The organism is Streptomyces mutabilis (genome assembly GCF_014649815.1).
Classification (GTDB): Bacteria; Actinomycetota; Actinomycetes; order Streptomycetales; family Streptomycetaceae; genus Streptomyces; species Streptomyces mutabilis.
The window spans coordinates 55231-149687 of record NZ_BMTT01000016.1; the positions used below are offsets into that span (position 1 = coordinate 55231).

Genomic DNA, 94457 nt, shown 5'->3' on the forward strand with positions numbered 1-94457 from the left:
GGCCTCAGCCGGGCCGGGCAGGCCCTCACCAACCTCCACCGAAGGAGCAGCACATGACCACCCAGCCCCGCCGCTTCCACCTCCAGCGCACCACCGACATCACTGGAGTCTCCGGCACCGGCCGCGTCGCCGACGGCGTTCAGTGGGCCGACGGGACCGTGTCCATTCGCTGGACCGGGCCGATGCCCTCCACCGTCTTCTGGCACTCGCTCGACAACGCACTGCACGTCCACGGCCACGGCGGCCACACCGTCATCGTCTGGGACGACCCTGAACCCGCCCCGGCCGGAGACTGCGAGCACTGCCCCGACGGCCACACCCCTGCCGACAGCGGTTCCCAGCCCTGGCACGTCCGCGTCGGGGCCGAGCGGGACGGCGACGGCCAGCCGATCCGCCTGTACGTCGAACGCTCGGCGGGCGCGCACGTCGCCGAGTCCGACGCGGACTGGGTCCGGGCGCGTCTCGGTGGACAGCCGTGAGCCGCCGCTGCACCCGCGGGCACTTCATCTCCGCCACCGCCGAGACCACCGCCTGCCACTGCACCCTCGCCTACCGGCCGAAGCGCGTCCCCGGCGCCCGCCGGCCCCTCGAATCCGACCTGTGGGGCCAGGGCCTCACCGCCATCCAGCGCCACACCATCCGCACCGTCCGCCTGACCGGGAGCTACCTGTGACCACAGCGCAGCGCACCGCCCGCGCCTGCCGCATCACCGCCGCAGTCCTCGCCATCACCGCGGCCCTCCTCGCCTACGAGCACTGGGCGTACTCGCTGCCCGGCGTCATCGGCGCCGGCGTGTTCCTCGGCGTCGCGGACTCGTACCGCCGTGACGAGCAGCGGGCCCGGCACGCCGCGCTGGACGCTGCGGCCGCCGCCGACGAGCAGCTGCTCCCGACCGACCGCGACGAGCGGAGTGCAGCGTGACCGGACCGAGCAGCACACCCCGGGGCGAGCACACGCCCACCCCGGGCAGCACCTGGCAGACCGAACTCGTCCGCGTCGAGCAGCTGGTGGACGACGACGCACCCGACCCCCGACCCAACCGGAAGACCCGACGCGCCATGCAGCGCGCAGCACGGAGGACCAAGTGACCGACCGCCTCACCGTCGACAGCATCACCAGCGACCAACTGGACGCCCTCTACGAGAGGGTGGCCAAGGCAGAGCACGAGGCCGAAGTCTCGGTCGCCGCAGCTGCGCAGCTCACCACCCTGGTCGGCAAGCGCTCCGAGAAGGCCGAGAAGGCCGCCAAAGCCCAGCGGCAGCGCGCCAAGAACGCCGAGACGGAGCTGCGCGTCCTCCGCACCGGCCTCCGCGCCAACGGCGCCGACCCCACGCAGATCCAGAACCTGTGGGCGCAGATCCGTCTCCGCAACCGGCAGTGGCGGGACGAGAAGCGGCGCGCCGAGCGGGCCGAGGCCGCCATCGAACGGGTCCGCGCCCTCCACCAGCCTCAGCCCGACGGAACTGCCTTCCTCGACGGCCAGCAGTGCAAGACGTGCAGCCAGGACGGTGGCGACGGCTACCAGTACCTCGTGCCCTGGCCGTGCCCGACAGCCCAGGCCATCGCCCCGCCCGCCGACCAGACCACGGAGAGGTGACCATGCAACCGTTCGCCCCACTCGGCCGGATCGTCGACTCCCGACCCCAGAAGTGCGGCCACTCGCCCGGCGACAACCCCGGCACCGACTGCCCCGCCGACGCCACCTGGCACATCATGTGGAACACCGACAGCGAAGTCGGCCTCGCCTGCGACCCGCACATGGGCGTCGCCCGCCGGTACGTGTTCCTCGACTCCCACCGCATCGGCCCCGACTGCGACATGCCCGGCACGCTCTGGGACTTCGAGAACCAACGGTGCGTGTACCCCGACGCGCCCGCTGTCGAGGTCGCAGCAGCCGAGGAGCCCGCGACCGCCTGATCACGACGAAGGGGCGCGCCCTCGAACTCCCCAGCTCCACGGCACGCCCCACTCGGTGGCTTCACCCTACGCCCCACCCAGCACACGGAGCGCACGATGAACACCACCGCCAGCACCACCACGAACCTCCGCACTGTGGCCCTCCACTGGACCGACCTCCACGAAGCCGCTGGCCAGCCCGTCACCGTCGGTGCCTTCGGACTCGGCCTCCGCGGCTACCTCGCCCGCCTCGACCAGGCCGACGCCGAGCAGCTGGAGTACGAGCGCCACCAGGCCGCGCACCTCCGCGCCCAGGAACGCGACCCGCTCCAGATCGGCGAGCGGCCCGTCCCCGTCCGCCTCCACATCCTCGACACCATGCGCGTCGTCGAAGCCGCCCTCGTCCAGTGCGCCGACGACATCGCCCACGCAGTGCAGCGCGCCCCGATCGCCGGGCCTACCGCGCGCCGGACCGCGACGCACCCGTACCTCACCCAGCGGGAGGCGGACATCGCCGCCGCCGATCGGCAGCGTCGCGCCGAGCTGGCCCACGCGGACCTCGTCGACCCGCGCCGCTGGCGGTACACCGGCAAGCGGACCGCGCCCCACGCCGCGCTCTGGCTCCTCGCCCGCATCGAACGCGCGTCCGGCCCGTGCCGACGGATTACCGAGCAGGAGGAGCAGCGGATCGGGACCATCGCGGCCGGCGCCGCGGACCGGGTCGAGCGGGCGTTGGACATCGCGGCGCAGCAGCGGACGCTGTCGACGCCGTGCCCGGACTGTGACGGGGCGGTCGACGTCCACGGTGGGGAGGGCCGGATACCGGTCGCGCACTGCACCGGGTGCGGGCGGATCTGGGCGGAGGGCGCCGTGATCGCGGCATGAGCCGGGAGCAGCGGCGGCTGCTGGGGCGGTGCCTGATCGTGGCGGCACTCGCTGTCGTCCTGTGGGTGGCCGTGGCATCCTGAGCCTGGCGGTCCGGAAGCTGATGCAGTGTCCGGACAGCGCGGGACTACACACCCCGCACCGGACCGCCGCTGAACATGACGCGGCCCTCCGACCCCAGGGGTGCAGGGGCCGGAGGGCCGCAACCGCGAGCGGGCGCCCCCCTCTCGGTGGTGCCAAGACCGTACGCCCGGCCCGGTCAGTGCGTCCAGACGTCCGGCCCGCCCCCACGCCACTGGATCAGCGCGCTGCGGACGACGTCCATCTCGTCGAACTCCTGGAGGCCGGCCTCCTGCATGAACCGGGCCACGTCCTGCACGCCGTACGCCAGGCCCAGGATCGTCCCGTCGACCCGCACGCGCCGGCCGCCCGTCTCGTCGGGCGGGTACACGATCACCGGTGGCGGGCTCATGCTCTCCACCCTGCGCGCGGGCACGGACGGGCGCACCCTGGGCTACTCCGGGTGCCGTGCCTGCTTCTTCACCGCGGCTTCTACCTCGTTCCGCAGCTGCCCCTCTGCCTTCGCGTGCTCGGTGACGGCTGCCTGAACGTCGCGGGCGAGGTCGCGCCAGGCCCGCCACGCGGTCTCGTAGGTCTCGGTCTGCTGCTCGGACCACGGTGTCGCGGTGGGAGGCCCGTACTGGTCGCGTAGCTGCTCGACCTGGGCGTGCGCAGCGTCGGCCGCGCGCTGCATCTCCACGAGTTCTTCGAGTGTGTGTGCCACGGGTGCCGATCGTACGACGGCATGACGATGCCCCCGCCTCGACCCACTGAGACGGGGGCACCGAAGACGCGCTACCCCTTCTCGGCCTGCCTCCACTGCTCGACGAGCGACCGCACCCCCTCGGTGGAGGCGCTGGCGATCTGCTCTGCCTCACGTTCGGACAGGCCCACAGCACGAGCGGCGCGCGCGGCGTCCTGCTCGATCAAAGCCTCCAGCCTCTGCTGGGTCTCAGGGCTGAGGACTGGGCCAATCGCCGGTTCTGCTGGTGACCACATGTCGACGTCTCCTTCTCGGGGTGTGAGGTCCGTGCGCTTGCCCGGGCTCGGAGGGTTCGCCGCGAAGAACGCGGCCACCTCGTCAGCCCGGAACCGGGGCCGCGTGCTGCCCTCACCCTCGACGGGCTTCGGGAAGACGCCCTTCTTCCGGTGCGCGTGCACCGTCTGCCGGGTGACCCCGTGCTCCGCCGCGATCTCGGTGGTGGTCATCAAGCGCGGGCTCCCCTCTGCTTCAGGGCTCTTGGGCACGGCAACATCCTTCCCGAACCCCTTGACGTTGTAAAGAGGTTCCTGCCAGTCTGGCACTGCACCAACAACACGGCCCCGGTCGGTGTGTGAGAGCCCGGCCGGGGCCAGCCAAATCCCCTGAGCGACCAGGAGAAACGACGTGGAACACCGTACCGACAAGGCCCCCAAGCCGCCCAGCCCGGCGAACGCCGCCACCGAGCCGCTCGGCGACCTCGTCTCCGGCGACGCCGTCCACACCAACCCCGCCACCCTCAGGGTCCGCAGCTGGATGACCGTCGACGTCGCAGAGCGCCTCGCCGCAGGAGCCGACGACCGCGCCGCCCACACCACGGCGGTGACCGCATGAGCTACGAGGGGCCCACCTGCCAGGGCTGCGGCGGCCAGGGCGGCCACGTCGAGACCACTCCCACCGAGGACGGCGGCCACGTCAGCGTCTGGCGGGCCTGCGGCGACTGCTCGGGACGGGGGCACAGCTGATGGCCTGGCTGTTCAACCGCGCGCAGTCCAGCCGCGACTACCCCGCCGCCGGTACCTCGGTCACCGGCGACGCCGGCCGCTTCCGCCGCCACAAGACCACCGGCGCCCGCAAGGCCGCCCGCGAGGGCCAGGCGTGGGAGGACCGCGACCGCGCCCAGGACCGCCGCGGCGGCTGGTACCGCCCCGCCCGCTGACGGCTGCCCGATCCGCCCGGCCCGCCCAGGCGGTGAGGGGAGCCGGACAGCCCGGCCCCACCGAGGAGGAACCCGTGGACATCGAACGCGCCGAGCAGCTCGCCACCGAGTACGCCGACCAGGCCGCTCAGTTCGCCGAGGTCAACACCGAGCACGCCGTCCAGCGCGCGCAGGCCTACGCCGCCACCTCTCAGGCGTACGCCGCCATCGCGCACACCCACTACCTCGCCAACATCGCCGGAGCCGCGCTCCGCCGCTGACCACCCCGACCGGCCGGGCCCGCGACATCCCCCACGCGGGCCCGGCCACCCCATCGCCCAGGAGCAGCACCGTGAAGACCCGCCAGACCACCCAGCAGGTCCCCCACACCATCGACGGCAAGACCCGCATGGTCCCCATCCGGGTCGACGCCCCCGCGCCCCCGCGCGACTGGGACGCTCTCGTCCTCAACGGCGTCACCGGTATCGCAGCGCTCGTCCTGACGGCCTCCGTCGTCTGGTCCACCGCCAGCATCGGTGACCTCCTCTCCCGCGCCGTCGTCGAGCCCGCCGCGTACGGGGCCGCCATCGTCTTCGACCTCGCCTGGATCGCGTGCATGGCCATCGAGTGGCTCGCCCGCTACGACGAGGACCGCGCCGCACTGCCCCGCCGGGCCGGACACGCCATGCTGCTCCTCGCCATGCTCGCCGTCGCCGCCCACGGCAAGGTCGCCGGGTACTGGGAGATCGGCCTCATCGGCGCCGCCGTTTCCGCGCTCGCAAAGGGCCTGTGGACCGTCGTCCTCCGCCACCAGACACCACCGCTCGACGAGCGCACCCGCGCCTGGATTCAGGTCGAGCTGGCCGACGCCGGCGCAAGCCTCGCGATGATCCCGGTACGCCGCAAGCTCCAGCGGGCGCAGGCCCAGGCAGCCGCGGAGCGCACCGCGATCACCGGTCCGGACGCCGATCCGGACCGTCCGGACGAGCCCGAGGACGATGCGGACGCCGATCCGGAGCCGACCGCCGCCGGACCCATGACCATCAAGGACGCGGTCCGGACCGCCCTGGACTCTGGAATCCGCGAGCCGGACCGGGTCCTGTCGTACGTCCGGAAGGTCGCCGACGCCAACGCCAAGCCGGACACCGTCTCCCGCTACATCCGGCTAGCCAGCTGATGGGCGCGCGGCCGTCGCCGGGCGGTGACGAGCTGCGCGCCCGCGCGTACCTCCACGCCCTCCACATCCGTCCCTTCGGCCACCAGGAGCCGACCGTGCCCGAGCCCCGTCCCGTCAACCCGACCCGGATCATCCCCGCCGGCGCCCCGCTGCCTGCTCGGGCGCCGGAGCCCGGCGAGGCTCCGCCCTGGCGGACGCCTCCGCCGCCTCCACCACCGGTGGTCCCGCCCGCCGCACCGCCCCCGGACCCATGGCCAGCCGCGCCCCCGCCCCGACCGATGCAGGTCCACGTCACCCTCGACCCGGCCCCGCCCGCCGAACCGGAACCCGAACCCGGCCCGTGGGCACGCCTGTGGGAACGCCTCGTCACCTGGCGGATGATCGCCGCGATCCTCGCCGCGCTCACCCCCTGGGCAGCCGGGCACAGCCCCGTCGGCCTCTGGTCCCACACCGTCCACGACGCCCGCACCGAAGCCGGCATCCTCGCCGCCTACGTCATCGCCGGGGTAGCCATCGCCGCCGCCTGGGCCCTCGACCGGCGCACCGGCCGCGCGCTCCCGCGCTTCCTCCTCGTCACCGCCAGCCTCGGCGCCTTCGGCGTCCTGTCCTGGTACGACCCCGTCCAGTTCCTCACCGGAGTACACCGATGACCGGCCCCGGCCTCACCCTCGCGGGCATCGCGATCGTCCTCGTCGTCCTCTGGGCCAACCTCAGGCCCTGGTGGAAAGGCGACCGCAACCCCGCCAAGCTCAAATCCTTCGGCACCGGCTCCCTCCTCGGCGCCATGTCCACCATGTGCGGCGGCGGCCTCCTCGGCTACATCTCCGGATGCGCCGCCGGAGCCGCCAACACCGGAGGCGGCAAGGCCGTCGCCGGAGCCACCGGCCAGCAGGCCGCAGCCCCCGTCACCACCGGCAGCCTCGGCGACCTCACCCCCGCAGGCGCCGTCGTCGTCTTCCTCATCACCTGCGGCACGATCTTCGCGTTCCGCGCCGCGGGCAAGGACGAGCGCAAGCGCATGGTCGGCGGCATCTTCTGCGGCGTCTGCCTCTGCCTCACCGCCGGTGTGGCCAGCGCCCTGAACTGGCTGCCGGGTCTGATCAACGGTGTCGGCGGGCAGCTCCAGGCCGCCGTTCAGGGGTCGGGCATCCTGTGAAGCGCCGACTCGCCCTGTGGGCCGCCCGCAAGTCGGCCGCAGACCGTCTCGCCCGGGGCAGCGCCACGGTGTGGCAGCGCCGCGCCGACGCCCTGACCTCGTGGGTCCGCGCCGGCCGCCGCGACGACCTCACCGGCTGGCGCGCAGCCCTCGGCCCCGTAGCCCGCCTGGCCATCCTCGGCGTGCTGGCCTACGCAGTGTGGGCGGTCATCCGGGCGCTGCCGTGGCTGATGTGGCTGCTCGCCGGGTGGTGGCTGCGCGCCGCCTGGAAGGCCGGCCGCGCCCCCGCCGAGGAGACCGACGACGCCCCCGCCGATGAGGCCTCCAGCGCGGCCGGCCGGGAAGCCCTCCGCGGCCTCCTGCTGAAGCTGATGGGAGAGGGCTCCGGGGTGCACCTCCGGACCGTCCTCGCCCACCTCCAGGAGCACGGCCAGTGGGAGGGCCGCACGGTCACCGATCTGCGCCTCCAGCTGGGGCGCCTGGGGGTGCCGCACGACCCCCGCGTGAAGGTGGGCGGGGTGCCCACCTGGGGGGTCCGCAGGCGCGACCTGGAGGCCCCTTCCCCGGCCGCCGCCGAGGAAGCGTCTACCGCCTCGTCTACCGCCGCCTGACCTGCACGTCTACCCGTCCATCTACCACCGTCTACCGCCTGATCTACCGACCATCTACCCGGAGGCCCGCCAGGCTCCTGTCCTGACGCGCCATCCGTATGGCACGATTCCGCCACATCATCAACATGTTCATGGGGGGACTGTGAACCACCGCACCACCGCCGCCATCGCCGCCCTCGCAGCCGCTGGCCTCCTGACCCTCACCTCGTGCAGCCTTGACGAGAGCAGCGTCGACACCACACCCAAGACCAACGCCTCCAAAGCAGACACCAACGCCGACTCCCCGAAGGAAGCCCCCAGCAGCCCGGCCCCGAAGAAGAAGGCCGGCGTCGGCGACACCCTGACCGTGACCGGCTTCCAGGACGGCGAGCAGCTCGACGTCACGTTGAAGAAGTGGCTGCCGACTGCCAAGTCCTCCGACCCGTACTTCGGACCGGAGCAGGGCAAGCGCTGGGCTGCCGCACAGTTCGAGATCGTGAACACCGGCAGCAAGGCGTACTCCGACAGTCCTTCCAACGGAGCGCAGGTCGCTGACGGGCAGGGGCAGCGCTTCAGTTCCTGGTTCGGGGAGATCACCGCGGGGCCATCGATGGCGTCGGACGTGAACCTACCGAAGGGCGAGAAGGCCTTGGGCTGGATCGTGTTCGAGGTTCCGAAGGACTCGAAGATCACGTCCGTACAGTTCGCAATGAACTCCGGATTCGCCGATGAAACCGGGCAGTGGCAAATGCAGTAGCTCCCGTGTCACCTTCGCCGCGCCAGGCCCCGAACTATGCCCGTAGTTCCGGGCCTGGCGCCTGCACTACGCCCGTAGTTGCGTTTCCGGCGATCATGCCTCATTATGGGCCGCAGATCTGGCATGCCCGGAACCAAAACCACCGGACACGGCATCATGACCCCCGTATCTCGCATCCGTTCCAGGGGGGAACATGAGCCAGCCGCAGCCTCCGAGATGGCAGCCGCCACAACAACCGATCACCTGGGGCACGTCCCAGCACGGCCCGCAGCAGCCACCGCCACCGCCCAACTGGGGCGCACCGGCACCCCGGCCGCCGCACACCAAGCCACCGAAGAACAAGGCCGGAAAGATCCTCGGCATCGTCGCCGCCTGCATCGTCGGGTTCTTCGTCGTCGCCCTCACCATCGGCGCCATCGTTCAAGAAGACGAGCCCGCCGACGAGAAGCCTGCCGCGAAGCCGCCCGCCTACACAGTCGTCGACCGCAAGGAAGCCGGCCACTCGCGACAGATCACCATCGAGGTCGACACCACGAACGACCTCCGCGCGGTCTTCGAGGACTCCATCAAGGACCTCACCGAGAACGCCGGATACACGATCCTGATCAACTGCTCGACCGGTGGCACCGAAAGCGTGGACAACCGGCTGGCGAACGGCAACTACGCGATCGGCAACTACGGCACCGCCGCTACGGGCCTGGACGACGGCGAGAAGAAGTTCGAACTCGTCGAGGGCCGGAGCTGCCCCGCGAAGTAGACCCACACCCACTGACTGGCCCGACCGCACCGTCCCGCGGTCGGGCCTTCGCACGCCCGGAGAAGGGAGCCCCCGTGCCGAAGCCGAAGTTCAGCAAGGGCGGCACCGTCACCGACGAAGAACGCGCCGAGATCATCCGCCTCCACGGCGAAGGCAACGGCCGCAACGAGATCGCACGACTCACCCGCCGCAGCCTCCGCACCGTCTCCCTCATCTGCGCCGGCGAGGGCCTCACCTTCGACGTCACCATGACCGAAGAGGCCACCCGCCACCGCATGGCCAACCTCGCCGAGCGCCGCGCGATCCTCGCCGAGGCCCTCCAGACCGACGCCGAGAAGCTCACCGAGCAGCTCTGGCAGCCCCACTGGGTGTTCAACTTCGGCGGCAAGGACAACACCTACGAGAAGCGACTCCTCGACGAGCCGCCGCCCGACGCAAAGAAGAACCTCATGGCGTCGGCCGGCATCGCCATCGAGAAGAGCCTAAAGCTCGTCCCGCCGCGCGACGACGACGGCACGGAGCAGGTCGGTTCGCTGCTGACGTCGCTGTACGACAAGCTGCGAGACCGCCATGGGGATGGATAGCCCTGGCCTGTCGGACAAGCAGGAGCGGTCGATCGCGCACGCCAGCTCGTGGCTGAACGTGTGGGAGGGCAGCGTCCGGTCGGGCAAGACAATCGCGTCGCTGCTGCGCTGGCTGATGTACGTCCAGACGGCGCCGCGCGGCGGCGAGCTGGCCGTCATCGGCAAGACCTTCGACACCGTGGCCCGTAACGTCTTCGGTCCGCTCACCGACCCCAGCCTGTTCGGCGACGCGGCGAAGACCGTGAAGTACACGCGCGGCGCGAGTGTGGCGTGGATCCTCGGCAAGCCAATCGAGATCATCACCGCGAACGACAAGAAGGCCGAGGGGCGCCTGCGCGGTCTCACGGGCGCGGGCGCGTACGTGGACGAGTGGACGCTGATCCCTCAGGAGTTCTTCAAGCGGCTCGTCGACCGCATGTCGGTGCCCGGCGCGCAGATCTTCGTGACGACCAACCCGGACAACCCGGGTCACTGGGTGCGGAAGGAATGGCTCGACAAGGCCGACGAGCTGGGCATCCGCCGCTGGCACTTCGTCATGGACGACAACCCGTCCCTCGACGACACCTACCGCGAGCGGATGAAGCGCTCGTTTACGGGCCTGTGGTACCGGCGCTACATCCTGGGCCAGTGGGTGCAGTCCGAAGGCGCGATCTACGAGAGTTTCGACAGCGAGCGTCACGTCGTGAAGTCGCTGCCCCGAATCGACCGGTGGCTGTGCGACGCGATCGACTACGGCACGACCAACCCCTACGCCGACCTCCTGCTGGGCCTCGGCGTGGACCGGCGCCTGTACGTCGTCAGCGAGTACCGCTGGGACTCTCGGGCCAAGCGCCGGAAGCTGACGGATACGGAGTACTCGAAGGCCCGTCGGCAGTGGCTCGCCAGGGTCCCGCAGCCGGAGACGAACGTGGTCGGCGTCCAGCCGGAGTGGACGATCGTGGACCCGTCGGCGTCGTCGTACATCGAGCAGCTGCACCGCGATGGTGTGACGGGCGTGACGGCTGCGGACAACACCGTGCTGGACGGCATCCGCACGGTGTCGTCGCTGTTCTCGACCGGTGACCTGCTGGTCCACGAGTCCGCGCAGGGCCTCATCGACGAACTCCCGGGCTACTCCTGGGACGACAAGGCGGCCGAGAAGGGCGAGGACAAGCCGATCAAGGACAACGACCACTCGTGCGATGCCCTCCGCTACGGCGTCCGTACGACCGAGGCCCTGTGGCGGCCGTACCTACCGACCAGACTGGAGGTGGCAGCCTGATGCCTCTGCCCATGGGCGACATGGCCTGGCCGCCCCCGTACCTCGGCCCCGCCCTCGACGCCATGCACACCTGGGACACCTGGTGGAGCGGCGACCCCGACCGCCTCGAAGACCTCTACAGCGGCAGCACCGGCGGCGCCCCCGACCCCAAGCGCTACCAGTTCGCCGGCGGCGTCCTCGGCAAGCTCGCCCGCTGGTGGTGGGGCACCCCTACCGCGCCCGGCGAGCGCCGGACGAAACTCCACGTCCCGATCGCCGGAGACCTGTGCGGTGGGTCGGCCGACCTGCTCTTCTCCGAGCCGCCGCGGTTCACCGTCGACGACACGGACACTCAGGACCGGCTCGACGCGCTCGCCGACGACGGGATGCTCGCCACCTTGCAGACTGCGGCCGAGGTCGGTGCCGCGCTCGGTGGCGTGTACCTGCGGCCGGTGTACGACCAGGAGATCGCGGACCGGCCGTGGATCGTCGCCGAGCACGCCGACCGGGCCATCCCCGAATTCACCTGGGGCAGGCTCAGCGCGGTCACGTTCTGGAAGGTCGTCCGCGAGCACGACGGGCAGGTCTGGCGGTGGCTTCAGCGCCACGAGCCCAGCATCATCTACCACGGCCTCTACCAGGGCACCAAGGAGAAGCTCGGCCGGCCGGTGCCGCTGGAAGACTCCCGCGAGACCGAGGCATTCGCCACGCTGGTCGACGAGGACGGCGGCATCCCCACCGGCTACGACAAGCTTGACGTCGTCTACATCCCCAACCAAGCCAGCCGCCGCTGGCGCAGCGCCGAACGCCTCCAGAACCTCGGCCGATCCGACCTCGACGGCGTCGAGTCACTGATGGACGCCCTCGACGAGACCTACTCGTCGTGGATGCGGGACATCCGCCTGGGCAAGGGCCGCATCGTCGTCCCGAACGCCTACCTGCAATCCAACGGTCCGGGCCGCGGCGCGGGCTGGAACCCGGACCAGGAGGCGTTCGCCGGGCTCGACATGCTGGCGCGTGCCGACTCCGGGCAGCTCACGGTGGCCCAGTTCGCGATCAGGGTGCAGGAGCACCGGGACACGGCCGAGGACTTGGTGAACCAGATCCTCCGCAGCGCTGGCTACTCGGGGCAGACGTTCGGGATCGGCGGCGACGTCGCCGTCACGGCCACGGAGATCACCGCCCGGGAACGACGCTCGATGACGACCCGCGGGCGGAAAATCCTGCGGTGGCGGCCGGCGCTCGCACAGCTGATGGAGGCGCTGCTGGCGGTCGACCAGCACGTGTTCGGCGGCAGCATCGAGCCGCAGCGGCCGACGATCGAGTTCGAGGACAGCGTGCAGGAAGACCCGCTGTCGCTGGCGAACACGGCGGACGTGCTGCGCAGGGCGCAGGCGGCTTCGACGGACACGCTGGTGCGGATGGCCCACCCCGAGTGGGACGACGACCAGGTGACCGCGGAGGTGCGGCGCATCCAGGTCGAGGCGGGCACGGCGGTCCCGGACCCGATGCAGGTCGGGGACATCCCGTAGAAGGTGGTGATCGGCCGTGCCCGTATCCCCGGCCATGGCCGAAGACCTCGCGACAGCGGTCGCTGACCTGTACGAGGCAGCCGAGGGCGTGCTCATCGAGAAGATCCGCCGCGCCCTCGCCGAGGGCATCAACTCCCCGGTATGGGTGCAGCTGAAGCTGGCCGCGGTCGGCAACCTGCAGGCGGCGATCGACGAGGTGATCGCCGCGCTGCAGGTCGACGCGAACGGCGCGATCCACCAGGCGCTCGCCGAGGCGTACGACCGGGGGCAGCAGGCGGCCGTCGCCGAGCTGGGCGCGCTCGGTGTCGGTCAGGCTGCGGCTGCTGCGGCAGCCGTACCGACCGCCCCGGTGGTGGATCGCCTCGCCCGCGCGGTCATCGACGAGACCGGGCCCGTCTACCTGCGGATGCTGCGGGCCACGATGGACGCGTACCGCGACGTCGTGTCCCGGGCCGCTGCAGCACCCGTGCTCGGCGTGCAGACCCGGCGCCAGGCTGCGCAGGGCGCCCTGGACGACTTCGCCGGGCGGGGCATCAAGGGCTTCGTCGACTCACGGGGCCGCTCGTGGGAGCTGCGGTCGTACGTGGAGATGGCGATGCGGTCTGCTGTCGGCCGGGCTGCTGTGGAGGCGCACACGGACCGGCTTGGTGCTGCTGGCGTCGAGCTGGTGATCGTGTCGCAGGCGCCCGAGGAGTGCCCGTTGTGCCGTCCGTGGGAACGGAAGGTGCTCACTCGTACCGGGCAGCCTGGGGCGCGGTCGGTGCAGGTGGAGCATGCGACGGAGGACGGCGAGATGGTCACCGTCAGGGTGGCGGGGTCGCTGCCGGAGGCGCGGGCGGCGGGGCTGATGCACCCGAACTGCCGGCACACGGTGTCCGCTTACCTGCCGGGCGTCTCGCGGATCCCGAAGGCGCAGCCGTCGCGGGGGACCTACGAGGACTCGCAGCGGCAGCGGTACTACGAGCGGCAGATCCGGAAGTGGAAGCGGCTGGAAGAAGCCGCGATGGACGACGCACGGCGGACGCTGACGCGGGCGCAGGTGCGCGCGTATCAGGCGCGGGTGCGTGAGCTGGTCGCGGAGACGGGCCTGCCTCGCAAGCGTCACCGCGAGCAGCTCACGACTGCTCGCTAGTTACCGGCGTCCGGCCAACGGAGAATGGACCCGAGCTGCGGGTGTCTCCTTCGCCTCAGTCGGTGCCTGGACTTTGAGGATCGAGTATGCCTCGGCGAGTGCCCTGGCGCTCTCGCCGTTACCTGCTTCAGCAGCGCGGGTGACGGCTTCGAGGAGCGCGGTACGGGCCTGGTCTGCGAGCTGAGGCTCGCTGCGGTTATCAGTCATGCGCACACAGTAAGCCCTGATGTATGACTCGTTCCCCCCTGCCTCATTCGCCCCAACTCGGGGCGCAGACTTCCGCCCGCCAGGCGCGGGCCGGATCGCACAACCCCCGCCAGGCGCGGGGCCGAACCATTCCGACGCGCACCAGGAGTGCACGCATGCCCAAGCGAACCCTCCCCCGCCTCGCCGTCGCTGGCGCTGGCTGGGCACACCCCTACGGCCACAGCCCTTTCGCGCCGTACCTGTACGCCGACGGCGGGGACGGAGACAACTCCGCATCCGACAACGGCGACAGCGGTGACGACACGGGCGCCGACGACGGCCAGGACGACGACGCCGGCGGGACCGGCGACGACTCCTCGGACGACGACGCGGCCAAGGACGAGAAGCCCAAGCCGAAGCCGCCGGCGAAGAAGGACAGCGACGACCCGGCGGCCGAGCTGGAGCGGCTCCGCAAGGAGTTGCGCCAGGCCAACGCGGACGCCGCGAAGGCCCGCACCACGGCGAAGAAGAACGCCGCCGAGGAGGCCAAGGCCGAACTGGTCCAGCAGATGGGCCGGGCACTCGGCCTGATCAAGGACGACAAGGACGAGGCGCCGGACCCGGCGAAGCTCACCGCGGAGATCGAGCGCGCCACCGAGGCGCACCGCGAGACCGCTGTCGAGCTGGCGATTTACCGCAGCGCAGGCAAGTACGGCGCTGACCCGGACGCCCTGACCGACAGCCGGACCTTCCTGAAGTCCATCAAGGGCCTGGACCCCTCGGAGGACGGGTTCGCGAAGAAGGTCTCCGAGGCCATCAAGAAGGCCGTCGAGGCCAATCCCAAGCTCAAGGCCGCGAGCCAGGCGCCCGCGCGCACATCCGGTGACTTCTCCGGCAGCTCGGAGAAGCCCAAGAACCAGAACTCGATCGAGGCTCAGCGCGAGGCGCGCAGCAAGGCGCGCAGCTGAGCCTCTCCAGTAGAGAGGGCCCGCAATGGCCAACGCATTTCTGACCCCGGACCTGATCGCCACGCGGGCACTCGCCACGCTGTACGAGACGACCGTCATGGCGCAGCTCGTCCACCGCGACTTCGACTCCGACTTCCGCGGCAAGCAGGGCGACACCGTCACCGTGCGGAAGCCCGCCACGTTCACCGCGGCCGAGTTCGACCGGACCACCGGCATCCAGCCGCAGGACGCGGTCGAAGGCTCCGTGGACGTCAAGCTGAACCACTTCGCCGACGTGTCCTTCACGGTGACGACGGAGCAGCTGAACCTGGAGATCCAGGACTTCGGCACCCAGCTCCTCGACCCGGCGATGGAGGCGATCTCCCAGAAGATCGACCGCGACCTCCTCGCGCTCCGCGACGACGTCACCCAGACCGTCGGCGCGACCGCCGGCCGGACGCTGGGCGACCCGGAGATTCTGATCGACGCGGGCACGACCCTGAACAAGCAGAACGTGCCGTCGACGGACCGGCAGGCCGTGATCGGGCCGGCCACGAACGGTGAGTGGCTGGACTCCCCGGTCCTCAAGCAGGTCAACACCTCCGGGTCTACGGAGGCGCTGCGTGAGGCGTACCTGGGGCGTCGCCTGTTCGGGTTCGACCCGTACATGACGCAGAACATCGAGGAGCCGGAGGAGGGCCTCGCCTTCCACCGGTCCGCGTTCGCCCTGGTGATGCGGCCGCTGGAGGTGCCCCCGGGCGCCCAGGACGCCGTCATCATGAACTACAAGGGGTTCAGCCTCCGCGTCGTCTACTCGTACGACATCAAGTACAAGCAGACCGTCGTGTCGGTCGACTGCCTCTACGGCACCGCGACCCTCGACGCGAACCGGGCCGTCCTCCTGACCGGCTCGCTCTCCTAACAGCCCCCCTTTCCGGACGGGGAAGGGCAGCGGGAACGCGGGACGCCGGAGAGGGCCGGCGTCCCGCACCCGTATCCATCGACCACGACTGCGAGGTGTCTGGTGCCGACGTCGGACCGTGAGGGCAAAGGATGGGCGGCAGCCCGGATCGAGGAACTCGCGCCACGCACGATCGTCGACATCGGCCCCGGCGCAGGCACCTACGTGCGACTCGCCCGCGAGCGGACACCGGACGCCCGGTGGATCGGCGTGGAGGCGTGGGGCCCCTACGTCCGCGAGTACGGGCTGTGGACCCTGTACGACTGGGTGATCGTCGCTGACGTCCGGCACCTCGACATGTACACCGTCGACCGCGCCCCGGACCTCGTGATCCTCGGCGACGTGCTGGAGCACATGACGCAGCTGGAGGCCCGCGGGGTCATCGCCCGGATGCGGGACTGGGCACAGCACCTGCTGATCAGCGTGCCGCTGGCCCACCACCCGCAGGGCGAGCACAGCGGGAACTGGTTCGAGGTGCACCGCGAGCACTGGACAGGCCCGCAGATGCGACGAGAGCTGGGGCCGGGCCTCGTCGACTACCGGGAGGGGCAGGTGCTCGGCTACTACTGGTGGTCTGCGGCGAAGGCCGCAGGGGGCCGCCCGTGACGCCCGTGACGGTGGCCGTGCCGTTCCGCGGGGGACAGCTGGATCGGGAGATACACGCCGACTACATCCGAGCCCAGTTGAAGGCCATGCTGCCGGAGGCCCGGCACATCACCGCCGACGCACCGGGCGCCGACTTCTCCCGCGCGGCAGCCCGCAACGCTGCTGTGCGCGAGGCCGGGACGGGCGTGGTCGTCCTCTGCGACGCCGACACCCTCCCCGAGGAGCAGCCGCTCCGCGACGCCGTCACAGCCGCCGCCAACACCGGGCGCCTGCACCTGCCGTACACCCTGTACCGGGCGCTCGGCCCGGACAGCACCCTCGCCGTCTACGCCCGCAGCCTCGACCCGCACCAGGTGCAGGCCAGCGAGACGAGCATGCGCCCCATCGGCGGGATCTGGGTGATCACCGCCGACGCCTGGTGGCAGGCCGGAGGCATGGACGAGGCCTTCCAGGGCTGGGGGTTCGAGGACGACGCGTTCTGGGCCGCCGCCGGATGCCTCCTCGGCGAACCCGTCCGCCACACCGGCATGATCACCCACCTCTACCACCAACCCGCCGCCACCGGCCCCCGCAGCGACAACTACCGCCGCAACCGCGACCGCTACATGGCCTACAACCGGGCACGCCGCCACCCCGCATCCATGCGGAAACTCCGCGACCTGGACGTGGAGGTGACTGGGTGAACATCACGGCGGTGGTCCACTACTACCTGCCCACCCACCGCGCGGGCGCCGAGGTGATGCTGCACGAGCTGCTGTGCCCCCTCGCCGCCCGCGGGCACCGGGTGCAGGTGTGGGCGACGGACCAGGACGGACCCGACACCGTCGTGGACGGCGTCCACGTTCACTGCGGCCGGCCGAACACGCTGGACGCGACCGTGGTGGTGTCCCACCTGAAGAACGTCCCGCTGGCGAGGGACCTCGCGCGGGCGGCACGGGCGCGGTTCGTGCAGGTCCTCCACTCGGACGCCCCGTGGATCGCCCGGGAAGTACGGCGCGGCGCGGACCTGTTCGTCGCCAACACCCACTGGGTCGCCGACGCGCTCTCGTTGCGGGCGCGGCGCCTGGTGGTACGGCCGCCGGTGTGGCCGGCCGACCACGCGACGACACCCGGCGACCGGGTGACGCTCGTGAACCCGCTGCCGGAGAAGGGCGCAGGCGTGTTCTACGAGCTGGCCGCGCGCCTCCCCGGCGTGCGGTTCCTGGCGGTGGAGGGCGGCTACCAGCAGCCCGAGCAGACCCGGCCCTCCGGGCAGCCGAACATCGCCTGGCAGCCCCACACCACGGACATGCGCCGGACCGTGTGGTCGCGCACGAAGGTGCTGCTGATGCCCAGCAGCTACGAGTCGTACGGCATGTGCGCGGTGGAGGCCGCAGCGTCTGGGATCCCCACGATCGCCGCGCCGACCCCGGGCCTGCGTGAGGCGCTCGGCGACGCCGGACTCTGGGCCGACCCGGACGACGTCGACCTGTGGGAGAAACACCTGCGGGACCTCCTCGACGGCGGGTGGGGAGCAGCGTCGGCTGCCGCCCTGGCCCGCTCCCGGGAGCTGGATTCGACCGGAGAGGTGGCCGAGTGGGTGCGCACGGTGGAGACGTCGCTGTCGTAGTGCCCTGGCGGCCGAGCCCCGACCGGCTGCCACTGTGGGACTGGGTACGGGCCCGCTGGGCCGCCGAGTTCCCGGACTGGCCGATTCTCACCGGCGGCTGCCCGGACGGCGTCTGGTCCAAGGGCACCGCCGTTGCGGACGCCCTCACCCGCACCAGCGCCCGCACGGTGATCGTCGCGGACGCCGACGTATGGACACCCGGCATCCCTACGGCGGTCGACGAGGTCCTCGCGGGCCGCGCTCGGTGGGCGATGCCCCACGCTCTCGTCCGGCGCCTCACCCCGGACGCCACTCTGGCGGTCCTCGACGGCGCGCCGCTCGACGGGCAGCCCACCGTCGAAACCCATCAGGGGATGCCCGGCGGCGGCCTCGTCGTCGTGGCCCGTGACCTACTCGACGGCGTCCCCATGGACCCAGCGTTCACCGGCTGGGGCCAAGAGGACAGCGCGTGGGCGCTCGCCCTCACCACCCTCGCCGGGCCGATGTGGCGCGGGACGGCCGACCTGACCCACCTGTGGCACCCGCCGGCGCCGCGCCGGTCCCGCTCGGTCGGATCGGCCGAATCGCTTGCCCGCTTTCGCCGCTACGTGGCGGCGTCCGGCCGCCCCGACGAGATGCGCGGGCTGCTGGCCGAGTTCTGTCCGACCCCGCTGGAGGGATCACCGACCGTGTACCGCTACAGGAACGACAACACCGGCGACGAGGTGGAGTATCCGCAGCCGAATGCCCGGCTGGAAATGCTGCCGAACTGGACCCGCATCGCCGCCCCGGAGCCGACGAGCGAGCCGACCACCCAGTCGACGGTCGGCCGGCCTCCGGTCAGCGAGCCCAAGGCCGCGTGGGTCGAGTACGCCACGAGCCTCGCTCAGGACTCCGACGAGGCCGCCGAAATCCTCACCCTCACCAAGGCCGACCTCATCGACCGTTACGGCAAGGAGAACTGAGACCCATGGCCGACCTCGTTACCAACTTGGGCAAGGGCCGCCACGTCTACTACGCAGCCCAGGCGCAGGCCGGGACCGGAGGCGCCGTAATGCGCGCCGTCGTCCTGGAAGCCGCCGGGCTGGAAGCGGACGACGCCCTCCAGGACTACGACACCCTCGCCGCGCTCCTCGCCGGAGCGTCCAACGAGCAGACCACCATGGGCCGCAAGGCCCTGACCGGGGTCACGGTCACCGTCGACGACGCCGGGAACAAGGCGTCGTGGACGGCCGGGGACCTGGTGTGGACCGACGCGACCGGCAACGCCACCGGGAAGATCGTCATCTGTTACGACCCCACCGGCGCCGGAACCGACGCCGACCTGCTGCCCTTGACCCTCCACGACTTCGCGGTCACCCCCGACGGCACCTCGATCACCGCGAGCGTCGGCGCGGACGGCATCGCCGTCTCCGAAAACCCCGCATAGCCAAGGGAGAGGGGGAGCGCCGTGCCCGTCATCGCACTCGGAACCGTCCACGAGACAGCCACCGCCGCCCCTCTCCCCGGCCGCGACGCCACCCCCACCGCCCAACTCGTCGACGACTTCAACGACGGCATCGTCAACGCGACTCTGTGGCCCGACTCCTACGGCGGCGTCACCGAAGCCGACGGCCGCGCTCAAGTCCCCTGCGGCCTCGACTACGCGGCTTACGCATCCGCACCGATCTACACCCTCCGCAACAGCCACCTGTCCTGCCGCGTCTACCCCGCGGCCCTCGACGACGCCACCACCGAGTGCTGGACCCAGGTCCTCATCCAGACCACCACGCCCGGCACCGACGTCACCATCGAGTACGACGCCACCGCCAACACCCTCGCGATGAGCCTGCGCGTCGGCTACACCGACCCCAACTACCTGGCCATCCCCTACGACCCGGATGCGCACGCCTACGTGCGCATCCGCCAGACCGGCACCGACCTCCTGTGGGAGACCAGCCCGGACGCCCACGCGTGGACCACCCGACGCACGAGCCCGGCACCCGCCTGGGTGTCCGACCCGGACCTCCAGGTGCAGCTCATCGCGCACCGCAGCGACGGCGTACCGAACGTCGCCGAGTACGACAACGTCAACGTCATCCCCCCGATCACGGTCGTACCGCTCGGCGCCGCCTCCGACGTGGCTGGCGGCCGTCCGGTAGGGGCGTCGAAGGGGATCGTGCTGGCTGCTGCCGGTCTGGTCGACGGCGCGGGCCCCGTGGACGGCGCCAAGGACATGCGGCTGGCGGCGGCCACCGTGGCGGACGCGGCCAGGTCGCTCACCGTCGCACGGGCTGCACGGATGGGGGCGGCGGTCGAGGAGTCGACGGCCGACCATGTCGGCCACGCCCGTACTGCTGCTGTGGGAGCGGCGGCGGAGAGGTCGGCCGGGCTCCCGGTGACCGCAGCGAAGGCCACGACGCTCAGCACCACCCGCACGGCCGACACCGCCGGGGCAGCCACCGCTACGAAGCGGACCGTCCTCGCCACCACCCGCACCACCGACGCCGCGACCGCCTACACAGCGGACGCAGAAGCCCAGCTCGGCACCGCATCCGCCCCCGACACCGGACACGCCTGGACAAGCCACAAGGGCACTGCCCTCACCCCTGCGAACACCGTGGCGACCGCACTGCCGGTGACGGCGGCCAAGTCCCGACCGCTTGAGGCGGCAGCCGCCACGGACACCGCGCTCCCTTGGACGGCCGCACGGACCGCACCACTCCCGGCCGCACACGAGCAGACACACGCGGCGCCGCTTACCGGCAGTAAGCAGATCGGTCTCGGCACCGCGGTCACAACCGATGGCGGCCAGCCGATCGGTGGCCACTCCGCCGGCGAACTTGGTACCCCGCGAGCCGCGGACGCGGGTGCTTCCCTGACCGGGGTGAAGCGACGCGCCCTGGGCGCCTCGCGCGCGACGGAGACTGGTCAGCCGCTGGCCGCGGGCCGCACCGCCCCCGTGGACACGGCCCGAACTGCGAACTACGGGACCGCCCTGGCGCGGGGCAAGACCATCCGACTCGACGCCGCACGCTGTGCCACGCACGCCGGACCGATCACCAGCCGGAAACACACCGACCTCGGGTCCGCGCACCTTGTCGACCACGCCGGCCGGATTCGGCAGCCGTTCCAGACGCGCCGCCTCCGCGCTGCGTGCTCCCGCGAGGAAGCGGCCGCGATCCCGTGGCAGAAGCAGCAGCCCGCCGACCAGCTCACGCCGAGCACGGCTGGACCGCTGCTGACGCCGTCGGTATCCGGGCCAGCCCTCATCGCTTCGACCGTCGGCCCGACCCTGGCCGCGACATCCACTGGAGGTGGCTGATGCCTGACGTGGGAGACGTGGTCACCGCAAAGCTCCTCGTCTCGCCGTTCGACGTGAGCACGACGGCGACGCTGACGGTGACCGCACCGGACGGCACCACGTCCGCACCCGTCGCCTCCACTGTGGACGGCGGGCAGACGTGGACGGCGCCGCTCACGTACACGGCGGCCGGAATCTGGCTGCTGCACTGGACGGTGACCGGCACCGGCGCGTCGGTGGAGAACGAACAGGTCGCCGTCGCACCGACCCCGGACGCTGGTCCGGCCGGACGCGTGTACGCGACGACGACCGACCTCGCGAACTACCTGCAGGCCGCGCCGCCGCTGAACGCCGCGCTGCTGCTGCGGGACGCCTCGCGGATGCTGGAGCAGCGGGTCCTGCGGTTCTGCCACTACGACGTCGACACCACGGGGGTGCCCACCGACCCGGATGTGAAGACGGCGATCGGCCGGGCGGTGTGCGCTCAGGCCGCCTGGTGGGACGAGGTCGGCGACCACACGGGCGCGGCTGGAGCCGGGTACGGGAACGTGTCGATCGGCTCCGTCAGCCTCGGCCGGACCACCGGCTCGGCCTCGTCGTCCGCGTCCGGTCAGGACTCGGCTGCCCGGCAGATCGCCCCGCAGGTGTGGGACGCCCTCCGCGCCCCGCAGCTGCACGGCAAGTTGGTGGTCGGCGGGGTGACGGTGCCCTGATGAGCCGCATCCCCGGCTGGCTGCTCCGCCACCGCATCACCATCGAGCCGTACCGGGGCTCGTCCAGCACCGGCCCCGTCTACGGACCCCCCACTGCGGTGCGGGCATTCGTGGACGAGCAGACCCGCGCGGTCGTCTCCCCGGGCGGCGAAGAGGTCACCTCCTCATCGACGGCGTACACGGCGCCCGGCACGAGCGCACCGCCGCTGTCGCGGGTGACGCTCCCCTCCGGCCGCACCACGACCGTCATCGCCTGCCTGTCCCGCGACGGCGGCGGCCTGCCGACACCGGACCACGTGGAGATCCAACTCCAGTAGGAGGTGCCAGCTGTGGCGCAGCGTTTCCGACTCGACTTCAACGGCGCAGCGGTCGAGCGGAACCTCCGCGCCGCCGCAGCCCGCGGCCTGCTCCTCGGCGCCGAACACGTCCTCGCCGAGGCCCAAGACGTCGTCCCGCTCGACGAGGGCTACCTCCAGTCCACCGGTACCGCCTCCGTCGACGACAGCGACCTCACCGCCGCCGTCAGCTTCGACGGACCGTACGCGGTTCGCCAGCACGAAGAGCTGGACTGGCGCCACGCACCCGGCAGGCAGGCCAAGTACCTGGAGCAGCCGCTCAACGCCAGCCGCGGGCCCGTGCAGCGGATCATCGCGGCCGAGCTGAGGCGGGCCCTGCGATGAGCCACGAAACGCGCCTGATCACCGGCCTCGCCACACTCCTGGCCGCCCACCAGATCGGCGTCTACGACCCGACCGGCGTCTTCCCCGACGGCGCCACCGGCATCATCGTCGGCCGACTGTCCGACGAGCCGGACCGGGCCATCGGACTGACCACCTACCCGGTTGCCGACGACGACTCCACCGACTCCGTCACCGGCGTCCAGGCCCGCATCCGCGCCGGCACCGCCGCGACCGACGTACTCGACCTGTCCGACCTCGTGTTCGGCGTCCTCCACAACCGGCGCAGCTACCTGCTGAACGGGGTGTGGGTGGAGATCTCCTGGCGGAACTCCGAGGCGTGGATCGGCCAGGACACCCGCGGCCGTATGGAGCGGTCCGCGAACTATTACGTCCGGACCGTGCGGTCCGGCTCGCACCTGATCGATTAGGAGGACCGCATGTCCACTCCTGTCCCCACGAACGAGAACGAGCTTGCCCGTGAGTGGCGGCTCGAAGTCAACATGGGTACGGACGAGGTGCCGGACTGGCAGCTCTGCCCCGGCGTCCGCGAGTTCCAGCCGTCGGCCGAGCCGAACATCGAGGACTCCTCGGACTACGACTCGGACGGCTGGGCCGGGAACACGAAGACGGCGCAGGCGTGGGAGCTGGCGGTCACGATCCGCCGCAAGGCCAACAAGGCGGCGAAGGTGTACTCGCCGGTGCACGAGGCGATCCGTCTCGCTTCCGACGCCTACGGCGAGGCCAACCTCGTCCACCTGCGCTGGATGAACCGCGAGGGCCTCCCGGAGGCGTACGAGGGCAAGGCCATCCCGACGTGGGCACCCGCAGGCGGCGAGTACAGCGCCTTGGGTGAGGTCGAGGTCACCTTCACCGGTGACGGGCCGCGCCTGGTCATCGACAACCCGCTGGCGGGGAGCTGATGGCCGCGCAGTTCGAGGCACTCGGCGACTTCCTCGACGACTACCTGGAGCTGCCCGTCCTCACCGAGGGCGGGCAGACTCGCGTCTACCGGATCCCTTCGCCGACCGCCGAGGCAGGCCTGCGCGTCGAGGCCATCACGAAGGCCGCAGCACAGCTCTACCTCGGCGGTGCCGCACCGGACGAGGAGATGCTGAACGACGACGAGGAACGCGACCTGTTCCGTCTCGTCCTCGGGCCGGTCCACGACGAGATCGCCGCCGACCTGTCGTGGTCGCGGTTTCGGCACGTCGCGATGACGACGATGGTGTGGGTCCTTAACGACCGCGACACCGCCGCGAAGTTCTGGGCCAGCGGTGGCGACCCTTCTCTCTTGGCCCCGAACCGGGCGGCCCGTCGGCAGCAGAGGTCAGCGCCCTCGGCGTCGGCCGCGGCGAACGGGACCCGGTCACGGGGCTCTACGAGTGGTACGAAGGCGGGCTCCCGCCAGCGTCGCAAGCGCGGTCCCAAGGCCGGCGGGTAACGCGCACCGACCTGCTGGAGCAGTGGCCGCTGGTGGAGGCGGACTTCCAGGACACCTACGGCCTCGACCTCAACGACGAGCAGCTACTCGACCGCCGGTCGTGGCGCTGGTTCCAGACCCGCCTCTACGGCCTCCTCTCCGCCGAATCCCGCATCGCGCGGCACTTCGCACCTCCACCCCCCAAGCAACCCCGTAGGAGGTAGCTGTCGTGGCTCTCGTCGTAGGCGAACTCACCGGCGTCATCAGCCTCGACGCGGAAGGCGTCACTCGTGGCCTGACACAGGCCGAACGCGCGATGCGCCAGGCCGGACAGGCCATGGGCGACGACGCCGAGCGGGCCGGGCAGCAGGCCGGGCAGCAGCTCGGCGACGGCGTAGCCGACGGCGTCACCGACGGCCTCAACCGCGTACAGGGTGACGCCGCGCAGGCCGGACGCCAGGCCGGTGAGGAACTCGGCGACGGCATCGTCCGCGGGGTCGATGGCCGACTCCGTGATGCGCGCGGCCGATTCGTCACGGCTGGCCGCGCTGCGGGTGACGCCGTCGGCGACGGCCTCCAGGACGGCGGCGAGCAAGGCGCCGACGCTGCCGCGGCGGGCATGAGCGAGCAGATGAAGGGCCGCATGACTGCAGCCGCGGCCGGGATCGGTGCCGCCGCGGGCATGCTGCTCATGCAGTCCTTCGCCGAGGCCCTGAACCAGGGGGAGATCACGGCCCGGCTCGGCGCCCAGCTCGGTACGACGCCGGCGGAAGCGCAGCGGTACGGCAAGCTTGCCGGGCAGCTGTACACGTCCGCGATCGTCGATACCTTCCAGGACGGCGCGGACACCATCCGGGCTGTCGCATCGGCCGGCCTCATCCCGCCTGGGGCGACAAACGCGCAGATCAAGAGCATCGCGGCGAACGCGTCGGACCTTGCCGATCTGATCGGTGTGGACGTCACGCAGGCGGCGAGCGCGGCCGGGACGATGATCCGGAACGGGCTCGCGAAGGACGGGCGCGAGGCGTTCGACCTGCTGGTGAAGGGCTCACGGGGCCTCGGTATCGCGTCCGAGGATCTCCTGGAGACGTTCACCGAGTACTCGCCGGTCTTCAAAGCCGCAGGCCTGTCCGGGCAGACGGCGATGGGCCTGATCCGGCAAGCCGTGCAGGGCGGTTGGGGCAAGGACACCGACAAGATCGGTGACGCCTTCAAGGAGCTGAACCTGAGGATCACGGGCGGCGCCAAGGATGTCCAGGACGCACTGCGGGGCCTCGGTCTCGACGCCCAGCAGGTCATGGACGATATCTCCGAGGGCGGCGCCAAGGGCGAGGCGGCGATGGACCTCGTCCTCGACGCGCTGGTGGAGATGGGCCCGGAGACGCAGGGCGTGAAGCAAGCCGTGCAGACGTTGTTCGGCGGGCCGGGCGAGGATCTCGGCGCGGCGTTGTTCGCTCTGGACGTCGACAAGGCGGGCGCGTCCATGGGCAACGCGGCAGGGGAGGCCGACAAGCTGGGTGCTGCCCTGCGGGACAGCGCGGGCACGAGGGTGAAGCAGTGGCAGCGCGGCATGCAGCAGGGCGTCGTGGACTTCCTCGGCGGCAGCGTCATCCCCGGCATCGAGCGTTTCCGTACGGCGCTCGGCGGGATCTGGGACCAGGCGGGTACGCAGGCGGGCAGTTCGGCTTTCGCCGACCAGTTGGTGGCGTTCATTCCTCTTCTCGGGCAGCGGCTCCTGACGAAGGCGCAGGAGCTGGCACCGAAGATCATTGAGGGGCTCACGAACGCCGGGCAGCGGGTCGCCGAGTACGTGACGACGAACCCGACGTCCGTGTTCAAGGCGGTGGCGATCGCTGGGGCGCTGACGATCGCTTTCGCTGCGCTGCCTGCTCTGGTGGCGCTCGGGCTGAGTGCTGCGGCCGTGGCGATGATGGTTGGCTTCGTCGGTCGGCTGATCTCCTCGTTGGGGGAGAACATCCCGCTGTGGTGGGCGTCGTTTACGGGCTGGGTGTCGGAGAAGGCGGCGCAGGCCGGGCAGGTATTCACGGTTTTGGGCGTCGCGATCGGCGTGTGGTTCATGGGCCTGTGGTCGAAGTACGTGTCCGGGCCGGTGTCGCGGACGTGGGCGTCGTTCATCTCGTCCGTGCAGGCCCTCCCCGGCCGCGTACGGACCGCGCTCGCGGGCCTCGGCCCGGCCCTGGTCACCCTCGCCTCCGCAGCCTGGCGGCGCTTCCGTGACACCACCGTGCAGCGCGTCCAGAGCCTCGTCGGCTGGCTACGGGGCCTGCCCGGGATGATCTCCCGGGGCATCGGTCACCTGGGCTCGCTGCTGTACGGCAAGGGCCAGGACGTCGTCCGGGGGCTGCTGAACGGCGTCAAATCGATGGGCGGCTACCTGAAGTCCCAGCTCATGAGCTTCGCACGGTCCATGATCCCCGGACCCGTCGCGAAGGCGCTCGGAATCGCCAGCCCCTCGAAGGTCATGGCCAAGAGCGTCGGCCGGTGGATTCCCCGCGGCATCGTCGCCGGTATCGAGTCCACGGCCGGGGAGGTCGACCGGACGATGGCGGGCCTGGTGTCGACGCCGACGCCGTCCGCGTCGTACGCCGGCGTAGTCGGCTCGGCAGTTGGCGGCAGTGCTGTGGCTGGCGGTCGAGGCTCGATGAAGACGGTGCGACTCACCGGCGGTGACGCCTTCGGAGACATGGTTATCAGCACCATTCGTAAACGCGTCGGCGTCGAGGGCGGCGATGTGCAATTCGTTCTGGGGAGGTGACCGTGGCATTCCCCGAGGATCCGCTTGGGCTGCGCGCGGAAATGCTGGTTGATGGCGCGTGGACAAATTTCACGGCCGATCTTTACACGAGGGACCCGATTACCCACCAACGAGGCATTCGGGACGAGGGCACAACGGCCGCTCAAGCATCAGTGCCCATGACGATCAACAACAAGGGCGGCAAGTACAGCCCGCGCAACCCGATGTCTCCGTACTACGGCAAGATCGGCCGCAATACGCGCGTGCGGCTATCGGTGCCCGGCGACGAGTCCTACCTCCAGCTCGACGGCGACCCGGCCGCCTACGCGTCCACCCCGGACGTGGCCTCCCTCGACCTCACCATGGACCTGGACCTGCGGTGGGAGGGAGAGGCGGACTGGTACGCCACCGCTCCGCAGATGCTCATCGGCAAATGGGGCGCCGCAGGTCAGCGCAGCTACCACATGCGGATCGAAGCCGGAGCGCTGTACTTCCACGGCGCCCGCGATGGCACGGTCGGCCCCTTCCAGGCGCAGTGGCTGCCCGCGCTGCCCCGCCGTGCCGCACTGCGCGTCACGCTCACCGGCGGCGCCATCGTCCGCCACTACTGGGCCGAGTCCCTGGATGGGCCCTGGACACAGATCGGCTCGGACGTCACCCTGCCCAACCCGCTCACCACCGGTCTGTTCGTCAGCACGGCACCGCTCCTCATCGCCCCCAGCCAGGACGACGCGTCGGCTACACGGCCACCTGTGGCCGGCCGTGTCTACCGGGCCGAGGTCCGTGGCGCTGGCAACGCCGTGGCGGCCAGCCCCGACTTCCGGTCTCAGGCCGCCAGCGCGAGCGGCTTCACGGACTCTGCTGGCCGCGCCTGGACTGTGGCCGGGGGCGCCGAGATCCGCGACCGTGTGGACCGGTTCATCGGTGAGATCAGCGAGTGGCCACAGAAGTGGGTGGCCAGTGGCGCGGACGCGTGGGTGCCCGTGCAGGCGGCCGGGATCCTGCGGCGCCTCGGACGGGGCACCAAGCCGCTGGACTCGGCGCTGCGCCGCCGCATCCCTTCCTTCGGCCCGATGGCGTACTGGCCGATGGAAGAGGGGCAGAACGCTACCCGGGCCTACTCGCCGCTCCCAGGCGGCGACTCACTAAAGTTCACGAACGTGCAGTGGGCCGCCGACAGCACGCTGCCCTCATCCGGGCCGCTGCCCACCATCAACGCGCAGACCGGCCAGACCGCGTGGATGTCCGGGCCCGTCCGCAACAGGAGCTGGGCCAGCCTGCCCGCCTGGTCGGTCGTCTGGATGTACCGGATGCCGCAAGTCCCCGCGGCCCGACGAACCTTTATGCACATCTCCACCACCGGCACCATCCGCCAGTGGTACATCCAGATGGGCCCGGATGACTCCCGCTTGCTCGGCCTGGGCTACGAAGGGGAAACCCTCGTGGACCGAACGATCCTGACCAGCCGGGACATCTTCGGCGAGTGGGTCAAGTGCCGCTTCTCCGTCGAACAGCAAGGCAGCAGCATCCACTACGCCCTCGTATGGACCGACGTCGGCGGCGACGCAGGGTTCTACGAGAACACGGTGACCGGCACCACCGGACGACCGACCGGCGTCGCATCACCCCCCGGCGGCTACCACTCCGACCTGAACGGGATGGCGATCGGCCACATCTCGGTCTGGGACCACTTCTACACCACCGCCTACGACAACGCGATCGTCGCCTGGACCGGCGAGACAGCGGGCGACCGCATGCTCCGCCTGTCCGAGGAGGAGGGTATCCCGGTCACGCTGACCGGTCCGCCGTCCTCTACAGAGCCGGTGGGCCATCAGGAGATGGCGCCCGTGCTAGGGCTGGTCCGCACTGCGGCGGACGCGGACGGTGGCATGCTCACCGAGGATCAGACGGCGCTGAAGCTGCTCTACCGGCCGCGGTCGACCCTGTACTCGCAGACCCCGGCGCTCGTACTGGACTACGCGCAGGGTCAAATCGCCGGGCCGCTGGACCCGGTAGACGACGACACCTCCATCCGCAACGACGTCACCGTGACCCGAGCAAAGGGAGGGTCCGCCCGAGTCGTCCTCGCCTCCGGCCCGCTGTCCGTGCAGGAGCCGCCGGACGGCGTAGGTGTCTACGACGACTCGATCACGCTCTCCCTGCATAGCGACGACCAGACCGAGGGCAAAGCCCACTGGGAGCTGCACCTGGGGACGTGGGACGAGCCCCGCTACCCGGCCGTCACCGTCAACCTCCACCGTCACCCTTCGCTGATCCCGGCGGTGCTGGCCATGCGCGAGGGCGACGTCATCCGCCTGACGAACATGCCGAAGTGGGTGGCGCCCAACGACGTCGACCTGATGGTCATGGGCCTGAAGGAGCAGTTGCTGCCCCGGACATGGTCCATCACGTTCGACTGCGTACCGGCCGGACCGTGGCGGGTCGGTGTCGTGGACGACCCCATCCTCGGACGGGTGGACACCGACGGATCGCAGCTGGCAGCCGCCATCGACGCCACCCAGACCGCCATCCCAGTCCGGGTCACCGACGGGCCGTTGTGGGTGCAGGCCAACCCGGCTCTCAACAGCAACGCGTCCTTCGAGGAGAGCCTGGCGGGATGGGAGGCGGCCGGCGCGAGCCTCGCCCGGATCCCCACTCCGCGACCGGTCCCTACCTGGGGCGAGTGGTCGCTGCAGATCACCCCTGACGGGGCGTCGCAGTTCCCGAACGCGAGTAGCACACCGCTGCCGGTCACCGCTGGTGCAGGGTACGTCGCCTCCGGCTGGCTGCGATGCGTCAGCGGTCGGGCGATCTCGTTGAACGTCAACTGGTTCGATGGCACGAGCGCGTACCTGACGACCAGCAGCAACAGCCAGCTGGTGGTGGCGGATACGTGGACGTGGTTCGAGGCGACGTTCCCGGCACCGGCCGGCGCGGTCACGGCGAGCCTCGTCCCGACGATCCCTGACTTCCCGCCGGTCACCGACACCCTGGTCGTCGAGCAGGTCACCCTCCGTCCGGCGGGCGGAAGCCCGCGCGACTTTCCGTTCGAGGTCACTGCGGGTGGTGAGGTCATGCGCGTTGAGGCGGTTGAGGACACGGCCGTCGACGCCCAGACGTTCACGGTCGCCCGGTCCGTCAACGGCATCAGCAAGAGCCATACGGCGGCCACTGGGCTGCGACTCGCCCACCCCACTCAACTCGCCCTGTAGGAGGCCCCTGTGCCCTATGAGCCCTGGCAACCGGGCATGAGCATGACTGCCACCCGGCTCCTGTCTATCTCGCCGACATGGCAGCCGTGGACACCGACGTGGACGACGTCGTCCGGCCTGCATCTGCCGTCCTACGGCAACGCGACGGTGAACTGCGCCTACGCGGTGTCCGCGAGAACCGTCTTCTGGCGAATAAATATTGTCTTCGGCAGCACGACGAACTTCGGGGCCAACGCCGACGCGGCGGACAACTGGTTGTTCTCCCTGCCCATCAACGCACCCAGCCTGATCGAGGCCGCCGGCTTCGTCGACCTCCACGGGTCCGGGTCGGCCCGCGCGATGGCCCGCGCCCGGATGATCACGACCGGCAGCATCGGCCTGGAGATCGCGTCGGGGCGCCCGGACGGCGTCGCTATCGCATCACCTGGACTGGTGGATTCGATCAGCCCGTGGGCGTGGACGTCGGGCATGGCGATCCGCGGTCAGGGTGTGTACGAGGGCGCTGTCTGAGCTTTGCCCGCTTCCTCTCGCCCCGTGCCGCCCGGCCGGGGCTTTCCTCATCTCGGAGGGCCTCTTGTCCGTCACGATCATCAGCCGGGCCGAGTGGGGCGCAAGGCCCTGGAACGGCACTCCGGCCTACGTCGCCCCGAGCCAGCGCCACGAGTGGTTCGTCCACTACGACGGAGCACACCACATCAGCGCCACCGGCAACGCGGTGCCGCAGGCCATCGACCGCCAGCACCACGCAAAGGGCTGGGCCGGGATCGGCTACAACTTCGTCGTCGACCAAACGGGCAACGCCTACGAGGGCCGCGGGTGGGACCGCCAGAGCGCACACTGCCCCGGCCACAACGTGTCCGGCCTGTCGGTACAAATCGCTATCGGCGGCGACCAGGAGCCCAGGCCGGCGGCCCTCGCGACCGCCCGCGCCCTGTACGACGAGGGCTGCCGCCGGGCCGGCCGGACCCTGACGATGCGCGGGCACCGCGACGGCATCGCCACCCAGTGTCCCGGCGACATCCTCTACGCCTGGGTGCAGGACGGCATGCCCGCGGACGGCTACGAGGCCCCGACCGGCGGGACCGTGCCCGCGGGGTGGGACGGGAAGTCGTTTCCCGGCCGCGGGGCCTTCGCGCTGGGGCAGTCGCACCCGGCGGTGACCAAGCTCGGCGAGCGCCTGACCGTCCACGGCTACGGCGAGTTCTACCGGGTCGGTCCCGGTCCTCGCTTCACCGAGGTCGACAAGGCCGCTGTTGAGGCGTTCCAGGAGGCGCAGGGCTGGACCGGCGGCGACGCCGACGGCTACCCGGGCCCGGAGACGTGGAAGCGGCTCATGGCAGCCCCGAAGAAGACGACCCCCGCGAAGACCCCGCCGCCGTTCCCGGGCCGGTCCGCGTTCGCCCTCGGCAAGACCCACCCCGCCGTGGAAACGCTGGACGAAGGCCTCATCCGCGGAGGCTGGACCCGGCACCACGACGGCAACGGCTACCAGGCCGGCCCCCGCTTCACCGAGCACACCCGCCGCAACGTCGCCGACTTCCAGCGCTCCCACCCGCTGCTCAGCGGCGACCCCGACGGCTACCCCGGACCGCTCACCTGGCGGCTCCTCCTCTCCTGACCCGACCCAACACCAGCACCCGTACCTGAGAAAGGCTGCCCCATGCCCGAACTCCACTTCGACGGCCAGACCGTCGTCAAGACCGCCAGCACTTACGCCCGTGACCTCCTGGAGCGCGTGCTGTCGACGTTCCTGCAGAGCTTCATCGGCGGCATCGCCGTCACCACCCCGCTGGATGCGTCCATGTGGTGGGCCGCCCTCGTCGGTGGCGTCGGCGCGGCCGGCGCCCTGCTGAAGGGCTTGTTCGCCCGCGTCCGCGACGTCACCAACAGCGCGTCCCTCGCCAAGGGGGTCTAGTGGTCACGCCCGATCCGGGCGTGTACATCAGCCCGGCGCAGACGTACCAGGAGGTACGGGATCTGGCGAAGGCGGTGGGCCGCATCGAAGCCAAGCTCGACGGCCTCCTCGACGAGACCAAGGACATCCGCGGCGACATCGCCGACCACGAGCTTAGGCTCCGCACCCTCGAACGCGCCCGCTGGCCGCTCCCGACGATCGGCGTCCTTGCGGGCGTCGCCGGTGCGGCCACCGGAGCGCTCGCTCTCTTCGTCCGATGATCGCGGCCCCCATCGCCTTCGGGCGGTGGGGGCCGTTTTGTCGTTGCTGGCTACGCCGTCACCGGTCGGGCGTCGCTCCACAGCGCCTCGACGTGCTCGGCGAACCGGTCGAACAGGCCGCCGGCGCCCCGGCGGCGCAGGTGGAGTAGTGGCGAGTCGTGTCCTAGGAGGTTGGCCAGGTGCGGCGTCACCAACATCTCGTCATCGAACCGGAACACCGACAGCGCAATGTGCTGATCGCTCAACCGCGCCTCCACCGCACCGTCTTCGATCCGGCTGAGCGCATCGAGGGTGATCTGGATGCGGGTGCTGACCGTGAGCGGTACCGCCTCGATGGCTTCCCGCCGGCGCGTCACCTCGGACTCGGGGTCACCGACCAGGAACCGCACCGCGCAGCCTGCCTCCGTCTTCGCCGCCAGTCGCTCCGGCATTCGGGGCTGCTCCTGCCAGATGAAGTAGTTGGTGTACCCAGCGTAGGTGATGTCCCGCTTCGCGCCATCGAAGAGGCGGGACCACACTGCGGTCGGGCAGGCGTTGCGGTACGGGTACGTCGCCACGATCTCCCGGTCCGGGCCGGGCGCCACGACGCTCCGGATCTTCGGCCACAGCACGTCTGCATCAACTCCTAACACCCCAGCCACGTCATCCCGCGTCCGCGGGTGGGGCACGCGGGCTGGGTCCGTGATCCAGCGATCCACCGTCTTGCTGCTCACTCCGACTCTACGGGCGAGGCGGGAGCGGCTGATTCCGGCGGCGTCGATAGCGCGCTGAAGTTCCTTGTTCAAGGCTTCCCCCCAGGACACTTGGGCCGTTTAGGGACGGTAGCGCGTGCCGTCCCGAATGGCCCCTGATCGTCAGTACAACCGTCCCAACCGGCGATCCACGATGACGGGCACCAGCAACCCCCCAACACGGAGGTAGCAGTGGCCATCACCCTGACCCGTCCCGCGCCGGAGAAGGTCGCCGAGCGGGCCCGCGAGATCCACGCCGCATGGATGGCGGACCCGGAGATGCCCGCCGTCCTCGACGGCTGCAAGAAGTACAGCAGCGACTGGACCGACGACTACGGCCAGGTCCTCATCCCCGAGTACAACGTGGAGCGCGACGCACCGCCGCTCATCGACGACGCGCTGCGCGTCATGGCGCTCAAGTCGGCGGTGTACGAGATGACCGACGGCGACGAGCTGGCGGCCGAGCTGCCCGTGCCGGTGCCGGTCGACACCGCGGTGCACGCCTTGTGCGCACAGTTCACCGCCCTGTCCCGGGTGCAGGCCCGCACGGGCCGCCTGTTCGTGCACAGCACCGTCCGGGAGCACGAGGCCGGCCGCGCGTGGCGACTCGGCGACTACACCCACCAGGCGTACCGCGCGACATTCGGCCCGGTCGACGAGCGGTACTGGATCGACGAGCCGGAGGCCGAGCGGCGCCGCCAGATCCTCGACGAGAAGTACGCGACGATCGGGATCACCGAGCGCGGGATGGCCTCCACCATCGACTACGCCGCAGCGTAACCGACCGGCCTGTGATGGGCTCCGCCTCCAGCGGCTTGGGGGGCGGGGCCTGCCTGTCTGGCTCCAGCCCGATCTTGTGCGGGTGGACGCAGGCTGGCGTGCGGTCGGCGGTGTACCGGCGGCCGTCGGCCGGATCGAACGGGCACTCCCAGGAGGGCCGGTCGTAGATGACGAAGGCGTCGCGCGGGAACCGCAGCGAGGGGCAGATCCCGCACACGGGCCGGTCGTCGTGGTCGGAGTCGGGATCGATGTACGGCTGCGGCGTCGCGGCGTCGTCCATGGCGGAAGGCTACCGGCCGTGCCGCTCACACGGAGTCAGGCTCGGGGCGGCTCGTCAACCACGTAGGAGCCCTTGCCCCGGACGGTGCGGACGAGCCCGCGCTCGACGAGCAGCTGCACAGCGGCCCGCGCGGTCGGCCGGGACACGGAGAACTCGTCGCAGATCGCGGCCTCGGACGGAATGCGCCGGCGCGGCGGGTAGGTGCCGTCAGCGATGCGCGCGGTGAGCACCGTCGCGATCTGCTCGTACAGCGGGTCTGGCCCGTCCAGGTCCACGGTCATAAAACGACCGTAGGAGGCATACGACGGTGCTTCCCGTCGGGTGACGTGACCTGACAACACCTGACAAGCGGAGTAGCGTCGGAAGAGAGAGAACCCCCGCGACCGTGCGACCGGTCCGGGGGCGTGGCCGACTGCGAAGGAGTCGACATGGAAGAGAGTACGCAGAACCAGGCCGCCGATGGCACCCCCACGAGTTACGGCTACTGCTCTTGGCACGACCGCTTCTCAGAGGGCGTCCGGCTGATTCGTCTCGGCAGCGGAGATATGCACTACGCCTGCGTGCACTGCGTCCGGATCTACAAGCTCACCCCCTACGAGGACCAGTGAGCACCGCGCTGCCCAACGCGGCCAGCCTCAGCCGCGCCGTGTACTCCGGGTGGGCCTGCGTCCTCTGTGGCGCATCCCTCGCCACGGGCGGCGTCCCTGCTGGCCGAGCCCGCGGACAGATAGGCGCCGTCTGCCTGGACGTCGACGTCTACCGATGCCGTCCCGGCCGCGGCTGCGCGGCCAAGACACCAGCGACCAGAAAGGGGCGCCGATGAAACCGGGCCACGAGATGGGCTACTGCTGGCAGAAGTTCGGGCCGCGTCAACTGCACTGCTGCCGACCGCCCGGGCACACCGGTGCCTGTTCGACGCCTTACGGCGGCGGCGCCACAGAGTTCCGCTCCCGGCTCGTACGCCGGCCAAGCCGGTAGCGGTCCCAGCGGCCCGTCTCCGTCCCCCGTCGGAGGCGGCCCGCTCCTTCAAGCTCCTGGCAGCCAGCCAGGGGATGCCGGGGACTCCAGTGTCGGCCAGAAGGGGCGGCTGCCCGTGCCGAAGCACCCCAGGGCAGCCGCCCGTCAGCGGACGAGGTCCGCGAGGGGCACGTCGAGAACGTCAGCGATGAGCAGCAGGTGGTCAAGGAGTGTGGAGTAGGCGCCCTGCTCGATCCGGTTGATCGTCTTACGGTCCAAGTCGACGAGTTCGGCGAGCTTCTCCTGCGACAGCGTCCGCTCGGTGCGGACGGCGCGAATACGGTCTCCGATCTGGCGTCGGCGGGCTGGTACCCAAGCGGGCAGCGGATCGGATGGCACGCATACACGCTGGTAGGCGCCGCGATCGGTGTCTGTACCATCGTTGGTACATTTCAGAGAGCGGATTTCAGCCCGACCGCAACCCCCTCGGGTAAGGAAACACCCGTTCGATTGACACGCCGAATAGGGACCTTGCCTCCGGCAACCCGCTCCGCCGAGGGTGGAACCACGCCCTCCCCCGAACTGGCCGACCGCCGTACTGCCCCCCAGGCTGCGGCGGCCCGGCCAAGGCGCCCCCCGACATGCGTCCGGGGGCGCCGCCCTACTTCCACTTGATCTCGATCGTCGACTTGTCAAAATACGTTCCATCCGGCTGCCGCCCCGGCCGCGCCTTCCCCACCCGGACCTGCATCGCAAAGTCGATCGCCGCCCGCCGCCGCGACAGGTCGAACGTGTCGTTCCACACCTCCACCGGATCGTCCGCCGCCAGCAGCTCAGCGACCGGGTTCGCCGCCACGACCTCCTTCAGCACGTCCTCGGCGGCTTGAAGACGCTTCCTCGCCGCACCCGACGCGACACGCCACTCCTGCATGTCCATCTCGTCCCGACCCAGCGCCTCCGCCAACTCGTCCAGCTTCTGCCGGGCCTGCCGCATGTCCCGGCGCACCTGGACCACGTCGACCTGCGGCTCAGCCCGCCGCGTGAACAGAGCGGCGGCGTCGGGCTCCTGCAGTCGCCTCATCAGGTGCAGCTGCACGTAGTCGTCCAGGCTCTGACCGTCCCGGATCACGCATCCACTGTCGCAGCGGTACGCCGGCTTCTTCACCGGAGCAGGCCCCACGCCCGTGCGCCTCTGCCGCTCGCGGATCTTCTTGCTGCGGACCACAGCCCGCGGAAACCCAGTCAGCTTTCCGGTGCCGCACTCGGCGCACTCGTAAATGTTGCTGCCGAGGTACTTCCGGACGTTCGTCCCGGACGTGTACCGGCTCGGGTCCTGGAGGACCGCTACAGCGCTACGCCACGTCGCCTCATCGGCCAGCGCCATCCAATCGCCCCTGCCAGCTATCTGTCCTCGATGCTGAAGGAACCCGGCGTTACGGGGCCGCAGGAGAATGGTCCGCACCTGGTTGACGTCAGGCGTCTTGCCACGGCTGGACACTACGCCCCGGGTCGCCCAGCCCTTGGCCGTGCTCCTCAGCGACACCCCCGCCACGACCCCTTCCAAAGCCGGGTGGACAAGGGCGGCCTCGGATCCCTCGGCGAACCCGGCAGGGACCTGGCACGCGTCACAGACGAAGTCCACGCACAGCGCATCCCGAGCGTCGCAAGCCTGGCACACCAGATCACGCGTGAACCGGCCGACCACCTCGCAGTCCTCGCACGTGCGACGCATCGTGAACCCGTCCGGGCCTTGCAGGTGGCAGCGCGGGCATTCGAGAGTCCGCGGGGTAACCCCGTCGGGCTCGTACCCGAAGGGGCGAGGCCCACCGCTGTACTCACCGTGGCTGGCCTTCTGATCGCGGGCCCTCTTCGACCGCTCGATCATCCGCTCCACCTCATAGCGGGCCTGGACGCCAAGCTGCCGGGCGATCATCCGGCCGGTGGCGGTGGACAGGTCGAGGTGGCCGGCCTTCACGGTGCGCGTGTCGATGGTGCGGGGCGAGCAGACGTCGATGTACTCCTCCAGCTCGACCGGGGAGCGGTGGAGGCGGTCGGTGTGCCAGGCCAAGACGCAGTCGGCCTCGCCGTCGCGGAGCCGCTGCAGCATGTCCTTGTAATCGGGGCGCGGCTTCCCCGAGTAGGCCTTGACGATGCGGTACTCGACGGTCGGCGTGGACAGCTGCTCGGCGAGCGCGCGAATGTCGTCGAGCTGCCGCTCGGTGGCGAGGTGAGCGCCTTCGCGGTCCTCGCTGATACGGGTGTACGCGAAGCAGCGGACGATGCGGCGGGCGCTGGTGGCCTTGAGGTTCCTGGACACGTCGTCAGCCTGCCAGATTAAAGGCCACTTTCGCAGTGGTTCGGTTTCAGCAACGTGACGTCGTTGATGATCGCCCGGTCCAACGACGTGCCGGTGAAGGCGGTGGCCAACGGCATCGCCTCGACCGGTGAGGTGGGCAAGGACTTCGAAGCTCTCACCGTCAAGGGCGACAGTCCGATCAAATCGCCGAAGGAGCTGGAGGGCAAGAAGGTCGCGATCAACACGTTGAGAAACATCAACGAGACCGCGGTGCGGGCTTCGGTGCGCAAGGCGGGCGGCGACCCGGACGCGGTGGAGCTGGTCGAGCTGGCCTTCGACCAGATGCCGGCGGCGCTCGACGCCGGGCGGGTCGACGCGGCGATGGTGGTGGAACCGGCGCTGGCCACCGTCAAGAGCCAGGGCGGCCGGGAGATCGCCAACCCCATGATCGACATCGCGCCGAAGCTCACGGTCGCCATGTACTTCACCTCCACCCTGTACGCGCAGGAGAACCCGGAGACGGTGGAGAAGTTCCAGGAGGCCACCGCCGAGTCCCTGGCGTACGCCGACGCCCACCCCGACGAGGTCCGCGAGATCGTCACCACGTACACGAAGATCCCGGCGGACGTGGTGGCGAAGGTGACGCTGCCGAAGTGGCCGGCCGAGCCCGACCGCGCCGCGATCGAGGAGCTGGCGAAGCTCGGCCGGGAGGACGGCCTGTTCGAGAAGGCGCCGGATCTGGACGAGCTGCTGCCGTGAGGGGCGCGAACGCCGCACTCGGGGCGGCCGGTCTCGCGGCCTTCCTCGCCCTGGGCGAGGCGGTGCCGCGGCTCGGCCTGGTCGAGGAGGACTACTTCCCGCCGACCAGCCGCATCGCCGACGCGCTCGGCACGGAGATCGCGGACGGCTCCTTCTGGACCGCGCTCGGCGACACCCTCACCGGGTGGGCGCTGGGCCTGGCGATCGCGATCGGCGCGGGGATCGTCATCGGGGTGGTCCTCTCCGTGGTGCCGTACCTGCGCGAGGCGACGGCGTCCACGATCGAGTTCCTGCGCCCGATCCCGTCGGTGGCGCTGATCCCGCTGGCGGTACTGCTGTACGGCACCGAGCTGAGGTCGGTGCTGCTCCTGGTCGTGTACGCCTCCTTCTGGCAGGTGCTGATCCAGGTCCTCTACGGCGTCCAGGACGTCGACCCGGTCGCCGAGGAGACGGCGCGGTCCTACGGTCTCGGCCCCTGGGCGCGGGTCCGGCACGTGCTGTGGCCGACCGCGCTGCCGTACGTCATGACCGGCGTGCGCCTCGCGGCGGCCGTCGCGCTGATCCTCGCCATCACCGCCGAACTGGTCATCGGCGCGCCCGGACTCGGCGCCCGGATCGCAGTGGCGCGGACCTCGCAGGCGGTGCCCGAGATGTACGCGCTGATCGTGGTCGCCGGCCTGCTGGGACTGCTGATCAACGTCGGGGCCCGGTCGGTGGAGCGACGGGCGCTGGCCTGGCACCAGTCGGTGCGCGGGGAGGTGGCGGTGTGAGGCGGGTGCTGCTGCGGCTGGTCTTCGTGTTCGCGCTGCCGGCCGTGCTGGTGACCGTGTGGTGGGTGGCCTCGGCGGGCAGCGAGGACGTGTACTGGCCGCCGCTCGCCACCGTCCTGGAGACCTTCCCGGACGTGTGGACGGGCGAGCGGTGGCGCGGTGACGTACTGCCCAGCGTGCTGCGGCTCGCGGCCGGCTACGCACTCGCGGCGGTCGTGGGCGTCGCGCTGGGCACACTGGTCGGCTCCTACCGGCGGGTGCGGGCGGTGTGCGAGCCGGCGCTGGAGTTCCTGCGCGCGGTGCCGCCGCCGGTGCTGGTGCCGGTGATCATGCTCTTCGCGGGCATCGGCGACACGATGAAGATCGTGGTCATCGCCGCCGGCTGTGTGTGGCCGGTGCTGCTCAACACCGTGGAGGGGGTCCGGGCGGTCGACGCGGTGACGGCCGAGACGGCCCGCTCCTACGGGGTCACGGGGGTGGCGTGGCTGCGGCACGTGGTGCTGCCCTCAGCGAGCCCGCAGATCTTCGCCGGTCTGCGCCAGGCGCTGTCGATCGGCATCATCCTGATGGTGATCAGCGAGATGTTCGCCGCCAGCAACGGGCTCGGCTTCACCATCGTGCAGTTCCAGCGTTCCTTCGCGATCCCCGGCATGTGGACCGGCATCCTGCTGCTCGGTCTGCTCGGTTTCGTGCTGTCGGCCCTCTTCCGGCTGGTCGAGCGGCGGGCGCTCGGCTGGTACCACGGTCTGCGTGCCGCCGCCCGGCGGCCCGGGTCAAGCTCCTGAAAGGGCGGTCCATGCTCGACGTACGCGGCCTGAAGAAGGTGTACGAGGGATCGGGGCGGCGCGTCGAGGCGGTGCGCGACCTGACCTTCTCCGTGGCGGCCGGGGAACTGGTGTGCCTGGTCGGCCCGTCCGGGTGCGGCAAGACGACGCTGCTGAGGTGTGTGGGCGGGCTGCTCCGGCCGACCGCCGGCGAGGTGCTCCTGGCGGGGCGGAAGGTGGACGGCCCGCCGCCGGGGATGGCGTTCGTCTTCCAGGAGTACGGGCGCAGTCTGTTCCCGTGGATGCGGGTCGGCGAGAACGTCGAACTGCCGCTCAGGCGGAAAGGTTTGGGCAAGGCGCGGCGCCGGGAGCTGGTCGCGGACGCGCTCGGCTCGGTGGGACTCGCGGACGCCGCCGGGGCGTACCCGTGGCAGCTGTCCGGGGGCATGCAGCAGCGGGTGGCCATCGCCCGGGCACTGGCCTACGAGCCCGAAGTGCTGTTGATGGACGAGCCGTTCGCCGCGGTGGACGCGCAGACCCGCGCCGACCTGGAGGACCTGGTGCGGCGGCTGTGGCGGGAGCGCTCGATGACGATCCTCTTCGTCACGCACGACATCGACGAGGCCGTCTACCTGGGCGAACGGGTGGTCGTGCTGTCCGCCTCCCCCACCGTCGTCAGGGAGCAGCTGAAGGTCGACCTGCCTCATGGGCGGGACCAGGTGCACACGCGGGTGGCCCCGCGCTTCGCCGAGCTGCGCACCCGTGTGTACGAGCAGATCCAGGCGGCGAAACGCGGGACGGAACGGCCGGTCAAGTCACCCCTGCCGCGGCAGGGGTGACACTCCCCGCGGCGCCCTCCGGCTCCGGGCGGCCCGCGCTGTGGGTCACTCGGGGGCCGGGACCACCCTCAGGTGGGCGGCCGCGGTGCGGCGGGGGCGCGCGGCACGGGGCGGGGTACGGCGCGGCTCGCGAAGGACCAGGGTCAACCGGGTGCAGCCCAGTTCTCCCAGAACCCTGGGCGTTTCCACCACGACCCGGCAGTGGGTGGTGCCCCAGCGCGGGTCCGGGTGGTGCAGCGGCCGTACGGCGCCGTCGTGTTCGACGGCCTCCGCGCCGACGGCACGGATCCAGTGCGGCAGGCCCTGGCGGTAGGCCGCCTCCATGATGGGGTCCTGGGCGATGTCGCGGCGGACGGCCTGCAGGCCCGGGTCGTGGCCGTACCGCTCCAGGGCGGCGGCGAAGTGCGCCAGCATGGGCAGGCACCAGCTCGACTCGTGCTCCCCGAGGACCGCGGACGCGTCCGGGTGGAACAGCACGAACCTGAGGAAGTTGTCGCCCGGCATGGCCGTCGGGTGCGGTCCGGCGCCCCGGAAAAGTGTCCGGAAGGCGCCGTTGGTCAGCACCACGTCCCAGCGGTGGTCGACGACGAGCGAGGGAAAGGGGACGGCCTCCAGGAGAGCCGTGTAGTCCTGGAGATACGCCTGGACCTCGGGGGTCGCGGGAGCGGGCCGCGGCGCCGGCCGCTGCCCTCCTGCCTGAAATGCCATCGGGAGGTCACCCCTCTTGCCTATGCGGCCTTCTCGCGGCTTCCCGATCCTGGTGCCCCGACGCGAGGCGTGTCAACTATCGTGGCATTTCGTGCCTGTTGACGGCTGAAATAGGCCACAGTTGTGGCGATACCTGGATGTGAGTTCGAGCGGCGCGCTACTCTCCGGGGAGTTCACGGCAACCGCTTGTGAAAAGCCTGTGAGAGAGATGTGGGAGAGCTGTCGGTGACGGGTGGCTTCGAGGGTCCGGGCGCCCTGCCGACGGCCGCGCTGCCCGCCGTCGTCGCCCGCGTCACCGCGCTCGCGGACCGGCTCGGCGTACCGCACGCCGAGGTCTTCGACATCGGTCGCCTGTCCGCCGCCTCAGGCGTCCCCGAGCCCGTGGTCGCGGCGCTGCTGAGCGGTCGGCCCGCCGGTGAACCCGACGTGCAGGCGCGGTTCGTGCAGCGTCTGGACCTGCTGCGCCGCACCCGGCTCAAGCCCAACGGCCGCAGGTACACCCAGCAGGAGATCGCCGACGGCGCCGGCATGTCCCGGCAGCAGGCGGGCGCCCTCATCAACGGCGACCGGCGGCCCACCATGGAGCACTGCGACGCCATCCAGCGCTTCTTCCGGGTGTACGCCGGATTCCTGACCGCCGAGGACCCCGAGGCGCTGGCGGTCGCGCTCCAGCACACCGAGCAGGAACTGCTCCAGCAGCTCGCCGACCGGGAGCGGGCGGCGACGGCCGCCGCCGAGGACCCCCTGGAGCGGCTGCTCCAGGACCACGGTGTGCGCGGCATCGCCTGGCGGGCCGCCCAACTGCCCACCGACCAGCACCGCGACAAGGTCGCCGAGTGGCTGGACATGCTCCTGGAGAGCGTCAAGCGGCCCGAGTCGTGAGCGTGGGGAGAGACGTGGGCATCGGCAAGGAGATGCGCCGCCTGTGCGGCGAACTGGTCGAGGAGCTGACGCTTCCCGCGCCGGCGCCGCCCGCCGAGCTGTACGGGGCGCTGTGCGGGGCGATGAGCAGACGCCGGGGCCGTCCGGTGCTGTTCCGCACGGCCGTCTTCCCGTCCGGCACCGCCAGCGGCCTGTGGCTCGACTTGGCCGAGCAGGATCTGGTCGTGGTCGAGGAACGCACCGCGCCCGACCACCAGTTGGTGATCCTCGGGCACGAGCTGTGGCACATGAAGGCCGGGCACCGCGGTCACCACGTCGAGGGCGGCGTGGTCGCGGCGCGGCTGCTGGAGGGGGACGGCCTGGACCGGGACGAGGAGGCTTTGCGCGCCACCGTGCGCACGGTGGCCGCACGCTCCCGCTTCGACCTCGCCGAGGAGAAGGACGCGGAGACCTTCGGGCTGCTGCTGGCCAGCAAGTGCCGCACGTGGCTGGACGGTTCGCCGCTGCGCGGGCCGGTGCAGCGGGACCACCTGGCGGGCCGGATCGGCGCGTCGCTGGGGTACCCGGGCTGATGCCTCGATCGGCTCGTGCGGGCCGGGTGCGGGGCGCGTCCCGGTTCGATTGTCAGTGGTGGACGGCAAGCTGGGGATGTGCCGCCGCCGGGCGACGGCGCGTGACCGCTGACGTCGTTGTGGGGAGACCGACCGATGACCACCGCCGTACTGACCGATCACGAACGCGCGGCCGTGCAGGCCTACCTGCGGCTGCTGCACACCGTACGGGCCGGGTTCGACGCCGCGCCGGGACCGGCCGGTGCGCCCCGTCCGGTCGTCGTCCCGCCTTCCGTACTGGCCGAGGCGGACCAGGCGCTGCGGGCCGCGGGGCTGGCGGGGAACGAGGAGGCGTTCTTCCGGCTGCTGCGGAGCTGGCGCCCGGCCTCCTGACGGGTCGGGTGCGACCTCGGGGTATCGGGGCGCGGGTGTCTTGACGACTCAGGCGTTGGGGACCGTGACGGCCGTCGCGACCAGTCCTTGCCGGGCGGTCCAGCGGCCGTCGAAACGAGACAGGCGCCGGCCGCCCACGGTCGGTCCCGGCACCAGGAGCGCGGCGCGCAGGGTGCCGCCACGCGGGTCCCCGGGGTCCACGGAGATCTCGATGTCGGCCTCGGTGAAGTCCAGCCACCGCCCGGTGAGGGGGAACCACGCCTTGTAGACGGACTCCTTGGCGCTGAACAGCAACCGGTCCCAGTGGACACCGGGGCGCTCCTCGGCCAGCCGGCGCAGCCGCTCCGCCTCGGCGGGCAGCGAGACGCTGGACAGGACACCCTCCGGGAGCGGCCCGTCCGGTTCGGCGTCGATGCCGAGCGAGGCCAGATCGGCGGTGCGGACCAGGGCGGCGGCACAGTAGCCGTCGCAGTGGGTCATGCTGCCGGTCAGCCCCGCGGGCCAGACGGGCGCACCGCGCTCGCCCTTGAGCACGGGCTGCGCGGGCACGCCCAGCTTCTCCATGGCCCGGCGGGCGCAGGAGCGCACCACGGTGAACTCCCGGCGCCGCTTGGCGACCGCCCGCGCCACTAGCGGCTCCTCCTGCGGGAGGAGGGGCAGATGACCGGCGTCGTCGTTGCCGTGGGCCTCCACGGCGACGACCGTGTCGGGGAGCAGTTCCTCGATCACCGGTCCGCCTCCTGACGGACCGGCGCGGGCAGGACGCGGCGCAGGGCGCCCGGCGGCCCGCTTCGCCTGCGCCATTCGCGGGGGTAACCCACCGAGACCTCCTCGAAGCGGACCCCCTCGTGCCAGGTGGTCCGGGGGATGTGCAGGTGGCCGTAGACCATGGTGTCGACACGGAACCTGCGGTGCCAGTCGGCGGTCAGGCGGGTGCCGCACCACATGGCGAACTCGGGGTACCACAGGACGTCGGTGGGGTGCCGGTCCAGTGGGTAGTGGTTGACGAGAACGGTCGGCAGGTCGGCGGGGAGCTCGGCGAGCCTGCGCTCGGTCTCGGCGACACGGGCCCGGCACCAGGCCTCGCGGCTCGGGTACGGGTCGGGGTGCAGCAGGAATTCGTCGTTGCACACGACGCCGGTGCCGTGGGCGTAGGCCAGTCCCTCGTCCTTGGTCGCGCACCCGGCGGGCAGGAACGAGTAGTCGTAGAGGAGGAACAGCGGCGCGACCACCGCCGGGCCGCCGGCTCCGTCCCACACGGGGTACGGGTCCTCGGGTGTCGTCACGCCCAGTTCCCGGCACACGTGGACCAGGTGCTCGTAGCGGGCGGCGCCGCGGAGGGTGACGGGGTCCTTGGGGTGGGTCCACAGTTCGTGGTTGCCGGGGGCCCACACGACCCGGCGGAAGCGGTCCGAGAGGGTGCCGAGGGCCCAGCGGATGTCGGAGACGGTCTCCGCGACGTCACCTGCCACCAGGAGCCAGTCGTCATCGGAGCCGGGGCGCATGCCCTCCACGAGCTCGCGGTTCTCCCGGTATCCGATGTGCAGGTCGCTGATGGCCCACATGCGGCCCGGGCCACCGGTCGTCGACGTCATACCCACCCCTTCGGGACGCGTGTTCGACGCCACGAGATCACATCCCGGCTCCGGTCACAAGCGCGGCCCCGCGCGCCCGGCCGGGGCCTTGCGGCCGCCCCGCACCGGCGCCGCTGCGTCCGTGCGGCGCACTTTGCACCCGCAGGCGTGCGTACCCCTATGATCGCCCCAACACCACCGCCCCGATTCACCCTTCGCGCAGGGCGGCTCGGTGTCCCTCCTCCCCCTGGCCGGGCACGGCCCGCTTCGCCCTGCCCGCGAACCGTGAAAGGCGGCCTGCATGGTTTCTCCCGTACGCGTCTGGCTCAACCGCACGTACGCGGAGAACGTCTTCTTCATGGATCAGCTGCGGCGAAATCCCGCCGACCGGGCCGTCGAGATCCACGCGACGCACGGCGACCCGGACTCCCCCGTGCTGGCCGCCGCGGACACCGCCGACCTGGAGCCGGAGGGCCTGTCCGCGGCCGGCTACGTCGAGTACGCCCTGGACCAGTGCGCGCGGCGCGGGATCGACGTGTTCGTGCCGCGCCTGCACCAGACCGCGATCGTGGCCCACCGCGCGGAGTTCGAGGCGTCCGGTACGGCCTTGCTGGCACCGCCGCCGGAGGCGGTGGCCGTCTTCCAGGACAAGGTGATCGCCTACGAGGCGGTCCGGGCGATCGGTGTGCCGGTGCCCCCGTGGTGGCGGGTCCGCACGGCCGGCGAGCTCGTGGCGGCCGTGGAGGAGTTGGAGGCGCTCGGTCACCGGGCGTGCTTCAAGCCGGCGTCCGGCGCGGGCGGCGTGGGCTTCCGGATGGTCACCCGGGACGCGTTCTCCCTGACGCAGCTGAACGGCTTCCCGAGCCCGTACGTCCCGTTGCCCCTGGTCGTCGAGGCGCTGCGGGCGGCCGACGGTCCCGTCGACTGGCTGGTGATGCCCCGGCTGGAGGAGCCGGAGGTGTCGGTGGACTGCCTCACCGGTCCCGACAACCGGGTACGGCTGGCCGTGGGCCGCACCAAGAACGGCCGCCGCCGCGGGTTCACCCTCCAGGACCAGTGGCTGGCGCCGGCCCGGCGGATCGCCGAGGCGTTCGGGCTGCACCACCTGTCCAACGTGCAGTTCCGGATGTACGGGGACCGGCCCGTCCTGATGGACGTCAACACCCGGCCCGCCGGGGGGCTGCACCAGCTGGCCCTGTGCGGGATCAACGCGCCGTGGGCGGCCGTTCGGCTGGCCCTCGGAGACGATCCGGGCGAGATGACACCGCCCTTCCTGGGCCAGGACTACGCGGTGGTGTCCGGGCCGCGCCCCTTGCGCCCGGTCCCCGCGCCCCAATCGCGCACGGACCTCACCGCCGCTCCGCCCCCGGCCCCGGTGACCCGCCGCACGCCCACCGTGCCGACCACCACCCCGGCGGGCACCGTCGCCCACGACCCGGCCGCCGGCGCTCCCGCGTAGGCGCTGTGCGCGGGCACGAGCAGCCTCCCGGAGACGCCGGGGGCGGCGGCCGGCACACGCCGGGCTTCCCGCGCCGAAGACCTCGCGCGCCTGCCTCGCCGGCTCCGACAGCCGTACGCCGTCGCGGCGTTCGGCGCCGGGCGCGCGGACGCCGGACCGTCCCGCACCGCGGCCTCCCCGGCGGCTCGGGACAGCGCCTCCGCCTCGGCGCCGAGGCGCACGGTGAGGCACCACGGCCCCACCGCACCGGCCCGCACGAGCGCCCCCACGCACTGGTCCCGGCCGCTACCACGCGTCAGGGGCGACAGCGGGGGCCGGCGTGAGTGCTGTGGGATGCCCCGACGCTTCGGGAGGTGGACTGTGGGGTGGCCCGCGCCGGAACCGCGCGGCACGGCGCCCGCCCGGTCAGGCGGTGCCGGGCTCTACCTCAGGTACGCCAGACCTGGATGGACCGCCGTGTAACCCTCGACGAGGCGGTGGGCGACGTTGACCGAGTCGACCAGGGGATGCAGGGCGAAGGCGCGGACCGCCGACGCGCGGGAGCCCGAGTCAGCCGCCGCCAGGACTTCACGCTCGACGGCCTTGACGGCGCAGACCAGGCCCGTGGCGTGACCCGGTAGCGGGTCCACGGCCAGCGGGTGGGCGCCGTTCGCGTCGACCAGGCACGGGACCTCGATCACGGCGTCGGCGTCGAGCACCGCGAGCGTGCCGCGGTTGCGGACGTTCAGGATCAGGGTGGCGCGCTCGTCGCGGGCGACGGCCCGCATCAGCGCCAGCGCCACCTTCTCGTAGCCGCCGGACAGGTCGTCGGCCTCGCGCTCGCCCGCGCCCGCCGCCTCCCGGTTCTCGGCCATGTAGGTGGCCTCGCGTTCGGCGCGGGTCCGGTCCCAGGTGGCCAGCGCCGGGGCGTCCGGGTGGCGCATCTCCTCGTAGAAGCGGGCCTGCTGGTCGCGCAGGAACGCGCCGCGGGTCCGGTCGGCCTCCTGGTAGGCGCGGACGGTCTCGCGGTTGAAGTAGTAGTAGTGCAGGTACTCGTTGGGGACCGCGCCGAGCGAGCGCAGCCAGTCGGGGCCGAAGAGCCGGCCCTCCTCGAAGGAGCCGAGCAGCGCCGGGTCGGCGAGCAGCCGCGGGAGTTCGTCACGGCCGGCGACGCGCAGGCCGCGGACCCAGCCGAGGTGGTTGAGGCCGACGTAGTCGATGAAGGCCCGGCCCGGGTCGGCGCCCAGCACGCGGGCGATACGGCGGCCGAGGCCGACCGGCGAGTCGCAGATGCCGATGACGCGGTCGCCGAGGTACCGGGACATGGCCTCGGTGACCAGGCCGGCCGGGTTGGTGAAGTTGATGACCCAGGCTTCCGGCGCCAGCCGGGCCACGCGACGCGCGACGTCGACGGCGACCGGGACGGTCCGCAGGCCGTAGGCGATGCCGCCCGCGCCGACCGTCTCCTGGCCCAGGACGCCCTCGGCGAGCGCCACCCGCTCGTCGTCGGCCCGCCCCTCCAGACCGCCGACGCGGATCGCGGAGAACACGAAGTCGGCGCCCCGCAGCGCCTCCTCCAGGTCGGTCGTGGCGGTGACCGCGGGCGCGTCCGGCACCCCCGCCGCCTGCTCGGCCAGCACCCGGGTCACCGCCGACAGCCGGTCCGCGTCGAGGTCGTGCAGGACGACCTGGCTCACCCGTCCCTCGGCGCGGTCCCCGAGGAGCGCCCCGTACACGAGCGGCACCCGGAATCCGCCGCCGCCCAGAATCGTCAGCCTCACGCCCGTGCCCCTCCGTCGCCGGCCCCATGTGCGTCCGCCGCCGATCATGGCACGCACGGCCCGGCTTCCGGCCGACCGCACCGCCCCTGTGCGGGGCCCGGCGCGGACCGTACCCTCTGCGGGAAACGCTGACCCGCCCCTCCCCGGGAGGTGCCCCCGCCATGACCGCCGCCCCCGAGTCCTCGTCCCTCCCTCCGTCCCGGTCCCTCCCCCGCTCCCGGCACCGTTCGAGCGAGGGGACTCCCCCGCCCGGGGGTGCCCCCACCGCCGCCGACCGGCTGCTGTCCGTGCTGGCCGCGTTCGACCACGAGCATCCGGCGCTGTGCCTGACCGACATCGGCCGCCGGGCCGGGTTGAGCCTCACCACCGCGCACCGGTTGGTGGGCGCGCTGACCGAGTGGGGCGCACTGGAGCGGGACGACTCGGGCGTCTACCACGTGGGGCTGCGGCTGTGGGAGGTCGCCGCGCTCGCCCCCCGCGGTCTCGCGCTGCGGCAGGTCGCCCTGCCGTACCTGGAGGACCTGTACGAGGCGACGCACGAGAACGTGCAGCTGGCGGTGCGGGACCGCGGCGAGGTCGTCTACACCGAGTGGCTGGCGGCCCGGTCGTCGGTCGGCGTGCACATACGCGTCGGCGCACGCTGGCCGCTGCACGCCACCGGAGTCGGCCTGTCCCTGCTCGCGCACACCGGGCCCGAGTTCCAGGAGGCGTACCTCGCGGGCCCGCTCGCGTCCTTCACCCCGTACACCATCACCGATCCGGACCGACTGCGCCGGGTGCTGGCGGAGGTGCGGCGCACCGGGGTCGCGGTGAGCGACCGTCAGGTGACCGACGACGCCCTGTCGGTGGCCGCGCCGGTGCACGGCCCGGACGGCACGGTGACCGCCGCCGTCTCGGTCGTCGTCCCGTACGCGGGCGCGCGGGTGCCGACGCTGGTCCCCGCCGTGCGGCTGGCGGGGCGGGGAATGTCCCGGGCACTGGGGTGGCGTCCGTCGGACGCGGGACCGGCCGGGGCCGGCGGTCCGCTGCCCGGACGTGCGGTCGGTGAGGACCGTGGACAGGCCGACCCCACACCGGATATTCCTCGCACCGGTGAGGACGTACCCCCGGGAGCCTCCTGATACTGGGACGGCCCTTGCCCCGAGGAGCCGCCCATGCCCACCCGGTCCCGTTCGCTCCGCTCGCCCCCGCCGTCGCGCGGCTGCGCACGACGAATCCGTACGCCGTCGACGCGGCCGTCGCCGTGCTGGTGCTGTTCGCCGTCTCCCTGCAGTGGCTGTTCCCGGACGAGGGCGACGATCCGCTGTCTGGCAGGGCTGGCTGCTCGGGGCCGCCACGGCGCTGCCGCTGGTGTGGCGCCGAGCGGCACCCTTCGCGACCGCCTGCGCCGTGCCGCCTGCGGGGGCGACGCCGTCACCGGCGGCGGACCGGACGGCGGCTTCCGCGTAGCCGTGCGCCTGCCGGTCGCGGCCGGACGGCGGGCGGCGCTCGGGTGAGCGTCCGGGTGGTCGTCGCCGACGACCAGGAGCTGGCCCACGGTCGTGGGGCGCTGCGGCAGCTTTCGCCTCGTTCGTGGGCGTTCACGGGGTGAACTCCCCAGCCGGGTGCGGACTTTGTTCGCTTCACCTCTTGACGACCGCTGCGCCGGGGAGCACATTGGCCGCACTCTGAGAGCGCTCTCATCGGCACACCGGGAGCGCGCTCGGGGCCACCCCCGCTTCCCACCCCGCACCCGAGAGGCGCCCCCCACATGAGAAAAACCCCCGGCAACCCGCCCGGGCGACGACTGCGCCGCGCGCTGGTCGCCGTCGTCGGCACGCTCGGCCTCGCCGCGGCAGCCACCGCCATCACCGGCCCGCCCGCGAACGCCACCGTCCCTCCGCCCCCGTCCGGCTGGACGCAGCTCTTCGCCGACGACTTCGACGGCGCCGGCGGCTCCGGCGTGAACACCGCGAACTGGCAGTACGCGACCGGCACCGGATACCCGGGCGGCCCCGCCAACTGGGGCACCGGTGAGATCGAGACGATGACGTCCTCGCCGAGCAACGTCTCCCTCGACGGCAACGGCAACCTGCGCATCACCCCGCAGCGCGACGCCGCCGGCAACTGGACCTCGGGCCGCGTCGAGACCAAGCGCGCCGACTTCCAGCCCCCGGCCGGCGGCAAACTGCGCGTGGAGGCCCGCATCCAGGTCCCGAACGTCACCGGGGCCGCGGCGAAGGGCTACTGGCCGGCGTTCTGGATGCTGGGCGCCCCCTACCGCGGCAACTACTGGAACTGGCCCGCAGTAGGCGAGATCGACATCATGGAGAACACGCAGGGCCTCAATACCGTCTGGGCCACCATGCACTGCGGCACCTCGCCGGGCGGCCCGTGCAACGAGACCAGCGGCATCGGCGGCAGCACCGCGTGCCCCGGCGCCACCTGCCAGGCGGCCTTCCACACCTACCGGGTGGAGTGGGACCGCTCGACGAGCGTGGAGGAGATCCGCTTCTACCTCGACGGCGACAACTTCCACACGGTGCGCGCCGATCAGGTCGACGCCGCGACGTGGGAGAACGCCACGGACCACGGCTACTTCATCATCCTCAACGTGGCGATGGGCGGCGGCTTCCCGAACGCCTTCGGCGGCGGCCCGGACGCCGGCACGCAGCCCGGCCACTCCATGCTGGTGGACTACGTCCAGGTACTGTCGGCCGGTGGGAGCGGTACCACGCCGCCGACCGAGGGTGACCGGGACGCGTACAGCGCCATAGAGGCCGAGTCGTACGACGCCCAGTCCGGCACGATGACCGAGGGCACCTCGGACTCGGGCGGCGGCCGGAACCTGGGCGCGCTCGCGAACGGCGACTGGGTCCAGTACAAGGGCGTGAGGTTCGGTTCGAGCCCGGCGACGCAGTTCAGGGCGCGGGTGGCGAGCGGTGCGCCGGCCGGGGTCAGCGGTCTGGTGGAGGTGCGTCTGGGCAGTCGTACCAGCACGCCGGTCGGCAGCTTCGCCGTGGGCAACACGGGCGGCTGGCAGTCGTGGCGGACGATTCCGGCGAACATCGGCGCGGTGACGGGCACGCACGACGTGTACCTGACCTTCACCAGCGGTCAGCCCGCGGACTTCGTGAACGTGAACTGGTTCGGCTTCGGCCGCTGAGCGGCAACCGGCCCCCCGCAGGAGGGCGCAGGGGCTCCACGCGCGCGTGGAGCCCCTGCGTCGTGCGCGCGCTCAGCGCAGCTCCGCCCGGAACGCCGCCGGCGTCTGGTCCGTGTGCTGATGGAAGAACTTGGAGAAGTTCGCCGCGTCCGGGAAGCCGACCGCCGCGCCGACTCGGCCGATCGGCATGTCGGTGTGGGCCAGGAGGCGCTTGGCCTCCAGGACGACGCGCTTGTCGATGAAGCCCTTGGGCGTCTGGCCGGTGGCGGCGCGCACGGCGCGGACGAGGGTGCGGCGGGAGTAACCGAGCGCGTCGGCGTAGGCGCTGACGCTGTGATTGGCGGCGAAGCCCCGCTCGACGGCGTCCCGGAAGAGAGTGAACGCCGTGTCCCCCGGCGCCGGTCCCTGGCGTGCCTCCTGCGCGGAGCTGACCGCGAGGTGCGCGAGCCGCAGCAGGAACGCGGAGAGCGTGTGGCGCAGTACGGCGGTGTGCAGGCTCAGCGGCAGGGTGGTGGCGTCCTCGTACTCGCGGCGGAGCTGGTCGAGGGAGGCGGTGAGCCCGGCGAGGCGCGCCTCGTCGGGGCGGAGCAGGGGCGGCAGGTCGTAGCGGTAGAGGCCGGTGGCCTCCACGGTGGCGCGGGGCAGGAAGCCGGGTTGCATGGTCAGCGCCGTTCCGCGGTACTCGCTGTCCGGCGAGAAGCGGTGGACCTGTCCTGGCCGGATCCACAGCAGATCGCCGGCCGTCGCCTCGTGCTCGGCGAAGTCGACCATGTGACGGACCGGGCCGCCGGTGAAGAGCATGACGACGTGGAAGTCGATGCGGTGCACGCGGTGCAGCGGGGCGTGCGCGTGCCAGGTGCGGCCGGCACCCATGGGCCCGACCTGCATGCCGACGCCGAGGAGGCTGAGATCGACCGGGAAGGGGAACGTTCTGATCCCGTCGCCGTCCTTCGGGCCACCGCCGTCGCCTTGTCGGTTTTCGTCCGCCATGTCCTTCTCGTGCCGTCCCACCCGTGCGCCCGCGCGCCGGGGCATGTCCCAGTTTCACCACAGGCTGGCACACCACGACCTCCACTCTCAAAAGTCAGACTTTTAAGCTTGAACACGTCGAGTCAGAAACTCCGCCCCTATCGAGGACTTCTTGAAGATGAGCACGCAGACAGTGGACAGCGCGGACCGCCTTGAATGGACCGACCTCGACCGGCGTGCCGTCGACACCGCCCGCGTTCTTGCGGCCGACGCGGTGCAGAAAGTCGGGAACGGTCACCCGGGCACGGCGATGGCTCTGGCCCCGGCCGCGTACACGATCTTTCAGAAGGTGATGCGGCACGACCCCGCCGACCCGGAGTGGACCGGTCGTGACCGCTTCGTCCTCTCCCCCGGCCACACCTCGCTGACCCTTTACACCCAGCTCTACCTCGCCGGGTACGAGCTGGAGCTGGACGACCTGAAGGCCTTCCGCACGCACGGTTCGAAGACCCCCGGACACCCGGAGTACGGGCACACCGCGGGCGTGGAGACGACGACCGGCCCGCTCGGCCAGGGCATCGCCAACGCGGTGGGCATGGCGATGGCCGCTCGTTACGAGCGCGGCCTGTTCGACCCCGAGGCCCCGGCCGGCGAGTCCCCCTTCGACCACACCGTCTGGGCGATCGTCTCCGACGGCGACCTCCAGGAGGGCGTCTCCGCCGAGGCGTCCTCGCTCGCCGGTCACCAGAAGCTCGGCAACCTCGTCTTCCTCTACGACGACAACCACATCTCCATCGAGGGCGACACCGCGACCGCGTTCTCCGAAGACGTGCTGGGACGGTACGAGGCCTACGGCTGGCACGTGCAGCGCATCGAGCCCGCCGCCAACGGTGACGTGGACGTGCACGCGCTGTACGCCGCCCTGACGGCGGCGAAGGCCGAGACCGGCCGTCCCTCCATCATCGCGATGCGCACGATCATCGCCTGGCCCGCCCCGAACGCGCAGAACACCGAGGCCTCCCACGGCTCGGCGCTCGGCGACGACGAGGTCGCCGCCACCAAGCGCGTCCTGGGCTTCGACCCGGCCAAGTCCTTCGAGGTCGCCGACGACGTCCTCGCCCACACCCGCAAGGCGCTGGACCGGGGCGCCGAGGCGCACGCCGCCTGGGGCAAGCGGATCGACAAGTGGCGGGGCGCCCGGCCGGAGCGCGCGGCGCTGTTCGACCGTGTGGTCGCGGGCCGACTGCCCGAGGACTGGGAGGACGCCTTGCCGGTGTTCGAGACCGGCAGGGCCGTCGCCACCCGCGCCGCCTCCGGCAAGGTGCTCCAGGCGCTCGGACCGGTGCTGCCGGAGCTGTGGGGCGGCTCCGCCGACCTGGCCGGCTCCAACAACACCACCATCGACAAGACGAGTTCCTTCCTCCCCGAGGGCAACCCGCTGCCGGAGGCCGACCCGTACGGCCGCACGGTCCACTTCGGCATCCGCGAGTTCTCGATGGCCGCGGAGATGAACGGCATCGCGCTGCACGGCAACACCCGCGTCTACGGCGGCACCTTCCTGGTCTTCTCCGACTACATGCGCAACGCGGTGCGCATGTCGGCGCTGATGCAGCTGCCGGTGACGTACGTGTGGACGCACGACTCCATCGGCCTCGGCGAAGACGGCCCGACCCATCAGCCGGTCGAGCACCTGGCCGCCCTGCGCGCCATCCCGGGCCTGAACGTGGTCCGCCCGGCCGACGCCAACGAGACCGCGACCGCCTGGGCGGAGATCCTCCGGCGGCACTCCACCCACCCGGCCCCGCACGGTCTGGCCCTCACCCGCCAGGGCGTGCCGACGTACGAGCCGAACCCGGACGCGGCGCGGGGCGGGTACGTCCTCGCCGAGGCCTCCACCGGCTCCCCCGAGGTCGTCCTGATCGCCACCGGTTCCGAGGTGCAGCTCGCCGTCGCCGCCCGGGAGGCGCTGGAGGCGGAGGGCACGCCCGCGCGGGTGGTCTCGATGCCGTCCGTGGAGTGGTTCGAGGAGCAGCCGCGCGACTACCGCGAGAGCGTGCTGCCGCCGTCCGTGAAGGCCCGGGTGGCCGTGGAGGCCGGAATCGGCCTGACCTGGCACCGGTTCGTCGGCGACGCGGGCCGCATCGTCTCGCTGGAGCACTTCGGTGCCTCCGCCGACGCCAAGACCCTGTTCACCGAGTACGGCTTCACCGCCGAGCACGTGGCCGCCGCCGCCAGGGAGTCCCTGGCCGCCGCCCGCGGCTGAGCCGAACGCACCAAAGAAGCAGAAAGAGAAGATGATCACTGTGACCGAAGCAACCGCGACCGCGGGGGCGCTGCGACGCCTGTCCGAGGCGGGCGTCTCCATCTGGCTGGACGACCTGTCGCGGCGGCGGATCGAGTCCGGCAACCTGGCCGAGCTGATCGAGACGAAGCACGTCGTCGGCGTCACCACCAACCCGTCGATCTTCCAGGCCGCCATCGGCTCCGGCGAGGGCTACGAGGAGCAGCTCGCCGACCTCGCGACCCGGGGCGTCACCGTCGACGAGGCGGTCCGCATGATGACCACCGCCGACGTCCGCGCCGCCGCCGACGTGCTGCGCCCGGTGTACGAGGCGACCGGCGGGCGGGACGGCCGGGTCTCCATCGAGGTCGACCCGCGCCTCGCCCACGACACGGCGGCGACGGTCGCCGAGGCCCGCCAGCTGGCCTGGCTGGTCGACCGTCCCAACGTGATGATCAAAATTCCGGCGACCAAGGCGGGACTCCCCGCGATCACCGAGGTGATCGGCGCCGGCATCAGCGTGAACGTCACGCTGATCTTCTCCCTGGACCGCTACCGAGAGGTCATGGACGCCTACCTCACCGGCCTGGAGAAGGCGCAGGCCGCCGGGCTGGACCTGTCGGACATCCACTCCGTCGCCTCCTTCTTCGTCTCCCGCGTCGACAGCGAGATCGACAAGCGCCTGACGCTGCTGGGCACGGACGAGGCCCTGGCCCTGAAGGGGAAGGCGGCACTGGCCAACGCTCGACTGGCCTACGAGGCGTACGAGAACGTCTTCGCGGGCGACCGCTTCACCGCCCTCGCCGGGGCCCGGGCGAACACCCAGCGTCCCCTGTGGGCGTCGACCGGGGTGAAGGACCCGGCATTCCGGGACACCCTGTACGTGGAGGAGCTGGTCGCTCCCGGCACCGTGAACACGATGCCGGAGGCCACCCTGAACGCAGCCGCCGATCACGGTGACGTGCAGGGCGACACGGTCACCGGCGGTTACGCCCAGGCCCGGGCGGACCTCGCGGCCGTGGAACGGCTCGGCATCTCGTACGACGAGGTGGTGGAGCAGCTGGAGCAGGAGGGCGTGGCCAAGTTCGAGGTGGCCTGGCAGGACCTGCTCGACGCCGTGACGAAGTCCCTCGACAGCAAGGGAGTTGACGGGGAATGAGCGAGGACCTTCCCGCTGAGACGGTCGGCGAGACCAAGGCGACGAAGGAGGCCAAGGAGACCGAGGCGGCCCGGGAGGCGGCGGGGCCGCTGCACGCCCAGGAGGCCGAGGAGTCGCGGGCCGCCGGGGCGCCGAAGGCCGGCAAGTCGTCCAGGTCCGCCCGGGCCGGGAAGAAGTCGGGGGCGACCGCCGCCACGAAGGGCGCGAAGGCGGCCGGGAAGCCCGTCGAGCCGGTGCCGCCCCTCGACTGGAGCAACCCCCTGCGCGATCCCCAGGACCGCCGCCTCCCCCGGATCGCCGGCCCCTCGGGTCTGGTCATCTTCGGCGTCACCGGCGACCTCTCCCGCCGCAAGCTGATGCCGGCCGTCTACGACCTGGCCAACCGCGGTCTGCTGCCGCCGGGCTTCTCCCTGGTCGGCTTCGCCCGCCGCGACTGGGAGAACCAGGACTTCGCCCAGGTCGTGCACGACGCGGTCAAGGAGCACGCGCGCACACCGTTCCGCGAGGAGGTCTGGCAGCAGCTCGCCGAGGGCATGCGCTTCATTCCCGGTGACTTCGATGACGACGAGGCGTTCGAGCAGCTGCACAAGGCCGTCCAGGAGCTGGACACCTCGCGCGGAACGAGCGGCAACTACGCCTTCTACCTCTCGGTGCCGCCGAAGTTCTTCCCGAAGGTCGTCCAGCAGCTCAAGAAGCACGGCCTGACCGACGCCCCGGACGGATCCTGGCGCCGCGCGGTGATCGAGAAGCCGTTCGGGCACGACCTGGGCAGCGCCCGCGAGCTGAACGCCCTGGTGCACGAGGTGTTCGACCCGGAGCAGGTCTTCCGCATCGACCACTACCTGGGCAAGGAGACCGTCCAGAACATCCTGGCGCTGCGCTTCGCCAACACGATGTTCGAGCCGATCTGGAACCGGTCCTACGTGGACCACGTGCAGATCACCATGGCCGAGGACATCGGCATCGGCGGCCGGGCCGGCTACTACGACGGCATCGGCGCCGCCCGCGACGTCATCCAGAACCACCTGCTCCAGCTCCTCGCGCTCACCGCGATGGAGGAACCGGCCTCCTTCGACGCCCCGTCGCTGCTCACCGAGAAGCTGAAGGTTCTGCGGGCGGTACGGCTGCCCGACGACCTGGGCCTGCACACCGTGCGCGGGCAGTACGAGGGCGGCTGGCAGGGCGGCGCTCAGGTGCCCGGCTACCTGGAGGAGGAGGGCATCGACCCGGCCTCCGTCACCGACACCTACGCGGCGATCAAGCTGGGCATCGACAACCGCCGCTGGGCGGGGGTCCCCTTCTACCTGCGCACCGGCAAGCGCCTGGGCCGCCGGGTCACCGAGATCGCGGTCGTCTTCCAGCGCGCCCCGCACTCCCCCTTCGACTCCACCGCGACGGAGGAACTGGGCGAGAACGCGATCGTCATCCGCGTCCAGCCCGACGAGGGCATGACGGTGCGGTTCGGTTCCAAGGTGCCGGGCACGTCGATGGAGATCCGGGACGTGTCCATGGATTTCGCGTACGGCGAGTCCTTCACGGAGTCCAGCCCGGAGGCGTACGAACGGCTGATCCTGGACGTCCTGCTGGGCGACGCCAACCTGTTCCCCCGTCACCAGGAAGTGGAAGAGTCCTGGCGGATCCTCGACCCGATCGAGGAGTACTGGGGCACGCACGGGAAGCCCGCGCAGTACGCCTCGGGCGGCTGGGGACCGCGGGAAGCCGACGAGATGCTCGCACGAGACGGACGGAGCTGGCGCAGGCCATGAGGATCGACCTGACCGACACCACGGCAAGCAGGATCAACAAGGCGCTGGTCCAGGGCCGCCGCGCCATCGGCACGCCGGCCGTGGGTATGGTGCTCACGCTGGTGATCGTCACCGACGAGGAGAACGCCTACGACTCGATCAAGGCGGCCGAGGAGGCCTCGCACGAGCACCCCTCGCGCACCCTGGTCGTGATCAAGCGGCACCCGCGCAACCTGCGCGACCGCACCCGCTCGCACCTCGACGCCGAGGTCCGGGTGGGCTCGGAGGCCGGCACCGGCGAGACGGTGGTGCTGCGGATGTACGGGGAGGTCTCCGAGCACGCCGATTCGGTCGTGCTGCCGCTGCTGCTGCCGGACGCCCCGGTCGTCGTGTGGTGGCCGGTGGACGCGCCCGACGACCCCGCCGGGGACCCGCTGGGCGCGCTGGGCCAGCGCCGTATCACCGACCTGTACGCGGTGGAGCGCCCGATGGAGACCCTGGAGCGCCGGGTGCGCACCTACACTCCGGGCGACACCGACCTGGCCTGGACCCGGCTGACGCTGTGGCGTTCCATGCTGGCGGCCGCCCTCGACCAGGCCCGGGCGCCGGTGACCTCGGCGACCGTGGAAGCGGAGGCGGACAACCCGGCGGCCGAGCTGCTGGCCCGCTGGCTGGAGGCGCGGCTGCACGTGAGGGTCGACCGCGTGGTCACCGACGGTCCGGTCGTCACGGCCGTCCGGCTCGGGACCGCGAACGGGGAGATCGTCATCGACCGGCCCGAGGGACCGATCGCCACGATGACCCTGCCCGACCAGCCCCCGCGCTCCCTCGCGCTGAAGGTCCGCTCGACCTCCGAACTCATCGCCGAGGAGCTCAGGCGCCTCGACGCGGACGAGATGTACGCCATCGCCCTGCGCGGCGAGGCCGGCAAGGAGACTCCTGTCCATGTCTGAGACCGACACCCCGAAGCTCGACCGACGCCCGGAGTGGACCGCGCTGGCGGACCACCGCAAGGACGCGCTGCCGCACCCGGACCTGCGGAGGCTGTTCGCCGACGACCCCGGGCGGGCCGAGCGGTACGTCGTGCGCGTCGGCGACCTGCGCATCGACTACTCCAGGAACCTGGTCACCGACGAGACGCTGACGCTGCTGCGCGAACTCGCCGCCGCCACCGGCGTGTTCGAACTGCGCGACGCCATGTTCCGCGGCGAGCGGATCAACATCACCGAGGACCGGGCGGTGCTGCACACCGCGCTGCGCGCCCCGCGGGACGCGGTGATCGAGGTCGACGGCGAGAACGTCGTGCCCAAGGTGCACGCCGCGCTGGACAGGATGGCCGACTTCGCAGGCCGGGTCCGTTCCGGTGAATGGACCGGTCACACCGGCAGGCGCATCAGGAACGTCGTCAACATCGGCATCGGCGGCTCCGACCTCGGTCCGGCGATGGCCTACGAGGCTCTGCGGGCGTTCACCGACCGCTCGCTCACCTTCCGCTTCGTGTCGAACGTGGACGGCGCCGACCTGCACGAGGCGGTCCGGGACCTGGACCCGGCCGAAACGCTGTTCATCGTGGCGTCCAAGACGTTCACCACCATCGAGACGATCACCAACGCGACCTCGGCGCGCTCCTGGCTGCTGGCCGGACTGGGCGGGGACGAGAAGGCGGTCGCCAAGCACTTCGTCGCCCTGTCGACGAACGCCGAGAAGGTCGCGGACTTCGGCATCGACACGGCCAACATGTTCGAGTTCTGGGACTGGGTCGGCGGCCGCTACTCCTACGACTCGGCGATCGGGCTGTCCCTGATGATCGCCATCGGCCCGGACCGCTTCCGGGAGATGCTCGACGGCTTCCGCATCGTCGACGAGCACTTCCAGAACGCAGAGGCCCCGGCCAACGCCCCGCTGATCCTGGGCCTGCTGGGCATCTGGTACGGCAACTTCATGGGTGCCCAGTCGCACGCGGTCCTGCCGTACAGCCACTACCTGTCGAAGTTCACGGCCTACCTCCAGCAGCTGGACATGGAGTCGAACGGCAAGTCGGTCGACCGCGACGGACGCCCGGTTCAGTGGGAGACCGGGCCGGTGGTCTGGGGCACGCCGGGGACGAACGGCCAGCACGCCTACTACCAGCTCATCCACCAGGGCACCAAGCTCGTCCCGGCCGACCTGATCGGCTTCGCCCGGCCCGTCGCCGAGCTGAGCGACGAGCTGAAGGCGCAGCACGACCTGCTGATGGCCAACCTGTTCGCCCAGGGCCAGGCACTGGCCTTCGGCAAGACCTCCGACGAGGTCCGCGCGGAGGGCGTGCCCGAGGAGCAGGTGCCGCACCGCACCTTCAAGGGCAACCATCCGACGACCACGGTCCTGGCCGGTGAACTGACCCCCTCCGTCCTCGGCCAGCTGATCGCGCTGTACGAGCACAAGGTGTTCGTCCAGGGCGCCGTCTGGAACATCGACTCCTTCGACCAGTGGGGCGTCGAGCTCGGCAAGGTGCTGGCCAAGCGCGTCGAGCCGGCCCTGACCGAGGGTGCTGACGTGCCCGGCCTCGATCCGTCCACGGCCGCGCTGGTGGCCGCCTACCGTGAACTGAAGGAAGTGCGCTGACATGCAGATCGGTCTCGTGGGTCTCGGCAAGATGGGCGGCAACATGCGCGAGCGTCTGCGCAACGCCGGCCACACGGTCGTCGGATACGACACCAATCCCGAGCTGGCCGACGTGAACAGCCTCGTCGACCTCGTCGAGCAGCTGGAGCGACCGCGCGCCGTCTGGGTGATGGTCCCGGCCGGCGCCGCCACCCAGGGCGTCATCGACCAGCTGGCGACCCTGCTCCGGCACGGCGACACCGTCATCGACGGCGGCAACTCCCGCTGGACGGTTGACGAGAAGCACGCCGAGGAGCTGGCCAAGCACGGCATCAACTTCGTCGACGCGGGCGTCTCGGGCGGCGTATGGGGTCTGAAGAACGGCTACGCGCTGATGGTCGGCGGCGACAAGGAGGTCGTCGACGACCTCAAGCCGATCTTCGACGCACTCAAGCCCGAGGGCCCCTACGGCTACGTCCACGCGGGCAAGGTCGGTGCCGGGCACTTCTCCAAGATGGTCCACAACGGCATCGAGTACGCCATGATGCAGGCCTACGCCGAGGGCTGGGAGCTGCTGGAGAAGGTCGACTCCGTGGACAACGTCCGCGAGGTCTTCCGCTCCTGGCAGGAGGGCACGGTCATCCGGTCCTGGCTGCTGGACCTGGCCGTCAACGCCCTCGACGAGGACCACCACCTGGACAACCTGCGCGGATACGCCCAGGACTCCGGCGAGGGACGCTGGACCGTCGAGGCGGCCATCGACAACGCCGTGCCGCTGCCCGCGATCACGGCTTCCCTCTTCGCGCGGTTCGCGTCCCGGCAGGAGGACTCGCCGCAGATGAAGATGATCGCCGCGCTGCGCAACCAGTTCGGCGGCCACGCGGTGGAGTCCGCCGAGAAGTAGGCGCTCTTCGGGCGGGCCGGAAAGCGCGTTGACGTGATCGGCCGGTTCGGGTCAGAGTCCATCCCTGATGGAGATCGACGACCTGACACCGGCCGAGACGCGCGTCTGGCGGGCGTTCGCCACGGGCACCCTGCTGGACTTCCGCGCGGCCGACGACGAGGATCCTTCCGACGGCGGCGCCTGGGGCGCCGAACGGACCGTCCGCGCCCACGTGCTGAGGGCGCTGCTGCTGGACGGCCCACGCGCGGAGGGCGAGGTGCCCGCGCTCAATCTGGCGGGGGTGCGCGTCACCGGTGGTCTGGAACTCCAGTACGCGACGGTCGACCACCCGGTGCGGCTGCGGCACTGCCACTTCGAGGACGTGCCGCGCCTGTACGGAGCGCGGCTGCGCGAGGTGAACCTGAGCGAGTCCGTGCTGCCCGGGCTGATCTCGCACGCCGTCCGGGTGGAAGGTGTGCTGCGGCTGACCCGCGCCCGGTTCGGCGGGATGGTGCGGCTCGGGGGCGCGGAGGTCACCGGGAGCCTGTATCTCGAGAGCACGCGGATCCACGCGCCGGACACCGAGGGGCCGGTGCTCCAGCTCAACCAGGCGGTGCTCGGCGCCGACCTGTGGGCACCGGGCCTCGTGACCCGGGGCGAGGTGCGGCTCGACGGCGCCCGGGTGGCCGGGACCGTCAACCTGACCGACGCGGTGCTCGACCGGCCGGGCGGCACCGCGCTGAAGGCCGAGACACTGGCGGCCGAGTCCGACGTACTGCTGCGCAACGCCGAGGTACTGGGCCGGCTGGAACTGCGCGGCGCGCGCATACCCGGCCGGCTGGACCTGTCGCACGCGCGCCTGGCCAACCCGGGCGGTACCGCGCTGCGGGCCAGCAGTTGCGTCATCGGTGAACTGTGGCTGCGGCAGGGCCCGATGGTGGAGGGCGTCCTCAATCTGCGCCGCACCCAGGTGGACGTGCTGTTCCTCGAACCGGAGGTCGTACCGGACTGGGTCCAGCTCAACGACCTCACGTACACGTCGCTCATCCCGCACGAGCCCGCCGAGCGGCGGCTGCCGATGCTGGAGAAGGGCGACAGCTACCTGCCCTTCGTCTACGAGCAGCTGACCGCCTCCTACCGCAGGATCGGCGACGACGACGCGGCCCGGTCGGTCCAGCTCGCCAAGCAGCGGCGGCACCGGCGCACGCTGCCCTGGTACGGCCGGCTGTGGGGCCACCTCCAGGACGTCACGGTCGGCTACGGCTTCCGGCCGCTGCGCGCGGGCGGCTGGCTGCTGTCGCTGCTCGCGGTCGGCTCGGTGGCGTACGGACTCCACCACCCGCCGCCGCTCAAGCCCGCCGAGTCCCCCGGCTTCAACCCGGTGTTCTACACCCTGGACCTGCTGCTGCCGGTGATCTCCTTCGGACAGGAGAACGCCTTCGCCCCCGAAGGGGGCTACCAGACGCTGGCGTACGTCCTCATCATCACGGGGTGGATCCTGGCCACGACGGTGATCGCGGGCCTGACCCGCACCGTCAGCCGCCAGTGAACCCCCGCACCGCGTGCTGCGCCGCCAGCCGGACCGGCGCGTTCGCCGCGCCGTAGCCCCGGTAGCCGCCGTCGCGTTGGACGAGTTCGAAGAAGACCCGGCCGACGGTGTGCGTGTAGCAGTGCCGGAAGGTGCCGTGCGCGTCGCGGTCGTAGAGGATGCCCAGCTCCCGGTACGTCTCCAGCTCCCCGTCGGCGAACTCGAAACGGGCGGCGAGGTCGTCGTAGTAGTTGGCGGGGATCGGCAGCAGCGGCCCGCCGGCCTCCCGGTAGCGGCGAGCGGCGGCGATCACGTCGTCGGTGGCCAGGGCGATGTGCTGGGCGTGCGCGGTGTCGTCGGTGGGTGCCGGTCCGACGGTCAGGACGATGCGGACGGCGCCGTCGTCGGTGCTGACGGCGCGGCTGCGCAGCAGCCCGTAGGGGTCGGCGACGTCCACACTCTCCTGCGGGCGCAGGCCGAGCACGGCCCGGTGGAAGAGCGCCGCCTCGTCGAACTGGTGCCAGGGCTGGGTGAGGGAGAGGTGGTCGACACGCCAGGGTTCACCGTCGTACGACGGGTGCGCGACGTCCTCGAAGTCAGCACGCCAGTCGGGCAGTCCGGGACGCCCGGTGGCGCAGAAGAACAGCTCCGTGCCGTCGGGCGCCGCGACCGCTTCCAGGGCAGCGTCCCCGGGCGCGCGGCGGCGCGGCAGCACCGGGGCGAGCAGGGCCTCGGCGCGGTGGGCCGCCCCGGCGGGGTCGGGTGACTCCAGGCCGACGGCGGCCAGCCGGGTGCCGTCGCGGCGTTCGGCCGGGCCGGTGTTCACCAGGACGCGGGCGTCGCCTCGCTGCCACAGGTCGACGGGTTTCCCGCGGTGCCGTGCGGTCCGGGTGAAGCCCAGCGCGCCGAGCACGGCGGAGACGGGTGCCGCGTCGGGCGTGACCAGTTCGGCGAAGGCGATCCCGGTGGGCGCGGCGGGCGCGGGCGGGGTCGCCAGGCCGACGGTCTCCTGGAGGGTCAGCAGGGAGCGCCGGGCGTCCACGGCCGTGGGGGCCGCCTCGGACTGGCGGAAGACGTCGTTGAAGACCTCCAGGGAGAGCGGGCCGTCGTAGCCCGCGCGCAGGACGTGCCGCACCAGCCCGGCGACGTCGAAGCCGCCCTGCCCGGGGAAGCAGCGGTAGTGGCGGCTCCACTGGAGGACGTCCATCGCGAGCAGCGGCGCGTCGGCGAGCTGGAGGAAGAAGATCTTCTCGCCGGGGATGTCCTCGATGCCCTCGGGGTCGCTGCCTCGGGAGAGGATGTGGAAGCTGTCGAGGCAGGTGCCGAGCGCGGGGTGGTCGGCGTCCTCGACGACGCGCCAGGCGTGGTCGTAGGTGCTGATGTGCCGGCCCCAGGCGAGCGCTTCGTAGGCGACGCGGACGCCGTGGTCCTCGGCCAGGCCGGCGAGGCGGCTCAGCTGCTCGGCGGCGAGGGCGTCGTCGTCCAGGGCGTGCGGGGAGACACTGGAGCAGACCAGGACGGTGTCCGCGCCGAGCCTGCGCATCAGCTCGAACTTGTGCCGGGCCCGGCACAGGGCCCTGGTGAACTCCTCCTCGGGCAGTGCCTCGATGTCCCGCACGGGCTGGTAGAGGTCGATGGTGAGGCCGAGGTCGGCGCAGCGGGCGCGGATCTCCTCGGGGGTCAGAGGGCTGGCCAGCAGGTCGTTCTCGAAGATCTCCACGCCGTCGAAGCCCGCCCGGGAGGCGGCGGTGAGCTTCTCGGTGAGCGAGCCGCTGAGGGAGACGGTGGCGATGGACGTCCGCACGTCGGTACCTCTTCCTACTTCGGGGCGCCGACCACGCCGGCCAGCTCTGTGATGTCGGCGAGCATCCGCACGACGTCGGGTTCCCGCCCGGTGAACAGCCGGAACGCGTCCGCGGCCTGGAAGACGGCCATGCCGCCGCCGTCGAGGGTGGCGCAGCCCAGGGCGCGGGCCGTGCTCAGCAGTCCGGTCTCCAGCGGGCGGTAGACGACCTCGGCGACCCACAGCCCGGCGTGCAGCAGGCCGGCGGGCAGGGGCAGGCCGGGGTGGGCGGCCATGCCGGTGGGGGTGGCGTGGACGATGCCGTCGGCCGTGGTCAGCAGCGCCGGCAGCCCATCGGAGCCGGCGTGGGCGGCGCGCCCCGGACCGAAGTGCCGGTTCAGCTGGGCGGCGAGGGTGGCGGCCCGCTCGGGCAGCGCGTCGACGACGGTGACCTGACCGGCGCCCAGGGTGAGCGTGGCGTGGGCGACGGCCGCGCCCGCGCCGCCGGCGCCGAGCTGCACGATCCGCTCCAGCGGCGCGTCGGGCAGTCCCCGGGCGAAGGACGCGGCGAAGCCGGTGACGTCGGTGTTGTGACCGGTCGCCCGACCGGTGTCGTCGAAGACGACCGTGTTGACCGCGCCGAGCGCCTCGGCCTGCGGTGCGAGCGCGTCCAGGTGCTCGATGACGAGCTGCTTGCACGGGTGGGTGATGTTCAGCCCGTCGAAGCCGAGGTCCCGAGCCGCACGCAGCAGGTCGCCCACCGCCTCGGCCGGCACCCCGAGGGTGTCGATGTCGATCAGCCGGTACAGGTAGCGAAGGCCCTGCCGGTCGGCCTCCCGCTGGTGCAGTGCCGGGCTGAGCGACGGGCCGATGCCGGAGCCGATCAGTCCGACGAGATACGAGTCCTTGGCCACCGGGGACCTCCTGAGCGGCTCGGGTCCACGCCCGAGCGACCAATGTACGAACCAGTACGTTAGTCATAGCAGTAGGTCGGGGCGGATGGGAAGGCCAGGGCTTCTACAATCACCGCACGTCCTCCACCCGCAGTTCCGCCCCGGCCCCCGAAGGAACCCGATGACCAGCGTCGACGAACCGGCACGATCCGGCACCCGCACCCGCGACGCCGCCCGCACCCGGGCCGAGATCCTCGACGTGGCGACGCGGGAGTTCGCCCGGGCCGGCTACGACGGGGCCCGCGTCGACGAGATCGCCGCCCGCACCCGCACCACGAAGCGGATGATCTACTACTACTTCGGCGGCAAGGAGCAGCTGTTCACGGCCGTGCTGGAGCGGGCGTACGGCGTGATCCGGGAGGCCGAGCAGCAGCTCGACGTCGAGCACCTGGACCCGGTGGCGGCCATCCGGCGCCTCGCGGAGGTGACCTTCGACCACCACGAGCGGCACCCCGACTTCATCCGCCTGGTCTCCATCGAGAACATCCACGACGCCGAGCACATCGCGTCCTCGGAGATGCTGGCCAGCATCGGCTCCCCGGCCCTCGACGTGATCCGCCGCATCCTCGAGGAGGGCCGGCGCTCGGGCCTGTTCACGGCCGACGTCGACGCCGTCGACCTGCACGCGATGATCAGCTCGTTCTGCTTCTTCCGGGTCGCCAACCGGCACACCTTCGGCGCCCTGTTCGGCCGCGACCTGGTCGCCGAGGACCAGCGCGAGCACTACCGGACCATGCTCGGCGACATGGTGATCGCCTACCTGACGGCGGAGCGCACGGCGGACTGAGCGGCCCGCCCCAGAAGCGGCGCGGACCTCGGGAGGGGGCCGGCGCGGACCTCTCGACAGGGCGGCGGGGACGCCCACGGGCGGGCGGGACCTCTTGACACACGGGAAACGTGCGCGCAACATCCCTTCCCAACCGCGACTAACTATCCAGTGGGTTACTTAGCCGATCGGCACTTCTCCCCTCCGCTCACTCCGCCTACCGTGGAGCCCCCCGAAGGAGCAACGCCGTGTCCGTTCCCGCCCCCGCGCCCCAGGGCGCCGCCCCGCCCGGCCAGCCGAAGAAGGCGGCGACCGCCGCCTGGATCGGCAGCGCGCTGGAGTACTACGACTTCTTCATCTACGGCAGCGCCGCCGCCCTGATCTTCCCCGAGGTCTTCTTCGACGAGTCCGACCCGGCCACCGCGACCCTGCTGTCGCTGGCCACGTTCGGTGTCGCGTACGCCGCCCGCCCGGTCGGCGCGGTCCTCCTCGGGCACATCGGCGACCGCATGGGCCGCAAGAAGATCATGGTGTTCACCCTGATCCTGATGGGCGTTTCGACGTTCCTCATCGGTTGTCTGCCCACGCGCGACCAGGTCGGCACGCTCGCCCCGGTCCTGCTGGTGCTGTGCCGGATCCTGCAGGGCATATCGGCGGCGGGCGAGCAGGCCAGCGCCAATTCCATGACCCTGGAACACGCGCCACCGCACAAACGCGGCTTCTTCACCAGCTTCACCCTCAGCGGCACCCAGGGCGGGCAACTGATCGCCACCCTGGTCTTCCTGCCCGTCGCCGCCCTCCCGGAGGAGCACCTGCTGTCCTGGGGCTGGCGCGTGCCGTTCTGGCTGAGCGTCGTGGTCGCCGTCGTCGGCTACGTCATCCGCCGCAAGCTCGACGAGACGCCGGCCTTCGCCCAGCAGGCGGCCACACGGGGCGTCGCGAAGATGCCGCTGGCCGTGCTGGCGCGAGACCACTGGGCGGACGTACTGCGGGTGGTCGCGGGCGCGCTGATCGCCTCGGTCAGCACGATCTTCACCGTGTGGGCGCTGGCGTACGCCACCAGCGACTCGGTCGGCATGTCCCGTACCGCCATGCTGTGGGTGGGCGCGCTGGCCAACGTCGTCGCGCTCGCCGCGATCCCGCTGTGGGCGACTCTGTCCGACCGGATCGGCCGGCGGCCGGTGTACCTGATCGGCGCGGTGGGCAGCGCGGTGACGATGTTCCTGTACCTGTGGGCGATCTCGACCGGCTCGTACGCGCTCACCTTCCTCACCGGAATCATCGCCTTCGGTGTCGTCTACAGCGCCGCGAACGGCGTGTGGCCCGCCTTCTACGGCGAGATGTTCTCCACCCGGGTCCGGCTGTCCGGCGTGGCGATCGGTACGCAGATCGGCTTCGCGGTGGCCGGGTTCGCGGTGACGTTCGCGGCGCGGATCGCCGGTCCGGACGGCGACGACTGGTTCGCGGTGGCGCTGTTCACGGCGGCGCTGTGCGTCCCGCCGGTGATCGCCGCGCTGTCGGCCCGGGAGACCCACCGGGTGCCGACGGAGGAGCTGGGCGAACGGGCACGCGGGGATGCGGCACGGCCGGAGACGGTGACGGCCTGATCCGGTGGCCGTCGGACCGCCGTCCGTGTCCGTCGGCCCGCCGGTCGCTCCGCCGCCCCGGTCTCAGGCTCGGGGGGCGGCGGCGTCCAGGAGCGGCCCGAGTTCACGGGCGACGGTCGTCAGGGCCCGTACGTCCCGTTCGGCGCGGGCGACGACGATCGCCCCTTCCAAGGCGCTGATCATCAGCGTGGCGAGCGGCTCGGACCGCGCCTCGGGCACGCCCATGCCGGTCAGCGCGTCGGCGACCGGCCGGGTCCAGGCGGCGAAGGCGTCGGCGGCGGCCTTCCGGGTGGCCTCGCTGCTTGCGGCACAGTCCACGGTGGCCGCCGCGACCGGGCACCCGGCGGCGAAGCCGGCTCTCTCGTACTCGTCCGTCCACTGACCCACCATCGCGCCGAACAGCCCGCTCGGCGTCGGCCGCTCCATCGCCGCCAGGAAGCGCGCGACCCGGTCGGCCGCGTACCGTCCGGCCCATCGCAGGGCCTCACCGACGAGTTGCTCCTTGCCTCCGGGGAAGTAGTGCTGGAGCGATCCCCGAGGAGCCCCGGCGTGTGCGGCGACATCGCGCATCCCGGTCGCGTCCACGCCGTGGCGGCGGATCAGCTGGGCGGCGCTGAAGACCATCCGCTCCCGCGGTCCCCGCTCGGACCCCGCCATCGCCGACCTCCCGTCGCACCGTTCCCGCCGCGCGTTCGCGACGCGACCACTCTATGACGGCCGTCATAAGCAGAGCTACTATGACGACTGTCATAGCGAGGGTCCGCCGAGCGGCGTGCCCAGGGACGGACGGCGGTGCGTCATGCGTGTCGGTTTCATCGGTCTCGGCGTCATGGGTCAGCCGATGGCGCTCCGCCTGGCGGGCGCCGGGACACCGCTCGTGGTGTTCAACCGCACCCCCGCCCGGGCCGACCCCCTGCGCGCGGCCGGCGCCGAGGTGGCGGCCGCTCCCGCCGAGGTCTTCGAGCGGGCCGGCACGGTGATCCTCATGCTGGCCGACGAGACGGCGACGGACGCCGTGCTGGCCCGCGGCACTCCGGATTTCGCCTCGCGCGCCGCCGGCCACGTGGTCGTCCACATGGGCACCACGTCGCCCGCGTACTCGCGCGGCCTCGAGACCGACGTCCGCGCGGCGGGCGGACGCTATGTCGAGGCGCCCGTCTCCGGCTCCCGCGTACCGGCGGAGAACGGCGGGCTGGTGGCGATGCTGGCCGGCGAGGAGGGTGCGGTGGCCGAGGTGGCTCCGCTCCTCGCTCCCCTGTGCCACCAGTCGTTCGTGTGCGGCCCGGTGCCGGGCGCCCTGCTGACGAAACTGTCCGTGAACCTGTTCCTGATCACCCAGGTGACCGGTCTCGTCGAGGCCTTCCACTTCGCCGAACGCCAGGGTCTGGACCGGGCCCGCTTCCTCGCCGTCCTCGAAGCCGGCCCCATGTCCAGCGCCGTCTCCCGGATGAAGGCGCCGAAGCTGCTGGAGGGCGACTTCAGTGTGCAGGCCGCGGCACTGGACGTCCTGAAGAACAACCGGTTGATCGCAGAGGCCGCCCGCGGGGCGGGCCTCGCCTCACCCCTCCTCGACGCCGCCCACGCCCTGTTCGAGGAGACGGTGGCCCTCGGGCACGGCGGTGAGGACATGGTGGCGGTCCTGCGCGCGATCGAGGCGCGTACCGGCGCGGGCGGCGGATCCTGAGGTCTGAAGGCGCCCCGTCGGGGTATGCCGGTCCCACCCCGACGAACGACCAGGGAGGCGATGGGCATGGCACCGCTGCGGCAGGAGGCCGACCCGGGCGCGGCCGGACTGGACGCGCAGGCACTGGACCGGCTCGACCGGCACTTCGCCGGGCAGGTCGACGAGGGGCGGCTGCCCGGGTTCCTGGTGGCCGTCGCCCGCGGCGGACGCGTCGCCCACCTCACCGCGCACGGCCTGCGGGACGTCGCGGCCGGGCTGCCGGTGACGGCCGACACCCTGTGGCGGATCTACTCCATGACGAAACCGGTCACGTCCGTGGCCGCGCTGACACTCGTGGAGGAGGGACGGCTGTCGCTCGACGACCCGGTGCGGCGGTACATTCCCGGGTTCGCCGAGCCCCGGGTGTACGTGGAAGGACCCGCGGACGACGCCGTCACCCGGCCGGCCTCCGGGCCGATCCTCGTCCGGCACCTGATGACCCACACCGCCGGACTGACCTTCGGCTTCTACCACACCCACCCGGTCGACGCGCTGTACCGGGCGGCCGGCCTGGAGTCGTCGGTGCGGCCGGGCGCCGATCTGGCCGAGACGGTCGACCTGTACGCCGGTCTGCCGCTCCAGTTCGAGCCGGGCACGCAGTGGAACTACTCGGTGGCCAGCAATGTGCTCGGGCGGCTCGTGGAGGTGGTGTCCGGGCAGCCGCTCGACGCGTTCCTCGCCGAGCGGATCTTCGGCCCGCTGGGCATGACGGACACCGGGTTCCACGTCACGGACGAGCAGGCGGACCGGCTGGCCGAGCTCTACGGCGAGACGGACGACGGCGGCATCGAACCGGTCCCCGGACTGCCGCTGCGGGGCCGGCCGCGGCTCCTGTCGGGCAGCGGCGGCCTGGTCTCCTCGGCGTACGACGTGCACCGCTTCGCGGAACTGCTGCGACGCCGGGGCGAACTCGACGGTGTCCGCCTGCTCGACCCCGCGACGGTGGACCTGATGACCCGCAACCATCTGCCCGGCGACGCCGACCTGCGCGCCTTCGGCAGTCGCCCGGCGCACGACCGGCCCGGCAACGACGGGGTCGGTTTCGGGCTCGGGGTCTCCGTGGTGATCGACCCGAGCCGCACCGAGGCGCCCTCCGGGCTCGGCACGTACGGCTGGAGCGGGGTCGCGACGACCACCTTCTGGGTCGACCCGGGCCGTGACCTGACGGTCCAGTTCATGACCCAGGTGCGGCCGAAGTCCTCGCACACGGTCCACCCGGACCTCAAGCGGTTGGTGAACGCGGCCCTGACGGACTGAACCGTCGCCCCTGCGTTCAGGACGACACGCGCGCCACCGCGTCCAGGTGGGGCAGGTGGTGGTCGAGCCGTTCCCGCTTGGTGCGCGAATAGGTGAGGTTGCTCTCGCACGGCGGTATCAACAGCGGTACCTGCTCGGGGACCTCGATCCCGTGCCGCACCAACGCCTCCCGCTTGCGCGGGTTGTTGGACATCAGGCGCACGGACCGCACCCCGAGGTCGTCCAGGATGCGGGCGGCGACACCGTAGTCGCGGGCGTCCACCGGCAGGCCGAGGGCCAGGTTCGCCTCCACCGTGTCCAGACCCTCCGCCTGGAGCGCCGTCGCACGCAGCTTGGCCAGCAGCCCGGTACCGCGCCCCTCGTGCCCGCGCAGGTAGACCACGACACCGCTGCCCACGGCCGCCACCTCCCGCAGCGCGGCGACGAGTTGGGCGCCGCAGTCGCAGTGCCGGGAGCCGAAGGCGTCACCGGTCAGGCACTCCGAGTGCAGCCGGGTGAGCACGCCGTCGGTGCCCGGATCACCGAGGACGAGGGCCCGCGAGATCGCCGCCGCGTACCCGGTGCACCCGCTCCCGCCGGTGACGATCGGCTGCTCGCACGAGCACGCGGACTGGCCGGGGACCGTCAGCATCTCCTCGGTGACCCGGCACGCGGTGGTGCGGGACATAGCGGACTCGCTGCGCCGCTCGGGTGTCGAAGCCCTGGTGGTGGTGAACGGCCACGGCGGCAACTACGTCCTGGGCAACGTCGTCCAGGAGGCCTCCGCGCGCGGCGAGCGGATGGCCCTGTTCCCGGCCGTGGAGGACTGGGAGTCGGCGCGGGAGCGGGCGGGGGTGGCCACCTCTGGCCCGCACGGTGGCACCGTGTGCGGCGAAGGCCTCCGCCGTCGTGGCCACCGCGTCCGGACCGAGCATGCCGGTGCGCCGCTGGTGGTCGTTGAACGCCTCGGTGATCTCGGCGTCCAGGGGATGGGCGGGGGTGAGTTCGACGCGCCCGGCGACGGACAGCGTCAGCAGAGCCGGGCAGCCGGCCGTGGCGCAGGCGGCGGCGAGGGCGCCCGCCTCCTCGGCGGTGAGCACGTCCAGCAGCGCGGACGCCGGGACCAGCCCGGCGCCGGCCAGCGCGTCCGGCGTGAGGCGGGCGAGATCACCGCGCCGGGTCTCGGCGGTGACACGGCTCGTCCGCCGCCGAACGCGGGGCGGCGACGGCCGCGAAGTGCAGGAGGTACGGGTCACGGTCGTGCAGCACCCAGTGCTGGGCGCGTCGAGCAGCGGGGCGAGCCAGCGCCCCATCGAGCCGGTGCCGCAGCCCACGTCGTGCACGACCAGCCCGTCCGCCCGGCTCGGGAGGTTGGTGAGGCGGATGCGGAGCGGATCGAGCGGATCGAGCGCCCGCGCGACGGCATCGGCGGGCTCGCGGAGCCGCAGCCACTCCGGCGCGTAGCGCGGCGGGTCGTCGGGGTGCGCGGGTGCGGTCCGGGCGGTGTCGCGAAGGCGGAGGGTCGCTCGCTCGGCGGAGGGGCGGCCGGGGGCGTGGGTGAGGTGCTCGGTGCCCGGCCGGGCGGCCGGTGGTGCGGCGCCCTCCTCGCGGGCCCCGGGCCGATCGGCGACCCAGGCGGCGGGCCAACCGGTGGACGCGGTGGGTCCGATGGGCTCCGTGGGCTCCGGCTCCGAGTGCTCCGGCTTCGTGGGCACCGGCACACTGGGCAGGTCCACGCCCCGCCCCCGCTCCTGACGGCCCTTGGCCGGTCCCGTCGCTCGCGTGCGGGCCGGCCGGTCGGTCCGGCGCCGGGAATCACGCCGTTCGTCGACTCGGCGGCGTCCTGGGGGCCGGGCTGCGCCGGGATCGCTCCCGTGGCCGGTGCCGTCGTCTTCCTCATGCCGCCCTCCGGGGTTCGCTCGCCAGCCGGTGCAGTACCGCGGCCAGGCTCCGAGCCGTGGCCGCCCAGCCGTTCAGGGCCGCACGGCGGCCTCGTGCCGCCGCCTTGAGCCGGCGCCGTACGTCCGCCTCCCCGAACCAGCCGCGCAGTTCGGCGGCGAGCGCGCCGGGGTCATCCGGGGGGACGAGGATGCCGGGCACACCGCCGTCGGGCGCGCGCCCCGCCGCCTCCGGGAGACCGCCGACGTCCGTCGCCAGTACGGGGATGCCGCGCGCGAGGGCCTCCGTCACCGAGGGACGCACGAGCCGCGCACAAGGTAGCGGCGTTGATCGACTCTGTCACTCGGCCGGAGGGTGTTCGGTGGCCCTGAGCAACACGTACGACGCCCACGCCGCTTACGACGCGAGGCCCGTTCGGCAGGAGACCGCGGTGGGGGCGGCCGCGCAGATCCTCCTGCTCGCGCTGCTCGGTACCGCGGTCGGCATGGGAACCGCGGGCTGGCTGACCGGCCTGGCGTCCGCGCTCGCGTCATGGGCGGTACTCTCCCGGGCCCTGCACCGTTCCCGGTTGCCGTGGTTCGGCCCGGCCAACCGGGTCACCCTCGGCCGGGCCACCCTGGTCGGCGGCGTGACGGCACTGGTCGCGGACTCCTTCAGCGGAGCACCGCCCGTCTCCCTCCTCGTCGGCCTGACGGCCGTGGCCCCGCTCCTGGACGGCGTGGACGGCAAGGTCGCCCGCCGCACCGGCACCTGCTCCCCGCTGGGCGCCCGCTTCGGCATGGAGGTCGACGCGTTCCTGATCCTGGTGCTCAGTGTGTACGTCGCGATGGACCTGGGCCCGTGGGTACCGCTGACCGGCGGCATGCGCTACGTGTTCGTCGCCGCGGCCCGTGTGTGGCCGTGGCTGACCTCCCCGCTGCCGCCGAGCACGGCCCGCAAGACGGTGGCCGCGCTGCAGGGCGTGCTGCTGCTGGTGGCGGGCGCGGACCTGCTGCCGCGGCCGGCCGACACCGGTGTGGTGGGGCTGGCGTTGGGGCTGCTGGTCTGGTCGTTCGGGCGGACGTGGTGTGGCTGTGGCGTTCGTCGCGGACGGCCGCAGGGCCGCCGGCGTCCGGGCGGGCGACGGCGCGGGAGCTCGTGGTGTGAGACCCGACGGGTGTGGGCTCCAGGCCGGGCGGGCGCGGGCTCCAATCCCGAGCGGTCGGTTCGGGTCCTACGTCCGCCGGGGCAGCAGCGTCACCGCCGCCAGCGGTACGGCGGCCAGCACCAGCCACGGCACGGCGGCCGGCAGCCCGCTGTCCAGCAGCAGCCCGGTCGCGGAGCTGCCCGCCAGCACGATGAGCCCGGAGACCGAGGACAGGGCTCCCGTGTAGAGCCCGAGCCGTCCGTCCTCGGCAAGGTCCGGCACCCAGGCACGTGCCACCGGGGCCACGAGCATCTGCCCGAGGGTGAGCAGCACGACGAACCCGGCGGCGGGCACCAGCCCACCCGCCCCCGTCCACCCGGCGGGCCGCGCGAACGCGACGACGGCGAACCCGGCCGCGACCAGCACCAGCCCCGCCACCATCGACCGGCGCGGCGCCAGCCGCTCCCCCGCCCACCGCGTCACCGGCAACTGCGCGGTCACCACCAGCAGCGACGAGAGCGCGAACAGCCAGGCCAGCGGCGCCTGCGAACCGGCCGCCCGCTCCACCTCGGTGGGCAGGGCGAGGTAGAGCTGGTTGTAGGCGAGCAGATAGGCGCCGTACGCACAGCACAGCGCGAGGAAGGGCCGGTTGCGCAGCAGCAGCCGAGCCCCGCCCTTGACCCGGACCCGCTCCCGCCCCGGAATGTGCTGCGGCAGCAGCCAGGCGTGCCCGGCGAGGACCAGCACGAAGACACCGGCACCGGCCAGACACGCCGTACGGAAGTCGACGGCCAGCAGCAGCGCACCCAGCAGCGGCCCGACGAAGGCCCCCGCCTGCCCGGCCACGGTGAACAGCGCGAGCACGCGAGTCCGGTCCCCGCCGCCCGCCGCCTCCCAGACGACGGCCTGTCGCGCCACCTCGGACTCGACGGCCGGGGAGAACAGCGCGGCGGCGAACCCGATGAGCAGCACCGCCCCCACGACGGCCCAGGTCCGTTCGGCGAACCCCAGCCAGACGAACCCGGCGATCCGCAGGACGCACCCGGCGAGCACGACGGGCCGGACGCCGTACCGGTCGGCGAGCGCCCCACCCACCACGAACAGCCCCTGCTGGCTGAAGGTCCGCAGCCCGAGCACGAACCCGACCAGCCACCCCGCCATGCCGACTGACTGCCCCAGGTGCTCGGAGAGGAAGGGCAGCACGGCGAAGAAGCCGACGTTGAAGGCGAGCTGGGTGAGGACGAGGAGGCGGAGCAGCGGGGAGAGCGAGGCGGCCGCACGGCCGCGGGTGTTCGCGCCCCGACCGGTAAAGAGCGAGGTCATCGTGCGGCGACCAGTTCCTTCTCCACGGTGGGCTGTTCGGGAACGACCGGTCCGGCCGCGTCGCGCCGCCGCCGGGGCCGGCGCAGTCCGCCCGCCGCGGTGACGGCCAGCGCGCCCAGCAGGGCGAGGACGGCGGCGGGTGCGAGGACGGCCCAGGGGGCGCGTTCGGCGTAGGGCTGGTTCTCGGCGAGGAGCAGGCCCCACTCGGGCGACGGCGGCTGGGCGCCCAGCCCGAGGAACCCGAGGGAGGCGAGGGAGAGGGCGACGCCGGGAAGCCGCAGCAGCGCGTGCCGCAGCACGGGCGGCAGTACGGCCGGCAGGAGTTCACGGCGCAGCAGGTACCACCGTCCGGCGCCCAGCCCCCGGGTGGCCGTGATGTGCAGGGTGGCGCGCTCCTGCCGCAGCAGCGCCGAGGTGTGCGCGGCGAGCGGCGCCCAGGCGACGGCGCCCACGGCGAGGGCGGGCGTGGCCGCGCCGCTGCCCGCGACGGCGGTGACGAGGAGGGCGGCTAGTACGGGCGGCACGGCGTTGACCGTGTCGACGAGCGGCGCGGACACGCGGGGCACGAGCCCGAGGAGCACGCCCGCGACCAGGGCGGCGGCCGTGATGGCGGAGGCGAGCAGCAGCGTGTCGAACGCCCCGTGCCCGATGCGGGCGAGCAGGTCGCGGCCGAGGGAGTCGGTGCCGAAGGGGTGGTCGAGGGAGGGCGCCAGCAGCCGCTCCCCCGTATTGAGGGCGAGCGGATCGCGGGCCAGCCCGACCCCGACGACGGCGAGCAGGACGGCACCGTAGAGGAGGGGCAGCAGCCCGCCGGCGGGCGGTGCGGGCCGGTGCAGGGAGGACATGGCTCCGTCGCGCAGGGCGGGCCCGGTGAGGAGGCGTGCGGCGAGGCGGGTGGCGCCGGTGGCGAGCGCGGCCAGGAGTACGAGGGCGAGGGTGCCGGCCTGGAGGACGGGCAGGTCCTGGGCGAGGGCGGCCTGGAGGGTGGTCCGGCCGAGGCCGGGAACGTCGAAGACCTGCTCGACGGCGACCGCACCGCCCGTGAGCCCCACGGCGAACAGCCCGAGGTTGGGCAGCAGCGCGGGCACGCACCGCCGCAGTGCCTGCCGGGCGATGCGCCGCCCGGTCAGTCCCCGGGCGGCGGCGGCCAGCGCCCACGGCTCGCCGAAGGCACCGGGCAGCAGGTCATCCAGCAGCCGCCCGAGCACGGCCCCGGCGGGCAGCCCGAGGGCGAGCGCGGGCAGCACGGTCCACTGGGGCCCGTACCACCCGAGCGCGGGCAACCACCCCAGCTGCACCCCGACGACGGTCGCGAGCACGGAGGCGACGAGGAACTCGGGCAGCGAGGCGATCACGGCGGACCCGGTCCCCCCGCGCCGCCGTCCACCGAGCCGCCGCCGGGCGCCCAGCCTCAGTGTGCGGGCGCAGACGATCCCGGCGGTGAGGGCGGCGACGAGCAGCGCGACGGACATGAGCAGCAGCGAGGCCCCGAGCGCTTGCAGGACGCCGGGCAGGACATCGCTCCCGGAGATCCACGACTGCCCGGCGTCGCCGCGCACCAGCCCGCCGAGCCACCGCCCGAGCACGTGCAGCGGACCGCCGTCGAGCCCGAGCTGCGCACGGATGTCGGCGAGCACCTCGGGCGTGGGATCGCGTTCGGCGGCCCGCGCCTTGAGCACGGTGTACGCCGGATCGGTCTGCGTGAGCCACGGCAGCAGCCCGATGCCGCACACCAGTCCCGCCGCCAGCACGACCCGCCACACCGCGGTGGCCACCCGCTGCCGCACGGCTCAGCGCCGGGTGCCGGTGCCGACGAGGGTGCGCTCGTACGGGTCGAGGATCACGCCCTGCACGGAGTCGGCGACGCCGGTGATGATCCGCTGGTGCACGAGCGGCACCACGGCGTCGCTGCCGAGGATGCGGGCCTCGGCGGCCATGGCGGCGTCCTGCCGCTTCGCGGTGTCGGCGATCTTCTCGGCCTCGCCGACGGCGCGGTCGACGTCCTTGTCGCAGAGCTGGGCGATGTTGAAGCCGCCGTCGCAGGTGTAGTCGCTGGCGAGGACGGCGACGGGGTCACCGGTGTCGAGGAGGGTGTTGCGCGCGAGTACGAAGGCGTCGAACTTGCCCGCCAGGGCGTCTCCCTCCAACCGCGAGTACTCCCGCACGGTGAGCTTGACCTTGAACCCGGCCTTCTCCAGCTGCTGCTTCACCACCTGGGCGGCCTCGGGCAGCTCGGGCCGGTTGTCGTAGGTGGCGAGGTTGACGGTGGCGCCACCGGGCTTCTCGGCCTCCGCCCGCCCGACGGGCGCGGTCCGCTTCCCCTCGGCCCAGGTCACGGCGGGCCCGTAGATCCCGGCGCTGGGGTCGGCGTACCCCTCGTACACGTCCTTGGCGAACACGGAGGTGTCGACGGCGGCACGCGCGGCGGCCCGCTGCCCGGCGTCCTTGAACGCCCCGGAGGAGGCGTTGAGAAGGAGGCTGGTGGTCCGGGTGGTGGCGGTGTCGCGCCGCGTCTTCTCGTCGAGCGTCGCCGCCTGGGCCACCGGAACGGCCTCGGCGATGTCCAGCTCCCCGGTGCGCAGGGCGTTGGCGCGGGCGGTGCCGTCGGCGATGAAACGGGCGTCGATGCCGGAGGCCTGGGCGCGGCCGCCCCAGTAGTCGTCGAACCGGTCGAGGGTGGCGGAGGTGGCGCCGTTGACCTCGGTCAGCTCGAAGGGGCCGGTGGCGTGGCCGACGGGGTCGACACGGTTCTTGTCGACGTAGGCCTTGCCGGACAGGACGGCGAGGCTGGGGCTGGACAGCCGCAGCGGCAGCACGGGGTCGGGCTCGGCGGTGGTGATCCGGACCACCCGCTCTCCCTGGGCCTTGGCACTGAGGGTGACACCGGCGAGGGCGGCGGGCGCGGGCTTCGCGTCGGTGGCGTGGGTGAGGGATTCGGCGACTGCGGCCGGGGTGACGTCGCTTCCGTCCTGGAAGGTGGCGTCGCGGAGGGTGAACTCCCAGGTCTTCTCCCCGTCCCTGCGCCAGGACTCGGCGAGTGCGGGGGCGGCGGAGCCGTTGGCGTCGAGGGCGGTGAGGCCCTCGGTGACACCGAGGCGGCTGAGGAGGGTGGCGTCGGCGCCGTACGGGGAGAGGTTCTCGGCGGGCGGGAAGGCGAGGGCCACGCGGAGACGGGAGCCGCCCTCACCGTCACCCCCCTCGGTCTCGCCGCCGCCGGACGCGAAACACCCGGCTATCAGCGGGAACAGCAGGAGAGGGGCGAGCAGCCGGGAGCGGCGGTGGGAGCGCATGGTCCTCGGATCGGTCGGGTGCGTGCGTGGTGCGGAGACAGGACTGGAGCGGCGGCGACAAGAGCCTACATGACAATCATTTCCATGATCGCGGGCCCTTCCTCACGGCATCGGCACATCGAAGTGCACGATGCCCTGCCCGCCGCCCGCGTCCTCCCGCTCGTCGTGCACGACCTTGGCGAGCGAGCGCCAGAACGGCTCGGCGCCGGTGACGGCGGGGTCGGTGTGCAGGTAGACGGCCCGGTACCCGCCGTCGGCGACGGCGAAGGCGAGCAGCTCGTCCACGAGCCGCCGCGCGAGCCCTCGCCGACGGTGCTCGGGCCGGACGTACACGCGGCGCAGCTGCGCGGTGACGCCTGAGGGGTACTTCTCGGCGACGTGCGCGGGGTTCGGCGGGTGCGCGGGGCCCCGACTGTCGAGCGCACCGGTGGCGACGACCTCACCGCCCCTCCCGTCCACGGCGACGAGCAGCGTGTGCCGGGCCGGCGTCACGTACGCCCCACCCAGGTCGATGATGTCGCCGTGCCAGCGGGGGACGTACCCGGTGCCGAAGTCCCGGTAGACGGTGTCGAGCATGACGGCTCGGGCTCCGTCCAGGTCGGCGGCGGTCGCTGTCCTGATGGTGTAGTAACTGTCGCGCACTTGCACATAGTACGCAATAAGTGAAAGCGCAGGTCCAGGCCCCTGGTGGGACCGTCGATGCCGAGTTGCGGCGCGGGTTAGCGGTGACGCCACAGCTGAAAGAGCTCCAGGACCTCCATGCGCCAATGCATCTCGAGGAACGCGTCGGGTACGCGCTCTCGGCCGTGGCTGAAGCGGATGTGCCGGTACAGGCCGTGGGGCGACAGATCGGCACCGGCGACCAGTGCGGACAGCAGTGGTTCGTCCGGGGGCGTGTGCTGATCGACCACCACGAGACCTCACCCTGGTCGTCCGGATGCAGGAACGGCAGTGCCCCACCCGTCCGGCGACGCAGGTCTCCCCAGGTGACGGTCGTTCCGGCACGTGCCGCCTCTCGGAGCAGGAGGCGGATCCGGTCGGCGATGGACACGACCGCTTCCCGCTCCAGGCGGGGAGCCTCCGCGCCCCTGTCGGACGCGGCCCAGGTCGCCCTCTCGTGCGAGCGCGGATCGGCGCTCCTGCTCTCCTCCCGCTGCCGGTGCCGGAGATTCCCGCGCCAGCGCCTCAGGCCTTCTTCTGTGCGTCCGGCAACGGAACGGAGAGCCCACGGCGGAGCCGGTCCGCCTCCGCGAGTGTGGATTCGAGTTCCGCCGTGGTCAGCGTGGCTCTGCGTGTGCCGAAATACTGGATCAGTGCGCCGAGGGCGCGAAGCGACGCGTCGGCCGGCGTTCTCGGCTCCTGATCGCGCACCCACTGCTTGAACTCCCGCATCAGACCGGCTGGAGGTAGGCGCGGACGGCGCCGTAGCCGCCCGTGTAGCCGTGAGCCTTGATCTCTTCCCAGAGGGTCCAGGCGTTCGTGCAGCCCTGGGCCCATCGCTCGTGCAGGTACGGCTTGAAGTTGTCGAGCTTGGTCTGGCGGTTCTGCCACTGCCCTTGGAACAGGTCTTCCGGCCTCGCGGCGTCGGCCAGCCGTTGGACGGTGCGATAGGTCATGCCGAGCTGTCGCTGGATCGAGCGTCGGCTGTGGCCGGCGGCCAGCAGCGCGTGGACAGTGGCGCGCCTGGCGCGGGTGCGGTCGGCGAACCGGTGCCCCCTGGGCCATGGCGACCCGCTCTCGGCCGGTTCCAGTGCCGGAGCCTTCTCCGGCGCCGACTCAGCGAAGGTCCAGATCATGAGAGCATCCCCGCGGCGTGCGGGGAGCAGGGATCCACCGGTTCGAGCCCGTAGTGCAGTACGACCATCCCGCGGGCGCGAGGATGGTCCCGCGGCGGCCTCGTCGGGGCTGCTCAACCCAGCCCAGCCCAGCCTGGCCTGGCCTGGCCTGGGCCAACGGTCACGGTGCCGTGTCGGGAGGGTCCAGCTGGGCCAGTACGGTGGCGCTCGGGCTGCCGGGATCTGCGGTGTAGAGCACCAGCCGTAGGTCGGTACCGGGCATGAGCAGGGTTTGACGGTCCAGTTCCAGCTCGCCGAGTTCCGGATGACGCAGGCGTTTGCGCAGCGTCGGCCGGGGGCGCACGTCGTGGCTGCGCCAGCCGGCGGCGAAGTCCGGGTCGTGCGCGGCGTACTCGTTGACCAGCTCGCCCAGCGCACGGTCCGCCGGGTGGCGGGCGCCGGCCGCGCGCAGGTGGGCGGCGGACTGCCGGGCGAAGTCGCCTTCCGCGCCGGGGGGTGCCGAGCAGAGGGTACCGCCCAGCCGGATGGCGAGGCGTACGGTGTTGCGCTCGTGGAGAGGCAGCTGGGCGAAGTCGATGATCAACGTGGCCGCCGCAGCGTTCCAGGCCACGATGTCCTCCAGGCCGTTCACCAGGTAGGCGGGTATCGGCCCGAGCCGGTGCAGCAGTCGTCGTGCATCGGCAGGCACCGGCGCACGATCGGCGTCCCTGCTGGGCGGGAACTGCCCGGCGAGCCGCGCCAGGTGCTCACGCTCTGTGGTGGTGAGGCGCAGCGCCGTGCCCAGCGCGGTCAGCACCTGCGGTGACGGACGAGGCGCGCGGGCCTGCTCCAGTCGCTCGTAGTAGCTGGTGGACACCCCTGCCAGGGCGGCCACTTCTTCCCGGCGCAGCCCGGGGGTGCGCCGGGCACGTCGGCCGGGTGGGTGGACGGCCGTGGCCGGCATCTGGGCCGGGTGCAGCGCCTCACGTCGGCGGCGCAGGAAGTCGGCCAGTTCTCCTCTGCTCACCCGGCCAGGTTGGCACAACGGCACTTGGCTTAGCCACGGACCAGTGGTCCGGGGCTCATCGGTGCGTTTCACGGTGCCGCCCCGTGAGCCCACTCTGGTGCGGTCACACGACCTGCTGAACGTTGGAGAATCACCGTGCCACCACGCACTTCCGAAGAGACCTTCCGCCGGCTGCTGGAGCTGCTGCTGGCCAAGGACATGGATGCCATCGCCGATCTGTGGGCGGAGCACGGCACCGCCGAGTTCCCTTTCGCCGAAGGCACCTCACCGAGACAGCTGACCGGACGTGAGGCCGTCCGGGACTATCTGGCCGGCTACCCGGACCTGATGGACGTGCAGGCGATCCCGACCGTCACCGTGCACCACACGGACCAGCCGGACACCATCGTGGTGGAGTTCACCGCACACGGCCGCACGGTGGCCACCGACGAGCCGTACCAGTTGGACTACATCACGGTGCTCACCACCCACTGCGGCCTGATCACTTGTTACCGGGACTACTGGAGCCCGCTGACCGCCGCCTCAGCGGCCGGCACGCTGCCCGAACTGCTCGGCTCGCTGCGTTCGCAGGCCACCCGATGACCGGCGTGCTGATCACCGGCGGCACCGGGAAGACGGGCAGCGCCCTGGCCGAACTGCTCCGCCGAAGCGGTGTACCGATTCGAGTGGCCAGCCGCACCCCACCGGCCGACGCCCCCCACGCGGTTCGGTTCGACTGGAACGACCCGGCCACCCATTCGGCCGCGCTGCACGGGATGGACCAGGTCTACCTGGTACCTCCGGTCAACACCACGGACCCGATGCCGCTGGTCGAACCGTTCTTGGCCGAGGCCGAACGCCTCGGCGTGCGCCGGACGGTGCTGCTCGGCTCCGCCATTGTGCTGCCCGATGCCCCCAGCGCGCTGGAACTGGCCGCGCACGTGCGGGCCCGGCCCGGATGGGTGGTGCTGCGCCCCTCCGGGTTCATGCAGAACTTCCTGGCCCCCCACCCGCTGGGTGAGCGGATCCGGCGACGTGGTGAGATCCGTACCGCCGCCGGAACCGGCCGGGCGGGCTGGATCGACGCGCGAGACATCGCGGCGGTCGCCGCCGCACTACTGACCGACCTCGACGGTCACCCCGCCGACCGGCGTGACTACCTGCTCACCGGGCCGAAGGCGCTGAGCTACCAGGACGCGGCACAGATCATCACCCACCACACCGGGCGACCGGTCCGCGTCGTGCCCGTCGGGGTCGCCGAGCAGGCAGAAACCTACCGTGCGTCCGGCATGCCGGACGCTTTCGCGACCGCCCTCGCCGCCGTCGACGCCGGCATCCGAACCGGCCGGGACGACCAGATCAGCACTACGGTGCTGGACCTGACCGGCCGCCCACCCCGCGCCTTCGCCGAGTTCGTCCAGGACCACGCACCCCAGTGGGCGAGCGCCGGGACACCCGAAGACTGAGCTCCTTCGAGTTGGTCACCGATCGGGTGATGGGCCGTGAAGCGCGACGAGCGAGGCCCCCCGGGCTGTTGATCGAGGTGTCTGACGTCTCAATCACGTTGCTCGGGGGCCTCGTTGGTCATCCACCTGCCGGCATCGTCGGCGCTATTCGGCCCAGTTGTTGCCGCAGGCGGTGTAGACAACCCAGCGATGCGAGCTGATGGCGTTGTTCACTGTGGCACCACTGGAGAACTTGTCGTCGGCAAGGTTGGAGGCGAACCCCTCGTTGCGCGACAGGCAGATGTAGCCTCCGGTCCACCCCGTGCCGGTCCCATTGAAGAACTGAACCTCGAGCTGCGTACCCTTGTTGAGGATCGATGAGGCCTTGTTGGTGGCTGACGCCCGATAATCCCCGATGCCGTCGCCCCAGTTGGAGTCCCAGCCGTCGTCCTTTCCGAGGAAGCCGGTGCAGCTGGTGCCGTCATAGGCGTACATGTAGGTGGGCGTCGCACCATCCTCCCACGCATTGTCGCAGGCCGAGGCCGCGTGCGCGGTAGAGACCGGGAAAGCAGTTCCGAGGGCGGCCATGGCCATGACGGTCAGGACGGCGGGGAGCTTGCGCATGCGGGACTCCTTGTAGATTGATTCTTTCCGCGACCATTTGGTCGTGTTTTGGGCAGAGTCGTGAGTGTGCTTCACAGGTTCCGTGCCCGAGCAAGGGCGGACAGCCTCATCTGCCGGTACGCGGTGAATTCCTCGGTGTAGTCGCGTGCCACCTCCTCTCGGTATTCCGCCTCCAGGGCACGCGCGGTCTTTCCGAGGGATGTCTGTTGGGCGCACTCGGCCTCCGTCACGGCCAGGGCGGATTCGGATCGCAGGGCCTGCGACTCGGTCATCCCGCGAATCAGGCTTTCCCTTTCGCGACGGATGGCGTCGGGGCTCTGAAAAGGCCGGCCCGCTGCCTTCATGCAACGAGACCACGCCGCCACGGCGCTGGTCAGACGTTCGTCCTGGAGGATGCGCGGAACGTACAGAGGCGTCAGCGAGGTCACGGTCTTCTTGGCGCGGAACCAGGTTGCATGATCCCCGTAGAGCTGCTCCCTGACCTGGGCGTAGCAGCCGCCGCGCGGGGTGCGGACCGAACCGCCGGACGGCAGTTCGATGGTGATGGTGTCGGTGAAGGTCCCGTCGAGTGCCCTGGAGTATCTGACGCGTTGCTTCTTGGGAAGCGCCCTGACGTAGGTGACGTTGGGATGGTCGCGGTTGGCCTTCTGAGCTGCGGTGTCGAAAGTCCGACCGTAGCCGTACTTGCGGGCCCAGGCGACGTCGTCCACGACGTAGGCGCCGACTTTGCGTGCCGGCACGCTCAGGACTGGCAGGGGCCAATAGCGGAAGCCCTCGCGCCGCATGCACTGGGTGACGAGGTCCTGCTCCGCGCGGTCTATCTCCACTTCTTCCATGAGGGTGAGGTCCCTTGCCGGGGGGCCATGGGCGGAGACGGCTCGTTCCTGGTGTTGTCGACCGGTATCCGCCGTGCTTCGCGTGTCGGAGCTGCAACCAGCCGTCAGGCAGGCCAGAAGGGCGACCGAAAGCAAGATCCTTCTCTTCCTCCGCACTCCGCGCCCTCGTTTCTCTCGGATTGCCTCAACAGCGTTCTTTTGCGAACTTGCCGCGCTTCTCCACAGGAGAGTAGAAGGGTGTCAGGAGCTCAACTTTGCTGTGCGTGCACGTATGTTGGTCGGTTGTGCAGTCGGTCCCTCACCGCCTGGTGCTTGTGTGGTGAGGACTGAGAGCCACATCCTGATCTCCGGCCAAGAGCAGCAGCGGGTGAGGGAGACAGTCTGTGGAAGGAACGCGTCACCGAGCCGTCGTCTCGTCGGGTTTGGTCCGGGCGGTGCCCGGGATCGGCCGGTCCGGGATGCTCAATGCCTCGGTCGTGGCGCCCCCGGAGCGTGAGGACGCCATCCGACGTGCCCTGTGGGAGTCCTTCTCCCGGGTCGACATCGATCACCACACGTCCCAGGTCGACATTGCAGCCCGTATGGCGCTTGGCACGGTGGGTCCCATGAAGGTGTGCTCCGCCCAGGGGACCCCGGTCAGCCTGCGCCGTACACAGCGCCTGGCCAGTGAAGACCATGAGCCAGCGGTCTTCCTCGGTCTACAGGTGACGGGCACCAATCTGGTCGGGCAGCATGGCCGCCAGTGCCTCGTCGGACCAGGGAGTCTCGTGGTCGTCGAATCGACCGCGCCATACACCCTGCGCTTCGAGCAGAGCTTCGGCTATCTCTCCCTGCGCATCCCGCGCGAGGCGCTCGCTCTGCCGGAACGCATGCTGCGCAAGGTCGCCGCCGTCACCCTCGGCCCGGGCAACCCCACCGCCCCCCTGGCGTTCACGTACTTCTCCCAACTGGCCGCCAGCGAGGAGTTGCGTGCCGGGACGTACGCCGAGTCAGTCGTGGGACCCTCAGTGGAACTGCTCCGGGCCGTAGTGACCTCCCAGTTGGGAGACACAGCCCCTGCCGGGGCGGCATCGGATGAGTTGCTCGGCCTGCGCATCACCCAGTACGTTCGCGCCCACCTGGCTGACCCGGGCCTGTCGGCCCCACGCATCGCGGCAGCGCACGGCATCTCGATCCGCCACCTCTACAATGTGTTGTCGCGGTTGGGCATCAGCCTCGGGGACTGGATCCGCAGCCGCCGCCTGGCCGAGTGCAGGCAGGAACTGGCCGGGCCCTACGGTCGGGTGCACACCATCGCGGGCATCGGCCGCCGTTGGGGCTTCATGGACGCCACGCACTTCAGCAAGGCCTTCAAGCAGGCATACGGCATGTCACCACGCGTCTGGCGCGACCTGCACCACCGCACGCCCTCGCACCGTTGAAGCCCTGCCTTTGACCAGTGTCGCACTGCCGTGGGTGCGTGGGCTCTCGATGGCTACCGGCTCCTGCTGCCGGCGACGGCGCACGGAACCGCCGCGCCTCGAAATGACCCTGCTGGTCCTCGTCCACGCGGGCTCGCGCGTTCAGCCTGCCGTACGACGCACCATGGACCGCTTCACAGGTGTCGTCCCTGTCGGATCCAGCGTCAAGGTGGCCACCTCCCAGCCCTGACCCTCGGTGCGAGGCGCGCTCGTGGCTGCCGATGGCGTCGGTCAGACCGGCCGGGCGGCTTGCCGTCCGGCCGGGGCGCGCGGCCCCGCCGTCGCACGCGAGGAACAATAGCGGAGCCCCCGATCCCCCCGCCCGCCGCCCGGGGCCTGTCCCACCCACTTCTCTGTCTTCCTGCTGCGTCTGCAACCGTCCTCTACACAGCGAGCCCTCAGAAAATCGATTTCCGCGCTGCGTGCCGGCCAGCACATTCCTCCGCTCCGCTTCGCACACGGACGGTGTTGCATACGACGCAATTATGCCTGCAGCTCAGTGGCTTGGATATGGAATGTAGCGTCTGCAACAGGTGTGGTGCAGGCGGACTCACCGGTTTCCTCCCCGAACGTTCGCCGGGTGGTTTGAACAACGTTGTGATCGTGACCGCGCTCGGGGATCATCGCGGGATGAGTGAGATCATCTTGATGTCGGATCCGCGGGTAGCAGCCGTCCCCGTACATGAGTGCGGTGAGCCACTGGTCGATGTCCGGAAGGAGCCGCTCCTTGTGGACTTGCGGAAGCAGGACGACTCGGACGCCTTCTTCTACCTCCGAGCAGGCCTGCTGGAGCGTCTGCTCCAGGCACAAGCGCACTTACCGGTCGGCCTGAGGTTCCTCATAGTCGAGGGCTATCGTCCCCTGGCCTTGCAGCGCCGCTACTTCGAGAAATACGCGGCCAGGTTGCGAGCTGAGCAGCCTGAATGGATCGACGAGCAGATTCGGTCGGCGACGAGCCGTTTCGTGTCACCACCGGAGATCGCGCCGCACAGCGCAGGCGCGGCGGTGGATCTTACGCTCGTGGATGCGGACGGACGTGAGCTGGATCTGGGTACGCCTATGAATGCGACTCCAGAGGAGAGCGCCGGCGCCTGCTACACCAACGCTGCTGGGATCAGCGCTCAGGCACGCGCCCACCGGGAGATCCTGGGGCGCGTGCTGACGGCCGTGGGTCTGGTGAACTACCCGACGGAGTGGTGGCACTGGTCGTTCGGCGACCGCTACTGGGCGTTGGCCACTGGAGCGGCAAGCGCCTGTTACGGACCGAGGCTGCACGGCGTGGACGAATGACGCTCCCGCCAAAACCAGCCGCATACTGGGCGAGCTCGCCGGCGACCACGCGGACCGCACCTGGGACAAGCGCCATGCGCGACCTCATCCGGCCCGACGTGCTCATCCTCGACGATTCGCGATGCGTCAGCTGTCCGCCTCCCAAGCCGATGACCTCTACGAACTCGTCTCCGAGCGACAGGGACGGTCTCTGATCATCACCAGCAACCGGGCACCGAGCGACTGGTATCCGCTCTTCCCCAACGGTCGTCGCCGAGTCACTCCTGGACCGGCTGATCAACGCCAGCCACCAATCATCATGAACGGCCCCAGCTACCGACCCAACAAGCGACCGAAGGGACCCACCAACCCGGCCGAACCCCGATCAAGTAGCCGACCCTGCCCGAGGGTTGGGAGAACCGACGCGATCACCGACCGCTGAGTCGATCCTCAACCCCGAGAGGCCCCCAGCGCCCGACCGGCCTCGACGACCATGGCAGTAAACTCGGCCGTCTCGCTGCCCCGGCGTTCCGGGGCAGCGTCATAGGTTGACGGCGCACCAGTGTCCTCGCGCACCCGCAACGCCTCGTGGATGATCCACGCCTTCTCAGAACCCATCCTTAAATCCGCAACCTGGACACCATGCGCGATCACGGTGCCAGGCTGGGTATGACGCCCCGGCACGTCGATGAGGGCTTGTGCCTGATCTCCGCGATGGTCCTGCACACGGGCCGTGACCTGCATGAATTGACGGCTGAGGACATCTTCCACGTCCGGGCCCTGGGCCGCCGGCTGCGAGGTGAGGCGTTCATCGGGACCCACACGGCATGGGAACTGCTGCGAGGCGTCGGTGTCATCCAGTCCAAGGAGACCCTCAAAGACTCTCTGCGATTCGGCAGCGGCCGACGGCCGAACTGGTCGACGCGTACAACATCCAGTCGACGGCGATCCGGAACGTGCTGGTGCGGTATCTCGACGAACGCCGTCCTGGTGTCGACTACGGCAGTTTCCGAGGACTGGTACGGGAACTGGTCGGTGTCTTCTTGGCGGACATCGAGGCCCACCATCCCGGCATCGACACTCTCCTGCTTCCCGACGATGTCGTCGACGGCTGGAAGCAGCGAATCGTGACCTACGTCCACAGCAAGAGCGGGGAGGTCAACGAGCGACGGGGCCGCATCGCCGTGATGATGCGCGTTCGAGGCTTCTACCTCGACATCCAGGAATGGGCGCACGAGGACCCGTTGTGGGCACAGTGGGCCGTCCCCAGCCCCATCACCCGGGGCGATGGAGCCGGGAACCACCGGAGAGCACCGCACGCATGCACCAGCGGGTGCGCGAGCGGCTCCCTCACCTCCCGCTGTTGATCCAGACGGCCGAGCGAGTCCACCGTGAGGCCGCAGCACTGCTGGAAGCCGCTCGCGCCACCCCGCTCAACGGGATCTTCGCGCCTTGAGGAGTTCGTCCACCTGTGGTTCCGTGCCCTGCTTCTCGGCGGGAAGGCGCCAGTTTTTCGACATGTCCCGCAACCGGTGTGCCTCGTCGCAGATGAGCACGTCCAGCGGCGGCTCCGGCGTCTCGACGAAAGCTCCGAAGTGCGTGAAGCGCTTGCGGAACTCTGCCTCGGTGTATCCGACGTTCTCCTTGATGGCGGCGTTGAAGGCTCGCGATCCGCTCGCGTATTTCACCGTTCGCCCGGCGCCTTCGAGGTCGGCTCGTAGCTGAAGTCCGATCGCACTCTTCCCAGTGCCCGCGCCCCTGGTGATCAGGAAGACGGCGCGCTGTGGCCGGGGGACGAGTGCCTCACGGTCTGAACTGTCCAGAATCAGCTCCGACGCCTCAAGCACGTCGTCGGCCACCTCCTTCTGCCTGTCCCTCAGGGTGAAGACGGTGTCCTCCCCGTTCGATCTGACCATGGCGTCGAGGAGCGGGGTGTTCCGGAGGTTCATCCGATGCAGGATGTATTCGGCGGCGGAGGAGTAGTCGTCGCCGGCGGCGAAATGAGCTTGCAAATCCTTGAGAAGTCTGCCCGAGTGTGTACGTTCGGGCGTACGGTCCCGTAGGGGCATCGGCCCCGAGCAGTGGCCGAATCGAGTCGTCCGTGGCGTTGTGGAGATACGCGAAGCCACCGCATTCGAACTGGAGCCCGTTGAGCGGTCCGGTGGGCCCGATGAACAGTGCGTGGTATTCACCGAGCTGAAGAGCAGGGTGAGTAACGGGACCTTCGATCCCCGGCACGTACACGAGGTCAGCTGTCGCGGCCTCCACCCTCGTCACCGACGACCACTGCTTCAGCTCGACAAGTTGTACGGAGAGGTTGCCCTTCACGGGGTGCCGCCCCACGAGGACCACATCAATCTGGCCCAGCCCGTTCGCGCCCTCGGACGAGTCCACCGTCGGAGAACACTCAACGATCATCTCGACGTTGCCGCGCTCGGCGGCAACCAGGTCTTGGGCGAGCGAGACAAGACTTCCAGCCCATGCCGAGCGCTCGCTGTCAGAGGATTCGCCCCGTTGGAAGTGCACCCAGCGGGCAGCCAGGTGGGGCACCAGGCGACGCCGTTCATTCGGGCAAGAATGTCCTGTGCTGCCAACCGCAGCAGGAGCATGGACACGAGGACGATCCCCCAGAGCACAAGTGACTCGTGCGGGTGGGGGCGTGTCCATGCAGGAAGCCCGTCGGGCCGCAACCGGTATCGGGAATCTTAGCGAGCGGAAACGGTCAGACCGAAGCGGGTTCTCGAGTCGAACCTCCCACCAGCTGACGCAATTTCTCCCTGGTCTCGGGGTCCGTCGCGAAGACGACGGTGCCGACCATCCCTCGCGTCAGCAACACCTTGTAGGTGTTGCGGATCAGGCGGTCGACGTCTTCGTCGGAAGTCGACTTCTTGAAGACCGGGTCCTTCGACGCCGTACGGTCAGTGATCCAGCGGTCGCCTCGCCACAGCAGGTCGGGACCGATGATGACGCCGGACCAGTCGTACTCGAAGCCCTGGGCGGTGTAGACACAGCCAACCTGGCCGAAACCTGCCGGGTCGGTGGCCCACAGGGCTGCTGGTGGGGCACCGGAGACAGAGCGGTCACCGCGCAGGTTCCAGGGGCGGGCCCAGTCGCCGATGACGACGTCGGGCGGGAGAGGACTTCCGGGCTTCGGTTCCGGCGACCAGCGCCAGCAGTAGCCGGCGGACATACGGGCGCCGTAGCCCTGGGCGCGGCGCGCCTCGAGGAACGCTTCCATCTGCTGCGGGCTGTCGGCGACCAGCAACTGCATACGACCGTCGGGTTCCCAGATCACGGGCCCACCGGGTTCGAGGCCGAGTAGCCGGACCACCCAGCGCAGGTAGGCGTCGCTGCCGCCGCAGCGGAACTGGCTGTCCAGAGGGACGACGTGGCAAGGGATGTCCCGCCTTGCCGCAGCCTTCTTGATGTCCGCCACAGTGCCCATCTCACCAGGACGCACAACTTGGTGCTCGTCCAGGAAGAAGACGGGAACATAGGCGACATCGATCAGTTCGTCGATCTGTGCCCGGCCGGTTCGGAGCGCGGCTCGGGTGTACCGGTTGGCCGAGGTCTCCCGGATACGGTGGGCCTCGTCGCAGATCAGAGCCCCCAAACTGTTCTTCTCTGCCGTCATAAAGCTGTTGAAGTACTTGAAAAGGTCCTGGACCTCTCGCTTGCGGGCCCCGGCGATCTTCCTCATCGTCTTGGTGAAGGATTGGGAGCCGGTGGCGTGCAGTGCGGGTACACCGCGGCGGTACAACTCGCCGAGCAACTGGAGGGCGATGACGCTCTTGCCCGTCCCCGGACCGCCCGTGACGACGACGACTTCCTTACGGTCGGCGTTCTTCGCCTTCTGCACGGCATTGAGCACCATGCGGTACGCGACCTGCTGCTCGTCGAGGAGTACGAACTGCGTGCGCTCTCGCACCTCTTCGGCAGCCACCGACATCAGCTGCTTCGAAGGCACCTTGACGCCTTCGCACAGTTCGTCCGCTGCGCGAGCGCCCGAGCGTCTGTCGCTGAGTTTCGTGCGGAGGTGGTCGAGGAAGGCACCTCGACGTTCTCCGGTGAAGAGCAGACCGTGGCCGTCGCGCTCGATCTCCCGCAGACCGGTCACCCCACACTCGGTGGCGTTGTGCAGGAACGCCACCCCGCTGACCCTGTGGCCGTGCTCCGCAACGGCTCCGTTGAAGTTGACCAGGTACTCGCAGTACCGGCGAACTTGCTCAATGGGGTTGAGGACGGGGTGGGAATAGGCATCCACGTGGCACAGGGTGGGGTCGTCCTCGTTGGGAAGTGCCTGACTCCACTGTTTCAGTTCCACCACGACGTAGGACGGTTCGCCCGTGTCGGGGTGCACGCCCGCGAGTACCGCATCGGCCCGCCTACTGTTCAGCGGGAGCGCGTACTCGATCAACACCTCGACGTCGCCGAGACCCGCGTCGATCAGGGCCGCCGTCAGCGCGGGGATGCTCCGTTCCCAGGATCGCGTTTCTGCGGCTCCGGGTCGGTATCCATGCATGTGGACGAACCGCTCGGTGAGGTGGAGATACAGAGAACTGTCGAGCGTCCTCGCGGCGATCGACTTGGCGGACTCGCGGAACAGCAAGAACTTCCCCCAGGCAGCACGAAATGACTCGTGCGGGTGGGGGCATGTCCTTCGAGACTCCACCGGGGCGGAGCGGAAGCCCGTCGGGCCGCTTCGACGATATGTGTGACATTACCTGGTGCCACTGACAGAGTTCGCTGGTGGCCGCCGAGCCGGCGGGGAAGCCAGCCCGGCACAGTGCGCCTCGGCCGCTGAACGGATCGCGCTCGTCAGCGGTGTGACGGTGCGCGGCGACGCCCGTCCGCCGAGACTCGGCGTCTACAGCTTCTCTTGAAACGGCTACGCGTCCAGCACACCCAGGGTCGCAAAGGCCGACACAGCCCTGGGGCACGTGGCCGCCGCTCCGTCGTCCATCTGGACCCGACAGCCACACGGCGCCTGCTGGCCTACCTCCTCACAGGACATCCTTTAGTCGAGCTGTGTCGTGATCGTCCACTGTGCAGTCGCACGGCAGACGCTCACCGGCCCCTTCATCCGTCGTCCTCCAGCGCTCTCAGCAACACCGGCAGCGAAGCATGCAGCTCCCGCTCCCAATAGGCCCACATATGGGTCCCAGGCCCGTAGAAGTTGGTCGTCAGGTGCCGCGCCCCCATCCGCCGCAGCTCAGCGGCCAGCGCATGGTTCTGCCGGTTGAAGTCGGCCTCGAGGGCACTGGCGGCACCCGGCGCGTCCAACGGCCCCGTCGTCCCGTCCCCGCAGGACAGGTACACCGGGATGGAGCGGAGCCGCTTGGCGAGGTGGCCGGGGTCGTGTGCCTCCCAGATCCGGCGTTGGGCGACCGGGTCTCCCCATACCCTCAACGGGTCGTTGCCCTGGCCGGCGAAGAAGCCCAGGATGCGGTTGACCGACTCCTCGTCGAGGAGGGGGTGGGCCGAGCCGGAGTAGGAGGCGGCGGCCTTGAACATGCCCGGGTGGCGGGCGGCGTAGAGGAGGGCGCCCTGGCCGCCCATCGACAGGCCGGCGACGACGCGGTCGCGGCCGGCGCCCCAGTCGCGTTCCAAGAGGTGACGCAGCTCCTTGGTGTGGAAGGTCTCCCAGGCGGGGTCACCGCCCTGGCCGTGGTTCCACCAGTCGCTGTACCAGCCGTTCCAGCCGGCCTCCGGCATGACGACGAGGACGTCGCGGAGGGCGTCGGTCTCCGCGACGTCCGTCATCGCGGTCCACGACGTGTAGTCACCGCAGCAGCCGTGCAGGAGCCACAGGGTCGGCCAGTGCTGTCGGCGCCGGTCGTCGGGGTTCCAGCCGTCGGGGGTCAGGAGGCGGACCTTGACCGTGCGGCCGCCGAGGGCCGTCGAGCGGACCGAGAGGTCGAGCTGTCGGTCCGCGACGTGGGTGACGGCTACGACCTCCGCGCCGTGGGAGGAGCCGGAGGGGTGGGCTGCTGCCAGGGCCGGGGCGGTGGGGGTCAGGGTGGCGAGCAGTACGGACAGGACGAGGAGGACTCGGGTTCGTAGGGTCAGGGCGGTGGGCACGTTCGCGAACACGGCGGCTCCCTGGGGTGGGTTGTGATGCTTCGCTGCGGTGCGGTTCTCGCGTGCGGGTGGGTCGGTCGCGTCAGCGGCCCTGCCTGCGAGGCAGGATCAGCAGCGCGTCGCCGACCGGGCGTTCGCCGGCGGCGTCGGACGGGTCGTTGAGCAGGGCGCCGTCGGTCACCATCGTCGTGGAGCCGCCGCCGTCGAAGTTGACGGCGTCGCGCAGGCCCAGGGACTTGGCGACCTCGGCGCTCTCGCCGATGCTCAGGCCGAGGGACTCGGTGCTGCGGCCGTCGGCCGTGATGAGGACGGTCCGGCCTGCCGTGTCCACGCCGGCCAGGGTGCGTGGGTTGCGCTTGTGGACCCAGCCGTAGTACCAGCTCGGGTCGTCCGGGTGGACCATGCCGTCGGTGGCGGGGGTGACGTGCAGGCGTCCGTCGCGGACCAGTTCCGGGCCCGCGTTCAGGATGTGCGTCCTGGGTGTGGGCTGGAGGCGGCGGCCTCGTTCGTCCAGGAGAGTCGTGGTGATGCGGAGACGGTCGCCGATGTGTGCGAGGGCGGTCAGGTCGGCGACGCGGCGGCCGGTCGCCTGGATAGAGCTGCCGCCGGGCGGGAGGGTGCCGCCTCGGGGTGAGCGCAGTTCTACCACTCGGTCGTGGGCGTCCAGTACGGCTTCCACTCCGTCACCGGGCGGTGTCGTGTCGCCGTACTCCGGGGTGAAGGTGACCAGTTCGTCGGAGTTGGTGCAGGTCACGTCGTGGAGGGGCAGGGACGTCGGGGCGTCGCCGGGGGTGCCGCCGCAGTTCCTGATCAGGCCGGGTACTCGGTTGATGCCGTTCAGGGGGAGGGAGGCGGTTCCTGTACTGACGCTGCCTCGCCAGGTGAGGCGGGTGACCTGCGTGCGTCTGCCGTTGTCGTGGAGCACGAGGCCGGGGCGTCCGGCGACCGGTTCGCTCAGGAGGCGGCCGTCGTAGACGCCCACGCCCGCCGGGTCGCCGGGGGCGCCCGCCTTGGGGTCGAGGACGAAGAAGCCGGCGTTGACCGCCGCGGTGGCGCCGGCCGTCGTGGACAGGTCGCTGGTCGTCTCGCGGTTCTCCAGGTCGGGGCCGTAGGACGCGTCGAGGCGGCCGCGGAACTTGCGCGGGTCGATGGTGAGCACGTCCACGTGCCATGGGCCGCGGGCGTCGGCGTCGCCGTCCCAGCCGGTGTAGACGGCGGATCCCGTGTGGCCGGCGGCCCTCAGGCGTGTTCGTTCGGCGGTCGCGGCGGACTGGGAGTCGAATGTGCCTACGCGGACCCGCCAGCCGAGGGTGCCGCCCGCGTAGTCGGCCGTGCGCGGTGTCCTGACCTGCTCCGCGCGGGCCTGGAAGCCCTTTGCCCTCAGCTCGGCGGCCAGTTCGTCCGCGCTCGCCCGGTCCTTGAGGGTGGTCGGCGGCGCGTCGGGGTCCGGTGAGGTCTCGCCGCCGGGGATGGAGACCTCGACCGTCCAGTGCAGGGCGGAGCCGGCGGTCCCGCCGCCGCCTCGCACGATGCGGGTGAGGGTGACGCCGGGCTGGAGGGTTGTGGTGGTGCGGGTCTCGGTCAGGTCGGCGGGGCCGAGGGGGAGCGTGTGCCGGGTCGGCTGAGCAGCCGGGGTATATGCCCGGGACGGCAGTGCGCTCGCCGTGACGAGGACGCCGAGGACGGCAGCCGCGCCGCACAGTTTCTTCTTCATCTGCACCGCCTGAAAGGGATGGGTCGGAGGGGAAGGGCTTGATGGACGGGCTCGATGACCTGGGGTGGGACGATCGTTCGCCGTCCATCCTCTCCGCTCACTCCTGACGCGGACGTGGACAGCCGTCCAATGCTCACTGCACAAGTAGTGGCCCCTGCGGGCGCACCGTCAAGGTCGCGGCCTTCTCCGTCAGAGCCCGGCGGTCGCCTCGGCGAACGTGCCGACGACCTTGTCCCCGCGTAGGACGACGCAGTTCACCGTTCCCTTCGCCGCTTCCTCCTGGGCGATCAGTACGTCGGGCGCAGTGGACTCGGAGAAGCGCAGGTAGCCGATCGCTCCCCGGCTCGTCGTGCGCGCACCCAGCCACTCCACCAGCCTTCGGAGGTCGTCGAACTCGTCCGGGTGCACTTCTTGTCGCGCGGTCAGAGACCAGCCCCGTCCGTTCGGGCACAGCTCTCCCACCAGGGCGTCTTCGATGCGGTGCGCCGGCCCTAGTACTCCAGTTAGAAATCGTTGCCTGAGCTGGTCGGTTTCGTTGTGCTGGACATGGTGGGG

Annotated in this window: 103 protein-coding genes and 8 pseudogenes (1 of these 111 running past the window's edge); 76 read left to right on the top strand and 35 right to left on the bottom strand. The window is 71.3% G+C overall.

Annotated features, from left to right (window positions below):
- From IE142_RS37405 to IE142_RS26900, 8 genes are all read left to right on the top strand, one after another.
- A protein-coding gene (locus IE142_RS37405) for a hypothetical protein (RefSeq protein WP_268252977.1) crosses the window boundary here: on the top strand, positions 1-57 show its end. 66 nt of this gene lie to the left of the window's left edge; the window shows 57 of its 123 coding nt (coding positions 67-123); its start codon lies beyond the left edge, outside the window; it ends in the stop codon at positions 55-57.
- Entirely contained in the window at positions 54-479 is a 426-nt protein-coding gene (locus tag IE142_RS36970; RefSeq protein WP_229830896.1) for a hypothetical protein, read from the top strand. Before IE142_RS37405 ends, IE142_RS36970 begins: the two co-directional genes overlap by 4 nt.
- A complete protein-coding gene (locus IE142_RS37410) occupies positions 476-673 on the top strand; it encodes a hypothetical protein (protein ID WP_191888145.1) in 198 nt (65 codons plus the stop codon). Before IE142_RS36970 ends, IE142_RS37410 begins: the two co-directional genes overlap by 4 nt.
- Positions 670-921: a hypothetical protein gene (locus IE142_RS26880; RefSeq protein WP_191888146.1), complete on the top strand. Its 252-nt coding sequence runs from the start codon at positions 670-672 to the stop codon at positions 919-921. The genes IE142_RS37410 and IE142_RS26880 overlap by 4 nt, the downstream gene beginning before the upstream one ends.
- Positions 918-1088, top strand: coding sequence for a hypothetical protein (locus tag IE142_RS26885; protein WP_191888147.1), 171 nt, complete (start codon positions 918-920; stop codon positions 1086-1088). The genes IE142_RS26880 and IE142_RS26885 overlap by 4 nt, the downstream gene beginning before the upstream one ends.
- Positions 1085-1597, top strand: a complete 513-nt coding sequence (locus tag IE142_RS26890; RefSeq protein ID WP_191888148.1) for a hypothetical protein — start codon at positions 1085-1087, stop codon at positions 1595-1597. The genes IE142_RS26885 and IE142_RS26890 overlap by 4 nt, the downstream gene beginning before the upstream one ends.
- A 2-nt stretch (positions 1598-1599) precedes the next feature.
- Complete coding sequence (locus IE142_RS26895; RefSeq protein WP_191888149.1) at positions 1600-1917, top strand: hypothetical protein; 318 nt, start codon at positions 1600-1602, stop codon at positions 1915-1917.
- 96 nt (positions 1918-2013) lie between these two features.
- On the top strand, positions 2014-2781 hold the full coding sequence (locus tag IE142_RS26900) for a hypothetical protein (protein WP_191888150.1): 768 nt from the start codon (positions 2014-2016) through the stop codon (positions 2779-2781).
- 259 nt (positions 2782-3040) lie between these two features.
- Here the strand turns inward: IE142_RS26900 and IE142_RS26905 are convergent, their stop codons facing one another.
- The 3 genes from IE142_RS26905 to IE142_RS36980 form a co-directional block, all read right to left on the bottom strand.
- Positions 3041-3253 (bottom strand): hypothetical protein, encoded by a 213-nt coding sequence (locus tag IE142_RS26905; protein ID WP_191888151.1) that lies wholly within the window; start codon positions 3251-3253, stop codon positions 3041-3043.
- A 42-nt stretch (positions 3254-3295) separates the two neighbouring features.
- Positions 3296-3565: a hypothetical protein gene (locus IE142_RS26910; protein WP_191888152.1), complete on the bottom strand. Its 270-nt coding sequence runs from the start codon at positions 3563-3565 to the stop codon at positions 3296-3298.
- A 71-nt stretch (positions 3566-3636) separates the two neighbouring features.
- The gene (locus IE142_RS36980; protein ID WP_229830898.1) at positions 3637-4050 is read right to left on the bottom strand and encodes a helix-turn-helix transcriptional regulator; all 414 of its coding nucleotides are present in this window, start codon (positions 4048-4050) and stop codon (positions 3637-3639) included.
- A 178-nt stretch (positions 4051-4228) separates the two neighbouring features.
- On the opposite strand from IE142_RS36980, the gene IE142_RS26920 reads away from it, so the two are divergent.
- The 35 genes from IE142_RS26920 to IE142_RS27085 all read left to right on the top strand — a co-directional run bounded on the left by IE142_RS26920 (position 4229) and on the right by IE142_RS27085 (position 32190).
- Positions 4229-4435, top strand: coding sequence for a hypothetical protein (locus tag IE142_RS26920; RefSeq protein ID WP_191888153.1), 207 nt, complete (start codon positions 4229-4231; stop codon positions 4433-4435).
- On the top strand, positions 4432-4566 hold the full coding sequence (locus IE142_RS37415; protein ID WP_268252979.1) for a hypothetical protein: 135 nt from the start codon (positions 4432-4434) through the stop codon (positions 4564-4566). The genes IE142_RS26920 and IE142_RS37415 overlap by 4 nt, the downstream gene beginning before the upstream one ends.
- On the top strand, positions 4566-4760 hold the full coding sequence (locus tag IE142_RS26925) for a hypothetical protein (protein WP_191888154.1): 195 nt from the start codon (positions 4566-4568) through the stop codon (positions 4758-4760). The genes IE142_RS37415 and IE142_RS26925 overlap by 1 nt, the downstream gene beginning before the upstream one ends.
- Before the next feature lie 74 nt (positions 4761-4834).
- Complete coding sequence (locus tag IE142_RS26930; RefSeq protein ID WP_191888155.1) at positions 4835-5020, top strand: hypothetical protein; 186 nt, start codon at positions 4835-4837, stop codon at positions 5018-5020.
- Between the two features lie 71 nt (positions 5021-5091).
- Positions 5092-5916 (top strand): protein transporter Sec31, encoded by an 825-nt coding sequence (locus IE142_RS26935; protein WP_191888156.1) that lies wholly within the window; start codon positions 5092-5094, stop codon positions 5914-5916.
- Positions 5916-6566: a hypothetical protein gene (locus IE142_RS37420; protein WP_268252981.1), complete on the top strand. Its 651-nt coding sequence runs from the start codon at positions 5916-5918 to the stop codon at positions 6564-6566. The genes IE142_RS26935 and IE142_RS37420 overlap by 1 nt, the downstream gene beginning before the upstream one ends.
- Positions 6563-7072, top strand: a complete 510-nt coding sequence (locus tag IE142_RS26945; protein WP_191888157.1) for a hypothetical protein — start codon at positions 6563-6565, stop codon at positions 7070-7072. The genes IE142_RS37420 and IE142_RS26945 overlap by 4 nt, the downstream gene beginning before the upstream one ends.
- A complete protein-coding gene (locus IE142_RS26950) occupies positions 7069-7683 on the top strand; it encodes a hypothetical protein (protein WP_191888158.1) in 615 nt (204 codons plus the stop codon). The genes IE142_RS26945 and IE142_RS26950 overlap by 4 nt, the downstream gene beginning before the upstream one ends.
- 142 nt (positions 7684-7825) lie before the next feature.
- Positions 7826-8419, top strand: a complete 594-nt coding sequence (locus IE142_RS26955; RefSeq protein ID WP_191888159.1) for a DUF4352 domain-containing protein — start codon at positions 7826-7828, stop codon at positions 8417-8419.
- A gap of 193 nt (positions 8420-8612) precedes the next feature.
- The gene (locus IE142_RS26960; protein WP_191888160.1) at positions 8613-9176 is read left to right on the top strand and encodes a hypothetical protein; all 564 of its coding nucleotides are present in this window, start codon (positions 8613-8615) and stop codon (positions 9174-9176) included.
- A gap of 74 nt (positions 9177-9250) precedes the next feature.
- On the top strand, positions 9251-9760 hold the full coding sequence (locus tag IE142_RS26965) for a helix-turn-helix domain-containing protein (protein ID WP_191888161.1): 510 nt from the start codon (positions 9251-9253) through the stop codon (positions 9758-9760).
- The gene (locus IE142_RS26970) at positions 9753-11021 is read left to right on the top strand and encodes a PBSX family phage terminase large subunit (RefSeq protein ID WP_191888162.1); all 1269 of its coding nucleotides are present in this window, start codon (positions 9753-9755) and stop codon (positions 11019-11021) included. Before IE142_RS26965 ends, IE142_RS26970 begins: the two co-directional genes overlap by 8 nt.
- The gene (locus IE142_RS26975; RefSeq protein WP_191888163.1) at positions 11021-12532 is read left to right on the top strand and encodes a phage portal protein; all 1512 of its coding nucleotides are present in this window, start codon (positions 11021-11023) and stop codon (positions 12530-12532) included. Before IE142_RS26970 ends, IE142_RS26975 begins: the two co-directional genes overlap by 1 nt.
- Positions 12533-12548: 16 nt before the next feature.
- The gene (locus IE142_RS26980) at positions 12549-13664 is read left to right on the top strand and encodes a phage minor capsid protein (protein ID WP_191888164.1); all 1116 of its coding nucleotides are present in this window, start codon (positions 12549-12551) and stop codon (positions 13662-13664) included.
- Positions 13665-14026: 362 nt separating this feature from the next.
- A complete protein-coding gene (locus IE142_RS26985; RefSeq protein ID WP_191888165.1) occupies positions 14027-14818 on the top strand; it encodes a hypothetical protein in 792 nt (263 codons plus the stop codon).
- 25 nt (positions 14819-14843) lie between these two features.
- Positions 14844-15719, top strand: coding sequence for a major capsid protein (locus IE142_RS26990; protein ID WP_191888166.1), 876 nt, complete (start codon positions 14844-14846; stop codon positions 15717-15719).
- 102 nt (positions 15720-15821) lie between these two features.
- Positions 15822-16364: a class I SAM-dependent methyltransferase gene (locus tag IE142_RS26995; protein ID WP_191888167.1), complete on the top strand. Its 543-nt coding sequence runs from the start codon at positions 15822-15824 to the stop codon at positions 16362-16364.
- Positions 16361-17047 carry a galactosyltransferase-related protein gene (locus tag IE142_RS27000; RefSeq protein WP_191888168.1) on the top strand — a complete coding sequence of 229 codons (687 nt, stop codon included), beginning with the start codon at positions 16361-16363 and terminating at the stop codon, positions 17045-17047. Before IE142_RS26995 ends, IE142_RS27000 begins: the two co-directional genes overlap by 4 nt.
- Complete coding sequence (locus tag IE142_RS27005; protein ID WP_191888169.1) at positions 17044-17973, top strand: glycosyltransferase family 4 protein; 930 nt, start codon at positions 17044-17046, stop codon at positions 17971-17973. Before IE142_RS27000 ends, IE142_RS27005 begins: the two co-directional genes overlap by 4 nt.
- A complete protein-coding gene (locus IE142_RS36990; RefSeq protein ID WP_229830902.1) occupies positions 17940-18917 on the top strand; it encodes a hypothetical protein in 978 nt (325 codons plus the stop codon). The genes IE142_RS27005 and IE142_RS36990 overlap by 34 nt, the downstream gene beginning before the upstream one ends.
- Before the next feature lie 5 nt (positions 18918-18922).
- Positions 18923-19381 (top strand): hypothetical protein, encoded by a 459-nt coding sequence (locus IE142_RS27015; protein ID WP_191888170.1) that lies wholly within the window; start codon positions 18923-18925, stop codon positions 19379-19381.
- A 21-nt stretch (positions 19382-19402) separates the two neighbouring features.
- Complete coding sequence (locus IE142_RS27020; RefSeq protein ID WP_191888171.1) at positions 19403-21256, top strand: hypothetical protein; 1854 nt, start codon at positions 19403-19405, stop codon at positions 21254-21256.
- Positions 21256-21948, top strand: a complete 693-nt coding sequence (locus IE142_RS27025) for a hypothetical protein (protein WP_191888172.1) — start codon at positions 21256-21258, stop codon at positions 21946-21948. The genes IE142_RS27020 and IE142_RS27025 overlap by 1 nt, the downstream gene beginning before the upstream one ends.
- Positions 21948-22265: a hypothetical protein gene (locus IE142_RS27030; RefSeq protein ID WP_191888173.1), complete on the top strand. Its 318-nt coding sequence runs from the start codon at positions 21948-21950 to the stop codon at positions 22263-22265. The genes IE142_RS27025 and IE142_RS27030 overlap by 1 nt, the downstream gene beginning before the upstream one ends.
- Before the next feature lie 12 nt (positions 22266-22277).
- Positions 22278-22628, top strand: a complete 351-nt coding sequence (locus tag IE142_RS27035; RefSeq protein WP_191888174.1) for a hypothetical protein — start codon at positions 22278-22280, stop codon at positions 22626-22628.
- Entirely contained in the window at positions 22625-23056 is a 432-nt protein-coding gene (locus IE142_RS27040) for a phage tail terminator protein (RefSeq protein WP_191888175.1), read from the top strand. Before IE142_RS27035 ends, IE142_RS27040 begins: the two co-directional genes overlap by 4 nt.
- Positions 23057-23065: 9 nt before the next feature.
- Positions 23066-23548 (top strand): phage tail tube protein, encoded by a 483-nt coding sequence (locus IE142_RS27045; RefSeq protein WP_191888176.1) that lies wholly within the window; start codon positions 23066-23068, stop codon positions 23546-23548.
- Complete coding sequence (locus IE142_RS27050; protein ID WP_191888177.1) at positions 23548-24069, top strand: DUF7426 family protein; 522 nt, start codon at positions 23548-23550, stop codon at positions 24067-24069. Before IE142_RS27045 ends, IE142_RS27050 begins: the two co-directional genes overlap by 1 nt.
- A 32-nt stretch (positions 24070-24101) precedes the next feature.
- Positions 24102-24272, top strand: coding sequence for a hypothetical protein (locus IE142_RS27055; protein ID WP_191888178.1), 171 nt, complete (start codon positions 24102-24104; stop codon positions 24270-24272).
- A gap of 5 nt (positions 24273-24277) precedes the next feature.
- Positions 24278-26824 carry a phage tail tape measure protein gene (locus IE142_RS27060; RefSeq protein ID WP_191888179.1) on the top strand — a complete coding sequence of 849 codons (2547 nt, stop codon included), beginning with the start codon at positions 24278-24280 and terminating at the stop codon, positions 26822-26824.
- 158 nt (positions 26825-26982) lie between these two features.
- Positions 26983-30015: a hypothetical protein gene (locus tag IE142_RS27065; RefSeq protein WP_191888180.1), complete on the top strand. Its 3033-nt coding sequence runs from the start codon at positions 26983-26985 to the stop codon at positions 30013-30015.
- Positions 30016-30051: 36 nt separating this feature from the next.
- Positions 30052-30525, top strand: coding sequence for a hypothetical protein (locus IE142_RS27070; RefSeq protein WP_191888181.1), 474 nt, complete (start codon positions 30052-30054; stop codon positions 30523-30525).
- A 64-nt stretch (positions 30526-30589) separates the two neighbouring features.
- A complete protein-coding gene (locus IE142_RS27075) occupies positions 30590-31633 on the top strand; it encodes a peptidoglycan-binding protein (RefSeq protein WP_191888182.1) in 1044 nt (347 codons plus the stop codon).
- 42 nt (positions 31634-31675) lie between these two features.
- On the top strand, positions 31676-31930 hold the full coding sequence (locus IE142_RS27080; protein ID WP_191888183.1) for a hypothetical protein: 255 nt from the start codon (positions 31676-31678) through the stop codon (positions 31928-31930).
- Positions 31930-32190 (top strand): hypothetical protein, encoded by a 261-nt coding sequence (locus IE142_RS27085; protein ID WP_191888184.1) that lies wholly within the window; start codon positions 31930-31932, stop codon positions 32188-32190. The genes IE142_RS27080 and IE142_RS27085 overlap by 1 nt, the downstream gene beginning before the upstream one ends.
- A 50-nt stretch (positions 32191-32240) precedes the next feature.
- Here the strand turns inward: IE142_RS27085 and IE142_RS27090 are convergent, their stop codons facing one another.
- Positions 32241-32801 carry a DUF5919 domain-containing protein gene (locus tag IE142_RS27090; RefSeq protein WP_306432608.1) on the bottom strand — a complete coding sequence of 187 codons (561 nt, stop codon included), beginning with the start codon at positions 32799-32801 and terminating at the stop codon, positions 32241-32243.
- Between the two features lie 312 nt (positions 32802-33113).
- Between IE142_RS27090 and IE142_RS27095 the strand changes: the two genes are divergently transcribed.
- The gene (locus tag IE142_RS27095; RefSeq protein ID WP_229830905.1) at positions 33114-33701 is read left to right on the top strand and encodes a hypothetical protein; all 588 of its coding nucleotides are present in this window, start codon (positions 33114-33116) and stop codon (positions 33699-33701) included.
- On the opposite strand, the gene IE142_RS27100 is transcribed toward IE142_RS27095, so the two are convergent.
- On the bottom strand, positions 33655-33981 hold the full coding sequence (locus IE142_RS27100; protein WP_191888186.1) for a hypothetical protein: 327 nt from the start codon (positions 33979-33981) through the stop codon (positions 33655-33657). The two genes, IE142_RS27095 and IE142_RS27100, sit on opposite strands and share 47 nt — an antisense overlap.
- Before the next feature lie 35 nt (positions 33982-34016).
- The gene (locus IE142_RS27105) at positions 34017-34262 is read right to left on the bottom strand and encodes a GntR family transcriptional regulator (RefSeq protein ID WP_191888187.1); all 246 of its coding nucleotides are present in this window, start codon (positions 34260-34262) and stop codon (positions 34017-34019) included.
- Positions 34263-34409: 147 nt separating this feature from the next.
- Between IE142_RS27105 and IE142_RS27110 the strand changes: the two genes are divergently transcribed.
- Positions 34410-34589, top strand: a complete 180-nt coding sequence (locus tag IE142_RS27110) for a hypothetical protein (protein ID WP_191888188.1) — start codon at positions 34410-34412, stop codon at positions 34587-34589.
- Positions 34590-35103: 514 nt separating this feature from the next.
- On the opposite strand, the gene IE142_RS27115 is transcribed toward IE142_RS27110, so the two are convergent.
- Together IE142_RS27115 and IE142_RS27120 are read right to left on the bottom strand one after the other, a co-directional pair.
- The gene (locus tag IE142_RS27115) at positions 35104-35337 is read right to left on the bottom strand and encodes a helix-turn-helix transcriptional regulator (RefSeq protein WP_191888189.1); all 234 of its coding nucleotides are present in this window, start codon (positions 35335-35337) and stop codon (positions 35104-35106) included.
- Between the two features lie 262 nt (positions 35338-35599).
- Positions 35600-37255, bottom strand: a complete 1656-nt coding sequence (locus tag IE142_RS27120; RefSeq protein WP_191888190.1) for a recombinase family protein — start codon at positions 37253-37255, stop codon at positions 35600-35602.
- A 39-nt stretch (positions 37256-37294) separates the two neighbouring features.
- On the opposite strand from IE142_RS27120, the pseudogene IE142_RS27125 reads away from it, so the two are divergent.
- The 4 genes and pseudogenes from IE142_RS27125 to IE142_RS27140 form a co-directional block, all read left to right on the top strand.
- Positions 37295-37993, top strand: a pseudogene (locus IE142_RS27125) (ABC transporter substrate-binding protein); the annotation flags it as partial.
- Positions 37990-38763 carry an ABC transporter permease gene (locus IE142_RS27130; protein WP_191888191.1) on the top strand — a complete coding sequence of 258 codons (774 nt, stop codon included), beginning with the start codon at positions 37990-37992 and terminating at the stop codon, positions 38761-38763. The pseudogene IE142_RS27125 and the gene IE142_RS27130, both read left to right, overlap by 4 nt.
- Entirely contained in the window at positions 38760-39548 is a 789-nt protein-coding gene (locus IE142_RS27135; protein ID WP_191888192.1) for an ABC transporter permease, read from the top strand. Before IE142_RS27130 ends, IE142_RS27135 begins: the two co-directional genes overlap by 4 nt.
- An 11-nt stretch (positions 39549-39559) precedes the next feature.
- Positions 39560-40366, top strand: coding sequence for an ABC transporter ATP-binding protein (locus IE142_RS27140; protein ID WP_191888193.1), 807 nt, complete (start codon positions 39560-39562; stop codon positions 40364-40366).
- A gap of 45 nt (positions 40367-40411) precedes the next feature.
- On the opposite strand, the gene IE142_RS27145 is transcribed toward IE142_RS27140, so the two are convergent.
- Positions 40412-41074, bottom strand: coding sequence for an MmyB family transcriptional regulator (locus IE142_RS27145; protein WP_191888194.1), 663 nt, complete (start codon positions 41072-41074; stop codon positions 40412-40414).
- 225 nt (positions 41075-41299) lie between these two features.
- On the opposite strand from IE142_RS27145, the gene IE142_RS27150 reads away from it, so the two are divergent.
- The 3 genes from IE142_RS27150 to IE142_RS27160 all read left to right on the top strand — a co-directional run bounded on the left by IE142_RS27150 (position 41300) and on the right by IE142_RS27160 (position 42900).
- On the top strand, positions 41300-41956 hold the full coding sequence (locus tag IE142_RS27150) for a helix-turn-helix transcriptional regulator (protein WP_191888195.1): 657 nt from the start codon (positions 41300-41302) through the stop codon (positions 41954-41956).
- Between the two features lie 32 nt (positions 41957-41988).
- The gene (locus IE142_RS27155) at positions 41989-42528 is read left to right on the top strand and encodes a toxin-antitoxin system, toxin component (protein WP_191888239.1); all 540 of its coding nucleotides are present in this window, start codon (positions 41989-41991) and stop codon (positions 42526-42528) included.
- A gap of 135 nt (positions 42529-42663) precedes the next feature.
- On the top strand, positions 42664-42900 hold the full coding sequence (locus tag IE142_RS27160; RefSeq protein ID WP_191888196.1) for a hypothetical protein: 237 nt from the start codon (positions 42664-42666) through the stop codon (positions 42898-42900).
- Between the two features lie 48 nt (positions 42901-42948).
- Here IE142_RS27160 and IE142_RS27165 read toward each other — a convergent pair whose 3' ends face one another.
- The gene (locus IE142_RS27165) at positions 42949-43629 is read right to left on the bottom strand and encodes a 4'-phosphopantetheinyl transferase family protein (RefSeq protein WP_043377689.1); all 681 of its coding nucleotides are present in this window, start codon (positions 43627-43629) and stop codon (positions 42949-42951) included.
- Complete coding sequence (locus tag IE142_RS27170) at positions 43626-44495, bottom strand: metallophosphoesterase family protein (protein WP_191888197.1); 870 nt, start codon at positions 44493-44495, stop codon at positions 43626-43628. Before IE142_RS27170 ends, IE142_RS27165 begins: the two co-directional genes overlap by 4 nt.
- Before the next feature lie 280 nt (positions 44496-44775).
- On the opposite strand from IE142_RS27170, the gene IE142_RS27175 reads away from it, so the two are divergent.
- Positions 44776-45933, top strand: coding sequence for an ATP-grasp domain-containing protein (locus tag IE142_RS27175; protein WP_229830907.1), 1158 nt, complete (start codon positions 44776-44778; stop codon positions 45931-45933).
- A 422-nt stretch (positions 45934-46355) separates the two neighbouring features.
- Here the strand turns inward: IE142_RS27175 and IE142_RS27180 are convergent, their stop codons facing one another.
- On the bottom strand, positions 46356-47693 hold the full coding sequence (locus IE142_RS27180; RefSeq protein WP_191888198.1) for a 6-phospho-beta-glucosidase: 1338 nt from the start codon (positions 47691-47693) through the stop codon (positions 46356-46358).
- A 161-nt stretch (positions 47694-47854) separates the two neighbouring features.
- On the opposite strand from IE142_RS27180, the gene IE142_RS27185 reads away from it, so the two are divergent.
- From IE142_RS27185 to IE142_RS27195, 4 genes and pseudogenes are all read left to right on the top strand, one after another.
- Positions 47855-48814 (top strand): IclR family transcriptional regulator, encoded by a 960-nt coding sequence (locus tag IE142_RS27185; RefSeq protein WP_191888199.1) that lies wholly within the window; start codon positions 47855-47857, stop codon positions 48812-48814.
- 14 nt (positions 48815-48828) lie between these two features.
- Positions 48829-49115 (top strand): annotated as a pseudogene (locus IE142_RS36995) (DUF7134 domain-containing protein); the annotation flags it as partial.
- Positions 49046-49189 carry a hypothetical protein gene (locus IE142_RS27190; RefSeq protein ID WP_191888200.1) on the top strand — a complete coding sequence of 48 codons (144 nt, stop codon included), beginning with the start codon at positions 49046-49048 and terminating at the stop codon, positions 49187-49189. The pseudogene IE142_RS36995 and the gene IE142_RS27190, both read left to right, overlap by 70 nt.
- Positions 49190-49443: 254 nt before the next feature.
- Positions 49444-50838 carry a glycoside hydrolase family 16 protein gene (locus IE142_RS27195; RefSeq protein WP_191888201.1) on the top strand — a complete coding sequence of 465 codons (1395 nt, stop codon included), beginning with the start codon at positions 49444-49446 and terminating at the stop codon, positions 50836-50838.
- A gap of 72 nt (positions 50839-50910) precedes the next feature.
- Here IE142_RS27195 and IE142_RS27200 read toward each other — a convergent pair whose 3' ends face one another.
- Positions 50911-51828 carry a helix-turn-helix transcriptional regulator gene (locus IE142_RS27200; protein WP_191888202.1) on the bottom strand — a complete coding sequence of 306 codons (918 nt, stop codon included), beginning with the start codon at positions 51826-51828 and terminating at the stop codon, positions 50911-50913.
- Positions 51829-51985: 157 nt separating this feature from the next.
- Here IE142_RS27200 and tkt point away from each other — a divergent pair, with 157 nt between their 5' ends.
- The 7 genes from tkt (at position 51986) to IE142_RS27235 (ending at position 62007) form a co-directional block, all read left to right on the top strand.
- Positions 51986-54070 carry a transketolase gene (gene tkt, locus IE142_RS27205; protein ID WP_191888203.1) on the top strand — a complete coding sequence of 695 codons (2085 nt, stop codon included), beginning with the start codon at positions 51986-51988 and terminating at the stop codon, positions 54068-54070.
- A gap of 31 nt (positions 54071-54101) precedes the next feature.
- Complete coding sequence (tal, locus tag IE142_RS27210) at positions 54102-55247, top strand: transaldolase (protein WP_191888204.1); 1146 nt, start codon at positions 54102-54104, stop codon at positions 55245-55247.
- On the top strand, positions 55244-57013 hold the full coding sequence (gene zwf, locus IE142_RS27215) for a glucose-6-phosphate dehydrogenase (RefSeq protein ID WP_191888205.1): 1770 nt from the start codon (positions 55244-55246) through the stop codon (positions 57011-57013). Before tal ends, zwf begins: the two co-directional genes overlap by 4 nt.
- Positions 57010-57945, top strand: a complete 936-nt coding sequence (gene opcA / locus IE142_RS27220) for a glucose-6-phosphate dehydrogenase assembly protein OpcA (RefSeq protein WP_191888206.1) — start codon at positions 57010-57012, stop codon at positions 57943-57945. Before zwf ends, opcA begins: the two co-directional genes overlap by 4 nt.
- Positions 57938-59596: a glucose-6-phosphate isomerase gene (gene pgi, locus IE142_RS27225; RefSeq protein WP_191888207.1), complete on the top strand. Its 1659-nt coding sequence runs from the start codon at positions 57938-57940 to the stop codon at positions 59594-59596. Before opcA ends, pgi begins: the two co-directional genes overlap by 8 nt.
- Position 59597: 1 nt before the next feature.
- Positions 59598-60479 carry a phosphogluconate dehydrogenase (NAD(+)-dependent, decarboxylating) gene (gene gnd, locus IE142_RS27230; protein WP_191888208.1) on the top strand — a complete coding sequence of 294 codons (882 nt, stop codon included), beginning with the start codon at positions 59598-59600 and terminating at the stop codon, positions 60477-60479.
- A 67-nt stretch (positions 60480-60546) separates the two neighbouring features.
- On the top strand, positions 60547-62007 hold the full coding sequence (locus IE142_RS27235; protein WP_191888209.1) for a membrane-associated oxidoreductase: 1461 nt from the start codon (positions 60547-60549) through the stop codon (positions 62005-62007).
- Here IE142_RS27235 and IE142_RS27240 read toward each other — a convergent pair.
- Entirely contained in the window at positions 61994-63790 is a 1797-nt protein-coding gene (locus tag IE142_RS27240) for a bifunctional sugar phosphate isomerase/epimerase/4-hydroxyphenylpyruvate dioxygenase family protein (protein WP_191888210.1), read from the bottom strand. The two genes, IE142_RS27235 and IE142_RS27240, sit on opposite strands and share 14 nt — an antisense overlap.
- A gap of 14 nt (positions 63791-63804) precedes the next feature.
- Positions 63805-64683: a shikimate dehydrogenase gene (locus IE142_RS27245; protein WP_191888211.1), complete on the bottom strand. Its 879-nt coding sequence runs from the start codon at positions 64681-64683 to the stop codon at positions 63805-63807.
- Between the two features lie 160 nt (positions 64684-64843).
- On the opposite strand from IE142_RS27245, the gene IE142_RS27250 reads away from it, so the two are divergent.
- Complete coding sequence (locus IE142_RS27250) at positions 64844-65509, top strand: TetR/AcrR family transcriptional regulator (protein ID WP_043377724.1); 666 nt, start codon at positions 64844-64846, stop codon at positions 65507-65509.
- Between the two features lie 227 nt (positions 65510-65736).
- On the top strand, positions 65737-67095 hold the full coding sequence (locus IE142_RS27255) for an MFS transporter (protein WP_191888212.1): 1359 nt from the start codon (positions 65737-65739) through the stop codon (positions 67093-67095).
- Positions 67096-67158: 63 nt separating this feature from the next.
- Here IE142_RS27255 and IE142_RS27260 read toward each other — a convergent pair whose 3' ends face one another.
- Positions 67159-67752 carry a TetR/AcrR family transcriptional regulator gene (locus tag IE142_RS27260; protein ID WP_191888213.1) on the bottom strand — a complete coding sequence of 198 codons (594 nt, stop codon included), beginning with the start codon at positions 67750-67752 and terminating at the stop codon, positions 67159-67161.
- Positions 67753-67894: 142 nt separating this feature from the next.
- Between IE142_RS27260 and IE142_RS27265 the strand changes: the two genes are divergently transcribed.
- Both IE142_RS27265 and IE142_RS27270 read left to right on the top strand, forming a co-directional pair.
- Positions 67895-68779 (top strand): NAD(P)-dependent oxidoreductase, encoded by an 885-nt coding sequence (locus IE142_RS27265; protein WP_191888214.1) that lies wholly within the window; start codon positions 67895-67897, stop codon positions 68777-68779.
- A 66-nt stretch (positions 68780-68845) separates the two neighbouring features.
- On the top strand, positions 68846-70075 hold the full coding sequence (locus IE142_RS27270) for a serine hydrolase domain-containing protein (RefSeq protein WP_191888215.1): 1230 nt from the start codon (positions 68846-68848) through the stop codon (positions 70073-70075).
- 16 nt (positions 70076-70091) lie between these two features.
- Here IE142_RS27270 and IE142_RS27275 read toward each other — a convergent pair.
- Positions 70092-70610: pseudogene (locus tag IE142_RS27275) on the bottom strand (GTP cyclohydrolase II); the annotation flags it as partial.
- Here IE142_RS27275 and IE142_RS27280 point away from each other — a divergent pair.
- Positions 70609-70920: pseudogene (locus tag IE142_RS27280) on the top strand (creatininase family protein); the annotation flags it as partial. The pseudogenes IE142_RS27275 and IE142_RS27280 sit on opposite strands and share 2 nt — an antisense overlap.
- On the opposite strand, the pseudogene IE142_RS37000 reads toward IE142_RS27280, so the two are convergent.
- Together IE142_RS37000 and IE142_RS27290 are read right to left on the bottom strand one after the other, a co-directional pair.
- Positions 70906-71724: pseudogene (locus IE142_RS37000) on the bottom strand (hypothetical protein); the annotation flags it as partial. The pseudogenes IE142_RS27280 and IE142_RS37000 overlap by 15 nt on opposite strands.
- Positions 71725-71950: 226 nt before the next feature.
- Positions 71951-72247: pseudogene (locus IE142_RS27290) on the bottom strand (glycosyltransferase); the annotation flags it as partial.
- Positions 72248-72314: 67 nt separating this feature from the next.
- Here IE142_RS27290 and IE142_RS37005 point away from each other — a divergent pair.
- Positions 72315-73099 (top strand): annotated as a pseudogene (locus IE142_RS37005) (CDP-alcohol phosphatidyltransferase family protein).
- A gap of 67 nt (positions 73100-73166) precedes the next feature.
- Here the strand turns inward: IE142_RS37005 and IE142_RS27295 are convergent.
- The 8 genes from IE142_RS27295 to IE142_RS27330 form a co-directional block, all read right to left on the bottom strand.
- Positions 73167-74402, bottom strand: coding sequence for an MDR family MFS transporter (locus IE142_RS27295; RefSeq protein WP_191888216.1), 1236 nt, complete (start codon positions 74400-74402; stop codon positions 73167-73169).
- Complete coding sequence (locus IE142_RS27300) at positions 74399-76189, bottom strand: ABC transporter permease subunit (protein ID WP_191888217.1); 1791 nt, start codon at positions 76187-76189, stop codon at positions 74399-74401. Before IE142_RS27300 ends, IE142_RS27295 begins: the two co-directional genes overlap by 4 nt.
- Positions 76190-76192: 3 nt before the next feature.
- Entirely contained in the window at positions 76193-77692 is a 1500-nt protein-coding gene (locus IE142_RS27305; RefSeq protein ID WP_191888218.1) for an ABC transporter substrate-binding protein, read from the bottom strand.
- 102 nt (positions 77693-77794) lie between these two features.
- Complete coding sequence (locus IE142_RS27310) at positions 77795-78334, bottom strand: GNAT family N-acetyltransferase (RefSeq protein ID WP_191888219.1); 540 nt, start codon at positions 78332-78334, stop codon at positions 77795-77797.
- 77 nt (positions 78335-78411) lie between these two features.
- Positions 78412-78606: a hypothetical protein gene (locus IE142_RS27315; protein WP_191888220.1), complete on the bottom strand. Its 195-nt coding sequence runs from the start codon at positions 78604-78606 to the stop codon at positions 78412-78414.
- A 271-nt stretch (positions 78607-78877) separates the two neighbouring features.
- Complete coding sequence (locus IE142_RS27320; RefSeq protein ID WP_191888221.1) at positions 78878-79084, bottom strand: hypothetical protein; 207 nt, start codon at positions 79082-79084, stop codon at positions 78878-78880.
- Positions 79084-79488, bottom strand: a complete 405-nt coding sequence (locus IE142_RS27325; RefSeq protein ID WP_191888222.1) for a hypothetical protein — start codon at positions 79486-79488, stop codon at positions 79084-79086. The genes IE142_RS27320 and IE142_RS27325 overlap by 1 nt, the downstream gene beginning before the upstream one ends.
- A 160-nt stretch (positions 79489-79648) precedes the next feature.
- Positions 79649-80494, bottom strand: a complete 846-nt coding sequence (locus tag IE142_RS27330) for a helix-turn-helix transcriptional regulator (RefSeq protein ID WP_191888223.1) — start codon at positions 80492-80494, stop codon at positions 79649-79651.
- Between the two features lie 135 nt (positions 80495-80629).
- Between IE142_RS27330 and IE142_RS27335 the strand changes: the two genes are divergently transcribed.
- Together IE142_RS27335 and IE142_RS27340 are read left to right on the top strand one after the other, a co-directional pair.
- Positions 80630-81076, top strand: coding sequence for a nuclear transport factor 2 family protein (locus IE142_RS27335; RefSeq protein WP_191888224.1), 447 nt, complete (start codon positions 80630-80632; stop codon positions 81074-81076).
- On the top strand, positions 81073-81939 hold the full coding sequence (locus IE142_RS27340) for an NAD(P)H-binding protein (RefSeq protein ID WP_191888225.1): 867 nt from the start codon (positions 81073-81075) through the stop codon (positions 81937-81939). The genes IE142_RS27335 and IE142_RS27340 overlap by 4 nt, the downstream gene beginning before the upstream one ends.
- Before the next feature lie 144 nt (positions 81940-82083).
- On the opposite strand, the gene IE142_RS27345 is transcribed toward IE142_RS27340, so the two are convergent.
- Positions 82084-82542 (bottom strand): hypothetical protein, encoded by a 459-nt coding sequence (locus tag IE142_RS27345; protein ID WP_043377749.1) that lies wholly within the window; start codon positions 82540-82542, stop codon positions 82084-82086.
- 71 nt (positions 82543-82613) lie between these two features.
- Positions 82614-83378, bottom strand: a complete 765-nt coding sequence (locus IE142_RS27350; RefSeq protein WP_229830909.1) for a hypothetical protein — start codon at positions 83376-83378, stop codon at positions 82614-82616.
- Between the two features lie 458 nt (positions 83379-83836).
- On the opposite strand from IE142_RS27350, the gene IE142_RS27355 reads away from it, so the two are divergent.
- The 3 genes and pseudogenes from IE142_RS27355 to IE142_RS39375 all read left to right on the top strand — a co-directional run.
- Positions 83837-84799, top strand: coding sequence for an AraC-like ligand-binding domain-containing protein (locus IE142_RS27355; RefSeq protein WP_191888240.1), 963 nt, complete (start codon positions 83837-83839; stop codon positions 84797-84799).
- A gap of 669 nt (positions 84800-85468) precedes the next feature.
- The gene (locus IE142_RS27360; protein ID WP_191888227.1) at positions 85469-86128 is read left to right on the top strand and encodes a M15 family metallopeptidase; all 660 of its coding nucleotides are present in this window, start codon (positions 85469-85471) and stop codon (positions 86126-86128) included.
- 7 nt (positions 86129-86135) lie between these two features.
- A pseudogene (locus IE142_RS39375) lies at positions 86136-86549 on the top strand (ATP-binding protein); the annotation flags it as partial.
- 8 nt (positions 86550-86557) lie between these two features.
- On the opposite strand, the gene IE142_RS27365 reads toward IE142_RS39375, so the two are convergent.
- A complete protein-coding gene (locus IE142_RS27365) occupies positions 86558-86878 on the bottom strand; it encodes a hypothetical protein (protein ID WP_191888228.1) in 321 nt (106 codons plus the stop codon).
- Positions 86879-87069: 191 nt separating this feature from the next.
- Here IE142_RS27365 and IE142_RS27370 point away from each other — a divergent pair, with 191 nt between their 5' ends.
- The gene (locus IE142_RS27370; RefSeq protein ID WP_191888229.1) at positions 87070-87474 is read left to right on the top strand and encodes a hypothetical protein; all 405 of its coding nucleotides are present in this window, start codon (positions 87070-87072) and stop codon (positions 87472-87474) included.
- A 66-nt stretch (positions 87475-87540) separates the two neighbouring features.
- On the opposite strand, the gene IE142_RS37695 is transcribed toward IE142_RS27370, so the two are convergent.
- The 5 genes from IE142_RS37695 to IE142_RS27395 all read right to left on the bottom strand — a co-directional run.
- Complete coding sequence (locus tag IE142_RS37695) at positions 87541-88056, bottom strand: DNA/RNA helicase domain-containing protein (RefSeq protein ID WP_229830914.1); 516 nt, start codon at positions 88054-88056, stop codon at positions 87541-87543.
- Between the two features lie 773 nt (positions 88057-88829).
- Entirely contained in the window at positions 88830-90716 is a 1887-nt protein-coding gene (locus IE142_RS27380; protein ID WP_191888230.1) for a DUF2075 domain-containing protein, read from the bottom strand.
- A 470-nt stretch (positions 90717-91186) separates the two neighbouring features.
- Positions 91187-92200: an alpha/beta hydrolase gene (locus tag IE142_RS27385; protein WP_191888231.1), complete on the bottom strand. Its 1014-nt coding sequence runs from the start codon at positions 92198-92200 to the stop codon at positions 91187-91189.
- Positions 92201-92270: 70 nt separating this feature from the next.
- Complete coding sequence (locus IE142_RS27390) at positions 92271-93902, bottom strand: phosphodiester glycosidase family protein (RefSeq protein ID WP_191888232.1); 1632 nt, start codon at positions 93900-93902, stop codon at positions 92271-92273.
- A 189-nt stretch (positions 93903-94091) separates the two neighbouring features.
- Positions 94092-94457, bottom strand: a 366-nt coding sequence (locus IE142_RS27395; protein WP_229830916.1) for a hypothetical protein, incomplete at its 5' end; no start/stop codon positions are given.

Excerpts from the sequence above, each read along its gene's own strand:
- IE142_RS27355 (WP_191888240.1), top strand. The coding sequence starts at position 83,837 with ATGCTCAATGCCTCGGTCGTGGCGCCCCCGGAGCGTGAGGACGCCATC.
- IE142_RS27040 (WP_191888175.1), top strand. The coding sequence starts at position 22,625 with ATGAGCCACGAAACGCGCCTGATCACCGGCCTCGCCACACTCCTGGCC.
- tal (WP_191888204.1), top strand. The coding sequence starts at position 54,102 with ATGATCACTGTGACCGAAGCAACCGCGACCGCGGGGGCGCTGCGACGC.
- pgi (WP_191888207.1), top strand. The coding sequence starts at position 57,938 with ATGTCTGAGACCGACACCCCGAAGCTCGACCGACGCCCGGAGTGGACC.
- IE142_RS26900 (WP_191888150.1), top strand. The coding sequence starts at position 2,014 with ATGAACACCACCGCCAGCACCACCACGAACCTCCGCACTGTGGCCCTC.
- IE142_RS37695 (WP_229830914.1), bottom strand. The coding sequence starts at position 88,056 with ATGAACCTCCGGAACACCCCGCTCCTCGACGCCATGGTCAGATCGAAC.
- IE142_RS37415 (WP_268252979.1), top strand. The coding sequence starts at position 4,432 with ATGAGCTACGAGGGGCCCACCTGCCAGGGCTGCGGCGGCCAGGGCGGC.
- IE142_RS26925 (WP_191888154.1), top strand. The coding sequence starts at position 4,566 with ATGGCCTGGCTGTTCAACCGCGCGCAGTCCAGCCGCGACTACCCCGCC.
- IE142_RS27200 (WP_191888202.1), bottom strand. The coding sequence starts at position 51,828 with ATGGCGGACGAAAACCGACAAGGCGACGGCGGTGGCCCGAAGGACGGC.
- IE142_RS27065 (WP_191888180.1), top strand. The coding sequence starts at position 26,983 with ATGACGATCAACAACAAGGGCGGCAAGTACAGCCCGCGCAACCCGATG.
- zwf (WP_191888205.1), top strand. The coding sequence starts at position 55,244 with ATGAGCGAGGACCTTCCCGCTGAGACGGTCGGCGAGACCAAGGCGACG.
- IE142_RS26945 (WP_191888157.1), top strand. The coding sequence starts at position 6,563 with ATGACCGGCCCCGGCCTCACCCTCGCGGGCATCGCGATCGTCCTCGTC.
- IE142_RS27025 (WP_191888172.1), top strand. The coding sequence starts at position 21,256 with ATGCCTGACGTGGGAGACGTGGTCACCGCAAAGCTCCTCGTCTCGCCG.
- tkt (WP_191888203.1), top strand. The coding sequence starts at position 51,986 with ATGAGCACGCAGACAGTGGACAGCGCGGACCGCCTTGAATGGACCGAC.
- IE142_RS27030 (WP_191888173.1), top strand. The coding sequence starts at position 21,948 with ATGAGCCGCATCCCCGGCTGGCTGCTCCGCCACCGCATCACCATCGAG.
- IE142_RS27235 (WP_191888209.1), top strand. The coding sequence starts at position 60,547 with ATGGAGATCGACGACCTGACACCGGCCGAGACGCGCGTCTGGCGGGCG.
- IE142_RS26975 (WP_191888163.1), top strand. The coding sequence starts at position 11,021 with ATGCCTCTGCCCATGGGCGACATGGCCTGGCCGCCCCCGTACCTCGGC.
- IE142_RS27050 (WP_191888177.1), top strand. The coding sequence starts at position 23,548 with ATGGCCGCGCAGTTCGAGGCACTCGGCGACTTCCTCGACGACTACCTG.
- IE142_RS27195 (WP_191888201.1), top strand. The coding sequence starts at position 49,444 with ATGAGAAAAACCCCCGGCAACCCGCCCGGGCGACGACTGCGCCGCGCG.
- IE142_RS26895 (WP_191888149.1), top strand. The coding sequence starts at position 1,600 with ATGCAACCGTTCGCCCCACTCGGCCGGATCGTCGACTCCCGACCCCAG.
- IE142_RS27070 (WP_191888181.1), top strand. The coding sequence starts at position 30,052 with ATGAGCATGACTGCCACCCGGCTCCTGTCTATCTCGCCGACATGGCAG.
- gnd (WP_191888208.1), top strand. The coding sequence starts at position 59,598 with ATGCAGATCGGTCTCGTGGGTCTCGGCAAGATGGGCGGCAACATGCGC.
- IE142_RS27080 (WP_191888183.1), top strand. The coding sequence starts at position 31,676 with ATGCCCGAACTCCACTTCGACGGCCAGACCGTCGTCAAGACCGCCAGC.
- IE142_RS27105 (WP_191888187.1), bottom strand. The coding sequence starts at position 34,262 with ATGACCGTGGACCTGGACGGGCCAGACCCGCTGTACGAGCAGATCGCG.
- IE142_RS26905 (WP_191888151.1), bottom strand. The coding sequence starts at position 3,253 with ATGAGCCCGCCACCGGTGATCGTGTACCCGCCCGACGAGACGGGCGGC.
- IE142_RS27175 (WP_229830907.1), top strand. The coding sequence starts at position 44,776 with ATGGTTTCTCCCGTACGCGTCTGGCTCAACCGCACGTACGCGGAGAAC.
- IE142_RS27185 (WP_191888199.1), top strand. The coding sequence starts at position 47,855 with ATGACCGCCGCCCCCGAGTCCTCGTCCCTCCCTCCGTCCCGGTCCCTC.
- IE142_RS27015 (WP_191888170.1), top strand. The coding sequence starts at position 18,923 with ATGGCCGACCTCGTTACCAACTTGGGCAAGGGCCGCCACGTCTACTAC.
- IE142_RS27305 (WP_191888218.1), bottom strand. The coding sequence starts at position 77,692 with ATGCGCTCCCACCGCCGCTCCCGGCTGCTCGCCCCTCTCCTGCTGTTC.
- opcA (WP_191888206.1), top strand. The coding sequence starts at position 57,010 with ATGAGGATCGACCTGACCGACACCACGGCAAGCAGGATCAACAAGGCG.
- IE142_RS27160 (WP_191888196.1), top strand. The coding sequence starts at position 42,664 with ATGACCACCGCCGTACTGACCGATCACGAACGCGCGGCCGTGCAGGCC.
- IE142_RS27045 (WP_191888176.1), top strand. The coding sequence starts at position 23,066 with ATGTCCACTCCTGTCCCCACGAACGAGAACGAGCTTGCCCGTGAGTGG.
- IE142_RS26970 (WP_191888162.1), top strand. The coding sequence starts at position 9,753 with ATGGATAGCCCTGGCCTGTCGGACAAGCAGGAGCGGTCGATCGCGCAC.
- IE142_RS36970 (WP_229830896.1), top strand. The coding sequence starts at position 54 with ATGACCACCCAGCCCCGCCGCTTCCACCTCCAGCGCACCACCGACATC.
- IE142_RS27350 (WP_229830909.1), bottom strand. The coding sequence starts at position 83,378 with ATGGAAGAAGTGGAGATAGACCGCGCGGAGCAGGACCTCGTCACCCAG.
- IE142_RS27320 (WP_191888221.1), bottom strand. The coding sequence starts at position 79,084 with ATGCGGGAGTTCAAGCAGTGGGTGCGCGATCAGGAGCCGAGAACGCCG.
- IE142_RS27170 (WP_191888197.1), bottom strand. The coding sequence starts at position 44,495 with ATGACGTCGACGACCGGTGGCCCGGGCCGCATGTGGGCCATCAGCGAC.
- IE142_RS27345 (WP_043377749.1), bottom strand. The coding sequence starts at position 82,542 with ATGCGCAAGCTCCCCGCCGTCCTGACCGTCATGGCCATGGCCGCCCTC.
- IE142_RS27390 (WP_191888232.1), bottom strand. The coding sequence starts at position 93,902 with ATGAAGAAGAAACTGTGCGGCGCGGCTGCCGTCCTCGGCGTCCTCGTC.
- IE142_RS27250 (WP_043377724.1), top strand. The coding sequence starts at position 64,844 with ATGACCAGCGTCGACGAACCGGCACGATCCGGCACCCGCACCCGCGAC.
- IE142_RS26960 (WP_191888160.1), top strand. The coding sequence starts at position 8,613 with ATGAGCCAGCCGCAGCCTCCGAGATGGCAGCCGCCACAACAACCGATC.
- IE142_RS27270 (WP_191888215.1), top strand. The coding sequence starts at position 68,846 with ATGGCACCGCTGCGGCAGGAGGCCGACCCGGGCGCGGCCGGACTGGAC.
- IE142_RS27110 (WP_191888188.1), top strand. The coding sequence starts at position 34,410 with ATGGAAGAGAGTACGCAGAACCAGGCCGCCGATGGCACCCCCACGAGT.
- IE142_RS26990 (WP_191888166.1), top strand. The coding sequence starts at position 14,844 with ATGGCCAACGCATTTCTGACCCCGGACCTGATCGCCACGCGGGCACTC.
- IE142_RS27325 (WP_191888222.1), bottom strand. The coding sequence starts at position 79,488 with ATGATCTGGACCTTCGCTGAGTCGGCGCCGGAGAAGGCTCCGGCACTG.
- IE142_RS27145 (WP_191888194.1), bottom strand. The coding sequence starts at position 41,074 with ATGGCATTTCAGGCAGGAGGGCAGCGGCCGGCGCCGCGGCCCGCTCCC.
- IE142_RS36980 (WP_229830898.1), bottom strand. The coding sequence starts at position 4,050 with ATGACCACCACCGAGATCGCGGCGGAGCACGGGGTCACCCGGCAGACG.
- IE142_RS27100 (WP_191888186.1), bottom strand. The coding sequence starts at position 33,981 with ATGGACGACGCCGCGACGCCGCAGCCGTACATCGATCCCGACTCCGAC.
- IE142_RS27155 (WP_191888239.1), top strand. The coding sequence starts at position 41,989 with ATGCGCCGCCTGTGCGGCGAACTGGTCGAGGAGCTGACGCTTCCCGCG.
- IE142_RS27265 (WP_191888214.1), top strand. The coding sequence starts at position 67,895 with ATGCGTGTCGGTTTCATCGGTCTCGGCGTCATGGGTCAGCCGATGGCG.
- IE142_RS27140 (WP_191888193.1), top strand. The coding sequence starts at position 39,560 with ATGCTCGACGTACGCGGCCTGAAGAAGGTGTACGAGGGATCGGGGCGG.
- IE142_RS27360 (WP_191888227.1), top strand. The coding sequence starts at position 85,469 with ATGAGTGAGATCATCTTGATGTCGGATCCGCGGGTAGCAGCCGTCCCC.
- IE142_RS27340 (WP_191888225.1), top strand. The coding sequence starts at position 81,073 with ATGACCGGCGTGCTGATCACCGGCGGCACCGGGAAGACGGGCAGCGCC.
- IE142_RS26985 (WP_191888165.1), top strand. The coding sequence starts at position 14,027 with ATGCCCAAGCGAACCCTCCCCCGCCTCGCCGTCGCTGGCGCTGGCTGG.
- IE142_RS27295 (WP_191888216.1), bottom strand. The coding sequence starts at position 74,402 with ATGACCTCGCTCTTTACCGGTCGGGGCGCGAACACCCGCGGCCGTGCG.
- IE142_RS27260 (WP_191888213.1), bottom strand. The coding sequence starts at position 67,752 with ATGGCGGGGTCCGAGCGGGGACCGCGGGAGCGGATGGTCTTCAGCGCC.
- IE142_RS37420 (WP_268252981.1), top strand. The coding sequence starts at position 5,916 with ATGGGCGCGCGGCCGTCGCCGGGCGGTGACGAGCTGCGCGCCCGCGCG.